This is a genomic window from Nocardioides sediminis (assembly GCF_003047295.1).
GTDB lineage: Bacteria > Actinomycetota > Actinomycetes > Propionibacteriales > Nocardioidaceae > Nocardioides > Nocardioides sediminis.
This window is the reverse complement of the sequence record NZ_PZYZ01000001.1, coordinates 56046-169645: the sequence shown is the minus strand read 5'-3', so window position 1 is coordinate 169645 and position 113600 is coordinate 56046. Positions and strand designations below refer to the sequence as shown.

102 protein-coding genes, 2 tRNA genes and 1 pseudogene (2 of these 105 cut by a window edge) are annotated in these 113600 nt (G+C 72.1%); 37 read left to right on the top strand and 68 right to left on the bottom strand.

Going from position 1 to position 113600, the window contains the following annotated elements:
- From secD to miaA, 9 genes are all read right to left on the bottom strand, one after another.
- Positions 1 to 1870, bottom strand: partial view of a protein translocase subunit SecD gene (gene secD, locus DAI17_RS00805; RefSeq protein ID WP_107771003.1) — the 5' portion only. Its footprint begins 404 nt before the window's first position; the window shows 1870 of its 2274 coding nt (coding positions 1-1870); the start codon lies at positions 1868 to 1870; the stop codon falls past the left edge of the window.
- Between the two features lie 66 nt (positions 1871 to 1936).
- Positions 1937 to 3466, bottom strand: a complete 1530-nt coding sequence (hflX, locus tag DAI17_RS00800) for a GTPase HflX (RefSeq protein ID WP_107771002.1) — start codon at positions 3464 to 3466, stop codon at positions 1937 to 1939.
- Between the two features lie 50 nt (positions 3467 to 3516).
- Positions 3517 to 4659 carry a thrombospondin type 3 repeat-containing protein gene (locus tag DAI17_RS21745; RefSeq protein ID WP_107771001.1) on the bottom strand — a complete coding sequence of 381 codons (1143 nt, stop codon included), beginning with the start codon at positions 4657 to 4659 and terminating at the stop codon, positions 3517 to 3519.
- Positions 4660 to 4992: 333 nt separating this feature from the next.
- Positions 4993 to 5769, bottom strand: a complete 777-nt coding sequence (locus DAI17_RS00790; RefSeq protein WP_107771698.1) for an SDR family NAD(P)-dependent oxidoreductase — start codon at positions 5767 to 5769, stop codon at positions 4993 to 4995.
- Positions 5770 to 5793: 24 nt separating this feature from the next.
- Positions 5794 to 6582: a diaminopimelate epimerase gene (gene dapF / locus DAI17_RS00785; protein ID WP_107771000.1), complete on the bottom strand. Its 789-nt coding sequence runs from the start codon at positions 6580 to 6582 to the stop codon at positions 5794 to 5796.
- 22 nt (positions 6583 to 6604) lie between these two features.
- The gene (locus tag DAI17_RS00780; protein WP_107770999.1) at positions 6605 to 7126 is read right to left on the bottom strand and encodes a dihydrofolate reductase family protein; all 522 of its coding nucleotides are present in this window, start codon (positions 7124 to 7126) and stop codon (positions 6605 to 6607) included.
- Positions 7123 to 8049, bottom strand: a complete 927-nt coding sequence (locus tag DAI17_RS00775; protein ID WP_234412061.1) for a helix-turn-helix domain-containing protein — start codon at positions 8047 to 8049, stop codon at positions 7123 to 7125. Before DAI17_RS00775 ends, DAI17_RS00780 begins: the two co-directional genes overlap by 4 nt.
- A gap of 61 nt (positions 8050 to 8110) precedes the next feature.
- Positions 8111 to 9955, bottom strand: a complete 1845-nt coding sequence (gene ggt / locus DAI17_RS00770; RefSeq protein WP_107771696.1) for a gamma-glutamyltransferase — start codon at positions 9953 to 9955, stop codon at positions 8111 to 8113.
- A gap of 47 nt (positions 9956 to 10002) precedes the next feature.
- On the bottom strand, positions 10003 to 10953 hold the full coding sequence (gene miaA, locus DAI17_RS00765) for a tRNA (adenosine(37)-N6)-dimethylallyltransferase MiaA (protein WP_107770998.1): 951 nt from the start codon (positions 10951 to 10953) through the stop codon (positions 10003 to 10005).
- A 74-nt stretch (positions 10954 to 11027) separates the two neighbouring features.
- Between miaA and DAI17_RS21645 the strand changes: the two genes are divergently transcribed.
- From DAI17_RS21645 to DAI17_RS00750, 3 genes are read left to right on the top strand one after another with little or no spacing between them, the layout of a single operon-like run.
- On the top strand, positions 11028 to 11363 hold the full coding sequence (locus tag DAI17_RS21645) for an antitoxin (RefSeq protein ID WP_107770997.1): 336 nt from the start codon (positions 11028 to 11030) through the stop codon (positions 11361 to 11363).
- A 42-nt stretch (positions 11364 to 11405) separates the two neighbouring features.
- Entirely contained in the window at positions 11406 to 11885 is a 480-nt protein-coding gene (locus tag DAI17_RS00755; RefSeq protein ID WP_107770996.1) for an NUDIX hydrolase, read from the top strand.
- Entirely contained in the window at positions 11882 to 12175 is a 294-nt protein-coding gene (locus DAI17_RS00750; RefSeq protein WP_107770995.1) for a hypothetical protein, read from the top strand. The genes DAI17_RS00755 and DAI17_RS00750 overlap by 4 nt, the downstream gene beginning before the upstream one ends.
- A 31-nt stretch (positions 12176 to 12206) precedes the next feature.
- On the opposite strand, the gene DAI17_RS00745 is transcribed toward DAI17_RS00750, so the two are convergent.
- Both DAI17_RS00745 and miaB read right to left on the bottom strand, forming a co-directional pair.
- Complete coding sequence (locus DAI17_RS00745) at positions 12207 to 13184, bottom strand: type IV toxin-antitoxin system AbiEi family antitoxin domain-containing protein (RefSeq protein WP_107770994.1); 978 nt, start codon at positions 13182 to 13184, stop codon at positions 12207 to 12209.
- 141 nt (positions 13185 to 13325) lie between these two features.
- On the bottom strand, positions 13326 to 14816 hold the full coding sequence (miaB, locus tag DAI17_RS00740) for a tRNA (N6-isopentenyl adenosine(37)-C2)-methylthiotransferase MiaB (RefSeq protein WP_107770993.1): 1491 nt from the start codon (positions 14814 to 14816) through the stop codon (positions 13326 to 13328).
- A gap of 80 nt (positions 14817 to 14896) precedes the next feature.
- Here miaB and DAI17_RS00735 point away from each other — a divergent pair, with 80 nt between their 5' ends.
- Positions 14897 to 15394, top strand: a complete 498-nt coding sequence (locus DAI17_RS00735; RefSeq protein WP_107770992.1) for a hypothetical protein — start codon at positions 14897 to 14899, stop codon at positions 15392 to 15394.
- Here DAI17_RS00735 and DAI17_RS00730 read toward each other — a convergent pair.
- Positions 15389 to 15838 carry a hypothetical protein gene (locus DAI17_RS00730; RefSeq protein ID WP_199904871.1) on the bottom strand — a complete coding sequence of 150 codons (450 nt, stop codon included), beginning with the start codon at positions 15836 to 15838 and terminating at the stop codon, positions 15389 to 15391. The two genes, DAI17_RS00735 and DAI17_RS00730, sit on opposite strands and share 6 nt — an antisense overlap.
- 118 nt (positions 15839 to 15956) lie before the next feature.
- Between DAI17_RS00730 and DAI17_RS00725 the strand changes: the two genes are divergently transcribed.
- Positions 15957 to 16598 (top strand): hypothetical protein, encoded by a 642-nt coding sequence (locus tag DAI17_RS00725; RefSeq protein WP_107770991.1) that lies wholly within the window; start codon positions 15957 to 15959, stop codon positions 16596 to 16598.
- On the opposite strand, the gene DAI17_RS00720 is transcribed toward DAI17_RS00725, so the two are convergent.
- Positions 16586 to 17695, bottom strand: coding sequence for a glycerate kinase (locus DAI17_RS00720; RefSeq protein ID WP_107770990.1), 1110 nt, complete (start codon positions 17693 to 17695; stop codon positions 16586 to 16588). The genes DAI17_RS00725 and DAI17_RS00720 overlap by 13 nt on opposite strands.
- A complete protein-coding gene (locus DAI17_RS00715) occupies positions 17692 to 18723 on the bottom strand; it encodes a LacI family DNA-binding transcriptional regulator (protein WP_107770989.1) in 1032 nt (343 codons plus the stop codon). The genes DAI17_RS00720 and DAI17_RS00715 overlap by 4 nt, the downstream gene beginning before the upstream one ends.
- A gap of 138 nt (positions 18724 to 18861) precedes the next feature.
- Here DAI17_RS00715 and DAI17_RS00710 point away from each other — a divergent pair, with 138 nt between their 5' ends.
- The 15 genes from DAI17_RS00710 (at position 18862) to DAI17_RS00640 (ending at position 34985) form a co-directional block, all read left to right on the top strand.
- Entirely contained in the window at positions 18862 to 20088 is a 1227-nt protein-coding gene (locus DAI17_RS00710) for an amino acid ABC transporter substrate-binding protein (RefSeq protein ID WP_107770988.1), read from the top strand.
- A 31-nt stretch (positions 20089 to 20119) separates the two neighbouring features.
- Entirely contained in the window at positions 20120 to 20998 is an 879-nt protein-coding gene (locus tag DAI17_RS00705) for a branched-chain amino acid ABC transporter permease (RefSeq protein ID WP_107770987.1), read from the top strand.
- On the top strand, positions 20982 to 22151 hold the full coding sequence (locus tag DAI17_RS00700; RefSeq protein WP_234412060.1) for a branched-chain amino acid ABC transporter permease: 1170 nt from the start codon (positions 20982 to 20984) through the stop codon (positions 22149 to 22151). The genes DAI17_RS00705 and DAI17_RS00700 overlap by 17 nt, the downstream gene beginning before the upstream one ends.
- Positions 22148 to 22915 carry an ABC transporter ATP-binding protein gene (locus tag DAI17_RS00695; protein WP_107770985.1) on the top strand — a complete coding sequence of 256 codons (768 nt, stop codon included), beginning with the start codon at positions 22148 to 22150 and terminating at the stop codon, positions 22913 to 22915. The genes DAI17_RS00700 and DAI17_RS00695 overlap by 4 nt, the downstream gene beginning before the upstream one ends.
- Positions 22905 to 23669, top strand: a complete 765-nt coding sequence (locus DAI17_RS00690; RefSeq protein WP_107770984.1) for an ABC transporter ATP-binding protein — start codon at positions 22905 to 22907, stop codon at positions 23667 to 23669. Before DAI17_RS00695 ends, DAI17_RS00690 begins: the two co-directional genes overlap by 11 nt.
- 14 nt (positions 23670 to 23683) lie before the next feature.
- Complete coding sequence (locus DAI17_RS00685) at positions 23684 to 24823, top strand: Gfo/Idh/MocA family protein (RefSeq protein WP_199904870.1); 1140 nt, start codon at positions 23684 to 23686, stop codon at positions 24821 to 24823.
- The gene (locus DAI17_RS00680; RefSeq protein WP_107770983.1) at positions 24820 to 26004 is read left to right on the top strand and encodes a dihydrodipicolinate synthase family protein; all 1185 of its coding nucleotides are present in this window, start codon (positions 24820 to 24822) and stop codon (positions 26002 to 26004) included. Before DAI17_RS00685 ends, DAI17_RS00680 begins: the two co-directional genes overlap by 4 nt.
- Positions 26001 to 26912, top strand: a complete 912-nt coding sequence (locus tag DAI17_RS00675) for a sugar phosphate isomerase/epimerase family protein (RefSeq protein ID WP_107770982.1) — start codon at positions 26001 to 26003, stop codon at positions 26910 to 26912. Before DAI17_RS00680 ends, DAI17_RS00675 begins: the two co-directional genes overlap by 4 nt.
- Positions 26913 to 26973: 61 nt before the next feature.
- Positions 26974 to 27684 carry a hypothetical protein gene (locus DAI17_RS00670; protein ID WP_107770981.1) on the top strand — a complete coding sequence of 237 codons (711 nt, stop codon included), beginning with the start codon at positions 26974 to 26976 and terminating at the stop codon, positions 27682 to 27684.
- 124 nt (positions 27685 to 27808) lie between these two features.
- On the top strand, positions 27809 to 30097 hold the full coding sequence (locus DAI17_RS00665; RefSeq protein WP_107770980.1) for a PQQ-dependent sugar dehydrogenase: 2289 nt from the start codon (positions 27809 to 27811) through the stop codon (positions 30095 to 30097).
- Between the two features lie 229 nt (positions 30098 to 30326).
- Positions 30327 to 31568 carry a glycoside hydrolase family 16 protein gene (locus DAI17_RS00660; protein WP_107770979.1) on the top strand — a complete coding sequence of 414 codons (1242 nt, stop codon included), beginning with the start codon at positions 30327 to 30329 and terminating at the stop codon, positions 31566 to 31568.
- 44 nt (positions 31569 to 31612) lie between these two features.
- On the top strand, positions 31613 to 32386 hold the full coding sequence (locus DAI17_RS00655) for an amino acid ABC transporter ATP-binding protein (RefSeq protein WP_107770978.1): 774 nt from the start codon (positions 31613 to 31615) through the stop codon (positions 32384 to 32386).
- Positions 32387 to 32417: 31 nt separating this feature from the next.
- Complete coding sequence (locus DAI17_RS00650; RefSeq protein ID WP_107770977.1) at positions 32418 to 33299, top strand: glutamate ABC transporter substrate-binding protein; 882 nt, start codon at positions 32418 to 32420, stop codon at positions 33297 to 33299.
- A gap of 128 nt (positions 33300 to 33427) precedes the next feature.
- The gene (locus DAI17_RS00645) at positions 33428 to 34117 is read left to right on the top strand and encodes an amino acid ABC transporter permease (RefSeq protein WP_107770976.1); all 690 of its coding nucleotides are present in this window, start codon (positions 33428 to 33430) and stop codon (positions 34115 to 34117) included.
- Position 34118: 1 nt separating this feature from the next.
- Complete coding sequence (locus tag DAI17_RS00640; RefSeq protein ID WP_107770975.1) at positions 34119 to 34985, top strand: amino acid ABC transporter permease; 867 nt, start codon at positions 34119 to 34121, stop codon at positions 34983 to 34985.
- A gap of 84 nt (positions 34986 to 35069) precedes the next feature.
- Here the strand turns inward: DAI17_RS00640 and DAI17_RS00635 are convergent, their stop codons facing one another.
- Positions 35070 to 35549: a hotdog fold domain-containing protein gene (locus tag DAI17_RS00635; RefSeq protein WP_107770974.1), complete on the bottom strand. Its 480-nt coding sequence runs from the start codon at positions 35547 to 35549 to the stop codon at positions 35070 to 35072.
- Positions 35550 to 35638: 89 nt separating this feature from the next.
- Here DAI17_RS00635 and DAI17_RS00630 point away from each other — a divergent pair, with 89 nt between their 5' ends.
- Positions 35639 to 36136 (top strand): MarR family winged helix-turn-helix transcriptional regulator, encoded by a 498-nt coding sequence (locus tag DAI17_RS00630; RefSeq protein ID WP_107770973.1) that lies wholly within the window; start codon positions 35639 to 35641, stop codon positions 36134 to 36136.
- 40 nt (positions 36137 to 36176) lie between these two features.
- Here the strand turns inward: DAI17_RS00630 and DAI17_RS00625 are convergent, their stop codons facing one another.
- The 6 genes from DAI17_RS00625 to rsmI form a co-directional block, all read right to left on the bottom strand.
- Positions 36177 to 38021: an ABC-F family ATP-binding cassette domain-containing protein gene (locus tag DAI17_RS00625; protein WP_107770972.1), complete on the bottom strand. Its 1845-nt coding sequence runs from the start codon at positions 38019 to 38021 to the stop codon at positions 36177 to 36179.
- Entirely contained in the window at positions 38018 to 38986 is a 969-nt protein-coding gene (locus DAI17_RS00620; protein ID WP_234412059.1) for a 4-(cytidine 5'-diphospho)-2-C-methyl-D-erythritol kinase, read from the bottom strand. Before DAI17_RS00620 ends, DAI17_RS00625 begins: the two co-directional genes overlap by 4 nt.
- Positions 38947 to 39843 (bottom strand): 16S rRNA (adenine(1518)-N(6)/adenine(1519)-N(6))-dimethyltransferase RsmA, encoded by an 897-nt coding sequence (gene rsmA, locus DAI17_RS00615; RefSeq protein ID WP_107770971.1) that lies wholly within the window; start codon positions 39841 to 39843, stop codon positions 38947 to 38949. Before rsmA ends, DAI17_RS00620 begins: the two co-directional genes overlap by 40 nt.
- Before the next feature lie 30 nt (positions 39844 to 39873).
- Positions 39874 to 41022: a ubiquitin-like domain-containing protein gene (locus DAI17_RS21700; RefSeq protein WP_325049839.1), complete on the bottom strand. Its 1149-nt coding sequence runs from the start codon at positions 41020 to 41022 to the stop codon at positions 39874 to 39876.
- 307 nt (positions 41023 to 41329) lie between these two features.
- Positions 41330 to 42244, bottom strand: coding sequence for a TatD family hydrolase (locus DAI17_RS00605; RefSeq protein WP_107770969.1), 915 nt, complete (start codon positions 42242 to 42244; stop codon positions 41330 to 41332).
- A gap of 22 nt (positions 42245 to 42266) precedes the next feature.
- Positions 42267 to 43106 (bottom strand): 16S rRNA (cytidine(1402)-2'-O)-methyltransferase, encoded by an 840-nt coding sequence (rsmI, locus tag DAI17_RS00600; RefSeq protein ID WP_107770968.1) that lies wholly within the window; start codon positions 43104 to 43106, stop codon positions 42267 to 42269.
- Positions 43107 to 43147: 41 nt separating this feature from the next.
- Between rsmI and DAI17_RS00595 the strand changes: the two genes are divergently transcribed.
- Positions 43148 to 44767: a dolichyl-phosphate-mannose--protein mannosyltransferase gene (locus tag DAI17_RS00595; protein WP_199904868.1), complete on the top strand. Its 1620-nt coding sequence runs from the start codon at positions 43148 to 43150 to the stop codon at positions 44765 to 44767.
- 115 nt (positions 44768 to 44882) lie between these two features.
- Complete coding sequence (locus DAI17_RS00590; RefSeq protein WP_107770967.1) at positions 44883 to 45179, top strand: DUF1540 domain-containing protein; 297 nt, start codon at positions 44883 to 44885, stop codon at positions 45177 to 45179.
- Between the two features lie 100 nt (positions 45180 to 45279).
- Here the strand turns inward: DAI17_RS00590 and DAI17_RS00585 are convergent.
- The 7 genes from DAI17_RS00585 to DAI17_RS00555 form a co-directional block, all read right to left on the bottom strand.
- Positions 45280 to 45352, bottom strand: a tRNA-Ala gene (locus DAI17_RS00585).
- A 60-nt stretch (positions 45353 to 45412) separates the two neighbouring features.
- Entirely contained in the window at positions 45413 to 46309 is an 897-nt protein-coding gene (gene sepX / locus DAI17_RS00580) for a divisome protein SepX/GlpR (RefSeq protein WP_107770966.1), read from the bottom strand.
- Between the two features lie 88 nt (positions 46310 to 46397).
- Positions 46398 to 46982, bottom strand: coding sequence for a GNAT family N-acetyltransferase (locus DAI17_RS00575; RefSeq protein WP_107770965.1), 585 nt, complete (start codon positions 46980 to 46982; stop codon positions 46398 to 46400).
- The gene (locus DAI17_RS00570; protein ID WP_234412058.1) at positions 46979 to 47464 is read right to left on the bottom strand and encodes a MogA/MoaB family molybdenum cofactor biosynthesis protein; all 486 of its coding nucleotides are present in this window, start codon (positions 47462 to 47464) and stop codon (positions 46979 to 46981) included. Before DAI17_RS00570 ends, DAI17_RS00575 begins: the two co-directional genes overlap by 4 nt.
- Complete coding sequence (gene moaC / locus DAI17_RS00565) at positions 47461 to 47937, bottom strand: cyclic pyranopterin monophosphate synthase MoaC (protein WP_107770964.1); 477 nt, start codon at positions 47935 to 47937, stop codon at positions 47461 to 47463. Before moaC ends, DAI17_RS00570 begins: the two co-directional genes overlap by 4 nt.
- Positions 47937 to 49166, bottom strand: a complete 1230-nt coding sequence (gene glp / locus DAI17_RS00560; RefSeq protein ID WP_107770963.1) for a molybdotransferase-like divisome protein Glp — start codon at positions 49164 to 49166, stop codon at positions 47937 to 47939. Before glp ends, moaC begins: the two co-directional genes overlap by 1 nt.
- Complete coding sequence (locus DAI17_RS00555; RefSeq protein WP_107770962.1) at positions 49159 to 50547, bottom strand: UTP--glucose-1-phosphate uridylyltransferase; 1389 nt, start codon at positions 50545 to 50547, stop codon at positions 49159 to 49161. The genes glp and DAI17_RS00555 overlap by 8 nt, the downstream gene beginning before the upstream one ends.
- Before the next feature lie 22 nt (positions 50548 to 50569).
- On the opposite strand from DAI17_RS00555, the gene DAI17_RS00550 reads away from it, so the two are divergent.
- Entirely contained in the window at positions 50570 to 51175 is a 606-nt protein-coding gene (locus DAI17_RS00550; protein WP_234412057.1) for a 5-formyltetrahydrofolate cyclo-ligase, read from the top strand.
- Here DAI17_RS00550 and DAI17_RS00545 read toward each other — a convergent pair.
- Entirely contained in the window at positions 51172 to 53793 is a 2622-nt protein-coding gene (locus tag DAI17_RS00545) for a penicillin acylase family protein (protein WP_234412056.1), read from the bottom strand. The two genes, DAI17_RS00550 and DAI17_RS00545, sit on opposite strands and share 4 nt — an antisense overlap.
- Positions 53794 to 53898: 105 nt before the next feature.
- Here DAI17_RS00545 and DAI17_RS21740 point away from each other — a divergent pair, with 105 nt between their 5' ends.
- The 3 genes from DAI17_RS21740 (at position 53899) to DAI17_RS00530 (ending at position 55374) form a co-directional block, all read left to right on the top strand.
- On the top strand, positions 53899 to 54252 hold the full coding sequence (locus DAI17_RS21740; RefSeq protein ID WP_107770961.1) for an FmdB family zinc ribbon protein: 354 nt from the start codon (positions 53899 to 53901) through the stop codon (positions 54250 to 54252).
- 61 nt (positions 54253 to 54313) lie between these two features.
- Positions 54314 to 54949, top strand: coding sequence for an SAF domain-containing protein (locus DAI17_RS00535; RefSeq protein WP_107770960.1), 636 nt, complete (start codon positions 54314 to 54316; stop codon positions 54947 to 54949).
- A 59-nt stretch (positions 54950 to 55008) separates the two neighbouring features.
- The gene (locus DAI17_RS00530) at positions 55009 to 55374 is read left to right on the top strand and encodes an MscL family protein (protein ID WP_107770959.1); all 366 of its coding nucleotides are present in this window, start codon (positions 55009 to 55011) and stop codon (positions 55372 to 55374) included.
- Positions 55375 to 55384: 10 nt separating this feature from the next.
- Here the strand turns inward: DAI17_RS00530 and DAI17_RS00525 are convergent, their stop codons facing one another.
- Both DAI17_RS00525 and DAI17_RS00520 read right to left on the bottom strand, forming a co-directional pair.
- On the bottom strand, positions 55385 to 55621 hold the full coding sequence (locus tag DAI17_RS00525; RefSeq protein WP_159081264.1) for a hypothetical protein: 237 nt from the start codon (positions 55619 to 55621) through the stop codon (positions 55385 to 55387).
- Positions 55618 to 56883 (bottom strand): LCP family protein, encoded by a 1266-nt coding sequence (locus DAI17_RS00520; protein WP_107770957.1) that lies wholly within the window; start codon positions 56881 to 56883, stop codon positions 55618 to 55620. The genes DAI17_RS00525 and DAI17_RS00520 overlap by 4 nt, the downstream gene beginning before the upstream one ends.
- A 176-nt stretch (positions 56884 to 57059) precedes the next feature.
- Between DAI17_RS00520 and DAI17_RS00510 the strand changes: the two genes are divergently transcribed.
- Entirely contained in the window at positions 57060 to 58637 is a 1578-nt protein-coding gene (locus DAI17_RS00510) for a sulfatase family protein (RefSeq protein ID WP_159081263.1), read from the top strand.
- Positions 58638 to 58707: 70 nt separating this feature from the next.
- Positions 58708 to 58783: transfer RNA gene (locus DAI17_RS00505), tRNA-Arg, on the top strand.
- Positions 58784 to 59233: 450 nt separating this feature from the next.
- Here DAI17_RS00505 and DAI17_RS20810 read toward each other — a convergent pair.
- The gene (locus DAI17_RS20810; RefSeq protein WP_159081262.1) at positions 59234 to 59995 is read right to left on the bottom strand and encodes a hypothetical protein; all 762 of its coding nucleotides are present in this window, start codon (positions 59993 to 59995) and stop codon (positions 59234 to 59236) included.
- A gap of 76 nt (positions 59996 to 60071) precedes the next feature.
- Positions 60072 to 61256, bottom strand: a complete 1185-nt coding sequence (locus DAI17_RS00495) for a saccharopine dehydrogenase family protein (protein ID WP_107770953.1) — start codon at positions 61254 to 61256, stop codon at positions 60072 to 60074.
- 56 nt (positions 61257 to 61312) lie between these two features.
- On the opposite strand from DAI17_RS00495, the gene DAI17_RS00490 reads away from it, so the two are divergent.
- From DAI17_RS00490 to DAI17_RS00480, 3 genes are read left to right on the top strand one after another with little or no spacing between them, the layout of a single operon-like run.
- A complete protein-coding gene (locus DAI17_RS00490; protein ID WP_107770952.1) occupies positions 61313 to 63253 on the top strand; it encodes a beta-propeller domain-containing protein in 1941 nt (646 codons plus the stop codon).
- Positions 63254 to 63312: 59 nt separating this feature from the next.
- Entirely contained in the window at positions 63313 to 63579 is a 267-nt protein-coding gene (locus DAI17_RS00485) for a DUF2277 domain-containing protein (protein ID WP_107770951.1), read from the top strand.
- Positions 63576 to 64430 (top strand): Sir2 family NAD-dependent protein deacetylase, encoded by an 855-nt coding sequence (locus tag DAI17_RS00480; RefSeq protein WP_234412055.1) that lies wholly within the window; start codon positions 63576 to 63578, stop codon positions 64428 to 64430. The genes DAI17_RS00485 and DAI17_RS00480 overlap by 4 nt, the downstream gene beginning before the upstream one ends.
- A gap of 7 nt (positions 64431 to 64437) precedes the next feature.
- Here DAI17_RS00480 and DAI17_RS00475 read toward each other — a convergent pair whose 3' ends face one another.
- Positions 64438 to 65124 carry a metal-dependent transcriptional regulator gene (locus DAI17_RS00475; protein ID WP_107770950.1) on the bottom strand — a complete coding sequence of 229 codons (687 nt, stop codon included), beginning with the start codon at positions 65122 to 65124 and terminating at the stop codon, positions 64438 to 64440.
- Between the two features lie 79 nt (positions 65125 to 65203).
- Here DAI17_RS00475 and DAI17_RS00470 point away from each other — a divergent pair, with 79 nt between their 5' ends.
- Entirely contained in the window at positions 65204 to 65995 is a 792-nt protein-coding gene (locus DAI17_RS00470) for a hotdog family protein (protein WP_107770949.1), read from the top strand.
- A 33-nt stretch (positions 65996 to 66028) separates the two neighbouring features.
- Positions 66029 to 67636: a glycoside hydrolase family 13 protein gene (locus tag DAI17_RS00465; RefSeq protein ID WP_107770948.1), complete on the top strand. Its 1608-nt coding sequence runs from the start codon at positions 66029 to 66031 to the stop codon at positions 67634 to 67636.
- A gap of 76 nt (positions 67637 to 67712) precedes the next feature.
- Here DAI17_RS00465 and DAI17_RS00460 read toward each other — a convergent pair whose 3' ends face one another.
- The 5 genes from DAI17_RS00460 to pdxH form a co-directional block, all read right to left on the bottom strand.
- Positions 67713 to 68156 (bottom strand): MarR family winged helix-turn-helix transcriptional regulator, encoded by a 444-nt coding sequence (locus tag DAI17_RS00460; protein ID WP_107770947.1) that lies wholly within the window; start codon positions 68154 to 68156, stop codon positions 67713 to 67715.
- The gene (locus tag DAI17_RS00455) at positions 68153 to 69748 is read right to left on the bottom strand and encodes an MDR family MFS transporter (protein ID WP_234412054.1); all 1596 of its coding nucleotides are present in this window, start codon (positions 69746 to 69748) and stop codon (positions 68153 to 68155) included. The genes DAI17_RS00460 and DAI17_RS00455 overlap by 4 nt, the downstream gene beginning before the upstream one ends.
- A 525-nt stretch (positions 69749 to 70273) precedes the next feature.
- Positions 70274 to 72253, bottom strand: coding sequence for an ABC transporter ATP-binding protein (locus DAI17_RS00450; RefSeq protein ID WP_407669650.1), 1980 nt, complete (start codon positions 72251 to 72253; stop codon positions 70274 to 70276).
- Positions 72250 to 73983, bottom strand: a complete 1734-nt coding sequence (locus tag DAI17_RS00445; protein ID WP_107770945.1) for an ABC transporter ATP-binding protein — start codon at positions 73981 to 73983, stop codon at positions 72250 to 72252. The genes DAI17_RS00450 and DAI17_RS00445 overlap by 4 nt, the downstream gene beginning before the upstream one ends.
- Before the next feature lie 22 nt (positions 73984 to 74005).
- Complete coding sequence (pdxH, locus tag DAI17_RS00440) at positions 74006 to 74683, bottom strand: pyridoxamine 5'-phosphate oxidase (protein WP_107770944.1); 678 nt, start codon at positions 74681 to 74683, stop codon at positions 74006 to 74008.
- A 139-nt stretch (positions 74684 to 74822) separates the two neighbouring features.
- On the opposite strand from pdxH, the gene DAI17_RS00435 reads away from it, so the two are divergent.
- A complete protein-coding gene (locus DAI17_RS00435) occupies positions 74823 to 75938 on the top strand; it encodes a citrate synthase 2 (protein ID WP_107770943.1) in 1116 nt (371 codons plus the stop codon).
- Between the two features lie 6 nt (positions 75939 to 75944).
- On the opposite strand, the gene DAI17_RS00430 is transcribed toward DAI17_RS00435, so the two are convergent.
- Positions 75945 to 76547: a hypothetical protein gene (locus DAI17_RS00430; protein ID WP_107770942.1), complete on the bottom strand. Its 603-nt coding sequence runs from the start codon at positions 76545 to 76547 to the stop codon at positions 75945 to 75947.
- A gap of 125 nt (positions 76548 to 76672) precedes the next feature.
- Complete coding sequence (locus DAI17_RS00425) at positions 76673 to 77254, bottom strand: GNAT family N-acetyltransferase (protein WP_234412053.1); 582 nt, start codon at positions 77252 to 77254, stop codon at positions 76673 to 76675.
- Between the two features lie 54 nt (positions 77255 to 77308).
- Between DAI17_RS00425 and serC the strand changes: the two genes are divergently transcribed.
- Complete coding sequence (gene serC, locus DAI17_RS00420; RefSeq protein WP_107770941.1) at positions 77309 to 78424, top strand: phosphoserine transaminase; 1116 nt, start codon at positions 77309 to 77311, stop codon at positions 78422 to 78424.
- A gap of 6 nt (positions 78425 to 78430) precedes the next feature.
- Here serC and DAI17_RS00415 read toward each other — a convergent pair whose 3' ends face one another.
- The 5 genes from DAI17_RS00415 to DAI17_RS00395 form a co-directional block, all read right to left on the bottom strand.
- A complete protein-coding gene (locus DAI17_RS00415) occupies positions 78431 to 78925 on the bottom strand; it encodes an O-acetyl-ADP-ribose deacetylase (RefSeq protein ID WP_107771686.1) in 495 nt (164 codons plus the stop codon).
- On the bottom strand, positions 78922 to 79920 hold the full coding sequence (locus DAI17_RS00410) for a DNA topoisomerase IB (RefSeq protein WP_107770940.1): 999 nt from the start codon (positions 79918 to 79920) through the stop codon (positions 78922 to 78924). Before DAI17_RS00410 ends, DAI17_RS00415 begins: the two co-directional genes overlap by 4 nt.
- Before the next feature lie 10 nt (positions 79921 to 79930).
- Positions 79931 to 80935 (bottom strand): hypothetical protein, encoded by a 1005-nt coding sequence (locus tag DAI17_RS00405; protein ID WP_107770939.1) that lies wholly within the window; start codon positions 80933 to 80935, stop codon positions 79931 to 79933.
- Complete coding sequence (locus tag DAI17_RS00400; RefSeq protein WP_107770938.1) at positions 80928 to 82163, bottom strand: class I SAM-dependent methyltransferase; 1236 nt, start codon at positions 82161 to 82163, stop codon at positions 80928 to 80930. The genes DAI17_RS00405 and DAI17_RS00400 overlap by 8 nt, the downstream gene beginning before the upstream one ends.
- A 111-nt stretch (positions 82164 to 82274) precedes the next feature.
- On the bottom strand, positions 82275 to 83234 hold the full coding sequence (locus DAI17_RS00395; RefSeq protein ID WP_107770937.1) for an NUDIX domain-containing protein: 960 nt from the start codon (positions 83232 to 83234) through the stop codon (positions 82275 to 82277).
- Positions 83235 to 83279: 45 nt separating this feature from the next.
- Here DAI17_RS00395 and DAI17_RS00390 point away from each other — a divergent pair.
- A pseudogene (locus DAI17_RS00390) lies at positions 83280 to 84182 on the top strand (acyltransferase family protein); the annotation flags it as partial.
- Between the two features lie 115 nt (positions 84183 to 84297).
- Here DAI17_RS00390 and DAI17_RS21400 read toward each other — a convergent pair.
- The 22 genes from DAI17_RS21400 to DAI17_RS00285 form a co-directional block, all read right to left on the bottom strand.
- The gene (locus tag DAI17_RS21400) at positions 84298 to 85122 is read right to left on the bottom strand and encodes a lysophospholipid acyltransferase family protein (protein WP_107770935.1); all 825 of its coding nucleotides are present in this window, start codon (positions 85120 to 85122) and stop codon (positions 84298 to 84300) included.
- A 72-nt stretch (positions 85123 to 85194) separates the two neighbouring features.
- A complete protein-coding gene (locus tag DAI17_RS00380; RefSeq protein ID WP_107770934.1) occupies positions 85195 to 86439 on the bottom strand; it encodes a geranylgeranyl reductase family protein in 1245 nt (414 codons plus the stop codon).
- Between the two features lie 47 nt (positions 86440 to 86486).
- Entirely contained in the window at positions 86487 to 87167 is a 681-nt protein-coding gene (locus DAI17_RS00375; RefSeq protein WP_107770933.1) for a DUF429 domain-containing protein, read from the bottom strand.
- Positions 87168 to 87182: 15 nt separating this feature from the next.
- Entirely contained in the window at positions 87183 to 87602 is a 420-nt protein-coding gene (locus DAI17_RS00370; RefSeq protein WP_159081260.1) for a hypothetical protein, read from the bottom strand.
- Positions 87603 to 87789: 187 nt separating this feature from the next.
- Positions 87790 to 91665 (bottom strand): DNA-directed RNA polymerase subunit beta', encoded by a 3876-nt coding sequence (locus DAI17_RS00365; RefSeq protein WP_107770931.1) that lies wholly within the window; start codon positions 91663 to 91665, stop codon positions 87790 to 87792.
- Between the two features lie 90 nt (positions 91666 to 91755).
- Positions 91756 to 95274, bottom strand: a complete 3519-nt coding sequence (gene rpoB / locus DAI17_RS00360; protein ID WP_107770930.1) for a DNA-directed RNA polymerase subunit beta — start codon at positions 95272 to 95274, stop codon at positions 91756 to 91758.
- A gap of 293 nt (positions 95275 to 95567) precedes the next feature.
- Entirely contained in the window at positions 95568 to 96398 is an 831-nt protein-coding gene (locus tag DAI17_RS20805; RefSeq protein ID WP_159081258.1) for a J domain-containing protein, read from the bottom strand.
- Positions 96395 to 97015 carry a hypothetical protein gene (locus tag DAI17_RS20800; protein WP_159081257.1) on the bottom strand — a complete coding sequence of 207 codons (621 nt, stop codon included), beginning with the start codon at positions 97013 to 97015 and terminating at the stop codon, positions 96395 to 96397. Before DAI17_RS20800 ends, DAI17_RS20805 begins: the two co-directional genes overlap by 4 nt.
- A 145-nt stretch (positions 97016 to 97160) precedes the next feature.
- The gene (locus DAI17_RS00350) at positions 97161 to 98468 is read right to left on the bottom strand and encodes an MCE family protein (protein WP_107770929.1); all 1308 of its coding nucleotides are present in this window, start codon (positions 98466 to 98468) and stop codon (positions 97161 to 97163) included.
- Positions 98465 to 99889, bottom strand: a complete 1425-nt coding sequence (locus tag DAI17_RS00345; protein WP_107770928.1) for an MCE family protein — start codon at positions 99887 to 99889, stop codon at positions 98465 to 98467. Before DAI17_RS00345 ends, DAI17_RS00350 begins: the two co-directional genes overlap by 4 nt.
- Positions 99886 to 101025 carry an MCE family protein gene (locus tag DAI17_RS00340; protein ID WP_107770927.1) on the bottom strand — a complete coding sequence of 380 codons (1140 nt, stop codon included), beginning with the start codon at positions 101023 to 101025 and terminating at the stop codon, positions 99886 to 99888. Before DAI17_RS00340 ends, DAI17_RS00345 begins: the two co-directional genes overlap by 4 nt.
- Positions 101026 to 101028: 3 nt before the next feature.
- Entirely contained in the window at positions 101029 to 102003 is a 975-nt protein-coding gene (locus tag DAI17_RS00335) for an MCE family protein (RefSeq protein WP_325049838.1), read from the bottom strand.
- 70 nt (positions 102004 to 102073) lie between these two features.
- Positions 102074 to 103108: an MCE family protein gene (locus DAI17_RS00330; protein ID WP_107770925.1), complete on the bottom strand. Its 1035-nt coding sequence runs from the start codon at positions 103106 to 103108 to the stop codon at positions 102074 to 102076.
- Positions 103108 to 104409, bottom strand: coding sequence for an MCE family protein (locus DAI17_RS00325; RefSeq protein ID WP_107770924.1), 1302 nt, complete (start codon positions 104407 to 104409; stop codon positions 103108 to 103110). Before DAI17_RS00325 ends, DAI17_RS00330 begins: the two co-directional genes overlap by 1 nt.
- Before the next feature lie 7 nt (positions 104410 to 104416).
- Entirely contained in the window at positions 104417 to 105244 is an 828-nt protein-coding gene (locus DAI17_RS00320) for an MlaE family ABC transporter permease (protein ID WP_107770923.1), read from the bottom strand.
- Positions 105245 to 105246: 2 nt separating this feature from the next.
- Entirely contained in the window at positions 105247 to 106032 is a 786-nt protein-coding gene (locus DAI17_RS00315; RefSeq protein WP_107770922.1) for an MlaE family ABC transporter permease, read from the bottom strand.
- A gap of 7 nt (positions 106033 to 106039) precedes the next feature.
- Positions 106040 to 106996 (bottom strand): ABC transporter ATP-binding protein, encoded by a 957-nt coding sequence (locus tag DAI17_RS00310; RefSeq protein WP_107770921.1) that lies wholly within the window; start codon positions 106994 to 106996, stop codon positions 106040 to 106042.
- A gap of 195 nt (positions 106997 to 107191) precedes the next feature.
- Positions 107192 to 108175 carry an electron transfer flavoprotein subunit alpha/FixB family protein gene (locus DAI17_RS00305; RefSeq protein ID WP_107770920.1) on the bottom strand — a complete coding sequence of 328 codons (984 nt, stop codon included), beginning with the start codon at positions 108173 to 108175 and terminating at the stop codon, positions 107192 to 107194.
- The gene (locus tag DAI17_RS00300; RefSeq protein ID WP_107770919.1) at positions 108172 to 108951 is read right to left on the bottom strand and encodes an electron transfer flavoprotein subunit beta/FixA family protein; all 780 of its coding nucleotides are present in this window, start codon (positions 108949 to 108951) and stop codon (positions 108172 to 108174) included. Before DAI17_RS00300 ends, DAI17_RS00305 begins: the two co-directional genes overlap by 4 nt.
- A gap of 70 nt (positions 108952 to 109021) precedes the next feature.
- On the bottom strand, positions 109022 to 111547 hold the full coding sequence (locus DAI17_RS00295) for a GcvT family protein (RefSeq protein WP_107770918.1): 2526 nt from the start codon (positions 111545 to 111547) through the stop codon (positions 109022 to 109024).
- A 126-nt stretch (positions 111548 to 111673) separates the two neighbouring features.
- Positions 111674 to 113392: a BCCT family transporter gene (locus DAI17_RS00290; protein WP_107770917.1), complete on the bottom strand. Its 1719-nt coding sequence runs from the start codon at positions 113390 to 113392 to the stop codon at positions 111674 to 111676.
- A gap of 135 nt (positions 113393 to 113527) precedes the next feature.
- A protein-coding gene (locus DAI17_RS00285) for an ABC transporter substrate-binding protein (RefSeq protein WP_107770916.1) crosses the window boundary here: on the bottom strand, positions 113528 to 113600 show its 3' portion. Its footprint extends 926 nt past the window's final position; only the last 73 of its 999 coding nucleotides appear in the window; its start codon lies beyond the right edge, outside the window; its stop codon occupies positions 113528 to 113530.

Genomic DNA, 113600 nt, shown 5'->3' with positions numbered 1-113600 from the left:
CCAGCCACGCGAAGAGGCCGACGACGATGAGCACGTCATGGGCCATCGCGACCACCGCCGCGACGCCGAAGGTCCACTTGAAGCGGATCGCGAGGTAGAGCAGCTGCACCGCCAGCGCGACCCCGAAGGCGATGAGCGCCTTGTCGCGCAGCTCGGTGCCGAGGGAGGCGCCGATGGTCTGGTCGTCCTCCTTGGTGACCTCGCCGCCGATCTCGACGAGCGCGTCCTCGATCCGCTGCTCGTCCTCGTTGCTGATCTCGCCGGTGCGCACCGTGAAGTCGGCGGTGTCGGCGCCCTGGACGACCGCCTGCGGGAAGCCCGCGTCCTCGATCGCCGCGCGCGCCTCGTCGACGGTGACGTCCTCGGTGACCGAGTAGTCGAGCTGGCGGCCGCCGCTGAACTCCACGCCGAGGTTGAGGCCCTGGACCACGATGCCGGACACGGCGAGGACGACCGCGGCGGCCGAGACGCCCAGCCACATCCCGCGCCGGCCCATGATGTCGGGGTTCTTGCGGTCCAGCCACTCGCGGACCTTGCCGACGTTGCTCAGGCCGCTGATGGCGGGACGGCGGGCGACGGCCTTGTTGGACACGGCCAGCTCGGAGAGCACGCGGGCGATGATCAGCGCGGAGATCATCGAGGCGATGACACCGATGGAGAGCGTGACGCCGAAGCCCTTGATCGGGCCGGAGCCGAGGATGAAGAGCAGGGCGGCGGCGAGCAGGGTGGTGACGTTGGAGTCGATGATCGCGCTCCACGCCTTGTTGAAGCCGACCGCGAGGGCGCGGCGCAGGCCGGCCGACGGGTACTCGGCGTACTCCTCGCGGGCGCGCTCGAAGACGAGCACGTTGGCGTCGATCGCCATGCCGATGGCGAGCACGAAGCCCGCGAGGCCGGGCAGCGTCAGCGTCGAGCCGAGCGCCAGCAGCATCGCGTAGGCGAGGAGGGCGTACGACGCGAGCGCGATGGTGGCCATCGCGCCGACGAGGCGGTAGACCACGATGATGAAGATGCCGGTCAGGATCAGTCCGATGATGCCGGCCTCGAGCGAGGCGTCGATCGCCTCGGCGCCCAGGGTCGGGCCCACGAGGCGGTCGGAGATCAGCTCGAGCTCGAGGGGCAGCGCGCCACCCTCGATGAGGGCCGAGAGGTCGCTGGCGGTGGCGAGGCTGAAGTCGCCGGTGATGTCGGTGCTGCCGGTGATGTTGCCGCCGCAGGGCACCTGCACCTCGGGACTGGAGATGACCTCGCCGTCGAGCACGATCGCGATCCGGCGCTGGTCGCCCTGCGCGCAGGCGGCCTCGCCGGAGAGCTTGCCGAAGGCGTCCGAGCCGCTGCCGCTGAAGTCGACGGCGACCGCGTAGCCGACGCTGTTCTCCCGCTGGACCGCCTCGGCGCCGGTGATCTCGTCGCCCTGCAGGGCCGTGGGACCGACCTCGAGGTACTGCCCGTCCTCGGCGGGGAGGATCTCGTTGCCCTTCTTGCTGGGCTCGGCGTCGGGGCCGTTGACCGCAGCCACGACGGGGTGGACGCTCAGCTGGGCGGTCTGGCCGATGCGCTCCTCGGCCTCCTGCGCCTCGTCGTCGTTGGTGACGCCGGGCAGCTCGACGAGGATCCGGTCGTCGCCCTGGCGCACCAGGGTCGACTCGGCGACACCGAGGGCATCCACGCGGCCGCGCAGCACCTCGACGGTCTTGTCGACGTTCTCCGCGGTGGCCTCGGTCGTCTCGGTGTCGTTGGCCTGGAAGACGAACTGCGCGCCGCCGCGCAGGTCCAGGCCCAGGTTGGGCTTGATGTTGAGCGCGATCGCGGCACAACCCGCCAGGAGCCCGAGGACGAGGAGGAAGCGAACGACGGCACCACGTGACATGCGCGACATCCTCTCCCACGACCGGTGAGCGCCGTGAATCGGCCTGCCCTCGGCCCGGCGCGCGCCTCAGACGGCGTAGTCCTCCAGCTCACCGGCGAGGTCGGCGTTGGCGCGACCGCTGACGAGCGACCCCTCGCCCGTGTGCTCCAGCGAGGCGATCTCGCCCTCCTGGTGCAGCCGGTTGATCAGGTCGCCGCGCTCGTAGGGCAGCAGCGCGGAGAACTCGACGGTGGGGCGCGGCAGGTCGGCCTCGACCGCGGCCAGCGCGGCCTCGATGCCCTCCCCCGTCCTGGCGGAGACGACGACGCTGTGCGGCTCGCGGGCGCGGAGCCGGGCCAGCACGAGCGGGTCGGCGGCGTCGGCCTTGTTGATGACGACCAGCTCGGGGACCTTGTCCGCGTGGATCTCGGCGAACACCTCGCGCACCGCGGCCAGCTGGCCCTCGGGGTCGGGGTGCGAGCCGTCGACCACGTGCAGGATGAGGTCGGAGTCGGCGACCTCCTCCAGCGTCGAGCGGAACGCCTCGACCAGCTGGTGGGGCAGGTGCCGGACGAAGCCGACGGTGTCGGACATCGTGTAGACGCGGCCGTCCTTGGTCGTCGTACGCCGGGTCGTCGGGTCGAGGGTCGCGAACAGCGAGTCCTCCACGAGCACCCCGGCGTCGGTGAGCCGGTTGAGCAGCGAGGACTTGCCGGCGTTGGTGTAGCCCGCGATCGACACGCTCGGCACGTGGTTGCGGCGGCGCTCCTGGCGCTTGGTGTCGCGGGTGCCCTCGAGCGCCTTGAGCTCGCGGCGCAGCTTGGCGATCTTGGTGTTGATGCGGCGACGGTCGGTCTCGATCTTGGTCTCACCGGGGCCACGGCCGCCGATGCCGCCGCCGTCGGCGCCGACGCGGCCACCGGCCTGGCGGGAGAGGTTGCCGCCCCAGCCGCGCAGGCGCTGCTTCATGTACTGCAGCTGCGCGAGCTCGACCTGGGCCTGGCCCTCCTTGGACTTCGCGTGCTGGGCGAAGATGTCGAGGATCAGCGCGGTGCGGTCGATGGCCTTGACCTTGAGCTTGTCCTCGAGGTTGCGCAGCTGGCTGGGCGCCAGGTCGCCGTCGAGGATCACCGTGTCGGCGCCGGTGGCCTGCACGATCTCGCGCAGCCCGTCGACCTTGCCGCGCCCGATGTACGTCGCGGGGTCGGGCTTGGTGCGGCGCTGGTAGATCGCGTCGAGGACCTCCGAGCCGGCGGTCTCCGCGAGCAGCGCGAGCTCGGCCATGGAGTTCTCCGCGTCGGTCACGGTGCCCTCGGTCCAGACGCCGACGAGCACGACGCGCTCGAGCCGGAGCTGGCGGTACTCGACCTCGGTGATGTCCTCGAGCTCGGTGCGCAGGCCGGCGACGCGCCGCAGCGCGTGCCGCTCGGCGAGGTCCTGCTCGCCGGTGGTGGGGGCGTCGACGTCGTCGTCGAGCTCCTCGGGGTCGGGACCGTCCGCCGAGACCAGCTCGTCGGCGTACCCGCTCTCCCAGTCGTCACGGTCGGCGTCGGCGTCGTCCCAGGTGCGGGTGGCGGCGAGCTCGGCGTCGAGGCTGAAGTCAGGTGCGTTCGTCATATGCCGTCAAGAGTAGGTCGGGACGCCACGGACCGCGAGGCGAATAACGCTCAGCGGCGGCGGACCCGCACGACCCGCGAGCGGTCCGCGCCACACTCGGCGACGCCGAGGACGTAGGTGCGCTGGACGCGGGTGTAGTACTTGCCTGCCTCGCGCGGCATCCGGACCTGGTAGCGGCCGGTGGAGGAGGAGCGCAGCACGGCCAGCCGGCGGTCCTTGCCGGAGCGCTTCTGCCAGAGCGAGACCGCCTGGTCCGTGCGACAGACGGCCAGGTCGGACTTGATCCTGCCCGCGAGCTTGCGGGCGGCCCTGCGGACGGTGAGGGTCGCGGAGCGCGAGGCGCTGGGGCAGCCGGTGGCGGTGCTGGCGGTGACCCCCGCGCACCCGTCGTCACGGTCGGGCACGCCGTCACCGTCGTCGTCGAGGTCGCAGTCGTTGCCGGTCCCGTCGCCGTCGGAGTCGACCTGGGCGGGGTTGGCCAGCGTCGGGCAGTTGTCGCCCGCGACGACACCGTCGCCGTCGCGGTCCCCGTCGCAGGCGTCGCCGCTGCCGTCGGCGTCCTGGTCGGCCTGGTCGGGGTTGGCGACGCCGCGGCAGTTGTCGCCGTGGTCCTCGACCCCGTCGGCGTCCTCGTCGCACGACGAGCGCGTGATGGTCACCGACCACGCCGTGAGCTGCCCAGCCACGTTGGTGGCGTGGTTGTCGATGAGCAGCCGCCACGTCCGGCCGACGGAGAGGCCGTCGTGCAGGTCGAGGCGCTGCGCCGGGACGTAGCGCCCCGGTCCCGAGCCGTCGCCGAACGCGGCGGTGGCCTCGTCGTCGAAGGTGAGCGGCGCCGGCTGCGCGCCCGCGCGGGCCGCCGCCACCTGCAGGTCGTTGTCCGCGCCCTCGCTGGCGCCGAGCGAGACGGCGACGTGCCGTCCGCGCGCGTGGCTGATCGAGTACGTCACGTCGACGTCCTCGACGAAGGACGAGGCGGGGACCTCCAGCGGCACCCGGGTACGCCGGAAGTCACCGGCCGCCGGGGACACCGGCAGGTCGACGGGCGGGCCGTCGTAGGAGTACGTCACCACGCACGGAATCGCCGGAGCAGCCGAAGCGCTGGGAACCGGCACGGCCGCAAGCCCCGCGAGCGGCACGGCGAGCAGACCGGTGAGCAGGGACAGCACGGCGGCGCGGGTTCCGAGAGTCATGGCCCGCACAGGGTAGGCAGGGAGGTCGGTCGGGTGCACCCGATCGCCGGATCAGGGACGACGCGGGCCGGGCGCCGCGCCCTCGTCGACATCCGAGTCGACGTCCGTGTCGACCTCGCCGAGCACCGGGTCCGGGTCCCCTCCCACGCGACAGGGTGCGGGGCGCCGATCTCGTGGGCTCGCGCCTTGCGGCAACCCGGCGACGTACGCCATGTGCTCACCATCCCCCCGGACGCAGACCGACGCAGGGAGCGTCCCTCCCGCGCGGGCGGGAGGGACGAGAACCCGAGAGTCTTTGCCGTTCTGCCTAGACCACCGGGACGGTCGGGTCCGTCACTTGGGAGGCATCCGGATGCCGCCGTCGACGCGGATCGTCTCGCCGTTCATGTAGGAGTTGGTGAGGCACTCGACGACCATGCTGGCCAGCTCCTCGGCGTGGCCGAGGCGCTTGGGGAACAGCACCGACTCGCCCAGCTTGGCCTTGAACGCCTCGGGCTCGGGGAACGCGTCGTAGATCGGGGTGTCGACCAGGCCGGGCGCCACGGTGTTGAGCCGGATGCCGGACGCCGCGAGGTCGCGAGCGACCGGCAGGGTCATGCCGACGACGCCGCCCTTGGACGCCGAGTAGGACGCCTGCCCGATCTGGCCGTCGAAGGCCGCCACGGAGGCGAGGTTGACGATCGCGCCGCGCTGGCCGTCGGCGTCGGGCTCGTTGCGCGACATCAGGGTCGCCGCCTGGCGGGTCATGTCGAAGGTGCCGATGAGGTTGATCTCCACGACCTTGCGGAAGGCGTCGAGGTCGTGCGCGGACTCGATCTCGCCGTCCCGGCCGATGGTGCGCTGGGCCCAGCCGATGCCGGCCGAGTTGACGCAGGCACGGAGCGGGGCGATCTCGGCGGCGGCGCGGACCGCGGCGGTGATCTGCTCGGAGTCGGTGACGTCGACGCGGGCGAAGACGCCCTTGATCTCCTCGGCGAGGGCCTCGCCCTTCTCGGCGTTGAGGTCCGCGACCACGACGATCGCGCCACGGGCGGCGAGGGCGCGGGCGACGGCGGCGCCGATGCCCGACGCGCCTCCGGTGACGATGGCGGAAGCTCCGGTGATGTCCATGCGCGCGAGCATAGGACGCCCGGCTCAGAGGTCGGTGACGCCCTCGGCGACCAGCACCGCCGGCCCGGTCATCAGCACCCGGTCGTCCTCGGTCCACACGATGTCGAGGCGGCCGCCGGGGACGTCGACGCGGTACGACGTGCCGCGCGGGGCGTCGTCGGCCAGGGCCGTCGCGACCATCACTGCGCAGGCGCCGGTGCCGCACGAACGGGTCTCGCCGGAGCCGCGTTCGTGCACGCGCATGGCCACGTGCCGGTCGCCGCGTCGTACGACGAACTCGACGTTGACGCCCTCGGGGTAGACCGCGCGGTCGTAGCCCGGCTCGGTCAGCAGCGTCCCCGCCTCCGCGAGGTCCTCGACGAGGGCGACGGCATGCGGGTTGCCCATCGAGACGTGCCGGGCCGCGTGGGCGGTGCCGTCGACGGTGACCGTCGTGGCGTCGTACACCGCGGGCTTGCCCATGTCGGCGGTGAGCAGCCCGTCGCCGGCGTCGCTGACGACCTTGACGCCGTCGCGCGTCGCGACGGCCACGGGGAGCGGCTCGCCCTCGTGGTCGTGGAGGTAGCGGGCGAAGACGCGGACCCCGTTGCCGCACATCTCGCTGGTCGAGCCGTCGGCGTTGCGGTAGTCCATGAACCAGCCGTCGCCGTCCCGTACGGCGCGCAGCACGCCGTCGGCGCCGATGCCGGCCCGGCGGTCGCACAGGGCCCTGACCCGGGCCGGGTCCAGGTCACCGTGCACGGTGCCGTCGGGGTCGGGCAGGACGACGAAGTCGTTCTCGGTGCCGTGGCCCTTGAGGAAGCGGTAGCTCACCGGCCCAGTGTCGCAGGGCGCCTCACGTCGCGCGGACCACGCTGTGCCGCAGGCAGGCGAAGTCCCGGTTGCGCTCGACCTCCTCGAGCCGCAGCTCGACGTGGCGCGGCAGCACGGGCGCGCCGGCGCCGAGGGTGACGGGGGCGTACTGGATCCAGACCTCGTCGAGCAGCCCGGCGTCGTGGAACTGCCCGACGAGGTCCCCGCCGCCGACCAGCCAGACGTCCTTGCCGGCGGCCGCGTCGAGCGCCGCCGCGTGCACCTCCCGGACCGGGTCGGCGGTGAAGGTCACCGCCTTGACCGGCTCGAACTCGCGGTGCGTCATCACCCACGTCGGCAGGTCGCCCCACGGGTCGTCGTCGTGGTCGAGGATCCACTGCCAGGTGGTGGCGCCCATGACGCAGGCGCCGATCCGCTCCCGGAACCCGGCGTAGTGCATCGGGCCGGCCTCGTCGATGTCGCGAGAGGTCAGCCAGTCCAGCGAGTGGTCGGTGGTGGCGATGAAGCCGTCGAGCGAGCAGCCCGTGTAGTAGATCGTGGTCACGCCTCGTACCTCTTCCTGCTCCAGGTGATGGGGTCCCCGTCGTCGACGTCGTGGCCGGCGGCGCGCAGCATGAGGCGCGCCAGCTGGCGGCGGTGGGCGCCGAAGGACAGCACGTGCGCGACCACGCTCCCGACCTGGAACGACTCGGGCGGGTCGCACAGCGCGTCGATGAGCCGGTCGTCCCACGCCTGCCGCTGCTCGATGTCGCGGCACACCGCCAGCCAGCGGGGCGCGATCGCCTCGTGGCGGGCGGCCAGGCTCGCCGGGTCGTCGCCACCACGCTCGGGGAAGTCGGTCCCCTCGAACGCGGCGACCCAGACCTCCTTGCTGAAGACGTGGTGCTCCAGCACGGCCGCGACCGACGGCTCCTCGCCGTCGAAGGAGAGCACCACCTGACCGGGCAGCACCGCGCGCCGGTAGTCCTCGTCGGGGATCGAGGCGACCCGGTCGACCAGGTGGCCGGTGTCGTCGACGTCGTGCTGCAGGAGCTGGGCCGAGACGTGCATGGGAGGAACCTCCTCGGAGTCGTGGACCCACAGGCTGAGCGGCGGGTGGAAGTGCACGCCGTTGGGTGCGGGCAGCCAGTGGGTGCGGGCCTGCCCGGGTCGCGAGCCGCGGGCCGACAGCGCGCTCGGCGGCACGCCGTACGCCCTCGCGAAGGCTCGGCTGAAGCCCTCCACGGACTCGTAGCCCGCCTCGAACGCCGCGTCGGTGACCGACAGCCCCCGCGAGACCCGCCAGGCACTGCGCTCGAGCATCACCCGTCGCCGCAGCGCCACCGGGGTCTCGCCGGTGCCCCGCGCGACCTCGCGGCTGAAGTGGAAGCGCGAGGAGTACGCCGTGCCGGCCATGTCGTCGAGCCGCTGGTTGTCCTCGTCGAGCACCGCGTCGAGCAGCTCGCGCAGGCGGTCACGTCCGGTCACGGACCCAGTGTGGACCGGCCGGGTGCCGGGGCACCCGACCGATCTTGCTCACGACTGGGTGTTACCGCGGGTCGACGACCTTGGCCGAGCCGCCACCCCGTCGCGTGGGCTCCGCGACCGCGATCATCAGGCCGCCGGGACCGAACTCGATGGCGGTCGCGGCTCCGATCTCCGCGGCGCTGGTGAACGCGTCACCCGAGGCCACGAGCTTGTGGCCCAGCGCCGTGAGGCCGGTGCCGTAGCGGGTGATGAAGTCGGGCTCGGCGGTCACGTTGGCGGTGTTGCGCTGCGTGGCCCGGGGGGCGGCGAGCGCGCCGGCGGCGTCCATCCCCAGGTCGATCCGGTTGACGAGCGTCTGCAGCACCGTGGTGATGATCGTCGAGCCGCCCGGCGAGCCCAGCGCCATGAACGGCCGGCCGTCCCGGAGCACGATCGTCGGGCTCATCGAGGAGCGCGGCCGCTTGCCGGGCTGGATGCGGTTGGGGTCGGCCGGGTCGTAGACGGTGGAGAAGTCGGTCAGCTCGTTGTTGAGCAGGAAGCCGTAGCGCGGCACCACCATCCCCGAGCCACCGGTCTGCTCGATGGTGAGGGTGTACTCCACGACGTCGCCCCACTTGTCGGCCACCGTCAGGTTGGTCGTCGAGATGTTCTCGGTGTCCGCGTCCACGGTGCCGCGCGCGGCCGGTGCGTTGCAGACCCCGTCGTACGACGTGACGTCGCCGGCGGCGGTCGGCTTGGTCAGCGCCTTGGTCGGGCTGATCGCGCAGGCGCGCTCGGCGGCGTACCGGTCGCTGAGCAGGTCCCCGATCGGCACGTCGACGAAGGCCGGGTCGCCGAGGTACTTGCCCCGGTCGGCGAAGGACAGCGCGCTGGCCTCGAGGTAGTGGTGCAGCGCCTGTGTCGGGGTCATGCCGGCGAGGTTGTAGCGCTCGAGGATGTTGAGCGCCTCGCCGACGGTGGTGCCGCCGGACGAGGACGGGTTCATGCCGTAGACGTCGTAGCCGCGGTAGCTGCTGCGGCTCGGCTTCTGGTTGAGCACCTTGTAGTTCTTCAGGTCCTTGCGGGACAGGTAGCCGCGCGGCACCGGCAGCTCGGTGCTCGGCGTGGTCCGCGGCTTGCGGACGATCTTGACCATCAGCCGCGCGAGCCGGCCCTCGTAGAACGACTTCATCCCCTCCTCGCCGAGCATCGTGTACGTCGTGGCGAGCTGCGGGTTCTTGAACACCGAGCCGACCTCGGGGGCGTCGCCGCCGGGGAGGAAGAGCTGCCGGCTGGCCCAGAACGCCTTGAACCGCTCCTCGTTGTCCAGCGTCTGCTGGCGGAACGTGTCGTCGACGACGAACCCGCGCTGCGCGACGCCGATGGCGGGCTTGAGCGCCTTGGCGAGCGACAGGGTTCCGAAGCGCTTGAGCGCCCGCGCCCAGGTGGCCGGGGTGCCGGGCACGCCGACGCTCACGCCGCTGGTCACCAGGTCCGGGGTGAAGGGGTAGGGCTTGCCCGTCTCGTCGTCGATGAAGGCGTCGGTGGGCATCTTGCGCGGCGCCGTCTCGCGGCCGTCGATGGTGCTGACCTTGCCGGTCTCGGCGTCGTAGTGCACGAAGTAGCCGCCGCCGCCGATGCCGGCGCTGTAGGGCTCGGTCACGCCCAGGGTCGCCGCCGCGGCGACGGCGGCGTCGGCGGCGTTGCCGCCCTTCTTGAGGATCCGCAGGGCCGCGGCGCTGGCCTCCGGGTCGACGGTCGAGACCGCTCCCCCGTAGCCGACGGCGGTCGGGTCCTTGACCGTCGGCCGGGCGGCCGACGCGGCGGATGCGGCTGCCCCCGGCTCCTCGGCGGCGCCCGGCGGTGCCGCGGCGAGCAGCCCGGCGACGAGCGCGGAGGTGGCGAGGGCGGGAAGGGCGATGCGCATGGTGGCCTCCGAGGGCTGGCACGAGGTGGTGCAGCCCACCTAACGCCTCAGCCGTCCGCTTGTCGATCCCCCTCAGGGGCGAGCGCCTCGACCGCCGCGACGGCACGCTCGAGCCGCGACGGGTCGTCGTACGCCACCCAGACGATGCGGGGGTCCTTGCGGAACCACGAGTCCTGGCGGCGCGCGAAGCGCCGCGTGGCGACCTGCGTGCGCGTGATCGCGTCCTCGCGGCCGAGCTCTCCGCGCAGGTACGCCGTGGCCTCGCGGTAGCCGATCGCCCGGCCCGCGGTGCGTCCCCGCTCGAGCCCGAGGTCGAGCAGCCGCTCCACCTCCTCGACCAGCCCGGAGTCCCACATCTCGCGCACCCGCCGGTCGATGCGGGCGTCGAGGGTGGGGCGGTCGACGTCGACGCCGACCTGGAGCGAGAGCGGGTCGGCGTACTCCAGCTGCGGCAGGGTGGCCGACCACGGGCGCCCGGTGAGCGCGATGACCTCCAGGGCGCGTACGACGCGGCGGCCGTTGTCGACGAGGATCCGGCGGGCCGCCTCGGGGTCGAGCCGGGCCAGCCGCTCGTGCAGGGCGGCGGGTCCGACGCGCTCGAGCTCGGCCTCGAGCTCGCGACGCAGCGAGTCGTCGGTGCCGGGGAACTCGAAGCGGTCGAGCACCGCGCGGGTGTAGAGCGCCGAGCCGCCGACGAGGACCGGGGTCCTCCCCCGCCCGCGGATCCTGGTGATCGCCTCTCGCGCCCAGCCCTGGAACTCCGCGACCGTCGCCGGCTCGGTGACGTCGAGGAGGTCGAGCAGGTGGTGCGGGATGCCGCGACGCTCGGCGGGCGGCAGCTTGGCGGTGCCGACGTCCATCCCCCGGTAGACCTGCATGGCGTCGGTGTTGACCACCTCGCCGTCCAGGGCCTCGGCCAGGTCGAGGCTGAGCCCGGTCTTGCCCGAGGCCGTCGCCCCCACGACGGCGACCGTCACGGGGTGGGGCGCGGCGGGCATGGTCAGTAGTGTTCCAAACGACCGGCGGCACCCTCGTGCCGCACCGATCCGCACCGACCGCATGGAGGACCAGAATGGGTTTCCTGGACGACGCCAAGGCCAAGCTCACCGACGCCGTGGACAAGCACGGCGACAAGATCGCGGACGGTCTCGACAAGGCCGGCGCCGCGATGGACAAGCAGACGGGCGGCAAGCACAGCGACAAGATCACGACCGGGGTGGCGAAGGCCAAGGAAGGGCTCGACCGGCTCGACGGACGCCGCGACGACTTCTCGGCCAGCACGACGGAGCCGGCGCCGGACCCGGACGTCGTGCCCTCGCCCGGTCCCGAGCCCACGCCGTCCCCCGACCAGCCGGGCCTGCCCACCGACCCGGCCAACCCCGCCACCGGCGCGGCCCCCCGCCCCTGAGGGGGTGAGCGCGGTCCGTCGCGCCCCGTTAGGTTGACCCGCGTGACGGATCGCTTCGTGGTCGTGCCCGCGTCGTACGTCTACCTCCTGCGCGAGGCGGACGACGGCGGCACCGAGGTGCTGCTGCAGCTGCGGCAGGGCACGCCCTACATGGACGGCCACTGGGCCGCCGCCGCGGCCGGCCACGTCGAGCGCGGCGAGACGGCGTACGACGCCGCCCGCCGCGAGGCCGCCGAGGAGCTCGGGCTCACCGCGGTCGACCTCGACTTCGAGCTCACCATGCACCGCACCCGGAGTGGTGAAGCCATCGACGAGCGCGTCGACTGGTTCTTCACCGCACGCTCCTGGGAGGGCGAGCCCCGGGTGATGGAGCCGGACAAGTGCGCCGAGCTGCGCTGGTGCCGCCTCGACGCGTTGCCGTCGCCGGTGGTGCCGCACGAGGCCTACGCGCTCAGCCGGCTCGGCAGCGGCGATCGCTACGTCACGCACGGTTTCGACAACACACAGGAGGGTCACGCATGAACAACGAGGACCTCGGTCCGCAGCCCGAGCCGGTCATCGAGGACGGGGAGCCCAACCCCGGCGGAGCCGACGCGGTCAGCGAGGACCCCGCCGACAACGGGCTCGGGCGCGACCTGCACCCGGAGGCCAACCCCGGCGTCGACGACGCGCTGCCCGACGAGATCGGCCAGCTCGACGAGGACAAGAAGCAGGCTCCCGAGGGCGAGGCCGACGACCAGGAGTCGGGCACCCAGGAGGACGTCGAGGCCGGCCAGGAGTCCGAGGACGGGTCGGTCGAGCCTCCCGCCTGACCGCTGCCGGCGATTGACTGTGGGATCGGTGTCACCTGGTGGCACCGATCCCACACTCATGTCCGCAGGGTTGCGGGGTCCCGGCCCAGCCACGGGAGCGGTGGAGTGCGGCGACCTTGACGGCCGTCACGCAGGACCGGTCGAACACCTGCCCCCACCCGATCCGCACCGTGTGCTTGCCAGCCAGCGCCGCGTCGAGGTCCCGCTCCATGTCCAGGTCCCGTCCCTGCGCGGAGTCGTGGAAGAGACGGCCGTCGAGCTCGACGACCAGCCCGTCCTCGTGCTCGCAGTCGCGGTAGACGATCCGGCTTCCGATCGCGTCCCGCACCTGCCGGTCACCCGGCGGCAGTCCGTGCGGACGGACGACCCGCGTGAGGTAGCCGTGCTCGAGGACCGAGCACGAGCCCTCGGCGATGTCCGTCAGCACGCCGGCCAGCCAGGCTTGGCGGGGCGCCCGTTCACGCGCGCCCAGCTCGGCGGCCAGCCGGCCGGCGGTGGAGCGCCGTCCCTGCACGACGCCGGCCAGCACCCCCAGGGCCTCGAGGTCCGACGCCGCCCGGCAGGCCACGTCGATGGCGGCGTCGTCGTACCGCACGCGCGGCGGCCCCACGCTCCACACCGTCCGCCGGGCGAGCCCGTCGACCCTCCGGATCCGTACGCCGGGTGGTGCGAGCACCGTCCGCGACCGGGCCACGAACACCTCGACCGTGACCGGGTCCGGGCGCTTGCCGGGACCCTCGTGGGCGCGCAGCGCCGCCTCCCCCGCCAGGGCGGCCGGCCAGGCGTGCAGCACCGCGGCCCAGGCCCGCTGGAGCCAGTGCGGCTCACCGGTGTGGTCGAGGTAGACGCCCGGGTGCACGACGGACAGCTCCCGGCGCCGGATGAGCCGGCGGATGCCGGCCGGCGTCTCGCCCGAGGCAAGGAGCTGGGTCCTGGACACGACGCCGTGCTGGTCGTCGAGGAAGTCGGCCACCGACCATCCGGGCGGCCACGCGTGCGGTGAGGTCATCTCGCACCCCTGCCCGTGGTCCGACGAGCTCAGACGTCGAGATCGGGGCCTGTGGACAACCGATGAGTGTGGCTTCGGTGCCACCAGGCGACACCGAAGCCACACCTAGCCACACGTGGGGCCGCGGTCGCGGCGGGGTGCTCAGCCGCAGGCGGGCGCCGGGGGAAGCGGGGCGGGCACGCCGACGGTCGGCATGCCGAGCCCGACGCCGGAGGGCGCGGGCGGGCCGGAGGTGCGCGCCTCCCAGGCGTCGCCGGCGCGCGTGCGGCGTACGGCCAGGACCGGACCGTCCGCGACGAGGTGGTGCGGGGCGGCGTAGGTGACCTCGACGGTCACCATGTCCCCGGGCCGCACACCCTCGGCGCCGTCGGGGGTGAAGTGCACGAGCCGGTTGTCGGGGCCGCGGCCGGAGAGCCGGTGGGTGGCGGCGTCCTTGCGCCCCTCCCCCTCGGCGACCATCAGCTCGATCCGGGTGCCGACGAGCGCCTTGTTCTCCTCCCAGGCGATCTCGGTGACCAGCGCGGACAGCCGCTGGTAGCGGTCGCGCACGACCTCCGGCGGCACCTGGTCCTCCATCGTGGCGGCGGGGGTGCCGGGACGCGGGGAGTACTGGAAGGTGAAGGCGCCCGAGAAGCGGGACTCGCGCACCACCCGCATCGTCTCGAGGAAGTCCTCCTCGGTCTCGCCGGGGAAGCCCACGATGATGTCGGTCGTGATCGCCGCGTCGGGCATGGCCGCGCGGACCCGCTCGATGATGCCCAGGAACTTCGAGGACCGGTAGGACCGGCGCATCGCACGCAGCACCCGGTCGGATCCCGACTGCAGCGGCATGTGCAGCTGGTGCATCACGTTGGGCGTCCCGGCCATCGCCTCGATGACGTCGTCGGTGAACTCGGCCGGGTGCGGCGAGGTGAAGCGCACCCGCTCCAGCCCCTCGATGTCGCCGCACGCGCGCAGCAGCTTGGAGAACGCCTGCCGGTCGCCGAACTCCACGCCGTAGGCGTTGACGTTCTGGCCCAGCAGGGTGATCTCGGTGACGCCCTCGGCGACGAGCGCCTCGACCTCGGCCAGGATCTCGCCCGGCCGGCGGTCCTTCTCCTTGCCGCGCAGCGACGGGACGATGCAGAAGGTGCACGTGTTGTTGCAGCCGACCGAGACCGACACCCAGGCGGCGTACGCCGACTCGCGACGGGTCGGCAGCGTCGAGGGGAAGACCTCGAGCGACTCGAGGATCTCGACCTGCGCCTCCTGCTGCACGCGCGCCCGCTCGAGCAGCGCGGGCAGCGAGCCGATGTTGTGGGTGCCGAAGACGACGTCGACGTACGGCGCCTTCTCGGTGATCGTGGACCGGTCCTTCTGGGCGAGGCACCCGCCCACGGCGATCTGCATGCCGGGGTTGGCGGCCTTGACCGGCGCGAGGTGGCCGAGGTTGCCGTAGAGCTTGTTGTCGGCGTTCTCCCGGACCGCGCAGGTGTTGAAGACGACGACGTCGGCCTGGGCGCCGGCGGGACTGGCGACGTACCCCGCGTCCTCCAGCAGCCCGGTCAGGCGCTCGGAGTCGTGGACGTTCATCTGGCACCCGTAGGTGCGGACCTCGTAGGTGCGCGGGAGCGTCTCAGGTGTGGCAGTCATGACCGGTCAAGGGTACGGCGGGCGCGCGGGGCCGCCCGAATCGCACGCTGCGCCGTGGTCCGCCGCCCTAGGCTCGGCCCATGCCGCGCCTGCACGCCTTCGAGCTGCTCCCGGACGACGAGGGACGCGAGGCCGTCCTGAGCGACTGGCAGGCGCTGCGCGACGCCGGCCTCCCCTCCCAGCTCGACCACAAGGGGATGACCAACACCCCGCACGTCACGATCCTGACCGCCGAGGCCCTCGGGCCGGAGCACGACGAGGTGGCCCTCGCGCGCGTCGGTCCGGCGCTGCCGGCCGAGACCCGGGCGTCCGGGATCGCGCTGCTCGGCGGCTCCCGGGTGTCCCTGGTCCGACTCCTCGACGTGCCCGACCCGCTCATCCGGGCCGTGATGGGGCTGCGCGACGACGTGCCCCACGCCAAGCACCCGGGCTGGCTGCCGCACGTGACGCTCGCGCGGCGACTCTCCCGCTCGGCCGTCCCCACCGCGCTCGGCGTGCTCCGCCACGACGACCTGCGGCTGCGGCTCGTCGAGCTGCGTCGCTGGGACCCCGACTCCGGGACCGTCCGGACGCTATGAGGCCACGGTCGGCGCGCCGCCCAGCGCCGGCCAGTCCCGCCGGGCACCCCAGGCGAGGAAGGCGATCGCCGGGATCGACCACGTCCAGATCCCGAAGCCGAACAGCATCAGCAGGACGTGGAAGACGATCGTGAGCACCCAGCCGACCCGGGCGGCACGCCCGCCGACGAGCAGCAGCACCCCGACCACGACCTCGGCGGCGGCCAGGAGCAGGCCCCACACCTCGGGGGCGGCCATGAACACCTCCGCCCAGCCGGTGCGCACGAAGCCGAAGAGCCCCGGCTCCCCGAACGGCTCGTAGAACTGCGTGTCCGCGGCGACGATCCCGACGTGGATGCCGCCGGTGAAGGTGAAGAAGCCGCCGACCCCGGTGGTGAGCGCCGGCGGCCGGTGCCGCAGGCCCGACCGTGCGGCGGCGGGCGTCGTCCGCGAGGTGGTGGTCATGAGGTCCTCCCTGTCCCCAGCCTGACCAGCCCGCCGCTCGGCGCACAGGGGCGCTCGCCGCGGACACGGGGGACCTTGGCCCCTGCCCCGCGCCGCCGGGACGGACGAGGATCGATGCATGGAGGGCACCACCGGCCGGGACACGTGGACCCGCTGGGTCCTGTGGACCACGACCGCCGAGGTCACGGGGTTCACCGCCCCGGCCGTGGTGGGCGTCGCGACGCGGGAGCGGGAGGGCCTGGCCCTGCTGCTCCCCCTCGTGGCCGCCGGGCTGGTCGAGGGATCCGTGCTCGGCGCCGGCCAGGGGCACGTGCTCCGCGACGTGCTCCCGGGCCTGCGGCTGCGCCGGTTCGTGGTCGCGACCGCGCTGGCCGCGGGAGCGGCGTACGCCGTGGCGATGCTGCCGGCCGCCTGGCCGGACACCGTGTCGAGCCTGCCCGCGCCCCTCCTCGTGCTCCTCGCCGCCGCCGGCGGCGTGGTCATGCTCGCCTCGATCGGCACCGGCCAGTGGCTGGTCCTGAGAGAGGTGCTGCCCCGATCGGCGAGCTGGGTGCTGACGACGGCCCTCGCCTGGCTCGCCGGTCTCGGGGTGTTCCTCGGCGTCGCGACGCCGTGGTGGCACGTGGGTCAGTCCGCCCTCGTCGCCGTGCTGATCGGGCTGGTCGCGGCCACCCTGATGGCGCTGACCGTGGCCGTCGTCACGGGCGCCGCACTCGTGCGGCTGCTGGCGCGGGACCGCGAGCCCGCTCAGGCGAGGTGACGCCGAGCGATCCGCTCGCCCAGGTCCGCCAGCAGCCGTGCCGGCTCGCTCATGCACGTGTCGACGTCGGGCTCGACGTCGACCAGGGCGTACGCCGCCGAGATGCCGCCGCCCGCCAGCTCCTCGTCGTCGAGCAGCCGCCGCCCGCAGACCGCGACGACGGGCACGCCGGCGGTCGCGGCCGCGCTCGCGACCCCGACCGGCGCCTTGCCGCGCAGGCTCTGGGCATCGAGCGACCCCTCGCCCGTCACCACGAGGTCGGCGCCGTGCACGCGCTCGGCGAAGCCGAGCAGGTCCAGCATCAGCGCGATCCCCGGGCGCAGCTCGGCGTCCAGGGCGGCCACCAGGGCGAAGCCGACGCCGCCCGCGGCGCCCGCGCCCGGCACGTCGCGGCGGTCCGCCCCGGTCGTCGCCGCGAGCACGCCGGCCCAGTGGCCGAGCGCGGCGTCGAGCGCCACCACGTCGTCGGGCGTCGCGCCCTTCTGCGGCCCGTAGACCGCCGCCGCGCCGTCCGGGCCGGTCAGCGGGTTGTCGACGTCGCAGGCCACGACGACCCGCGCGTCCGCGAGCCCGGGGTGAAGTCCGTCGAGCGACAGCGCCGAGACCTCCGGCAGCGCGGCCCCGCCGTCGGGGACAGCGGGATGGGCGACCGCGCCGAGGGCCGCCAGCAGCCCGGCGCCGCCGTCGGTGCTCGCGCTGCCGCCGATCCCGACGACGAGCTCGCGACACCCCGCGTCCAGGGCCGCAGCCATCACCTCGCCCAGCCCCCGGCTGGACGCCGTCAGAGGTTCGCGGACCCCACCGGGCAGCCGCTCGAGGCCGCACGCGTCGGCCATCTCCACCACGGCCGTGCTCCCGCGCCGGGCGTACGACGTCTCCACCGGCTCCCCGGTCGGGCCGGCCACGGTCACCGGGACCCGCTCGAAGCCGGCCGACACCGCGGCGTCCAGGGTGCCGTCACCGCCGTCGGCCACCGGCAGGCACTCCACGTCGAGGTCGTGGTGCACCCGCCGCAGCCCGTCGGCGACGGCGCGCGCGACGTCGTGGGCGGGGAGGGTGCCCTTGAACTTGTCGGGAGCGATCAGGACTCGGGTCATGCGGGAGCCTTTCCGGTGGAGTCGCGCACCACGAGGTCGCAGCCCGCCGTACGCCGGCGCGGCCGCGCCGAGGGTTCCTTGAGGGCCATCAGCAGTGCCTGCTCCCCCATCTCGACCATCGGCAGCCGGACGGTGGTGAGCGCGGGGGCCAGGTCGACCGCGACCGCCACGTCGTCGAAGCCGGTGACCGACACCTGGCCGGGCACCGAGATGCCGCGGTCGCGGAGCACCGAGAGGACGCCGATGGCCATGTCGTCGTTGAGGGCGAGCACAGCCGTCACGTCGGGGTGGGCGGCGAGGATCTCCTCGGCCGCCTGCTTGCCGCCCTGCCGGGTGAAGGGGGCCTCCACCACGGGGACGTCGGCAAAGCTCAGGCCGGCCGCCGCGAAGGCCTCCTCGACGCCGGCGAGCCGGTCGGCCACCGTGGTCAGCGAGCGCAGGCCGGTGGCGACGGCGATCCGGCGGTGGCCGAGGTCGAGCAGGTGCTGGGCCACCGCCCGCCCGCCGGCCTGGTTGTCCGGCAGCACGGCGTCGGCGCTGAGGTGGTGGCGCCCGATGACCGCGACCCGTCCCCCCGCGCGCCGGTAGCGGGCCAGGTCCTCCTTGGCCTGCGCCTGCTGCGACGGGTCGACGAAGCCCGAGCCGGCCACGATGATCGCGCCGACCCGGTTGGCGATCAGCGTGCGGATCTGCTCGAGCTCCTGGTCGGGGTCGCGGCCGGTGTGGCAGATCTGCACGGTCAGGCCCTCCCGGGCGCCGACCCGCAGGACGCCGCTGGCGATCTCGGTGAAGTAGGGGTCGCCGATCTCGTGCACGATCAGTCCGACCGACCGGGACGCGCCACCGGCGAGGCTGCGGGCGTGGACGTTGGCGACGTACCCCATCTCCCGGGCGACGCCCCGCACCCGCTCGGCGACCTCCTCGCTGACGCCGGACGTGCGGGACAGGCTGCGGGACGCGGTCGCGATGGAGACCCCGGCCGCCTCGGCGACGTCCTGCAGCCGCAGGGTGGTCCGGTCCTTCACCACCTGGGTCCCCCTGTCGTCCGGTGCGTCGACCCGACGTCGACACCAATTGTGCTGTGACCCTTGCCACAGCCGCCGCGCGCTGCCTACAGTAGCCGAAAGCGCTTACGAAAGCGCTTACGTTCATCGTAGAGGAGCGACATGAAGGTCACCACCACCCACCGCGTCGGCGCCCTGGCCCTGGCCTCGTGCCTCACCCTGAGTGCCTGCATGAGCTCCGGCTCGAGCAGCTCGGGCGAGGAGGGCGACGGCCCGATCAACATCGGCATCTCGCTCCCCCTCACCGGTGACTTCAGCGAGCCGGGCAAGGGCGTGCAGCGCGGCTACGAGGCCTGGGCCGACTACGTCAACGAGAACGGCGGGCTCCTGGGCCGCGACGTCGAGCTGACGATCCTCGACGACCAGTCCAACGCCGACCGGGTCGCCTCGGACTACGAGAAGCTGATCAACCAGGACGGCGTCGACCTCGTCTTCGGCCCCTTCTCCACCCGCCTCGTCGTGCCGGCCGCCCAGGTCGCGCAGGACTACGGCTTCCTCTTCGTGGAGCCGGCCGGCGCCGCCGAGGAGGTCTTCACCCAGGGCTTCGACAACCTCTTCTACGCCGCCCCGGCCGTCGCCGACGACCACTACGACTACCTCGCCGACGCGATCGAGGCGCTCCCCGAGGGCCAGCGCCCCAAGACCGCGGCGTACGCCGCCATGGACGACCCGTTCGCGATGGGCACGGCCTACGGCCTCAAGACCCGCCTCGAGGAGATGGGCGTCGAGACGGTCGTCGACGAGGTCTACCCGCCCAACACCACCGACTTCGGCTCCATCGCGGCCAAGATCGCCGACAGCAAGGCCGACATCGTCGTCGGCGGCACGCAGTACCAGGACGCCGTCAACATGATCGTGGCGCTGCGCCAGCTCGGCTACCAGCCCAAGATGGCCGCCTTCTCCACGGCGCCGACCAACCCCGAGTTCCCCGAGGCCATCGGCGAGCAGACCGAGGGCATCCTGTCCCCCACCGGCTACACCCCCGAGGCGGACTACCCCACCAACGCCGAGTTCGTGGAGTACTACACCGAGCGCGAGGGCAACCCGCCGGCCGAGGACGAGGCCAACGCCTGGACCACCGGCCAGGTCGTCGCCGCGGCCGTCGAGGCCGTCGGCTGCGCCGACCCCGACCCCGAGTGCCAGCAGCAGCTCATCGACTGGCTCCGCGAGAACGAGGTCGACACCGTCGTCGGCCCGCTCACCTGGGACTCCGAGGGACGTCCGGAGGGCGCCCACCTCATCCAGCAGTACGTCGACGGGGAGATCCGGATCGTGCTGCCCGAGGAGGCCGCCGAGGCCGACCTCATCCTCGAGAAGCCCGAGTGGTGACCGGTAGCCCGACCCCCCGAAAGGCGCCCTGATGTCCCTGTTCTTCCAGAGCCTGGTGCTCGGCGTGCTGCTGGGAGGGCTCTACGCCCTCCTGGCCGCAGGCCTCACCCTCTACTTCGGCGTGATGCGGGTGGTGATGATCGCCCACTCCGCCTTCCTCATCCTCGCCGCCTACCTCGCGTGGTTCTTCACCAGCGAGACCGGGCTGGACCCGCTGCTCTCGCTGGTCGTGACCGTGCCGCTCTTCTTCGTGACCGGCGTGGCGATGCAGCGGCTGCTCATCTCGCGGCTGCGGCCGGCCACCCTGACGATGATGTCGGTGCTGCTCACCTTCTCGGTGGCGCTGGTCATCGAGGGGATGCTCGGCTTCGTCTTCAGCGGCACCCAGCGCCGGATCCGGCTGCCCTACAGCGGTGACAGCATCGAGCTGTTCGGGGCCAACATCGCGGTGGTCAAGCTGATCGCCTTCGGGCTGGCGGCCGTCTCGCTCGGCGCACTCTTCCTGATCCTCAAGAAGACCCAGTTCGGCCAGGCGCTGCGGGCCACGATCCAGCACCCCGACGCGGCCCGGCTGGTCGGCATCAACACCGACCGGATCGCCGGCTACGGCTTCGGCCTCGGGCTCGCGACCGCCGCGATCGGCGGCACGGCGCTGGCCCTGGACTCCACGATCTACCCGTCGCTGCACTGGCACTGGATCGGGCCGCTGATGGCGATCATCGTGGTCGGCGGCCTGGGCAGCATCCCGGGCGCCGCGATCGCGGCCATGCTCCTCGGGCTGGGCCAGAGCCTGCTCCAGATCCCGCTCGGGACCACCTGGGCCCAGACCATCTTCTACGTCGCGCTGTTCGCCACCTTGATGGTGCGGCCGCAGGGATTCTTCGGAGGTCGTCTTGCGCAGCGCTTCTGACACCACCACCGCCACGTCCACCGGCCGCGGCGGGATGCTCCTCAAGGGCGCCGGCCTGCTGGTCCTCGCCGCCCTGGTGCTCGCCTTCCCGGCCATGGCCCCCGACCCGTTCATCCTCTCGGTGGGCGTCGTCATCATGAGCTACGCCGTGCTCGCCACGTCGTGGAACTTCGTCGGCGGCTTCACCGGCTACATCTCGCTGGGCCACGCGTCGTACTCCGGCCTCGGCGCCTACGCCACCGCCCTCCTCGTGATCCACACCGGCATCAACCCCTGGGTCGCGATGCTCCTCGGCGGCCTGGTCGTCGCGGCGCTGGCCGTGCCGATCGGCATCGCCAGCCTCCGCGTCCGCGGCGCCTCCTTCGTGATCGTCTCGATCGCGATGGTGCTCATCCTGCTGCTGGTCTTCCAGTCGTGGGGCGAGGTCACCGGCGGCTCCAACGGCCTCCGCGTGCCGCGGCCCTTCGGCCCCGACGTGCTGCGCCCCGAGCAGCACGAGCGCTTCTTCTACCTCCACGCGGCGCTGCTCGCGGTGGCGCTGCTCGCCTGGTGGGCGATCGACCGCTCGCGCTTCGGCACCGGCCTCAAGGCCATCCGCGAGGACGAGGACAAGGCGCAGTCGCTCGGCGTGCCGACGTTCAGCTACAAGCTGACCGCGTTCGTCGTCTCGGCGTTCTTCACCGCCCTCGGCGGCGGCCTCTACGCCCTGTGGTTCGGCTTCCTGGACCCGATCTTCCAGTTCTCGATCCTGGTCGGCTCCTACATGGTGCTGATGAGCCTGCTCGGCGGCATCCGCAGCCTCTTCGGGCCGTTCCTCGGCGCGGTGATCGTCGGCTACGCGGTGGAGTTCTTCAAGAACCAGTACGGCGACACCCAGTTCCACCTCGTCGCCATGGGCCTGCTGCTGGGCATCGTCGTGCTCTTCATGCCCGACGGGATCATCCCGGCGGTCTCGTCCCTCCTCCGTCGGTTCCGTCCGGAGGCCGCCTCCATCCGCGAGGTCAGCCAGGCCGACCTGGCCGAGCAGCGGCGTAGGACATCGTCCCCCTCCACGTCGGGCACGGCACGGGTCGCGAGCCCCGCCGACGGTGAGAGCACGGGCGACGCGGACGACGGCTCCCCCGACCGCCTCTCCGAAGGAGTCCAGCGATGACCGAGACAGCGACCGGGACAACGACCGCGACCCGCATCGGCCTCGCCACCGAGGGGCTGACCAAGTCCTTCGGCGGCGTGCGCGCCGTGGACGGCGCGTCCGTGCAGTTCCACCACGGCAAGGTCAACGCCCTCATCGGCCCCAACGGCTCGGGCAAGACAACGTTCTTCAACTGCGTGACCGGGATGATCAAGCCCGACTCCGGCACCGCGACCTACCTCGGCCAGGACATCACCGGCAAGGCGTCGCACAGGATCGCGCGGGCCGGGATCGGCCGCAGCTTCCAGCTGTGCCGGGTCTTCCCGCGGATGACCGTCATGGAGAACATGCTGGTCGCCGTCCGGTCCGCCAGCCTGCGCCACCTCGTCGCGCCGGCCCGCAGCAGTGCCGAGGTCGAGCGGGCCCGCGAGCTGCTCACCCGGGTCGGCATCGACCACCTCGAGAACAGCGAGGCCCGGGACATCTCCTACGGCCAGCAGAAGCTGCTCGAGCTGGCCGGCGTGCTGATGGCCGACCCCGAGACGATCATGCTCGACGAGCCGGCGGGCGGCGTGAACCCCGCCCTCATCGACCGGATCGCCAGCCTGGTGCGCGACCTCAACGCCGAGGGCAAGACGTTCATCGTCGTCGAGCACAACATGGACCTCGTCATGAGCCTGTCGGACCACGTGGTCGTCTTCGACCGCGGCCGGCAGATCTGCGAAGGCCCGCCGTCGGTCGTGCAGAACGACCCCCGAGTCCTGGAGGCCTACCTTGGCATCTGACACTGCTCCCACCGAGGACTACCTCCTGGAGCTGGACGACATCGAGGCGGGCTACGGCCGGGCGGCGCTCGTGCTGCGCGGCCTCACCGTCAAGGTCCCGCCCGCCACGGTCGTGTGCCTCGTCGGTCCCAACGGCGCCGGCAAGTCCACGGTCCTCAAGGTGGCCAGCGGGATGCTCACCCCCCGCTCGGGCACCATCAGGGTCGCCGGCCGGGACGTCACGAGGAACTCGCCCCAGCAGATGCTGACCGCCGGGCTCTCCCACGTCCTGCAGGGCCACAGCGTCTTCAAGGAGATGACCGTCGAGGAGAACGTCCGCCTCGGCGCCTACTCGCTCAAGGACAGGTCCGAGGTCGAGGACCGCATCGACTTCGTCAAGACGCTGTTCCCCGTCGTCGCCGACCGGTGGACCGCGCTCGCCGGTGCCCTGTCCGGCGGCCAGCAGAAGCAGGTGGAGTTCGCCCGCTCACTGATGGTCAGCCCCCAGGTCGTGCTCCTCGACGAGCCGTCCATGGGCCTGGACCCCAAGGCCACCGGCACCGTCTTCGAGCAGGTCGTGCGGATGCGCGACGCCGGCACCGCGGTGCTGCTCGTCGAGCAGAACGCCCGCCGTGCCCTCGAGACCGCAGATCTCGGCTGCGTCCTCGACCTCGGCCGGGTGCACATCTCCGGACCGGCCGACGAGCTGCTCCGCGACCCCCAGCTGGCCGAGCTCTACCTGGGCGGCCGTCCCTCGACAGCCCCCACGACCTGATCCAGGAGAACCCCGTGTCCGACACGACCTACCGCATCCTCATGAACGGCGTCACCGGCCGGATGGGCTACCGCCAGCACCTGCTGCGCTCGGTGCTCGCCCTCCGCGACGACGGCGGCATCCCCCTCCCCGACGGCACCCGCCTCCAGGTGGAGCCGGTGCTGCTGGGCCGCAACGCCGACAAGCTCGCCCGGATGGCCGACCAGCACGGCATCGCCGACTGGTCGACCGACCTCGACACCGCCCTCGCCGAGGACCCGGCGCCGATCTACTTCGACGCCCAGGTCACCAGCGAGCGCAAGAAGGCGATCCTCAAGGCCGCGGCCGCCGGCAAGCACGTCTACACCGAGAAGCCGATCGCCGAGACCGTCGCCGAGGGCCAGGAGCTCGTCGACGCCGCCGAGAGGACCGGCATCATCAACGGCGTCGTCCACGACAAGCTCTACCTGCCGGGGCTGATGAAGCTCAAGCGGCTCGTGGACTCCGGCTTCTTCGGCCGGATCCTCTCGGTGCGCGGCGAGTTCGGCTACTGGGTCTTCGAGGGCGACGTCCTGCCCGCCCAGCGCCCGAGCTGGAACTACCGCGCCGAGGACGGCGGCGGCATGGTCCTGGACATGTTCTGCCACTGGAACTACGTCCTGGAGAACCTCTTCGGCGCCGTCGAGTCGGTCACCGCCAGGGCGGTCACGCACATCCCCGAGCGGTGGGACGAGAACGGCGAGCGGTACGACGCGACGGCCGACGACGCGGCGTACGCCATCTTCGAGCTGGCCGGCGGGATCATCGCGCAGGTCAACTCCTCCTGGGCGGTGCGCGTGGAGCGCAAGGAGCTCGTGGAGTTCCAGGTCGACGGCACCCACGGGTCCGCGGTGGCCGGGCTCTTCAACTGCCGCATCCAGCCGCGCGAGTCCACGCCGATGCCGGTGTGGAACCCCGACCTGCCGACCACCGAGGACTTCCGCGGCCAGTGGCGCGAGATCCCCGACAACCAGGAGTTCGGCAACGGCTTCCGCGCGCAGTGGGAGCAGTTCCTCCTCGACGTGCACCACGGGCGCCAGCACCCCTACGACTTCGCCGCCGGGGTCCGCGGACTCCAGCTCGTCGACGCCGGCCTGCGCTCCTCCGCCGAGGGCCGCCGGGTCGAGATGCCATGACCGCGGCCTCCACCACCCTGCGCCGCTCCACCGTCGCGCTCCCGGGACCCGACGGCAGGTGGCGCGAGGTGGAGCTCCGTGAGCCCCGTGCGTGGCAGCAGCGACCCGGCGGCCCCACCAGCCGGGTGGTCTTCGCCGCCGCGCACGTCGTCGCCGACCCGCTCGGGGAGAACGTCCCGGGCGCCCCGGCCGTCGTCGACTGGGACGCGACCCTGGCCTTCCGGGCCCACCTGTTCTCCTACGGGTTCGGCGTCGCCGAGGCGATGGACACCGCCCAGCGCAACATGGGCCTCGACTGGCCGGCCGTGCAGGAGCTCGTCCGGCGCAGCGCCGAGCAGGCCCGCGAGCACGGCGCCCGGATCGCGTCCGGGGCCGGCACCGACCACGTCACCGACGTGCGCTCCCTCGCCGACGTGCGCGAGGCCTACCTCGAGCAGGTGGCGTACGTCGAGTCGTGCGGGTCGCAGGTCATCGTGATGGCCTCCCGCCACCTCGCCGCCCTGGCCAGGACCCCCGACGACTACCTCTCGGTCTACGACGCGGTGCTCCGCCAGGTGCGCGAGCCCGTCGTGCTGCACTGGCTCGGCGAGGCGTTCGACCCGCAGCTGCGCGGCTACTGGGGCAGCACCGACGTCGACGCCGCCACCGCGACCTTCCTCGACCTGGTCCGCGCCCACGCGGACAAGGTGGACGGGGTCAAGGTGTCGCTGCTGTCCGCCGAGCACGAGGTGGGCCTGCGCGCCGCCCTGCCGGCCGGGGTGCGCCTCTACACCGGCGACGACTTCAACTACCCCGAGCTGATCCGCGGCGACGGCACGCACCACTCCGACGCCCTGCTCGGTGCCTTCGCGGCGATCGCGCCCGCGGCCTCGGCGGCGCTGGCGGCGCTCGACGAGGGCGACCTCGCGACGTACGACGCGGAGATGGCGCCGACGCTCCCGCTCTCGCGCCACGTCTTCGAGGCGCCCACCTACCACTACAAGACCGGGATCGCGTTCGTGTCGTGGCTCAGCGGCCACCAGCCCGGCTTCACGATGGTCGGCGGCCTGCAGTCGGCGCGCAGCGCGGTGCACCTCGGCCGGCTCTTCGAGCTCGCCAACGAGGCCCGGCTGCTGCCCGACCCCGAGCTGGCCGCGCACCGCCTCGGCGTGTGGCTCGAGGGCGCCGGGGTCACGCGATGACCACGACGAAGACCCTGACCGAGGTCGACGTGCCCAGCGGCGCCCCCGCCCGCACGCCCACCCCCGCGCCCGGCGACCCGCGCCTCGCGCGGCTGTCCCTCAACCAGAAGACCGTGGACGGGTGGTCGCTGCGCGAGGCCATCGACGGCTGCGTCGCCGCGGGCCTGCCCGCGATCGGCGCGTGGCGCGAGCCGGTCCAGGAGGTCGGCGTCACCACGGCAGCCCGCTGGCTGCGCGACGCCGGCCTGCGGGTCTCGTCGGTCTGCCGCGGCGGGTTCTTCACGGGCGCAGGCGACCTCTCCCGCGCCGAGCGCCACGACGACAACCGGCGCGCCCTCGACGAGGCCGCGGAGCTCGGCGCCCCCTGCCTGGTGCTCGTCCCCGGCGGGCTGCCCGCCGGCGACCGCGACCTCGTCGGCGCGCGAGCCCGGGCCGCAGCCGCGGTCGAGGCGCTCGTGCCGCACGCCCTCGACGTCGGCGTCCGGCTGGCGATCGAGCCGATGCACCCGATCTTCGCCGCCGACCGCGGCGTGGTCTCCACGCTCGCGCAGGCGCTCGACATGGCCGAGCCGCTCCCGGTCGAGGCCGTCGGCGTCGTCGTCGACACGTTCCACGTGTGGTGGGAGCCCGGCGTCGAGGAGCAGGTCGCCCGCGCGGGAGCGCGCATCGCGTCGTACCAGGTCTGCGAGTGGATCACCCCGCTCCCGCCGGACGCCCTGCTCTCGCGCGGGATGATGGGCGACGGCCACATCGACTTCGGCCACCTCACCGCCTGCGTCGCCGCCGCCGGCTACCGCGGCGACGTCGAGGTCGAGATCTTCAACGCCGACGTCTGGGCCGCCGAGGGCAGCGCCGTGGTGGCCACCCTCGCCCGCCGCTACGTCGAGCTCGTGGAGCCGCACCTCTGACCCTCTGCTCGCCGAGCGCACCGTCGCAACCACTCACACCAACTCGGAAGGACGTGAGCACATGCAGCACACACGGAGGGCGACCGCGCTCGCCCTGAGCATCGTCACCGGGGCGCTGGCCCTGGGATCGGCCGTGCCGGCGGGGGCCTTCCCCCCGGGGACGGTGGACGCCGGACCCGAGCAGGTCCACGTCGTGGCACCGGCCACCCTGCAGCACTGGGACCCGGTGACCGACGAGCTGTGGGCCTACGAGGGCAACGAGCTCGTGCTGACCCGCGCGGGCACCAACCCCGACGACGGTGTCCGGCGTCCGTTCGAGTACGCCGTCGTCACGAAGGGTCCCGAGCTCGCCGACGTCGACGTCCGGGCCGAGGTCCGGCTCGACGAGCCGGTGAGCGTCAACAACCGCGACGTCATCATCGTGTGGAACTACCAGGGGCCGAAGCGCTTCTACTACGCGCACTTCTCGCAGGACAACACCATCTATCCCCACAACGGGATCTTCGTGGTCGACAACGCCGACCGGCGCCGCATCGACGACCAGTGGAACGGCTCGGTGGGCGCTCCCCCCGCGGTGACAGACGCCGAGTGGCACGACGTACGCGTGCGGTACGACGCCGACAGCGGCGAGATCGCGGCGTACGTCGACGGGGCGAGCGAGCCCCTGATGACCGCGACGGACACCACCTTCTCCGGCGGGCGGGTCGGTTTCGGCTCGTTCGACAACTACGGCCGCGCGCGGCACTTCCGCGCGGTCGGCACGGTCTCGTGACCGTCTCCTGATCCCCGTCGGTCCCCTGACCCACGGTCGGGGGACCGACGAGGGCTGCCACGGCCCCGGCCAAGGAAACCGCGGCAGCAGTTGTCTCCAACCACCACAACAGTAGGGACAGCCCATGCGAACGACACGCTGGTGGGTCGCTGCCGCCACCACTTCACTGATGGCAGCGGCTCTCTCCCCCCTGGCCACCCCGGCCACCGCGCAGGACCCCTCCGGGCCCGGCGCACCCCCGATCCCGCCCGACCCGCTCCCCTCCACCCTCGGGCTCGTGCTCGAGGAGTACGCCCAGCTGCCGGCGTCGACGCCCAACGGTCCCTGGACCGACGTCCGCATCGGCACGCGGCACAACCGCATCAACCACGTCGGCGAGCTGCCCGACGGCTCGGACCGGCTCTACGTCCCGGACCTCAACGGCCGGCTCTACTTCCTCGAGGACCGCCAACCGTCGGTCTACCTCGACGTCAAGGCCCAGTTCCCGGAGTTCCTGGCCTGGCGCGGCCTGGGCTCGGGCTTCGGCTTCGTGACCTTCCACCCCGAGTTCGAGGACAACGGGAAGTTCTACACGACGCACACCGAGAACCCGACGGCTCCCGGCGAGCAGACCTACCCCGGCCAGCCGCTCCGCTCCAGCGGCGTGCAGAGCGTCGTCACCGAGTGGACCGCCGACGACCCGGCCGCCGACAGCTTCGAGGGCACCCGTCGTGAGCTGTTCCGCTACCGGTTCGCCTCGCAGATCCACGCCATCCAGCAGATCGACTTCAACCCGACCGCCGAGCCGGGTGACGACGACTACGGCCTGCTCTACCTCGCGGTCGGCGACGGTGGGTACGGCGTCGAGAGCGACATCCCCCAGCGGCTGTCCGACCCGTCCGGCAAGATCCTGCGCATCGACCCGGCAGGCACCGACTCCGGCAACGGCCAGTACGGCGTGCCCGAGACCAACCCGTACGTCGACGAGCCCGGCGCGCTCGGTGAGATCTGGGCGATCGGCATGCGCGACCCGCACCGGTTCAGCTGGGACGCGGAGGGCAAGCACGAGATGTTCCTCGGCCACATCGGCCAGCGGGCCATCGAGGCCGTCTACGAGGTCGACCGCGGCGACGACTTCGGCTGGCCGGACGTCGAGTCGCGCCTGGACTACCAGAACGACACCCAGTGCCGCCTCGACCCGATGACCGAGGAGCAGGCCGCGAAGGGCTACGACTTCCCGGTCGCGTCCTACGCGCACGAGACGCCGGCCAACTGGGGCTGCAACTCCGACTCGGGCCACGCCATCTCCGGGGGCCACGTGCACCGGGGCGACCTGCCCGGCCTCAAGGGCAAGTACGTCTTCGGCGACCTCGTCAAGGGAGAGGTCTACTACTCGACCGCCGCCCACATGCGCGACGACTCCGAGCGCGAGGCGACCGTCCACGAGATGCAGCTCTTCGACACCTCCGGCACCCGGATGCGGATGTCGGACTTCGTCGGCGACGGCCGCGTCGACCTCCGCTTCGGCACCGACGACGACCGCAACCTCTACCTGCTGGCCAAGGCCAACGGGATGATCTGGAAGGTCGTCGACACCACGCGGGCCCCGTGGCCCCAGGACGTCGAGCCGGCGCTCGCGGACAACGTCGTGGCGGCGTACGACTTCGAGCACCCCTTCGCCGCCAACGACTCCTACGAGGTGGACCAGGGGCCGAGCCGGACGCTGATCCGGCTGGTCAACGGCGGCGAGCAGATGCGGGTGGACGACGGCGCCCACCCGGGCTCCAACAACGCCCTCCAGCTGCACAGCTCCGCGGAGTCGCCGACCGGCACGCCGTGGAAGGCCGGGGTCTACGAGAACGACGCCGACGGCGTGGCCTCCCTGTCGCGGTTCGCCGGCGCCGAGGGCATCACCGTGATGGGCTGGTTCAAGATGGACGGCACCAACCCGACGGCGGGCTTCAACGCGATCGGTCTCGCCGGCGTGCTGTCCGGCAACTCCGACGGGCACGGCGTCCGCGCCCTGCTCGAGCTGATCAACGTCAACGGCGAGCTCAAGCTCGTCGCGCTCGGCCGGCGTCTCGACACCGGCTCGTCGCAGACCTTCGCGGCCACCGCCCCCTGGCAGGAGCTGCTGCCGGCCGGGGAGTGGGTGCACCTGGCCGCGACGTTCGACTACACCGCCGGCACGATGGCGCTCTACCGCAACGGCGAGGCCGTCGACGGCTTCTACACCAACCCTGGCGACCCCTGGCAGGTCGACGGGACCGGGACGTCGCCGACCAACCCGCGCGGCATCAAGATCGGCGGCTCCTTTCCGCAGGACGGGTCGCAGCGCAACCCGTGCAACTGCCGCATGGACGGGCTGATGTTCCTCGACGACGTGGCCTCCGCGTCCGAGGTCGCCCGGCAGTACCGCCGCCTGCTGCGGTGACCACCGTCCGCGCGTAGGGACGCGGACACCACCCGCTCCGGGGTGCAGGCACCACGCCTGCACCCCGGAGTGCCGTCCGGACGGCGTCGTCGGGAGGCGCAGGTCGCGACGGGGTCACCGAATTTGGTCATCCCGCTCCGCCGACCGAGGGGCCCGGTCCGCGGACGGATCATGCTGGGCGGACGTGGGCGGGAGACCGGTCCCGCACGCATCCCCCGCTGGAGGCTCGATGCCTTCGTCCGCGCACCACGCCCGACACGCGGTGGTCATCTGCTCGGTCCTGTGCGGGCTCTCGGCGGCGGCACCTGCGGGTGGGCAGCACCCGGAGCGCCGAGCGGCCGTGGCCGCGAAGTCCACCACGGGCACGCTCGTCGCCCTCCCGCCGATCGTCCAGCCCGGCCGCTCGACGGCCGCACCCCCGGGGACCAGCCAGTTGGTCGCGACCTTCCGGCCGGCCCGTGCCGGGAACCTCGTGGCCCTGCAGCGCGACACCCGGCGCGGGTGGCGCACGGTGGCGACCGGGGTCCAGGACCGGTCGGGCTCCGCCGCGTTCGACGTGCGCCCCGGGGTCTACCGGGCCCGCGTCGCCGCGACCCGGCGTACGACGTCCGCAAGGACCGGGCGGGTCAGCACACAGCCGTGGAGCACGACCTTCGAGGACACGTTCTCCGGCAGCACCCTCGACGGATCGGTCTGGAACGACCAGGTCCGCATGCACGAGAGCGTCTGGGCGCCCCGCACCTGCGGGCGGTCCGACGCGACCGCCCGCCGCGTGGCCGGCGGCGTGCTCCACCTCGGCATCGCGCCCGACCCGGCCCTCGCCGGAACGACCTGCTCCTACACCCACCCGACCGGCTCGGGCACGCACGACTACTTCCTCTACTCCCAGGTCGCCACCGAGCACACCCGCTTCTTCCGCCACGGGATCATCGCCGCCCGCATCAAGGTCCAGCGCGCCCGCGGGATGCACTCCGCCTTCTGGATGCTGCCCCGGGACCGGGAGTTCGTGCGGGGCGACCCCGCCGGCGGCACCGAGATCGACATCATGGAGTACTTCGGGGAGCGCCCCTCGGGACGCGACACCATCGGCACGTTCATCCACTGGTACGACCCGGAGTGGGAGCTGGCCCGGCTCGGTGCCGTGTTCCCGCGGGCGCGCCGGGTGCTCGACCGGGACGAGGAGTGGTGGGACGGGTTCCACGTCTTCTCCGTGGAGTGGACGCCCGAGGAGTACGTCTTCCGCGTCGACGGACGCGAGTACTACCGAGAGCGGGGCGCGGTCTCGCACGCCGACAGCTACCTCGTCCTCTCGATGCAGGCGGTCGACTACGAGCTGCGGCACCTGACCCGCGACGAGTACGACGACTCCGCCCAGGTCGACTGGGTCCGGGTGTACGACGCCACGTCGGCGGCCTCCCGTGACCGCTCGGCCTCGAACCGGTCACGATTGGGTGCGTCGGCGCGACGCTGATGGCACCGAGGGCGGGTGACCTATAGGTTGCGCTCATGACGACGATGGAGCAGGGGTCGGGTTCCGTCAGCGCCGGCCGGGGTGAGCCCTTGGTCGTGCTCGACGGCGTTCAGAAGTTCTTCGGCCAGATGCAGGCCCTCAAGGACATCGACCTCACGGTCACCCGCGGCGAGGTCGTCGTGGTGATCGGACCCTCGGGCTCCGGCAAGTCGACCCTGTGCCGCACCATCAACCGCCTCGAGACGATCGACAACGGCAGCATCACCCTCGACGGCCAGCCGCTCCCCCAGGAGGGCAAGGCCCTCGCGGCGCTGCGCGCCGAGGTCGGGATGGTCTTCCAGAGCTTCAACCTCTTCGCGCACAAGACGATCCTCCAGAACGTCACGCTCGGCCCGATCAAGGTCCGCGGCATGAAGAAGGACGAGGCGGAGAAGAAGGCCCGCGAGCTCCTCGACCGGGTCGGCGTCAGCCTCCAGGCCGACAAGTACCCCGCGCAGCTCTCCGGCGGCCAGCAGCAGCGCGTGGCGATCGCCCGCGCCCTGGCCATGCAGCCCAAGGTGATGCTCTTCGACGAGCCCACCTCGGCGCTGGACCCCGAGATGATCAAGGAGGTCCTCGACGTCATGGTCGACCTCGCCCGGGGCGGCATGACGATGGTCGTGGTCACCCACGAGATGGGCTTCGCCCGCACGGCGGCCGACCGGGTGGTCTTCATGGCCGACGGCGCGATCGTCGAGGAGAACACCCCCGAGGAGTTCTTCACCAACCCCCAGTCGGATCGCGCCAAGGACTTCCTCGGCAAGATCCTCAAGCACTGAGAAGTCCCACAACACACACGAGGGAGATGCAATGCGATTCATCCGTACCAAGGCAGTGGTGGCGGGCCTCGGCCTGGCGCTCAGCCTGGCCGCCTGCGGCGACGCCGGCGACGACACCGAGGGTGCCGAGGTCGAGGTCCAGGAGGACGCCGCCTCGGAGTTCGAGGACGGCACCCGCATGAAGGAGCTGGCGGACTCCGGCACCGTCAAGATCGGCGTCAAGTACGACCAGCCCGGCCTCGGCTTCAAGGACGCGGCCTCCGACATCCCCTCGGGCTTCGACGTCGAGATGGCCAAGGTGCTCGCCGCCGACCTCGGCATCGCCGAGGACGAGGTCGAGTGGATCGAGACCATCTCCGACAACCGCGAGCCCTTCCTCGAGGACGGCACCGTCGACCTCGTGCTGGCGTCGTACTCCATCACCGACGAGCGTCGCCAGGTCGTCGGCCAGGCCGGCCCCTACCTCGTCACCGGCCAGCAGCTGCTGGTCAAGGAGGACAGCGACGTCGAGTCCACCGACGACCTCAGCGGCCAGGAGGTCTGCTCGGTGACCGGCTCCACCTCGCTGGAGAACGTCAAGGCCGAGGGCATGAAGCCGGTCGGCTTCGACACCTACTCCGAGTGCGTGGAGAAGGTCCTCGACGGCACCGTCCAGGCCATGTCGACCGACGGCACCATCCTCGCCGGCTACGCCGCGCAGAACGAGGGCGAGCTCAAGGTCGTCGGCGAGGAGTTCTCCGAGGAGAACATCGGCGTCGGCTACTCCCAGGACTACCCCGAGATGTGCCAGTGGATCGTCGACACGATCACCGAGGCGTACGACGACGGCACCTACGAGGAGGCCTTCAACGCCACGCTCGGCCCCTCGGGCGTCGAGGTGCCCGAGCTCCCCGAGATGGACGCCTGCGAGTGACCTCGCCGGTCACCCGGCCCGCCGGGTGACCACAGGCTGACAAGCCCCGAGCCGGGGTCCGGGCCCACCCGGGCCCCGGCTCGATCCCCGCACCACCCCGACCAGCACCCCGACGTGGGAGGAGCCTCGTGAACGTCGTACTCGACAACTTCGACCTCGTGGCGAAGGCGTTCGGCTACACCATCGCCCTGTTCCTCGTCTCGGCGGTGCTCTCGCTCGTCCTCGGCACGATCCTCGTGGCGTTCCGGGTCGGGCCGATCAGCGTGCTCAGCAAGGCCGCCGCGGTCTACGTCACCGTCGTGCGCAACACGCCGCTGGTCATCATCTTCCTGTTCTTCCAGCTCGGCGCCGGCAAGGTCTTCGACGCGCTGCGCTTCAGCTGGGTCGACATCCACATCGGCCAGTTCGACTTCACCTCCTTCTTCACCGCCGGCGTCGTCTCGCTCACGCTCTACACCTCGTGCTTCGTCTGCGAGGCGCTGCGCTCGGGCGTCAACGCGGTGCCGCTCGGCCAGGCCGAGGCGGCCCGCGCGATCGGGCTGCCCTTCGCCGGGGTGATGCGCCAGGTGGTGCTCCCCCAGGCCGTCCGGGCCTCCGTGCCGCCGCTGGCCAGCACGTTCATCGCGCTGCTCAAGAACACGTCGGTGGCCGGCGTCTTCGGCGTCATCGAGGCGGCCGCCCAGATGAAGTCCTTCACCAACGACTACGCGTCGGAGCGCTGGGGGATCTTCCTGGCCTTCGCGATCGGCTACATCATCCTCGTGGAGATCGTCTCGCTGGTCGCCACCGTGCTCGAGCGACGCTGGAGGATTGCCTGACATGTCCACCGGAGTCCTCTTCGACGCACCCGGTCCGGCGACGATCGCCCGGCACCGGATCTACACGATCGTCTCCCTCGTCGCGGTCGTCGCGGCGATCGCCTTCGTCGTCTGGAAGCTCTACGACGCCGGCCAGTTCGAGTACGACAAGTGGGAGCCGTTCTTCACCCCGCGCTACATCGAGGCGATCCTCGTCGACGGCCTGCTCATCACGCTCCAGATGGCGTTCGTCGCCATCATCGGCGCCGTCGTCTTCGGGCTGGTCTTCGGTATCGGCAAGCTCTCGGACCACGCCGTGGTCCGATGGCCCTGCTGGCTGGTCGTGGAGTTCTTCCGCGCCGTGCCGGTCATCCTGCTGATCATCTTCTGCTTCTACGCCGTCTTCGCCGGCATGGAACCCCTGTCGCGCCGCACCTACTGGGCCGTCGTCATGGCGCTGACGCTCTACAACGGCGCGGTCCTCGCCGAGGTCTTCCGGGCCGGCATCAACGCCGTTCCCAAGGGCCAGTCCGAGGCGGCGTACGCCATCGGCATGCGCAAGACGCAGGTCATGACGCTGGTGCTGCTGCCCCAGGCCGTCAAGATCATGATCCCCGCGATCATCAGCCAGATGGTGGTGGCCCTCAAGGACACCGCGCTCGGCTACGTCGTCGCCGGCCTGGGCCTGACGCGGGTCGCGAAGTCGATCTACCCGCAGTTCCAGAACCACGTCCCGACGATCATCGTCATCGGCGCCATGTACGTCGTCGTCAACCTGCTGCTCACCTGGCTGGCCATGTGGGTGCAGCGCAAGTTCGTCGGCGAGAAGAAGGTGCTCGAGGTCGGGGCGGTCGGCGAGGGGACGGGCGGGGCACCGACCGCTCCCTGACCCGCCCGCACCTCATCCCCATCCGGATAGTTTGGGACGAAATCGGCGGCGGGACGGCCGGATCTCCTACGAGATCGTCCCCAACTACCCGGGGGTGGGGGCAGTGGGCTTGTCGGACAACCACAGCCGGATGGTGCCCTCGATGACGACCGTGCCGTCGCGTCGTACGCCGCGCACCCGCACCGGCAGGTCCGGGTCTCCGGAGGTCCACTGCGCGGGGTCCGTCTCGGCGATACAGGTGACGTCCGAGTCGGCCTTGGCGGTGTAGGCGACCTCCATCCCCTTCGGGATCCAGCGCTTGCCGGGCGGGATGGTCGCCTCCGCCAGCGCGCCCATCGCGGCCTCGAGGCCGTTGCACAGCGCGATCGCGTGCACCGTCCCGATGTGGTTGTGCACCCGGCGCCGCTTGCGGATCACGAGCTCGGCACGGTTGGGACCGACCTCGGTGAAGCGGGGGCGGATGGTGGCGAAGTACGGCGCCTTCTGCGCGAAGAGCACGGAGAACAGGCGCTGGCCCTGGGGCAGCTTGGTGGTGGTGTTCCACAGGTCGAGGACGCGAGTCATGCGCCTACCTTACCGATGGGTAACTTGAGTGGGTCGTCCGGCGACTGTCTTCACGTCAAGATTCTCGACGGATCTGGCAGGATGTGCCCATGCGCGACGAGGTGGACGAGCTGGTCGAGGCGTGGGCGCGCGAGCGCAGCGACCTCGACCTCGGCCCGGTCGAGGTGTTCAGCCGCATCAGCCGACTGGCGCGGCACCTCGACCTCGCCCGCCGCGACGCCTTCACCGCGCACGGCATCGAGTCGTGGGAGTTCGACGTCCTCGCCGCGCTGCGACGGGCCGGGGCGCCGTACGAGCTCTCCCCCGGACGCCTGCTGCGGGAGACCCTGGTGACCAGCGGCACGATGACCAACCGCGTGGACCGGCTCACCTCCCGGGGCCTCGTCGAGCGGCTGCCCGACCCGCGCGACCGGCGCGGCGTCCTGGTCCGCCTGACCGCCGAGGGCAAGGCGACCGTGGACGGCGCCTTCGGCGCCCTGCTCGAGGCCGAGGCGGTGCTGCTCGAGGGGCTGCCCACCGACGACCGGGCCACCCTGGCCACGCTGCTCCGCACGCTGCTGGCACCCTTCGGCCCCGGCGACGCGTAGACCCGCCGACCCACCCCGGCGCCCGGGGTAGTCCGTCTGCCTACTCGACGTGCTCGGAGGCCTCGAGCCACTCCAGCTCGAGCCCGTCCTTCTCCGCCTGCAGCTCGCCGAGCTGCTTCCCGACCCGGGCGAGCACCTCGTGGTCGGTGACGTGGGCGGCCATCTCGTCGTGGAGGGCGGCCTCCTGCTCGGCGATCCGCTCGAGCCGCTTGTCGATCCGGGCGAGGGTCTTGCGAGCCGCCCGCTCCTCCGCGCTGCCGGCGCGCGCCTTGGGGGGTACGCCGGGCGCCCCGGCCGCGGGGACGTCCGACGCCCCGGTGGTCCGGGCCGCCGCGGCGTCGGACGTCCGGGCGGCGGACGCGGTGGCCGCCTCGGCCGTACGCCGCGCGGCACGGCGCTCGAGGTACTCGTCGACGCCGCGGGGCAGCATCGAGATCTTGCCGTCGCCCAGCAGCGCCCACACCGAGTCGGTGACCCGCTCGAGGAAGTAGCGGTCGTGGGAGACGACCACCAGCGTGCCGGGCCAGCCGTCGAGGAAGTCCTCGAGGACGTTGAGGGTCTCGATGTCGAGGTCGTTGGTCGGCTCGTCGAGCAGCAGGACGTTGGGCTCGGTCAGCAGCAGCCGCAGCAGCTGGAAGCGGCGGCGCTCGCCGCCGGACAGGTCCCCCAGCCGGGCCGTGAGCCGGTCGCCGGTGAAGCCGAAGCGCTCGAGCAGCGAGGTGGCGGTGAGCTCCTGGCCGTCGGCGGTCCGGGTCACCCGGCGGATCGACTCGACGGTCGGCAGCACCCGCGCCGCGGGGTCGATCTCGTCGAGCGCCTGGGTGAGGTGCTGCATCGCCACCGTGCGGCCGTGCTTGACCTTGCCGACGCGCGGCGCCAGGTCGCCGGAGAGCAGGGAGAGCACCGAGGTCTTGCCGGCGCCGTTGACCCCGACGATGCCGACCCGGTCCCCCGGCCCGAGCCGCCACGTGGCGTGGTCGAGCAGCTGGCGGTCCCCGCGGAACAGGTCGACGTCCTCGACGTCGATGACGTCCTTGCCGAGGCGCTGGGCGGCGAAGCGCTGCAGCTCCATCCGGTCCCGCGGCGGCGGCACGTCCTCGATGAGCTGGTTGGCGGCGTCGATGCGGAACTTGGGCTTGGAGGTGCGAGCGGGCGCGCCGCGGCGCAGCCAGGCGAGCTCCTTGCGGACCAGGTTCTGCCGGCGGACCTCCGAGGCGGCGGCCTGCCGCTGCCGCTCGGCCTTGGCGAGCACGAAGGCGGCGTACCCGCCCTCGTAGCTGTCCACCACCCCGTCGTGGACCTCCCACGTCGTCTGGCACACCTCGTCGAGGAACCACCGGTCGTGGGTCACGACCACCAGCGCGCTCGACCGCCCGACGAGGTGCTCGGCGAGCCACGCCACCGCCTCGACGTCGAGGTGGTTGGTGGGCTCGTCGAGCACGATCAGGTCGTGCCTGCCCAGCAGCAGCGCGGCCAGGGCGCAGCGGCGGCGCTCGCCGCCGGAGAGCCCCAGGACCGCGCGGTCCAGGGAGATGCCGGCCAGGAGCTCCTCGACGATGCCGCGCATCGTGGCGTCGGCCGCCCACTCGTGGTCGGAGCGGCCGCCCAGCACCGCCTCGCGGACCGAGTGGGTGTCGACGAGCTCGTCGCCCTGGTGGAGGTAGCCGATCTCGGTGCCGCGGGTCATCGACACCCGGCCCGAGTCGGGCTGCTCCAGACCGGTCATCACCTCGAGCAGCGTGGTCTTGCCGTCGCCGTTGCGGCCGACGATGCCGATGCGCTCCCCCGCGGCGACACCGAGCGAGACGTCCGCGAGCAGCGGGCGGACGCCGTACGACTTGGAGACGCGCTCCAGGTTGACCAGGTTGGCCGGCGCTGTGGTCATCCGACCTCCACCACCTGGGCGCCGGGGACCGGACCGGCCGCCACCAGCACGACCTCCTGGCCGCCGCCGCGCAGCCCGGCCGCCACGGCGTGCGCGGCGGTCGGCGACTCGGCCAGGAAGACGCAGGTGGGGCCGGACCCGGAGACCAGGCCCCGGACGGCACCCTCGGTCTCGCCGCGGTCGAGCAGGTCGGCGAGGTCGGGGCGCAGGTCGAGGGCCGGCTCCTGGAGGTCGTTGTGCAGCACGGCGCCGAGGCGCTGCGGGTCGCCGGTCGCCAGCGCTTCCACCAGACGGTCGGCCGGAGCGGGCTGGGCGTCCGCGCCGGGGAACATCTCGTCGAAGCGCCGGTAGACGGCCGGCGTGGACAGTCCGCCCGCGGCGGACGGCACGACGACCCACCACCAGGGGCCGCTGTCGGCGACGGGCGTCACCACCTCGCCACGGCCGGTGCCGAGCGCCGTGCCACCGATCAGGGCGAACGGCACGTCGCTGCCGAGCTCGGCCGCCATGGCGAGCAGCTCGTCGTCGGGAGTCTGGGCGTCCCACAGCCGGTCGAGGGCGAGGAGGGCCGCGGCCGCGTCGGCCGAGCCGCCGGCCATGCCACCGGCGACCGGGATCTCCTTGTGCACCAGGAAGTCGGCGACCGCCGCCCGGTCCAGCCGGGTCGCCAGCAACGCCGTCGCCCGGGCGACGATGTTGTCCGCGCCGGCGGGGACGGCGTCGACGTCGACGTACGCCGCCCCGTGGGTGACCACGCGCAGCGCGTCGGCCTCGGTGGCGACGAGCTCGTCGTGCAGGCCGATCGCCTGGTAGACGGTCTCGAGCGGGTGGAACCCGTCGTCGCGCGCGGCACCGACACCCAGGTGGAGGTTGATCTTGGCGGAGGCGCGGACGTCGACGCTGGGCGGGCGCCGGTCCTTGGGCGTCACCATCCCCGGCCGTCCGCGCGCCGGCTCTCGTCCCACGGCATCCCCTCGGCGATCCGGGCGAAGTCCTCCACCCCGATCACCTCGCCGCGCGTGGTCGGGTCGATCCCCGCCCGCACGAGGGCTGCCTCCGCCGCCTCACCCGAGCCGGCCAGGGGACGCAGCGCGGCCCGCAGCTGCTTGCGGCGCTGGGCGAAGGCCGCGTCGACGACGGCGAAGACCTGCTCGCGGGAGGCCGTGGTCGCCGGCGGCTCGCGCCGCGTCCAGGCCACCAGGCCCGAGTCGACGTTGGGGGCCGGCCAGAAGACGTTGCGCCCGATGGAGCCGACCCGGCGTACGTCGGCGAACCAGGCCGCCTTGACGCTCGGCACGCCGTAGGTCTTGGACCCGGGCGGTGCGGCCAGGCGGTCGGCGACCTCGGCCTGCACCATCACCAGTCCCCGCTCGAGCGAGGGCAGCAGCGTCAGCATGTGGATCAGGACGGGCACCGAGACGTTGTAGGGCAGGTTGGCCACCAGGGCGGTGGGCGGGGGGCCCGGGACGGACTCGACCCGCATCGCGTCGGCGAGCACGACCTCGAACCGGTCGGCCTGCGCCGGGGCGTGGGCGGCGACCGTCTCCGGGAGCAGGCCCGCCAGCGCCTCGTCGACCTCGATCGCCACGACCCGGCCCGCGACCTCGAGGAGGGCGAGCGTCAGGGACCCCAGTCCGGGACCGATCTCGACCACCACGTCGTCCGGCCCCACGTGCGCCTCGCGGACGATCCGGCGCACGGTGTTGGGGTCGATGACGAAGTTCTGGCCGCGCTGCTTGGTGGGTCGCAGGTCGAGGCGCGCGGCCAGCTGACGCACCTCCGCCGGCCCGAGCAGGCTCGGACCGGCGGAGGGTGTCGTCATGCGTCTCAGGCTAGTGCCCGAGGAGCGGCGTCACTGGGGCAGGCCCAGCTTGGCCGAGCACGCCGGCCACGAGCCGTAGCCGCCGGTCGCGTCGCGGAGCCTGGTCGCCACGGCGATCTGCGTCTCGCGCGAGGCGTCGCTCGGCAGGCCCGTGCCGCCGTACGCCTGCCAGGTGCCCAGGTTGAACTGCAGGCCGCCGTAGTAGCCGTTGCCGGTGTTGATGGCCCAGTTGCCGCCGGACTCGCACTGCGCGAGGGAGTCCCACACGGTCCCGCCGGAGGCGAAGTTGGGCTCGGCGGGGGCCTCCTTGGTGCCGACCTTGACGATCGCGTCCACGGGGGCGCGGCGCACGTCGGCCGAGACGACCTTGCGGGCCACGAGCTCACCGTTGCGGAAGCGGAGCTCGTAGGTCACGTCGCGCAGGCCGGCGCGGCCGGAGCGGACGGTCTCCTCCTCGCCCTCGAGCATCGAGCCGTCCTCGCGGGTGACGGTGTCGAAGCGAATCGACTCGCCCTTGACCTTGCGGGTCACGACGCGGATGTCGGTCACCACGACCTTGTCCCCGTCGGAGATCTCCTTGTCGACGGCGGGCGTCACCTGGTCGCGCTTGCCGAGCTTCACGCCCATCTCGTCGAGGACGTCCTCGACGGTGAGCGCGGTCAGCTGCTTGCGCTTGAGCTTGCCGTCGCCGACCTTGACCTGGACCTTCTTGGGCGTCACGACCTCGAGGGTCATGCCGCTGCGGCCGAGCGGCGTGCTGCGGCTGGTCGACAGGTCGGCGCCCTCGAAGCGCCGGCCGATCTCGCCGAGCGCGGAGGCGACGGTGGTGGAGTTGACCCAGTAGGTCTTCTCCTCGCCGTCCACCTCGAGCGACAGGGTGCGGCCGAACTGTACCGAGATGCGGGAGCCGTCCTCGATCGGCTCGTCGAGCGCCGGGGCCACGAGGTCCTTGTCGGTCACCTCGATGCCCTGGGCGGAGAGGACGTCGCCGACGGTGCCGCCCATCGCGCTGACGGTCTGGGACTGTCCGTCGAGGGACAGGGTCACCGACTTGTTGAGGGCGGCATAGCCGACGGTGGTGCCACCGACGGCGGCGACGATGACGGCCACGAGGGACACGAAGAGGGTCTTGCTGTGCAGGAGGGGGGACTTGCCGAGCTGGGCGATGCGTGAACGCACGATGCTCCGAACGTCGTACTTCCCGGGCCTCGGGCGACAGCGCGACCCCGTGCGCAGCCGTGGTCATCTCGGGAACGATCACGAGTGCGAGGTGGGGGGACTCGCGGAGGGCGGGGGACCCTCCGGGCGCTGGCGGAACATCCCGATCCCGGCCAACAGTCACAGGACGATAACGGTGTCGGGACCCCTGTCAAACTCTTCGGGAGCCTTTTTACCCGCGACGTGACGGGCATCTCGGAGGCATCCCGGGGCCTCCGAGAGGGCTCCTGAGCGTGGAAATCGCCTCATCCGTCACACGCGTCACGGATCACCACGGTCCGCCGAAAGCCCGCTCGGTGTTGGTGTCGATGGCGTGGCAGAGACCCTCGAGGTCGTCGCCGCGGACCTCCGCCATCGCCCGGACCGTGAGCGGCACGAGGTACGACGCGTTGGGGCGGCCGCGGTACGGCGAGGGGGTCAGGTAGGGCGCGTCCGTCTCGACGAGCACCCGGTCCAGCGGGGTCACGGCCAGGGCGTCGCGCAGCGGCCCGGCGTTCTTGAAGGTGACGGTCCCGGCGAAGCTCAGGTGGGCGCCGCGGTCGAGGCAGCGCCGGGCGAAGGCCTCGTCCCCGGAGAAGCAGTGCATCACCCAGCGCTCCGGGGCGCCCTCCTCGTCGATCACCCGCAGCACGTCGTCGTGGGCGTCGCGGTCGTGGATGACCAGGGTCTTGTCCAGCCGCTTGGCCAGGTCGATGTGCCGCCGGAAGCTCTCCTCCTGGGCCGCGCGGCCCTCCTCCCCGGTGCGGAAGTGGTCGAGCCCGGTCTCCCCCACGGCACGGACCCCCGCGTGGGCGGAGGCCAGGCCCTCGATCGCCAGCATCGCCGCCTCGAGGTCGTCGACGCGGGGCGCCTCGTTGGGGTGCAGCGCGACCCCCGCGACCAGCTCGTCGTACCGCGCGGCCGCCTCGACGGCCCAGCGGGCGCCCGGCAGGTCGCACCCGATCTGCACGATCCGGGTGACGTTGACGTCCCGGGCCCGGGCGATCGCCTCGGACGTGCCGACCCACTCGCCGTCGGCGATGTCGAGGTGGCAGTGGTTGTCCACCACGGGAAGCGGCAGCGGCTCGGGAGCGGGCGGGCGTTCCCGGTCGCGGCGCGCCCCCGAGCGCTCCTCCGTCGCGGCCCGGCTGCGGGTGGGCCGGTCGGTCGGCTGCTGGGACGGGTCGGACGACTGGTCGGGCATGGTCCCCGAGGCTAGCGAGCCCTCAGGACAGGTGGACCGCCGCGTAGACCTCGCGCTTGGGGAGGCCGGCGCGTCGGGCGACATCGGCGATCGCCTCCTTGCGGGTCGCGCCCGCGGCCTCCTCGTCGGCCACGGCGGCGCGCAGCGCGTCAGGGTCGCTGCCGACCTCGGCGGCCGGCGCCGCCCCCTGGACCACGATGGTGACCTCACCGCGCACGCCGTCGCCGGCCCACCCGACCAGCTCCGCCAGCGGACCCCGGCGGACCTCCTCGTGGGTCTTGGTCAGCTCGCGGCACACGGCCGCGGGACGGTCGCCACCCAGGGCCTCGGCCATCGCGACCAGCGCGGCCTCGGTGCGGTGCGGTGCCTCGAAGAAGACCATGGTGCGCTCCTCGCGGGCCAGGGCGGCGAGCCGGCGCGACCGCTCCCCGGCCTTGCGCGGCAGGAAGCCCTCGAAGCAGAACCGGTCGACCGGCAGCCCGCTGACGGCCAGCGCGGTGAGCACGGCGCTGGGACCGGGGACGGCGGTGACCCGGACGTCGTGCTCGACCGCGGCGGCGACGAGGCGGTAGCCGGGGTCGCTCACGCTCGGCATGCCGGCGTCGGTGACGAGCACGACCCGCTCCCCCGCGAGCAGGGCCTCGAGCAGCAACGGCGTCCGTGCTGACTCGTTGCCCTCGAAGTAGGACACGACCCGGCCGCCGAGGGTGATGCCGAGGTCGCTGGTCAGCCGCTTGAGCCGGCGGGTGTCCTCCGCGGCCACGACGTCGGCGCCGGTGAGCTCCTCGGCGAGCCGTGGCGGCGCGTCGCCGTACTGCCCGATCGGGGTCGCCGCCAGCACGAGAACCCCGGTAGCCGTCATGGCTGGAGGGTATCGCCGGGCGTGCGAACTAGAGTGCCCGCGTGACCGCGCCGCCCACCGTCAGCCTGTCGCGGACGGCCGCGGGCAGCGAGGTGCCTCCCGCAACGGAGCGCGCCCGGCCGCGCTGGCGCGGCGACGACCCGGTCATCGGCTGGACCGGCGCGGTGCTGGTCGCCGGCCTGGCGTTCTTCCTGCGCTGGTGGCGCCTGGGCACGCCGCACCAGTTCTCCTTCGACGAGACCTACTACGCCAAGGACGCCTGGTCGATGCTGGGCAACGGCTACGTCCGCGAGTACGTCGAGGACGCCGACACGTCGATCCTCGACGGACAGCTCGGCGGGCTGTGGGAGCAGGGGCCGTCGATGGTCGTGCACCCCGAGGTCGGCAAGTGGCTGATCGCGCTCGGCGAGAAGGCCTTCGGGATGGACCCGTTCGGCTGGCGGATCGCGGCCGCGGTCGTGGGCGCCCTGATGGTCCTGGTGATGTGCCGCTTCGCGCGACGCGTCACCGGCTCGACGGCCCTCGGCCTGGCGGGCGGGCTCCTGCTCTCGCTGGACGGGCTGCACCTCGTGCTGTCCCGGCTGGCGCTGCTCGACATCTTCCTCGCCTTCTTCATCCTCTGCGGCGCCCACTGTGTCGTGGCGGACCGACAGTGGTTCCGGGAGCGGCTGGCCCGGGGCGACACGCGTCGGCTGTTCCGGCCGTGGCTGCTGCTGGGCGGCGTCGCCTTCGGCCTGGCGGTGGGCACGAAGTGGACCGCGCTCTTCCCCCTCGCCGCCTTCGGCCTGCTCGCCTTCGCCTGGAGCTGGGGCGCCCGGCGGTCCTTCGGCCAGCGCCGGGCGCTGGTGCGCGCGGTGCTGCTGGACGGGGTGCCGGCCTTCGCCCACCTGGTGCTCGTCGCCCTCGTGGTCTACGTCGCGACCTGGACCGGCTGGCTGGTGCACGCGGCGGAGTACGAGGAGGCGCTCAGCAACACCCAGTACACGACGTACGACGGGGGGACCCAGTGGCCCACCGCCACGGAGCGGGACGCGGAGGGCCTGGGCGAGGTCGTCCAGTCGGTGCGCTCGCTCTGGTACTACCACCAGGACGTCTACACCTTCCACGCCCACTTCCTCAACGACAGCGAGCACGTCTACGCCTCCAAGCCGGCCGGCTGGCTGCTCATGAGCCGCCCCGTGGGCGTGGACGCCCAGCTCGACATCCAGCCGGGGTCGCAGGGTTGCGACGCCCCGGAGGGGTCCACGTGCCTGCGCCAGGTGCTGCTCCTCGGCAACCCCCTGGTCTGGTGGGGCGGTGCCCTCGCCCTCGTGCTCGCCGTGGTGCGGTGGGTGGGCGCCCGCGACTGGCGCTTCGGCGTCGCCGTGGTGGGGACCGGCTCGACCTGGCTGCCGTGGCTGCTCTACGACGACCGGCCGATCTTCATCTTCTACGCGATCGCCTGCCTGCCGTTCGTGGTGCTGGCGCTGACGCTGGCGCTGGGCGCGATCGTCGGTCCCTCCGACGAGCCGAGCCCGCGACGGACGACCGGGGTGGTGGTCGCCGGGTCGTACGTCGTGCTGGTGCTGCTCGCCTTCGCGTGGTTCTGGCCGATCTGGACCGACCAGCTCATCACGCACTCGGAGTGGCTGGACCGGGTCTGGTTCACCCGCTGGATCTGAGGTCGCAGCGGGCTCTGGACGGCCCACCGCGCCAGGCGTAGCGTCCGGAGCAGCCCCGGGCGCGCGTCCCAGGCCGCTCGCGGGAGTCGACGACCACCCGAGGGGAGCGTGCGCCATGACCAGCATGATGGAGATGCCTCGCGTGAGCGAGTGCACGATCGAGGGCTGTTCCTACAACCACGACGGCTGCCACGCCGGGGCCATCACGATCGCGGGCGAGGTCGGCGACGCGTCGTGCGCCACCTTCATCCCGCTGGACACCAAGGGCGGCCTCGACGTGATGGCGTCGGTGGGCGCCTGCCAGCGCGCCGAGTGCAGGCACAACAGCGCCCTGGAGTGCACGGCGACGGCGGTGAAGGTGGGGTTCCACGGCACCGACCACGCCGACTGCCTGACCTACGAGCCGGCCTGAGCGACCGGCCTGCACGCCGCGTCTGCCGCGAGCGCCGTACGGGTCAGGGACGAGGCGAAATCACGAACGGCCCGCCGGTCGGCGGGCCGTTGGTGCTGGGTGGAGGTGAGGGGACTCGAACCCCTGGCCTTCTCGATGCGAACGAGACGCGCTACCAGCTGCGCCACACCCCCAGAACGGGAGAAAAGATAGCACCGGCGACGGAGGCGGACCCAATCAGGCCCGGCGCCTCCTCACGAACCGGTCGCGCGCCGCTCCTCGGCCTCGCGGTCGGCACGGTCGGAGGCCTGCCGCTCCTCGGCCTCGCGCGCCAGCGCGGAGTCGCTCTCGCTGCGACCCGAGGACCAGACGCCCGTGGACTCCAGGTCGATCGTCTGGACCGTACGACGCGTGGCGGCGGGCTTGGAGACGTAGGTCGGCAACGTCGTGGGCACCATGTCCCACGAGCCGGGCTCCCGGATGACGGCGGCGGGGACCACCTCCGCCGGGACCACCTCCGGCGCGCGCTGCGCGACGAGGCCGTCCACGAGCTCCGCGACCAGCGGCGGCACCTCCGCGTGGCCGACCTCCGGGGAAGGGGGCTCGGACACGTCCGCGGCGGGCGCGGCCGGGCTGGCGGGGAGAGTGGTCGGCAGGGGGGTCCGCCGGGCGGCGGCCCGCTCCCCCTTGACCATCAGGCGGCAGGCGACCAGCCAGGCGACCAGCAGGGTGGCGGGGACCGCGACCCACGGCCAGGCGAGCACGTGGGCGACGGCCAGGCCGGCGACGACGGCGTTGGCGAGCAGCACCAGGCCGAGCACCCGACGGCGGCGACGGGCGGCCTTCTGCGCGGCAGCGCGTCGTACGGAGAGCGGGGTCTCGGGCAGCGGCGCGGACGCCGGCTGGTGTGCGGCGCGGGTCGAGGCCTTGGTCGAGACGGTCGGCACCGACGCGGTGCGGCCCGGGGTGACGACGAGGCGGGCCTCCCGGCGACCGACGGGCTCGCGGCGCGCCAGCACGCGCATCGTGTGGGAGAAGCGCTCGACGGAGCGGCTGCGGACCGCCTCGTCGTGGTGCTGGAGCGCCTTGGGGACGAGGTAGACGGCCCAGGCCACCGCCAGGGCGACGAAGATCAGTGCGCTCGGGTCCACACGCTGAGGTTAGGTTCGCCAGCACACTCTGGGGCGCATGTCTACAGGTGTGTCGTGGAACAACTGGTGTGACTCGTGGGAAAGAGGCTCATCCCAGCCGCGACAGCAGCGGTCGCGGGCACTCCTCGACGGTCACCGCGAAGATGCGGTGGTCGCGCCAGGCGCCGTCGATGTGCAGGAAGAGCGGGGCATAGCCGATCTCGCGGATGCCGAGCTTCTCCACCACGCGCAGCGAGTTGGTGTTCTCCGGCCGGATGCAGATCTCGACGCGGTGCAGGCCGGCCTCGGCGAAGCAGTGGTCGATGACCAGCGCCACCGCGGTCGGCATGACGCCCCGGCCCGCGAACTCCTGCCCCAACCAGTAGCCGATGGAGGCGAACTGGGCCGACCCGCGCACGATGTTGTTGACGGTGACCTGACCGGCGAAGCGTCCGTCCACCTCGATGGCGAAGGGCATGGCCTGCCCCTTCCTGGCCAGGCGCTGCAGCCGGCGCGCGACCTGCCGGTAGCTGCCCGCCCGGGTGCCCGCCCCGGGCGGCATGGTGGCGTCCCACGGCCGCAGCCAGTCGGCGTTGCGGCTGCGCACCTCGCGCCAGGCCGCGCTGTCGGCGGACTCGAGCGGCCGGAGCACCACGTCACCGTGGGCGAGCCGGGCCGGCCAGCCCCGGGTCACGGGTGGTCGCTCCCGACGACCTGCTCCACCGCGTGCCGCAGCACGGGCTCGAGCACGGCGAGGGCGTCGCGCACCCCGCCGCGCGAACCGGGCAGGGTCACGACCAGGCACTGGCCGACGACGCCCGCGAGGCCGCGCGAGAGCATCGCCGTCGGCACGCCGGCCGCCACGCCCCGCGCGCGGATGGCCTCGGCGATGCCCGGGACCTCGCGGTCGAGCAGCGGCCGGACGGCCTCGGGGGTGCGGTCGGTCGGGGTGAGGCCCGTGCCGCCGGTGGTGAGGACCACCCGGGCCCCGGCCTCGACCGCGGACCGGACCGCCTCGCCGACGGGGTCGCCGTCGCGCACCACCGCGGGCGCCCCGCAGGTGAAGCCCTGGCCGACGAGCCAGTCCACCATCACGGGCCCGGTGGCGTCCTCGTAGACGCCGGCCGCAGCGCGGTTGGACGCGACCACGACGGCCGCGGGGAGCAGGTCGGTCACCGGGACCAGTCCCCGGACCGGCCGCCGGACTTGGACTCCACGCGCACGTCGGTGATGACGGCGCCCTTGTCGACCGCCTTGACCATGTCGACGACGGTCAGGGCAGCGACCGAGACGGCAGTGAGCGCCTCCATCTCCACGCCCGTGCGGTCGGTGGTCGACACCGTGGCCACCACCTCCACCGCGTCGTCGGCCACGACGAGGTCGACACTCACCGACGACAGCGCCAGCGGGTGGCACAGCGGGATGAGCGACGGGGTCTGCTTGGCGCCCATGATCCCGGCGAGGCGGGCCACAGCGAGCGTGTCCCCCTTGGGCATCCCGGCGCCGCGGAGCAGGTCGACCACGGCGGGCGAGACGAGCACCCGGCCGGACGCGGACGCCGTACGCGCCGTGACCTCCTTGGCCGAGACGTCGACCATGCGTGCCGCCCCGTGCTCGTCGACGTGGGTGAGCCGGTCACCGGTGGCCATCAGAACTCCTCGTCCAGCCGCAGCACCTGCACCATGTCGCCGGCGCTCAGCGCGGTCACCTCGGGGGGTACGACGACCAGGGCGTTGGAGGTGGCCAGGTCGCCGATGAGGTGGGAGCCGTGACCCCCGACCGGGGACACGAACGCGCCGCCGCGGTCCACCTCGTAGACGCCGCGCACCATCTGCTGCTTGCCCTCCGGCGAGCTGAGGCCGTGGGTCAGCCGGGCCCGGCCGAGCGGGCGCGAGTAGGGCAGCTTGCCCATCATGCGGCGGATCGCGGGCAGCACGAACGTCTCGAACGAGACGTAGGCCGACACGGGGTTGCCGGGCAGGGTGAAGATCGGGGTGTCGTCGTCGCCGACGGTGCCGAAGCCCTGGGGCTTGCCGGGCTGCATGGCCACGCCGCCGAACCACACCGTGCCGAGGCGGCCGAGCGCCTCCTTGACGACGTCGAAGTCGCCCTGGCTCACTCCCCCGCTGGTGACCACGAGGTCGGCACGGACCAGCTGGTCGCTCAGCGCGTCGGTGAAGGTGCGCGGGTCGTCGGGGACGATCCCCACGCGGTAGGCGATCGCCCCGGCGGAGCGGGCGGCGGCCGCGAGCAGGTAGGAGTTGCCGTCGTAGATCGAGTCGTGCCCCAGCGGGGAGCCGGGCTCGCGCAGCTCCGAACCGGTCGAGATGACCACCACGCGCGGCCGGGGGCGGCACCGGACGGTGGCGCGACCCACCGAGGCCAGCAGCCCGAGGTGCCGCGGGCCCAGGACGGTCCCGTGCTCGATGAGGAGGTCGCCCTCCTCGACGTCGTCGCCCCGGGGACGGATGTGCTGACCCGGGGACGGGGCCTGGGTGATCCGCACCTGGGCGACGCCGCGGTCGGTCCACTCGTAGGGCACGACGGCGTCGCTCCCGCGGGGCACCGGGGCGCCGGTCATGATCTTGACCGCGGTTCCCGGCGAGAGGGCCACCAGGTCGGCCCGGCCGGCGCCGATCTCGCCGACGACCGGCAGGTGCACCGGCTGCTCGGGGGACGCGGTGAGCACGTCGTCGCGGACCACGGCGTAGCCGTCCATCGAGGAGTTGTCGAAGCTCGGCAGCGCGATCGGGGCGTGCACGTCCTCGGCGACCGCCAGCCCGAGGGCGTCCATCAGCGGCTGGGGGAAGTCGGGAAGCGGCGAGACCGACGCCAGGATCCGCTCGACGAGGTCGGGGACCGGCAGGAGGTCAGCCATCGGCGTCCCCGGACAGCACGGTCCCGGCCTCCACGCGCTGCGCGGCGGACGACTCCAGCTCGACGTCGCCGACCACGCGGACGCCGTGGCCGAAGGTGAAGTCGCCGTCGACCTTGAACGACCCGGCCTCGCGGAGCGAGGGCGCGCCCTCGGGGAACCGCTTGTCGAAGTCGCCGACGAGCTTGTAGAACTCGCCGTCGAGCTCGATGTAGGGGACCTCGTCCGAGGCCTGGTCGAGCACGAAGTCACGACCGAGGTCGTAGATGTCCGAGCGCAGCACCAGCAGGTCGTTGGTCGTCTTGACCGGCACGAACCGGTCGCGGCCGACCTCGATGGTGCGGGCGCCCTCGAAGACCTCGATCGCGGCGCCCATCGCGGTCTCGATCTGGATCACCTCGGGCGTGGACGGGTCGCCCGGGTCGAGGTGCTTGACGTTGCGGATCAGCGGCAGCCCGAGCACGCCCTGCCGGGCGTCGAGCGCGTCGCTCATCGCCTGCAGGTCGAACCACAGGTTGTTGGTCGAGCAGTAGCGGTGCCGGCTGAGGTCGGCGAGCGCCTCGCGGTCCTCCGGGAGGGTCTGCGCCGTCTCGCGCAGCACGATGCGGCCGTCCTCCTTGCGGCGGGCGAAGTGGCCGCCCTTGCGGTCCGAGGCGGTGCGCTTCACGGCCTCGATCGCGAACGGCGCGCCCGTCGAGGCGAACCACCCCGCGACCCGGGGGTCGGGCACCGCCCCGAGGTTGTCGGAGTTGGAGACGAAGGCGTAGCGGTAGCCCTGCTCGATGAGCCGGCCGAGCAGCCCGGAGCCGCGCAGCGCGGTGTAGATGTCGCCGTGGCCGGGCGGGCACCACTCGAGGTCCGGGTCCTTGGGGTAGGAGGCCGGCAGCAGGTCGCTGGCGAGCAGCTTGGGCTCCTTGTTCTGCAGGAACTCCAGGGGCAGGCCCTCGACGGGAAGGTCCTCGTAGCGGGCCAGCGCGGCCATCGTGTCCGAGGAGGTGCGGAACGAGTCCATGAAGAGCAGCGGCAGCGTGGCGTCGTGCTTGGTGCGCAGGTGCAGCACCTGGCGCGCGATGATGTCGAGGAAGCTCAGGCCCCGGCGCACGCACAGCAGCGACTTGGCGCGGTCCATGCCCATGGAGGTGCCGAGCCCGCCGTTGAGCTTGATGACGACCGTCGTGCGGATCGCCTCGGCGGCGACGTCGTCGTCGACCTCGACGTCGGCCAGCGACTCCATGTCGAGCGGCTCGATCGACGACTCGGGGATCATCCCGGTCTCACCGTGCTCGAGGAGCCGGTAGTAGTGCGCGAACGTGTCGATCGCGACCGGGTCGACGCCCGCGTCCTGCATCTTGAGCCGCGCGATCTCGAGGCCTTTGCTACCCATGCTCCGATCGTAGGCTCATCCCGTGCCGATACCACGCGAGACCCCGTCCACGGACCCGGGCGAGCGCAAGCGGGCGCTGCGCCGGCGGCTGCTGGAGGGTCGCCGCACCCGTCCCGCGGCCGAGCTCGAGGCGGCCGCCGCGGCCATCGCGGGGCACGCCCTCGCCTGGGATCCCGTACGCCGCGCGCGCACCGTCGCGGCGTACGTCTCGGTGGGTCCGGAGCCGGGCACCGGGCCGCTCGTCGACGGCCTGCGCGCGGCGGGGATCCGGGTGCTGGTCCCCGTGGTGCTGCCGGACCTCGACCTGGACTGGGCCGTGCACGACGGGCCGGGGTCGCTGGCCACCGCCCGCCTCGGCCTGCAGGAGCCCGTCGGGGAGCGCCTGGGCCGTGAGGCGGTGCTGGAGGCCGACGTCCTGCTGGTGCCGGGGCTCGCGGTCTCGCCCGTCGGCGACCGTCTCGGTCGCGGCGGCGGGTGCTACGACCGGGCACTGGCCCGCGCGGCAGGACGACCGACGGCGGTGCTGCTGCACGACGCCGAGGTCGGGATCGACGTGCCCACCGAGCCCCACGACCGGCCGGTGACGCACGCGATCACGCCCGCCGGCGTGCACGCGCTCGGCTCCTAGTCGTCGGCGGCCGCCGGGAGGAGGGTCAGGGTGTCCTCGGCCGCGGCCTCGACGGCGTCCCTGGAGAAGACCCACGGGAGGTAGCGACCGGTGGCCCACAGCTCGGTCTGGTCGGCGTAGTGCGGCGAGCCCGGGTGCCCGGACACGCCGGTGAGGTTGATCCAGCGCGACCGGTCGAGGTCGGCCAGCGAGACGACCATCCGCATGGACGGCGCGGAGGTGACCTCGTAGCCCTCGGTGGCGTCCCACGCCGTGGCGTCGACGATGCTGGACCCGCCGCCGACCTCGTAGCCGTCACGGTTGAGGAGACGCTCCACCGGGGCGATGCCGGACTCCCCAAGCGTCGAGCTGTGCAGGTCGAGGCGGTGCAGGTGGCCCCAGGTCCACTGGTCGGGGTCGAGGGCCTGCCGGCGCGTCATCTCGTCCCGGGCGTCCATCATCGCCTGGCGGAGGATGTCGTCGCGCGACTCCGGCTGCTCGGTGTCCACGTCGTCCCACCACGGGCCGGCGGGGTCGGCCAGCAGCGGCTCCACGACGCCGAACCACCGGTCGCCGCCCTCGGGCCGGACGTCCTCGTGGAGCTCGTCGTGGAAGGTCAGCCGCAGCAGGTTGCTCCACACGGCGTTGTAGTAGGCCGCGGCCGCGCTGTCGGCGGGCTGGGAGAAGTCCCAGTCGGCGAGCAGCTCCTGGCCGTCGCGGTAGTAGGCGCTCGGCAGGTCCGGCACGTCGAGCAGGTAGGGCACGAGGGTGGGTGCCATCGGGTTGGCCGAGTCGAGCTGGAGGCGCGTCATCTCCTCCACCGACAGCTCGCCCTCCTCCTCGAGCACCTGCCGGATGCGGGTCGAGCGGTAGCCGCGGTCCCAGTCGCTGGTGAGGAAGTAGGGGTAGTCGGGACCGACGACGGCCTGGTTGGCCGTCACGACGAACCCCTCCTCGGGGTCGAGCACGCTCGGCAGGCCGTCGAAGGGGACGTGGTCGCCGGTCCAGTCGTTGGCCGACACCCAGCCCTCTGCCGGCATCCGCCCGTCGTTGCCGGACTTGCGGATCGGGATCCGGCCGGGCGCCTGGTAGCCGATGTGCCCCTCGCGGTCGGCGTACACGAGGTTCTGGGCCGGCACGGCGAAGTCGGCGGCGGCGGCGCGGAACTCGTCCCAGCTGCTCGCCCGGTTGAGGGCCAGGACGGCGTCGGCGGTCGTGCCGGGCTCCAGGGCGGTCCACTGCAGGGCCACGGCGTACCCGTTGCCACGGCCGGTGAGGTCGACCTCGTCGACGTGCGCGTTGGCGCCGACCGAGCTGAGCTCCTGCGACACGTCGCTGACCAGCGGGCCGTGCGCGGTCTCCCGGATCCGGAGCTCGACGTCGTCCTCGCCGCGGACCTCGATGGTCTCGGTGCGGATCTCCAGCGGCCGCGGCTCGTCGTCCTGGATCCAGGTGTCGCCCTCGATCTTCTCGAGGTAGAGGTCGGTGACGTCGGGGCCCAGGTTGGTGAACCCCCAGGCGATGTCGGCGTTGTGCCCGATGATCACGCCCGGGACGCCGGAGAAGGTGAAGCCGGAGGTGTCCAGGGTGCAGTCGGGCGTGGCCTCGCGGCAGTGCAGGCCCATCTGGACCCAGGTGCCGGGCATGCCGACGGCCAGGTGCGGGTCGTTGGCCAGCAGCGGCGCGCCGGTCGCGCTGTGCTCGCCGTCGACGACCCACGAGTTGGAGCCGATCCCGTCGCCCCGACCCATCAGGTCGGGCATCGCGGCCACGGTGTCGCGGACCCCCTCGAGGGCGTCGACCATCTCACGGGAGTACGCCGGGCGCCGGGGGATGCGGGTCGCGTTGCCGGAGGCGTTCTGCTCGAAGACGCCGTCGACGACACCGCCGCTGCCGACGATCGGCGGGTGCCGGTCGAAGGGGTAGTCGGGGTAGAGCTGCGCCACCTCCTCGGCGGTGTGGTCGAGGCTGGCCGTCACCCGGTCGATCTCGTCGGTCATGTTGCCCCGCAGGTCCCACGCCATCGCCTTCAGCCAGGCCAGCGAGTCGACCGGCGTCCAGGGCTCGGGCTCGTAGGCCAGGCCGGTCGCGGCGAGGAGGGTGTACTCCACCGCGATCCCGGTGCTGCCGTGGGCCTCGAGGTAGGCGTTGACACCCTCGGCGTACGACGCGAGCGCCTCGCGCGTCCCGGTGTCGACGAGCGCGAGCTCCTGCTCGGCGACCCGGCGCCAGCCCATGGTGCGGATCATCTTGTCGGTCTCGAGGCTGTCCTCCCCGAAGAGCTCGGACAGCCGGCCGCTGGTGACGTGGCGGCGCACGTCCATCTCGAAGAAGCGCTCCTGGGCGTGCACGTAGCCCTGCGCACGCAGCAGGTCGTCGTCGGTGTCGGCGTAGACCTGCGGGATGCCGTGGGCGTCGCGCAGCACCTCGACCTCGCCGGTCAGGCCCGGGACCTCGACCTCGCCGTCGGTCTGCGCGACCGGCCGCAGCACGAAGGCGCCGGTGACCGCGAGGAGCAGCGCGAGGAGCGCCGCGAGCGCGGCCGCGCCGTACGCCGTCCAGCGGACGCCGCGGGGGGCGGCCCGGAACATCTGCCACCACGACGGGTCGGCGGGGGTGGTCGGAGGCTGCTCGCTCATCGTGTGGGCATTGTGCCGTACGATTGGCAGTCGACCGTGGCGAGTGCCAGCGTGTCCCGCGATCCACCCCCCGTGAGCCACCACCGTCATCCCCGAAGGTCCCCGATGCCCACCTACCAGTACCTCTGCACCGAGTGCGGCCACGCGTTCGAGCAGTTCCAGAGCTTCAACGACGACGCCCTGACGCACTGCCCCGAGTGCGACGGCCGGCTGCGCAAGGTCTTCAACGCCGTGGGCGTGGTCTTCAAGGGGTCGGGCTTCTACCGCACCGACAGCCGCTCCGGCTCGTCCTCGTCGTCCTCCTCCGGGTCGGGCAGCTCGTCCTCGGACTCCTCCGGCTCGTCCTCGCCGTCGTCCGGCACCTCGTCGTCCGGCTCGGGCTCGAGCACGTCCTCGGGATCCTCCTCGTCCGGCTCGTCGTCGGGCCAGCCGTCGTCCACAGGCTCCTCCTCCAGCTGACCCTCCCCAGGTCGCCCCGCGCTCGGGGCAGGGGGTCCGCGCGGCGCCCTAGCGTCGCGGCATGGCCTCCCTCGACGACGTGCGCCGCCGCTGGCGCACCCTGCGCCGCCGCGTGCTGTCCCGCCGTCGTCCCCTCGCCGCGCTCTGCGCCGCCGTGGCGGTGCTGGTGGGCCTCCGCCTGGGGGTCGCTCCTCCCCCACCGAGCGTGCCGGTCCCGGTGGCGGTGCGCGACCTGCCCGCGGGGTCGGTCGTCGCTCGCGACGACGTCACCACCGCCGCCTTCGCCCCCGGCACCGCCCCCGCGGCCGTGGCCGAGGACCCGGTCGGACGGGTGCTGGCCGCTCCCGTCGGCGCGGGGGAGCCGGTCACCGACGTACGGCTGGTCGGGGCGCGCCTCGCCGCCGCGCATCCCGACCTCACGGTGATGCCGGTGCGGCTGCCGGACGCCGGCGTGGTCGACCTGCTGCGTCCCGGTGACCGCATCGACCTGCTGGCGGCCGACCCGGGGTCGGGCGGCGCCACGCCGCTGGCCCAGGACGTGCTGGTCCTCGCGGTGCCCCCGGTCGGGTCGTCCTCGGTCGAGGACCCCGCCGCGCCGCCGGGGCGGCTGGTCGTGCTCGGCCTCGGTCCGACGGCGGCCCCGGACGTCGGCGCGGCCGCAGTGACGCAGTTCCTCGTGGTGGCGTTCGCGCGCTAGCGTGCGAGCCGACCCACACATCACTGACTCCGACCTCGGGGTCGAGCTAGGAGCACGTCATGAGCGGATTCAAGAACTTCCTGCTGCGCGGCAACCTCATCGAGCTGGCGGTCGCCTTCATCATGGCGACGGCCTTCGCCGCGGTCGTGACCGCGACGGTGGCCCTCATCATGGATCTGATCGGCAAGGCCGGCGGCACGCCCGACTTCTCCACCTACGCACCCGGCGGCGTCTCCGTCGGCGCCTGGCTGACCGCCCTGATCTCGTTCGTGATCATGGCGGCGATCGTCTACTTCTTCATCGTCATGCCCTACACCAAGGCCAAGGAGCGCTACTTCCCCACCGAGGAGGAGGGCACCCCGGCCGACGTGGCGGTGCTGGAGGAGATCCGGGACCTGCTGCGCGCCCGCAACGGCCAGGTCTGACCCGCTCGCTTCAGCCGTGGTGCGGTGGCACCTGGTCGCGGTACCACCGGTCGCCGAGGGACTGGCTGTGCGCGCCGTCCCCGAAGGCGGCGTCGAGCCGGCGACGTCGTACCCAGTCGGGCTCCTGCTCGGTCGGCGAGACGGTCTCGACTGTCTCGTCGGCCTCGCCGGCCTCTCCGCCCTCGGCGACCGACGCGGGGTCCTCGTCGTCGGGTCGTCCGGCGTCCGGCCGCTCGGCGTGGGTCACGCGCACACGCCCGGGACCGTCTCGGTGGGCGTGGCCTCCTCGGTCGGCGTGGCCGTCTCGTCGGGGGTGGCCGTCTCGGTCGGCGTCGCCGTCTCGGACGGGGTCTCCGGCTGGTCGGTGGCGGACGGGGACTCCGAGGGCGACTCCGTCTCCTGGGCCGCGGCCTCGCTGGACGTCGACGGGGCCTCGGCGGTGACGGCGTCGTCGAGGAGTCGCTTGGGCAGCGGCTTGTCCTCGTTGATGAACTGCCACAGCTCGGTCGCCTCGTCGGTCCAGTAGACCCGGCCCCAGTGCTCGGAGTCGCGCGGGTAGTAGGCGTTGGGCACGGTCACGAACTGGATCTCGTCCAGGCCGATGTTCTGCAGCTGCATGGCGATCTTGCCGAGCCGCGTCACCGACCCGAGGTCCTCGTCGGTGGTGAGCGACTTCGTCGCCGCGTCGAGGAAGTTGACCACCTTGTCGAGGCGGGTCAGCGTGCCGGCGGACTTGACCTCGCGGACCAGGGCGGCGATGAAGGTCTGCTGGCGGCGGATGCGGCTGATGTCGTTCTGCTGGGACAGCTCACCGACGTAGCGCGCGCGCACGTAGTCGAGCGCCTCGTCGCCCGTCAGCAGGGAGGGGTCGCCGGCCGGGACGAAGATCTCGTGCTTCGGGTCCTCGATGTCCTCGGGCACGCAGACCGGCACGCCCCCGACCGCGTCGACCATCTCGCCGAACCCGTTGAAGTCGACGGTGACGAAGTGGTCGACGAAGACGTCGGTGTTCTCCTCGACCTGGGCGACCGTGCACAGCGGGCCGCCGACCGAGAACGCCTGGTTCCAGATGATGTCGCTCACCGGGTCGCTGCCGTCGCACTCCGGCCGGTCCACGATCGAGTCGCGCGGGATGGAGATGGCGTACGCCCGGCTGCGGTCGGCGGACAGGTGCACCAGGATCGTGGTGTCGGACCCGCCGCCACCGGCCTCGCTGTCGATGTCGTTGCCCTCGCCCGACCGGGTGTCGTCGCCCATCACCAGGATGTTGAGCGGCTCGCCGTTGCCCCGGTAGACCTTCTCCGGCCGGTCGTCCCCGAGCGCCGCGAAGGACTCGGTGTCGATGTTGCCGTTGAGGTGGCGGTAGAGGAAGACGACGCTGAGCGCGGTCACCAGGGCCAGCACCAGGGTGCTGACGAGGACGACGCGCCCCACGGTGTGCTTGCGCTTGACCTCGCCCTTGCGCTTGGGCGCAGGGGGCTCGGTCTGGGCGCTGTGGGCTCCTGACACCTGGTCTCACACCTTCGTCGGTGGGGCGCTCGGCGGACACCCCGGGTCAACGTCGCAACCTACGCGACACCAGCAAATTGTCACCGTAGTGCTCGGCAGGACAAATTCTTCGGCGCCGACTCGCGTGAAAGGATGATGTCGTCCATCCCGTCCTCGGCCCCAGGGACTGTCTCGTCGTGCCCCACCAGCCCCACTCCCGCCTCCGCCGCGGCCTCCGCGTGCCGTTGGCCGCTCTCGTCGCTGTCGTCGGGCTGGCCCTCGTCGCCCCCGTCGCGAGCCCCGGCACCAGCCCCGTGGCCAGCTCGGCGACCTCCGGCGCCGGCACTCCCCTCCCAGGGACCAGGACCGCCGCGGGGCGCGGCACCGCGGTGACCGAGGAGCCGCGCAACGTCGTGCTGGTGCTGACCGACGACATGCGCGCCGACGACATGCGCCACATGCCCCACGTGCGCAAGCTCCTCGTCGACCGCGGGATGACCTTCCGCCAGGCGCAGTCCCCGCACCCGCTGTGCTGCCCGGCCCGCGCCGAGATCCTGTCGGGCCAGTACGCCCAGAACAACGGTGTGCACCACAACTCCGGCCCGTACGGCGGCTGGCAGTCGTTCGACCCGAGCTCGACGATCGCGACGTGGGCCCAGGACGCGGGCTACCGGACCGCCCTGCACGGCAAGCACCTCAACCACTTCGAGCGCGGCGAGCCCGCCGACCCGGGCTGGGACAACTTCGACATCCTGCTCGAGCCGGCCACCGACTACGCCAACTTCGACTTCTTCAACGGCACCTCCTACCGCCGTGACTACGTCACCACGCGGCTGGACCAGCGCACGGTCTCCGACCTCGAGCGCTGGGCCGGCCCCACGCCGTACATGGTCATGGCCAACCACGTGGCACCGCACATCTGGATGCCCCGCTCGGCCCGGGGCGACGGCGACGGCGACCGCGGTGGCCGGCCGCCCATGGTGGCGCCCGAGCACCGGCGGGCACTGGCCGGGCTGAAGCCGCGGTCCTTCCGGGTGCCGAGCTTCAACGAGGCCGACCTGCGCGACAAGGAGCGGGTCGTGCGCAAGCGCGGCACCATCTCGCGCAAGGAGATGCGGACCCTCAACCTCGCCCGCATCCGGTCGTTGCTGTCGGTCGACGACGCCGTGAAGAACCTGGTCGACACGCTGCGGGAGACCGGCGAGCTCGACAGCACCTACATCGTCTTCACCAGCGACAACGGCTACGCCCTCGGCGAGCACCGCTTCACCGGCAAGGACCGGCTCACCGACGAGATCATGGACGTGCCGCTCGTCGTGCGGGGTCCGGGCGTCCCGGCCGGCAGGACGTCGAACCGCATGGTGTCGCTCGTCGACCTGACCGCCACCCTGAGCTCGCTGATGGACCTCTCCCCCGACCTCACGCTGGACGGCGAGGACTTCTCCGACACGCTCCTCGGCCGCAGGGCGACCGCCCGGCGCGACACCATGCTGACCCAGACGGGCGGCAAGGCGACCGGCGTGCGCGACCCGGGCTGGACCTACCGCGGCGTGCTGACGAAGCGCTGGTCCTACGGTCGGCGGGTCAACGACGGGATGCGCGACGGGTTCCTCTACGACCGGGACCGCGACCCCTACGAGCTGCGCAACCTTATCCTGTCCAAGCGGCACGCCCCCGTACGCCGCGAGCTCGAGCGCCGCCTGCGGGCGCTCGGCGACTGCGCGGGCGCCGAGTGCAACCGGCGGTTCGGCAAGGTCCGCGCGCCGCGCCGCTGAGCAGCGGCTCCGGGAGCCGGGGGCTGCTTGGCGCGGGGGGGCGCCGTCCTGCGAGGATGGACCCGCACTCGCCCCAGTAGCTCAGTGGATAGAGCAGCCGCCTCCTAAGCGAAAGGTCGTAGGTTCGACTCCTACCTGGGGCACCACACCACCGACCGGCGACCGGGCGCTTCCGTGCCGCTGGAGCGTGCCGACCGGGCGCTTTCGTCGCGCTGGGACGTGCCGACCGGGCGCTTCCGTCCCGCTGACGGCGTCAACCCAGCAGGGGATGCCTCACGACACGGTCGGACGGGCCTCGCTGCGTCGCGGCGAACGGTTCTCGGGTGACTGCCTCTGGCTGGGGACGGTGTCGGTCCGACCGATCGAGTTGAGCACGCGGGCGGCGTGCACGGCGGACCTGTAGCGCCAGCGGGCGGGGCGGGTGACGGGCGGGAGGGTGCGGCTCTGTTCCAACGTCGGCTCCTCGGGCTGCGTGCGGTGTCGCCTCGGGGGAGGTGGCGACGTGCCCCATCGAGGCTAGGTACGACCGAGTCGGCACAGCAGGGTCGAAGGTCCCTTCGTCGCTCGGTCAGCCGGGCGTGGCTCGCCGGCCCGCCTCAGAAGCTGCCCCCGTCGCCCCCGCCACCGTCGAACCCGCCACCGTCGAAGCCGCCGCCGTCGAAGCCGCCGCCGTGGCCGTCGAACCCGCCGCCGTACGAGTCGGGTTCTGGAGCCATGTGGATCCAGGCCGCCGCGGCGCCGGCAGCGGTGGCGTCCGCCGGGAAGTAGCCCCGGCTGTAGGGGTCGAAGGTGGCGCCGGCCTCCCAGTAGGGCACGCGGCGCGAGCCGATCTCCACGGTCAGGACCTCCGGCTTCTCCCGCGCCGCGAGCTGGGCGGCGCAACGGCTGCAGGCGGGGACGATGCGGGTGCCACGCCGGACGCTCGTCCACATCACGTCGCGTGCCGACGGTCCGTGCTGGGGGTTGAAGAAGCACGGGACCCGGAGCTCCGGACGCGGCCTGTCCTCGATCCACGCGTGGACGCACGCCAGCGCGAAGCGGCCGGTGGCCAGGGTGTCGACCAGCCGGCTGATCTCGTCGGGGTGCTCCATGTGCGGGGCGTCCCACTTCCCGCGCTCGTAGGCGTCGAGTGCGGTCTGGTAGTCGTGCTGCGCACTCGGGTCGAGGGGTCGCCCGGCAAGGGTGCGGTCGAGACGCTGGAGCTGCTCGCCGAAGACGGTGACGTCCTCGTCCGCCAGTCGGCGCATCTGGTCGAGCACGACGGCCTGCTCCCTGCGATCGGCCCGAAGGGAGCTGAACCGGCGGGCGGTCAACGTCGCCGCGCCGCCTGCCGCCAAGGCGAGCAGGAGCCACTCCATACCCGGCGTTCTACCAAGAGGGACGGGGTGCGCGTCAGAGGCGAAAGCCTCTCGACGGCCGAGGAGCCGGCCCCGGTCAGAGCGTCTCGAACCTCATGCCCGCCGCCTGCACGCGCTCCAGCAGGTTGTCCCCCATCGCCTGCGCGGTGGTGACCTGCCCGGCCGTCGGCGGGTTGTCGTCCAGCGCCAGGCACAGGGCCGACTCGGCCAGCATCATCGCAGTCTCGGTGTAGCCCGGGTCACCGCCGGAGACGCGGGTGCGCACGGTGCGCCCACCACCCTCCCCGACGAGGTCGACGGTGAACCACGCCCTGTCCCGACGTGCCTGGTCGGGACCCTCGCCCTGCGCGACCCGGCCGAGGAGGAAGTCGCGGACCGGCCCGACCTGGGCGGCCGCGACGAGCGCCCCGGCGCCCAGCGCGCCGCCGGCGGCGTACCGCAGCGTCTTGGTGCCCGCATAGTGCGAGTAGCGGAAGTCGGGACCGTACGCCGGCAGGGCGGCGCCGCTGCGGGCGACCACGACCGGGTCGATCGTCGGCAGCGGGAGCAGCCAGTAGCCCAGGGTCGAGTCCCGGTGCGGCCTTCCGGCCACCGCACGCGACCGGCGTCCGTCGGCCGGCCGGCCCTCGGCGCGGCGGCGGGCGGAGTGCGCCTCCTTCATCCGGCGGGCGCGGCCGAACTGCTCGAGCGCGGAGTGGATGGTGCCGCCCGACGGGGTCCCCCCGGTGCGTACGACGCCCCGCAGCGTGATCGGGACGTCGGCGGGCAGCTGGCGCACGGTGTAGAGGGCGCCGAGGTCGTGCGGCACCGAGTCGAAGCCGCAGGCGTGCACCAGGCGCGCGCCCGTGCGGACGGCCGCCTGGTGGTGCCGGAGGTACATCCGGTCCACGAACTCCGGCTCCCCGGTGATGTCGACGTAGTCGGTGCCGGCGTCGGCGCACGCGGCGACCAGCGGCTCGCCGTAGGAGAGGAACGGTCCCACCGTGGTGGCGACGACCCGGGCGCGACCGGCGACCTCGGCCAGGCCCACCGGGTCGGTCGCGTCCACCTGAAGGAGCTCGAGACCGGCGGCGGCCGGGTCGATCGTGGCGAGGCGGGCCCGCACCTGCTCGAGCTTGTCGAGGTTGCGTCCGGCGAGCGCCCAGCGCAACCCCGCGGGCGCGTGCCGCACGAGGTACTCGGCGGTCAGGCCACCGGTGAAGCCGGTCGCCCCGAGGAGCACGATGTCGAGGTCGCGGTCGAGGGCGCGTGGGTCGGTCATGCCGCCATCCAAACAGGTCCGCGGAACCCGCTCCCCGCCGCGGGCGTCTGACGGGAATGGGACGGACCTCCAGGTGGCTCCTCGCGGCACTGGGCCTGCTGGGCCTGGTCGCCGGCAGCGTCCTCACCACCCTCGCCGTGACGGGCGGGACCGGGTCACGGTCGGTACCGGGGACGGACGGTGCGGGCGGCGATCTCCGGCTGGCGTCGGCCGGGATGCGTCCGGCCACCTCGTGCGACGACCTGCTCGCGCAGTACGTCGAGCGGGCGCTCGAGGAGGTCGGACCCTACGGCTGGGAGACCGGCCCGGTCATCATGTTCGACGCGTCCGGCGCCGCCCGCTCGGAGACGGCGGCAGGCGCCCCGCTCCCGACCACGACGAGGTCCACGAGCAGCGGCACCGGCACCAACGTGCAGGAGGCCGGCGTCGACGAGCCCGACGCGGTCAAGGTCCTCGACGACCGGCTCGTGCGCGTGCAGGACGACGTCCTGACCGTGCACGACCTCGGCGCCGACGAGCCGCGGCTGCTCTCGACCCTGACCCTCGAGGGGATGGCCGACGGCGAGCTCCTGGTGTCCGGCGACCGGGTCGTCGTCCTGGGCGCCGTCGAGCGCGGCACCCCCGGCGCGTACGACGGGAGCGCGGGCACCCGGGTCGTCGTCCTGGACGTGGCCGACCCCGGCGCCCCGCGGGTCGTGAGCACCGCCGACCTCGACGCCGAGCTGGTCGCCGCGCGGCTGCACGGCGACCTGGGCGAAGCATCGGGCGACCCCTCCGAGGACGTCGTGCGCCTCGTCCTGCGCACCGGGCTGCCGGCCCTCGACTTCGTGCAGCCCGGCCCGCGCCAGGATCAGGGGGCGGCGCTGGAGCACAACCGGCAGGTGGTGCGCGACTCCACGCTGGCCGACTGGCTGCCCACGGTCGGCGGCGCGCCCGTGGTGGCCTGTGGGGACGTCGCCGTGCCGACCGACCGGGATGCGGCGCTGGCCACCACCACCGTCCTGGGGTTCCGGGCCGCCGACACGGACCCGCTGGCCGCAGCGTCGGCGACCGGCCTGGCCGCCGACGCCACGACGTCGTACTTCTCCACCGACCGCCTCTACCTCGCGACCGGTCCGGCGTCCGGGTGGTGGGAGCGCCGGCCGACGATCGAGTGCATCGACTGCCTGCCGCCGACGCCCGGCGACGGCACCACCGACCTGCACGCCTTCGCGCTCGATGACCTCGACACCACCTACGTCGCCGGCGGGGAGGTGGAGGGGTCGGTCCGCGACCGGTGGGCGATGGACGTCGCCGACGGGACCCTGCGCCTCACGGTGACGGGCACGGGGATCGCGGGCCCTGCCGCCCGCGCCGCCCCGGCCAGCTCGGTGGTGACCCTGCGCGAGGACGGCACGCGGCTGGTCGAGGTCGGCCGCGTGGACGGACTCGGCGTCGGCGAGCAGGTCACGGCGGTGCGCTGGTTCGACGACCTCGCCCTCGTGGTCACCTTCCGCCGGGTCGACCCGTTGTACGCCGTCGACCTCACCGACCCGACCGCCCCACGCCTGGTGGGCGAGCTGAAGATCCCGGGCTACAGCGAGTACCTCCACCCCCTCGGCGGCCGGCGTCTCCTCGGGGTCGGCCAGGACGCCGGACCGGACGGCACCCTGCGCGGCGCCCAGGCCGCGCTCTTCGACGTGACCGACCTGACCGCCCCGGACCGGCTCGACACCGTCGCCTACCCGCCCCGTTCCTCCGCCGCGGCGGGGACCGACCCGCGACAGTTCACCTGGCTGCCCGACCGACGCATCGCGCTGACCGTCGTCGCCGACGGGTGGGACGGGCGGACCGGCTGGGTCTCGGTGATGCGGCTGGGTGGCGACCGGATCCGCAACGACCTCGTCGAGGTCGCGGTGGGCATGGGCGGGGAGCTCGCCGACGTGCGCACGGTCCCGACGCCCGACGGCCGGGTGGTGCTGGTCGCCGGCGACAGCGTGTCGTTCATGCCGCTCTGACCCGGACCTTCGCCCTTCCGACGCTGACGCACCCGGCGGGCCCGACCTACTCTGGTGGCATGTGCCGCAACATCCGCCCGCTCAACAACTTCGAGCCGCCCGCCTCCCGCGACGAGGTGACGGCCGCCGCCCTGCAGTACGTCCGCAAGGTCGCGGGCACCACGAAGCCGTCCCAGGCCAACGAGGCGGCCTTCCACGAGGCGGTGCGCGAGATCGCGCACATCACCCAGCACCTGCTCGACGAGCTGGTGACCACCGCTCCGCCCAAGAACCGCGAGGTCGAGGCGGCCAAGGCCCGCGCGCGGGCGCAGGCGCGGTACGCGTGACCCTGCACCCCGGGCGGGTCGACGCGGTGCTCGACGCCAGGCTGGAGGAGGCGCTCGACCTCCTGACGACCCGGCCCCTCGTCGTGCTCACCGGCGCCGGGCTCTCGACCGACTCCGGGATCCCGGACTACCGCGGACCGGGGTCACCCGTCCGGACGCCGATGACCTTCCAGGAGTTCGTCTCCGGACCCGACTCCCAGCAGCGGTACTGGGCGCGGAGCCACCTCGGCTGGGCGCGCATGGGGCACGCGCGGCCCAACGACGGGCACCGGGCGCTGGCCCGGATCGACCCCGAGCTGCTGATCACCCAGAACGTCGACGGGCTCCACGAGGCAGCCGGCTCGCGCCGGGTGGTGGCCTTGCACGGCCGGGTCGCCGACGTGGTGTGCCTCGAGTGCCGCGACGTCTCGGCGCGGACCGCCCTCCAGCAGCGGCTGGCCGACCTCAACGCCGGCTGGCTGGTCCGGCACGGCGCGGCGGCGACGCGGCCGGACGGGGACGTCGAGCTCGAGGAGACCGACGGCTTCGTGGTCCCCGGCTGCGACGGCTGCGGGGGGCCCCTCAAGCCGCACGTGGTGTTCTTCGGGGAGAACGTGCCCGCCGACCGGGTGGCGCTCTGCTACGAGGCGGTCGACGCCCTCGGCGAGGACGGTGCGCTGCTCGTCGCCGGGTCCTCGCTGGCCGTGATGAGCGGGCTGCGGTTCGTCAAGCGCGCAGCCCGGGCCGGCACGCCGGTGGTGATCGTCAACCGCGGCGCCACCCGGGGCGACGAGCTGGCGACGTACACCCTCCACGTCGGGTGCAGCGAGTTCCTGACCGCCCTCGCCGACCGCCGCGACGGCCGGGGCTGAGGAGCCCTCAGAGGCGGCGCACGAAGATGTGCTCGGCCGCCTCGAGCACGACCTCGGCGGTCTCGCCGCCGGAGCCGACGAGGATGCCCTCGCCCGTGGCGGCGACGGTGACCGTCTTGTCCGGCACCGCGCCGACGCGCCGCAGCGTGCTCATCAGGTCCTCGTCCTTCTGCATCTCCTCGGAGATGCGTCGGACCAGGACCCGGGAGTCGTCGGGGCCCGCGACCACGGAGAGCGGCTCGACGCCGTCCATGAAGTCCTCCCCCAGCGCGCTCTCGCCGAGCTCGTCGAGGCCGGGGATGGGGTTGCCGTAGGGCGACTCCGTGGGGTGGCCGAGCAGCTCCACGAGCCGCCGCTCGACGGTCTCGGACATCACGTGCTCCCAGCGGCACGCCTCGGCGTGCACGAGCTCCCAGTCGAGGCCGATCACGTCGGTCAGCAGGCGCTCGGCGAGGCGGTGCTTGCGCATCACCCGCGTCGCGAGGCGGCGGCCCTCCTCGGTCAGCTCGAGGTGCCGGTCGCCCTCCACCGTCAGCAGGCCGTCACGCTCCATCCGGGCCACGGTCTGGGAGACCGTGGGGCCGCTCTGGTGCAGGCGCTCGGCGATGCGGGCACGCAGCGGCACGATCCCCTCCTCCACGAGCTCGTAGATCGTGCGGAGGTACATCTCGGTGGTGTCGATCAGGTCGCTCACGGCGTCATTGTGTCCCATCGCGCCGACACCCGGACGAGGTGGCACGACCGCGCCGCGCCGCGGGTGGCACAGTGGACGGGTGACCGAGCTGATCGTCCCGCGCCGCTTCTGCGGACCACCCGACTCGGGCAACGGCGGCTGGACCGCCGGCGCCCTCGCCAGCACCCTCTCCTGCGAGCCCGCCGACCACGCGGGACACTGGCCGACCGTGGAGGTGTCGCTGCGCCAGCCCCCGCCCCTCGACGCCCCGATGGACGTGGTGGCCGGGGACGACGGCAGCAGCACCGCGACCTTCGGCGGCGCCGTGATCGCGACCGCCGCGCGGGTGGCCGACGGGACGCTGTCCGAGGTCGACGCCGTCGCGCCCGAGGTCGCGCTCGCTGCCGAGGCGACGTACGCCGGGCACACGTTCCACCCCTTCCCCACGTGCTTCGCCTGCGGCACCGGCCGCGAGGAGGGCGACGGCCTGCGGATCTTCCCCGGGGTCGTCGAGGGCGACCGGGTGGCGGCCACCTGGACGCCGCACCGCAGCGTGGCCGAGGACTGGCACACCTACGTCGACGACGACCCGCGCGCCTCGGTCGCCGCCACCTGGGCGTCGCTGGACTGCGTGGGGGGCTGGGCCGGCGACCTGACCGAGCGGCTGATGGTGCTGGGCCGGATGACCGCCCGGATCGACACCCTCCCCGTCGTCGGCGAGCGGCACGTCGTGGTCGGCGCCGCACGCGGACGCGAGGGCCGCAAGACCTTCACCGCAGCCACACTGTACGACGCCGACGGTCGGGTGGTGGCCACGGCCGAGCACGTGTGGGTCGCCGTGGACCCGGCGCTGTTCGGCGGGCTGCGCCCGGCGGAGCGCCCCCAGGATTGACCCGGCACGCGGAGTCGGGTCAGACTGGTCCGCATGGCTGATTTTAACGATCCAATCGGCGCCGACGCCGCGTGGTGGCGCAACGCCGTCGTCTACCAGGTCTACGTCCGCAGCTTCGCCGACAGCGACGGCGACGGCATCGGCGACCTGCCGGGCATCACCTCGCGCCTGCCCTACCTGCGCGACCTCGGGGTGGACGCCCTCTGGATCACGCCGTTCTACACCTCGCCGCAGCGCGACCACGGGTACGACGTCGCCGACTACACCGACGTCGACCCGCTGTTCGGCACGCTGAAGGACGCCGACACCCTCATCGAGACGGCGCACGAGCTCGACCTGCGCGTCATCGTCGACCTGGTGCCCAACCACACCTCCGACGACCACGAGTGGTTCAAGGCCGCCCTCGCCGCCGCCCCGGGCAGCCCCGAGCGCGCCCGCTACATGTTCCGCGAGGGATCGGGCCCCGACGGCTCGCTGCCCCCCAACAACTGGGAGTCCGTCTTCGGCGGCCCCGCCTGGACCCGAGTCCCCGACGGCCAGTGGTACCTCCACCTCTTCGACTCCACCCAGCCCGACCTCGACTGGCGCAACCCCGAGGTCGGCGACATGTTCGAGGACGTCCTGCGCTTCTGGCTGGACAAGGGCGTCGACGGGTTCCGCGTCGACGTCGCGCACGGCCTCTACAAGGAGGAGTCGCTGCGCGACCAGGTGGTCGCCGAGGGCGGGCGGGCCAGCTCCGGCCAGGTCAACTCCGACTCCTCGATGGTCTCCCGCGAGCTCAAGGACGAGCCCATGTGGGACCAGCCCGAGGTGCACGACGTCTACCGCCGGTGGAACGCCGTCCTCGACAGCGTCGGTCCCGACCGGATGGCCGTCGCCGAGGCGTGGACCCAGACGCCCGAGTCCATGGCGGCCTTCGTGCGGCCCGACGAGCTCGACCAGGCCTTCAACTTCGCCTGGCTGCTGGCCGACTGGTCCGCCGACTCCTTCCGCAAGGTCGTGGTCGACACGCTCGCCGCGGTGGCCCCGGTCGGCGCCTCGCCGACCTGGGTGCTGAGCAACCACGACGTGGTGCGCCACCCCACCCGCTACGGCGGCGGCGAGCAGGGCCTGGCCCGCGCCCGTGCCGCCACCCTGGCCATGCTCGCCCTGCCCGGCTCCTCCTACCTCTACCAGGGCGAGGAGCTCGGCCTCGAGCAGGTCGACGTCCACCCCGAGCACCGGGAGGACCCCTCGTGGTTCCGCACCGGCGAGGTCGGCCGCGACGGCTGCCGGGTGCCGATCCCGTGGGGCGGCGACTCCGCGCCGTACGGCTTCGGTCCCGGCGACGCGCAGCCCTGGATTCCGCAGCCCGACGAGTTCAAGGGCCTCTCGGTCGAGGCCCAGGCCGGGGTGGAGGGCTCGACGCTGGAGTTCTACCGCGCGGCCCTCGCGGCCCGGCGTGCGCACGCGCTGCCGCAGGGCGACGAGGTGACGGTCCTCACCGGGACCGACGACGTGCTGGAGCTGCACCGCGGCGGCCTGCGGGTGCTGCTCAACTGTGGCACCACCGACCTCCCGCTCCCCGCGGGCACCGTCGTGGCGAGCAGCGCGCCGGTGGCCGACGTGCTGCCGCCCGACACCTGCGTCTGGCTCGGCTGACACGCCCGCACCGACGATCGACGGCCCGCCACCGAGGTGACTCGGTGGCGGGCCGTCGGCGTCCGGGCGGGAGCCCTCAGGGCTGGCCGAGCGTCCGGTTGTAACGCGCGAACCGGGTGACCAGCTCGTCGAGGTCCTCCGGCGACCACTCGGCGAGGCGCTCGTCGAGCTGCTCGATGCGCAGCCGGCTGACCGCGTCGACCTTCTCCTTGGCCTCCGTCGTCGCCGTCAGGATCGTGGCGCGACCGTCGGCCGGGTCCGGGGTGCGCTCCACCAGGCCGAGGTCGACCAGGTGCTGCACCTGGCGCGACACCGCGCCCTTGTCGAGGTCGAAGGTGTCGGCGATCTCGGAGGAGCGCCGCGGACCGGCCTCGATGAGGTGGGCGAGCATGACGTACGACGAGGGCTGCAGCGAGGGGTGCACGAGGGCGGCCCGTTCGCTGAGCGCGCGCCGTACGCGACGCATCAGGATCCCGACCTCCTGCTCGAGGGCGTGCAGCGTGCGGATGCGGTCGTTCACCGTTCCAGCACCACCGTGGCCTCGGGCGCCCGGCGGGCACCGAGGTCGTCGTCGTCCAGCGTCTCGCGCATCGGCACCTCCTCGATGAAGAGTACGGCGACCAGTGCGGCGACCGCGAAGGGTGCCGCCACCAGGAACAGGTGACCGGTCGCGACGCCGAAGGCGTGCTCGACCACGGCGCGGACCGGCTCGGGCAGCGTGGCCAGGTCGGGGATGTGACCGCTGCCGCCGGCGCCGCCCTCGATGCCGAGTCGGGCCAGGCCCCGGGCGGTCTCGTCGGCGACCTGGTGGCTGAGCACGGCGCCGAGGGCCGAGACGCCGATCGAGCCCCCCATCGAGCGGAAGAACGCGACGACCGCGCTGGCCGCGCCCATGTCGGACTGCGCGGTGTTGTTCTGCACGGCGAGGACGAGGTTCTGCATGGTCGCGCCGAGTCCGAGGCCCAGCACCGCCATGAAGCCACCGACCACCCACAGGCGGGTGGTCTCGTCGATGGTGGAGAGCAGGAGCAGTCCGACGATCACCAGGACCATGCCGCCGACGAGGAAGTTCTTCCACCGGCCGGTCCGGGTGATGAGCCGGCCGCTGATGATGCTGGAGACCAGCAGGCCGCCGACCATCGCGACCGACATCAGCCCGGCCCTGGTCGGCGACATGCCGCGGGCCAGCTGGAAGTACTGCGAGAGGTAGACCGTGGCGCCGAACATCGCCAGGCCGATGAGCACGGAGGCGACCGTGGCCAGCGAGGTGGTGCGGTCGCGGAAGAGCCGCAGCGGGATGACCGGGTCGCGGGCGACCCTCATCTCGACGTACACGGCGCAAGCCACCACCACGAGACCTCCGACCACCAGGGCGATGCTCGTGACCGACGTCCACGCGAACTGGCTGCCGGCCAGCGATACCCAGACCAGTAGCAGCGAGACGCCGCCGACCAGCAGCGTCGCGCCGAGGTAGTCGATGTGCACCTCGCGCCGGACGACCGGGATGTGCAGCGTCTTCTGCAGCACCACGAAGGCGACGAGCGCGACCGGGATGCCGAAGAAGAAGCACCATCGCCAGCCGACCGTGTCCACGAGCAGGCCGCCCACCAGCGGCCCCGAGATCGTGGCCATGGCGAACACGGCGCCGATGTAGCCGGAGTAACGGCCCCGTTCGCGGGGGGTCACCATCGTGGCGATCACGACCTGCACGAGCGCGGTCAGCCCGCCCACGCCGAGGCCCTGGACCGCCCGGGCGCCGATCAGCACCTCCATCGTCGGCGCGAAGCCGGCGATGACCGAGCCGAGCGAGAAGATCACCAGGGCGCTCTGCACCAGGACCTTCTTGTCGAACTGGTCGGCGAGCTTGCCCCAGATCGGGGTGGTCGCCGTCATGGTCAGCAGGGTGGCGACGACGACCCACGTGTAGCCGGTCTGGCTGCCGTCGAGGTCGGTCACGATCCGCGGCAGCGCGTTGGACACGATGGTGCTCGACAGCATGGCGACGAACATCGCGAGCAGGAGGCCGCTGAGCGCCTCCATCACCTCGCGGTGGCTCATCTGGCCGGACTGCTCCGCCGTCGGGGGTGCGCTGGCGGGCTGGGGGTGGGACACGGACGCTCGATTCATGAGGACTAGAAGGTTGCCAGCGGCAACCATATTCCCTGTCCCCTGCTCCTGTCCCGTCCGGTACGACGTGAGGTGGCGCACGTCGGCCGGGCTCAGGTCCCCGCGGCGCGGCCGGCGGATGCTCGGACGCGGCGGTGAGCCTGCGGAGGCGTACGCCGGCGCGGACGCCCGTGGCGGCGGGCGTGGCGGCGGGCGTGGCGGCGGGCGTCGTACGAGCGTCCCCGTGGACCGCCCCGCTGGTGCCCGAGCACCCGGAAATGCAGCGACCCGCAGGCCTGCTGCCCCTCACGGTCTTCACCGGGAGAGGCCCCGGGGGATGACGTCCGGGGGCCTGCGGGTCGGGTGGCTGCGGTGGATTCGCCGGCAGCTCGACGGCGATTGGCCGGTGCTGCCTAGCGGGCAGCCACCTCACTCATCCAAGAAGACTTCATTTCTCGGACCACCTCCTTCCTGTGTGCCTACACCGTAGGTCGGGACGCGGGACGGGCCAAGGGGTTTTCCGCAGTCGTCTCACGCGGTCTCGAACTGCGAGCGGTAGAGCGCGGCGTACTCGCCGTCGCGGGCCAGCAGCCCCTCGTGGTCTCCCTGCTCGACGATGCCGCCGTCGCGCATCACCAAGATGAGGTCGGCGTCGCGGATGGTGGAGAGCCGGTGGGCGATGACGAAGGACGTGCGGTCGGTCCGCAGGGCCGCCATGGCCTGCTGCAGGAGCACCTCGGTCCGGGTGTCGACCGCGGAGGTGGCCTCGTCGAGGATCAGCAGCGCCGGGTCGGAGAGGAAGGCCCGGGCGATGGTGACCAGCTGCCGCTCCCCCGCCGACAGGCTGCCGCCCTCCTCGTCCACCACGGTGTCGTAGCCGTCGGGCAGGGAGTGCACGAACCGGTCGACGAAGGTGGCCCGGGCGGCCCGGAGGACCTCCTCCTCTCCTGCGTCGGGGCGGCCGTAGGCGATGTTGTCGCGGATGGTCCCCTCGAAGAGCCACGTGTCCTGCAGCACCATGCCGATCCGCGAGCGGAGCACCGACCGCGGGAGCGTGGCCACGTCGACGCCGTCGAGGGTGATCCGGCCGCCGTCGAGCTCGTAGAAGCGCATCACGAGGTTGACCAGCGTCGTCTTGCCGGCGCCCGTGGGGCCGACGATCGCGACGGTGTGACCGGGGTCGGCGACCAGCGAGAGGTCCTCGATGAGGGGGCGGTCCGGGTCGTAGGCGAAGGAGACGTGCTCGAACCGCACCTCGCCGGGCCCGTCGCCGGCCCCCGCGTCGTACGGCGGCTCCGGCGACTCCTCCTCGGCGTCGAGCAGCTCGAAGACGCGCTCGGCGGACGCGACGCCGGACTGCATCAGGTTGAGCATCGAGGCGATCTGCGACAGCGGCTGGGTGAACTGGCGGGTGTACTGCACGAACGCCTGCACCTCGCCGAGGGAGAGCTGGCCGCTCGCGACCCGGATCCCGCCGACCACCGCCACGACGACGTAGTTGAGGTTGCCGACGAACATCATGATCGGCATCACCAGCCCGCTCACGAACTGCGCCTTGAACGCCGCGTCGTGGAGGTCGGCGTTCTGCTCGTCGAAGACCCGCTGGGCCTCGCGCTGCCGGCCGAACACCTTGACCAGGGCGTGGCCGGAGAACGTCTCCTCGATGTGCGCGTTGAGCCGCCCGGTGACGCGCCACTGCTGGATGAACATGCCCTGCGACCGCTTCATGACCCGGCTGGTGAGCAGGATCGAGACCGGCACCGAGACCAGGGCGATGAGCGCCAGCAGGGGCGAGATCCACACCATCATGCTCAGCACCGCCACCACGGTCAGCACCGAGGTCAGCAGCTGGCCCATGGTCTGCTGGAGGCTCTGGGAGACGTTGTCGATGTCGTTGGTGGCGCGACTGAGGAGCTCGCCGCGCGGCTGGCGGTCGACGTAGGACAGCGGCAGCCGGTGGACCTTGTCCTCCACGTCCGAGCGCATCCGGCGCACGGTCGCCTGCACGACGTCGTTGAGCAGGAAGCCCGCCAGCCAGGAGAGCAGCGACGCCAGGACGTAGACGGCGAGGACGCCGAGCAGCACCCGGGCGACGGCGTCGAAGTCGACGCCCTGCCCGGGCACGACGTCCATCGAGGCCAGCATGTCGGCCACCGTGTCGTCCCCGCCGGCCCGCGTGGCGGCCACCGCGTCGTCCTTGGACATGCCCTCCGGGAAGCGGCTGCCGACCAGGCCGGCGAAGACGAGGTCGGTGGCGTGGCCGAGGATCCGCGGGGCGAGCGACATCAGGACCACGCTCGCCAGGGTCAGGACACCGACGCCCCAGACCTTGGCCCGGTGCGGCGCCAGCATGCCGGCGAGGCGGCGGGCGGAGGCGCGGAAGTCCGAGGGCTTGCCCCCCACCATGCCGCCGCCGAAGGGACCACGACCCGGGCCGGGCCCGGCCTGCACGCGCTCGGTCTCCTCGAGACGACCGTCCTTCCCGTCCTCGCGCTCCGTCGCGGCCGTCACGACGCCTCCTGGGCGCTGAACTGGGAGGCGACGATCTCCTGGTAGGTCCCGCACCCGGCGAGCAGCTCGTCGTGGGTGCCCCGTCCCACGACCCGCCCGTCCTCCAGGACGAGGATCTCGTCGGCGTCCCTGATGGTCGACACGCGCTGGGCCACCACGACGACGGTGGCGTCGCGGGTGATCGGCGCCAGCGCGGCTCGCAGCCGGGCGTCGGTGGTGAGGTCGAGGGCGGAGAAGGAGTCGTCGAAGAGGTAGATCTCGGGCCGGCGGACGACCGCCCGGGCGATGGCGAGGCGCTGCTTCTGGCCGCCGGAGAAGTTGGTGCCCGCCTGCGCGACCGGCGCCTCGAGGCCCTCCGGGAGCGCCTCCACGAAGTCCCGGGCCTGGGCCACCTCGAGCGCCTCCCACATCTCCTGCTCCGTCGCGTCGGCCTTGCCGTGCCGCAGGTTGGAGGCGACGGTGCCGGAGAAGAGGAACGCCTTCTGCGGCACCAGCCCGATGCGCGACCAGAGCACCTCCGGGTCGAGGCGGCGTACGTCGACGCCCCCGACCAGCACGCGGCCCGACGTGGCGTCGAAGAGCCGCGGGACGAGGTTGACCAGCGTCGACTTGCCCGCGCCGGTGGACCCGACGATCGCCAGGGTGCGACCCGGGCCGGCCTCGAGGCTCACGTCGTGGAGGACGGCGACGTCGGCGCCGGGATAGGCGAAGTCGACGGACTCCAGCCGCAGGGTCCCGCGCTCGACCGTCTCCCGCACCGGCTCGGCGGGCGGGACGACCGAGGTGTCGGTCGCCAGGACCTCGGTGATCCGCTCGGCGCACACGGCCGCCCGCGGGACCATCATCAGCATGAAGGTCGCCATCATCACCGACATCACGACCTGCATCAGGTAGGCGATGTAGGCCGTGATGGCCCCGATCTCCATGGCACCGCTCTCGACCCGGTGGCCGCCGAACCACACGACCGCCACCGTCGAGACGTTGGCGACCAGCATGACCACCGGGAACATCCCTGCCATCCAGCGCCCGGCGGTCACCGCGACGCCGGTGAGCTCGTCGTTGGCCTGCGCGAACCGCTCGGTCTCGTGCTGCTCACGCACGAAGGCGCGGACGACCCGGACGCCGGTGATCTGCTCGCGCAGCAGCCGGTTGACCTCGTCGATGCGCACCTGCATCAGCCGGAAGCTCGGGACCATCCGGCTGACGATGAAGCCGATCGACACGCCGAGGGCCGGCACCACGGCGACGAGGAGCCAGGACAGGCCGACGTCCTCGCGCAGCGCCATCAGCACCGAGCCCACCATCATGATCGGGGCGGCCACGGCCAGCGTCCCGGCCATCACGACGAGCATCTGCACCTGCTGCACGTCGTTGGTCTCGCGGGTGATCAACGAGGGCGCGCCGAAGTGCTGGACCTCGCGGGCCGAGAACGTGCCGACCCGCTCGAAGATCCGGCTCCGGGTGTCGCGACCGAAGGCCATCGCGGTCCGCGCCGCGAACCAGACCGCCGTGATCGTGCACGCGACCTGCGCCAGCGAGACGAGGAGCATCAGGGCGCCGTGGCGCCAGATGTAGCCGATGTCCCCGGTCACGATCCCCCGGTCGATGATGTCGGCGTTGAGGCTGGGCAGGGTCAGGGCGGCGACGGTGCCGAGGAACTGCATCAGCACCACGACGGCGACGTGCCGCCGGTAGGGCGCCACGCCCCGGCGCACCAGGCTCAGGAGCATCGGCGCACCCGCCCCCGGAGCGTCACGGCGCGAGCCGCTCGACGTGCCACCCGGTGTCCTGTCCGCCGTCCGGCCCGGCCTCCTGCCCGCGCCGGTAGACGAGCCGGTCGTGCATCCGGCTGGGCCGGCCCTGCCAGAACTCGACGCTCTCGTGCCGCACCCGGTATCCACCCCAGTCCTCGGGCAGGTCGACCTCGCCCGGGAAGCGCTCCTGCACACGGGCGTACGCCGCGGCGAGCGCGGCCCGGCTCCCGACGACCGCGGACTGGCGCGAGGCCCAGGCCCCGAGCTGGGCGTCGCGGGGGCGGGAGTGGAAGTAGGCGCGCACCTCCTCGCGCGGCAGCGGCGTCGCCGTGCCCTCCACCCGCACCTGCCGCTCGAGGGGGTGCCAGGGGAAGAGCAGGGCGCAGCGCGGGTTGGCCGCGAGCTCGTCGCCCTTGCGGGAGAGCTGGTTGGTGAAGAACACGAACCCCTCGGCGTCGACCCCCTTGAGCAGCACCATCCGCGAGGACGGGGCCCCGTCGGGCGTGGCGGTCGAGAGCACCATCGCGTTGGGCTCATGCATCCCCGACTCGACCGCGTCGTGCAGCCAGCGGGTGAACATCGCGACCGGGTCCGGCTCGAGGTCGGGCAGGTCGAGCCCACCGCGCGAGTAGTCCGCGCGCAGGGCCGCCAGGTCGGGTGCGGGCCGGTCGGTCATCAGCGGGCGCTCGATCCGTGGTCCATGACCTCCGACCCTAGCCCGCCGCCGCACGTGCCAAACCTCGACGACGTCGCGGGTGCACAATGGCCGCGCCCGCCGTCGCGGGCCTCGCCGCACGCACAAGGAGCGTCCGCACATGACCGAGGTGCACCACGGACTCGAGGGAGTCGTCGCATTCGAGACCGAGATCGCCGAGCCCGACAAGGAGGGCTCCGCGCTCCGCTACCGCGGCGTCGACATCGAGGAGATCGTCGGACGCGTGCCGTTCGAGAACATCTGGGGCCTGCTGATCGACGGCACCTACTCCCCCGGCCTCCCGCCCGCCGAGGCCTACAACCTGCCCGTCCACACCGGTGACGTCCGGGTCGACGTGCAGGCGGCCATCGCGATGCTGGCCCCGGCCTTCGGCTTCGGCCAGACCTACGACATCAGCGACGCGCAGGCCCGCGAGGACCTCGCCCGGGTCGCGGTCATGGTGCTGTCGTACGCCGCCCAGTCCGCCCGGGGCCTGCACCTCCCGGTGGTCTCCCAGAAGGAGGTCGACCAGGGCCGGACGCTCGCGGAGCGGTTCCTCATCCGCTGGAAGGGCGAGGCCGACCCCAAGCACGTCAGGGCCATCGACGCCTACTGGTCCAGCGCCGCCGAGCACGGCATGAACGCCTCGACCTTCACCGCTCGCGTCATCACCTCCACCGGCGCCGACGTGGCGGCCGCGTTCTCCGGCGCGATCGGGGCCATGAGCGGACCGCTCCACGGAGGCGCTCCCTCCCGGGTGCTCGGGATGATCGAGGAGGTCGAGAGGCGTGACGGCGACGCCGCGTCGTACGTCAAGGAGCTGCTCGACAACGGCGAGCGGCTGATGGGCTTCGGCCACCGCGTCTACCGCGCCGAGGACCCGCGGGCGCGGGTGCTGCGCCGGACCGCCAAGGAGCTGGGCGCCCCGCGCTACGCCGTGGCGGAGGCGCTCGAGCAGGCCGCCCTCGCCGAGCTGCGCGAGCGCCGTCCCGACCGGGTGCTGGAGACCAACGTGGAGTTCTGGGCGGCGATCGTCCTGGACTTCGCGGAGGTGCCGGCCAGCATGTTCACCTCGATGTTCACCTGCGCCCGGACCGGTGGCTGGTCGGCGCACATCCTGGAGCAGAAGCGCACCGGGCGGCTGATCCGGCCCTCGGCGATCTACACCGGCCCGGCCTCGCGGCCGGCGTCGGAGGTCGAGGGCTGGGACGCCGCCTGGAACGGCGGGGGCGCCTGACCGGCGTCAGCCGACCGGCTGGGCGGCCTGCTCGACGTACCAGCTGGTGAGGCCGCGGGCACCGCGCTTGCTCAGCGAGATGTGCACGTGGTCGCGGTGCCGCAGGGTCGCCGAGCAGGTGCGCCGGTTGCGGCACCCGGAGCTGAGGTACCTCTTCGGCTCGAACCCATCCCAGGCCGCGTACATCCGGTCGTCCCAGATGAAGTACATGATGCCCATCCGCCGGGCGAGCGCGTCGGTGTCGCCCAGTTCGTCGTCCGCGAAGGCCTCGACGAGGAACGCGTCGGCGATCGCCCGGTCGTCCTCGTCGCGGGCGTCGAGCATCCAGTCGAACGCGCGGCCGTCCTTGTGCTCGGAGGTCCCGCCGCTGGAGCACGAGCGCAGCGTCCCGCCGAAGGCGCCGCCGCGGGCGACGAGCCAGGTCCCGAGCGCCACCGTGCCCGGCTTGGCCTTGCGCGCGCACTTCTTCTGAGGCTGGTACGTCGGGTAGGACTCGACCGGCATGACGTACTGCGCGTGGGCCGGGACCACGAGGAGGCTGGTCGAGGCGCCCACGCTGAGCACCAGGCCGAGCACCAGCCCCCACACGGTGGTTCCCACCCTGCGCATGTCCGCCCCTCGTCGCCCGTCCGACACGGGGCGAGGCTAGGTGCGCGACGAGGGACGCGTGGGGCGAATGGGAAAATCGGCGCTTCGCGTGCGGCGTGTCGGCTGGACACGCCGGCGGCTCTCGCTCAGAGCGCTTTGCCGAAGCACCGGCTCAGCGGCGAGTCCCGGTAGTAGCCGAAGCCCGGGATCCGCGCGTAGCCCGACGACGCGTAGAGCGCGATCGCCTCGGGCTGCCTCATCCCCGTCTCCAGCACGAACGCCTCGATCCCTGCCGCCCGCGCGCTGTCCTCGAGGTGGGCGAGCATCCGGCGGGCCAGCCCCAGGCCGCGCGCCGACGGGGCGACGTACATCCGCTTGACCTCGGCGGTGCGGGTGGTGCCGGCGAGCGACACGTCGCCACGACGCCGCCAGGCACCGGTGACGACGGGGGCGCCGTCGAGGCGGCCCAGGAAGAACATGCCGGTGGGGTCCTCGAACTCGGTCGCGTCGATGGGGGAATCGTCACGGCCGCCGTAGCGGACGACGTACTCCTCCTGCACCTGCTCGACCAGCAGCACCGCGTCCGGATCGGTGATCGGGACGCGCTCGACGACCCACCGGCGCGCCGACAGGTCCGCTGGTGCGGGCTCCCCCGATGCCCGGTCACCCGGGACGACGACAGGTGGACCCGCTGCCACGTCCGGGCCCTCGGATGAGAGGCTGTGCACGCTGACAGCGTAGTCAGGGACCTCTCACCGCTGACTCCCCGGAAGGCCTCTCTCGTGTCCGACGCGATCCAGATCCCCGCCGACCTCCTGCCCGCCGACGGCCGCTTCGGTGCCGGCCCGTCGAAGATCCAGACCAGCCACCTCGACGCGCTCGCCGCGACCGGCAGCTCGCTGATGGGCACCTCCCACCGCCAGGCCCCGGTGAAGAACACCGTCGGCCGGGTGCGCGAGGGGCTCGCCGCCCTGTTCGACCTGCCCGAGGGCTACGAGGTCGTGCTCGGCAACGGCGGCGCGACGGCGTTCTGGGACATCGCGACCTACGGGCTGATCCGGCGCAAGAGCCAGCACTTGAGCTTCGGGGAGTTCTCCTCCAAGTTCGCCAAGGCCGCCCAGCAGGCGCCCTGGCTCGACGACCCGAGCGTCATCACCAGCGAGCCGGGCTCGCGTCCCGAGGCCGTCGCCGAGGAGGGCGTGGACGCCTACGCGTGGGCGCACAACGAGACCTCGACCGCGGTGATGGCCCCCGTCGTCCGCCCGGTCGACGACGACTCGCTCGTGCTCGTGGACGCCACCTCGGGCGCCGGCGGCCTGCCCGTCGACCTCACCCAGGTCGACGCCTACTACTTCGCCCCGCAGAAGTGCTTCGCCTCCGACGGCGGGCTGTGGATCTCGCTGATGTCGCCCAAGGCGCTGGCCCGCGTCGAGGAGATCGCGGCCACCGACCGGCACGTGCCCGCGTTCTTCGACCTGCCGACGGCCATCGACAACTCGGCCAAGAACCAGACCTACAACACCCCCTCGGTCGCCACGCTCTTCCTGATGGCCGAGCAGCTGGACTGGATGAACTCCCAGGGCGGGCTGGCCGGCATGGTCGAGCGCACCACCCGCTCGTCCGACGCGCTCTACGGCTGGGCCGAGAAGACGTCGTACACCACGCCGTACGTCGCCGACCCGAGCCACCGCTCGCTGGTGATCGGCACCGTCGACTTCGACGACTCGATCGACGCAGCGGCCATCGCCAAGGTGCTGCGCGCCAACGGCATCGTCGACACCGAGCCCTACCGCAAGCTCGGCCGCAACCAGCTGCGGATCGCGATGTACCCCGCCATCGACCCGACCGACGTGGAGAAGCTCACCGCGTGCATCGACCACGTGGTCGAGCGCCTCTGACGTCCTTCAGAGCGCGGCGGCGATCCGGTCGTACGCCGCGTCGCTGAACGCCACCATGCGAGCCTCCTCGACCTCGGTCGGGGAGGCTCGCAGCGTCTCCACCGCCGCGAGGACCGCGTCGTCCACCGGCCAGCCGTAGATCCCGGCGCTGACCAGGGGGAAGGCCAGCGTCGCGGCGCCCAGCTCGTCGGCCACCTCGAGGGCCCGCCGGTAGCACGAGGTCAGCAACGACCGGTCGGTCTCGCCCGCGGCGTGGTTGGGACCGACCACGTGGATGACCCAGCGCGCCGGCATCCGGCCCGCCGTCGTCCAGCCCGCCTCGCCGGTCGCGAGACCGTGCGGGAAGCGCCGGACGCAGTCGTCGTAGACCTCCCGACCACCCGCGCGGTGGATCGCCCCGTCGACCCCGCCGCCCCCGCGCATCGACCGGTTGGCCGCGTTGACGACGGCGTCGACCTCCTGCCGGGTGATGTCACCGCGGACGACGGTGAGCCTCATCAGGAGTCCTTGAGGAGCCGCAGCACGGCGCGCTCGAGCGCTGCCTGCCGCGCGTCGTCGGTCTCGTAGGAGGTGCGCACCGTGATCGTCCTGCCCTTCTCGTAGGCGTCGACGACGCGCGGGTCGACGTACGCCGTCCGCGCGAGCGTGGGGGTGTTGCCGAGGAACTCGGCCACCTCCTTCATGGTCGCCGAGACCGCCCGCTTGCGCGACGCCTTGGTCTGACCCGGCTCGTCGGTGCTCGCCAGGGCGGCGGCCGCGATGACGGTCGCGTGCCAGGTGCGGAAGTCCTTGGCCGTCGCCTCGATGCCGGTGGCCTCGCGGACGTAGTCGTTGACCAGGCTCGCGTCGAGGGTCCGCCAGCGCCGGCCGTCCTTCCACGCCAGCAGCCGGTCGCCCCCGCCACGTCGGGCCCGCATGACGTCCAGCGCCTCGATGGTCGGCTCGTCGTCGATCTCGATGGTGTGCTCGACCCCCGACTTGCCGACGAAGCAGAACCGCAGCCGCCCCTTGCGCTTGGTCACGTGCTCGCGCAGCAGCGTGGTCAGGCCGAAGGAGCCGTTGGTGTCGGTGTAGACGTCGTTGCCGATGCGGAAGTAGCCGAGGTCCAGCAGGCGCACGGCGACCGCGCAGGCCCGCTCCTGGGCCATGCCCTCGGTGCCGAGGTCGGTGAGGACGCGCTCGCGGGCGGTCGACATCGCCTTGCCGAAGTCGATGATCCGTTCGAACTTGGCCGCGTCCCGGCTGGTGCGCCACTGCGGGTGGTAGAGGTACTGCCGCCGTCCCGCGTCGTCGGTGCCCACGGCCTGCAGGTGGCCGTTGGGGTGGGGGGTGATCCACACGTCCCGCCACGCCGGGGGGATGACCAGGTCCTTGCAGCGCTGCACCTCCTCCGGTCCGAGGCGGGCGCCGTCCTGGTCGAGGTAGGTGAACCCCTTCCCGGCTCGGCGACGGGTCCAGCCCGGTTGGTCGGGCGAGGTGCGGCGCAGGCGTGGCATGGCGGTGAGGCTAATGGGGGCGCAGGCTGCGCCACAGCACCCCAAGGGCGAGGAGCCCGACGACTCCTCCGACGACCCAGTTCCACGCGTGGCGCGCCGGGGGGTCGGCCGCGTCCTGGACGGTGCCGTCGGCGGGGGCGTCAGCGGTCGTCGGGACGGGAGCGGCCGACGGCGTCGGCGTGGGTGCGGCCATCGCCCGCTCGATGCGCGGCGGCACCGCGACCGACAGCACCGGGGCGTCGGTGCCCTCGCTGCTGACCAGCACCTCCCCGTCCGGGGTGACGGCGATCCCCTCGCCCTGCTGCTGTGCGGGCAGGTCCCAGGAGCCCACGACCTCGAGCTCGGGGAACGTGTAGACCACCGCCCGCGCATAGGTGCGCAGCACGACGTGGCGACCGTCGGGGAAGAAGGCGCCGTCGGTGACCAGGCCCACGACCTGCCCGACCAGGCCGAGCCGGTTGGGTGCGTCGTCGGCCGTCTCGGGCGGGGCGGCCCAGACCTCGCCGGCGAGGACGCGCTTGGTGACCACGTGGACGCGGCCGGTCCGCGGGTGCACGAGCAGGGCCTCGGCGTCGCGCGGGCCGTCGGGGTAGACGAGGTCGATCGTCTCCTCGTCGACCGTGCGGTCCCCGTCGCCGACCGGCACCCGGGTGACCTGGACGGAGTCGCGGGACGCGGTGTTGTCCCCGATGTCGGCCACCCAGACGTGTCCCGGACCATCGGGCGCGAGCGCCTCGACGTCCTCGGGGCCGTCGGCCCAGTAGGTCACCCCGACCGTCTCGCCGGTGGCGGCGTCCACGGAGAAGACCCGGCCGATGTCGCCGGAGTCGTTGACGGTCCAGACCCGGTCCCCGGCGGCCACCAGCCCGCTGGACTCGACGATCTCGGGGTCGGCGAAGGAGAACAGGACCTCGCCCTCGTCCGGCTCCGCCCCGGACGCCAGCCCGATCGCGAAGGGCGCGACCACCGCCGCTCCGGCGGCGACCGTCAGCAGCCGGCGCCGGACGTCAGCCACGGGCCGGGTCCAGCAGCTCGGCCAGGTGGGGCCGCACCCCCCACGTCGCCACCAGGTCGTCGTACTCGCGTCGCACGGCGCCGCCGGACACGGGGGTGCCGGTGCGGATCGCGCGAAGGAGGGTGTTGCGGGGGGTGTGCTCGCTCTCGACGAACTCGACCACGTCGACGCGGTAGCCCTGCTGGCGCAGGATCGCCGCGCGCAGGGCGTCGGTGAGGGTGTCGGCGAAGCGCTCGCGCAGGATGCCGTGCCGGGTGAGCATGGCGTACGGCGCGGGCGTGGGCGCCCGGCGCAGCTGCGCTGCCACGTCGTGGTGGCAGCACGGGGCGGCCAGCACCAGCGACGCCCCCCACGAGATCGCCCGGGCCAGCGCGTCGTCGGTGGCGGTGTCGCAGGCGTGCAGGGCGAGCACGACGTCCGGCGCCTCGGGGAGCACCGCGTCGCCGATGGTGCCGACCACGAAGTCGGCGTCGATGCCGAGCTCGGCCGCCACCGCGGCGTTGTGGTCGGCCGACTGCTGCTTGACGTCGACGCCGGTCACCCGGACGGGCAGTCCCCGCACGGAGCCGAGGTAGCGGTGGGCGGCGAAGGTCAGGTAGGCGTTGCCGCACCCGAGGTCCACGACCCGCAGCGGGTCGTCCTCGGTCGGCGTGCGCAGCTGGCCCTTGGCCAGCGCGTCACCGATCGAGGCGTCGAGGAGCCGCAGGAACTCCTCCACCTGGCGGTACTTGGCCTGGCGGGTCGGCTTGATCCGCCCGTGGGTGTCGGAGATGCCCAGCGCCCGCAGCACCGGGTCGTCCTCGGGGAGCAGCCGCTGCTTGGCCTTGTCGTGCCCGCGCTCCACCTCGACGGGCGCGGCGCGGTCCTTGGTGTGGGTCACGGCCTCGAGCTTCTTGGTGGCCCGCACCTGATGCGTCTGGGTGGTGGTCTCGACGTGCCAGCTGCCGAAGGGCTGGTCGAGCAGGTCGTCGACGAGGACCTTGGCCTCCTCGCCCGCGGCGACGTTGGTCGTGTGCGCCTGCGTCTCGTCGTACGACGTGAGCTGGAGGTGGCGCCCGGCCTTGAGGTCGACGTAGCGCAGCTCCACGCGACGCACGGGCCGTCCGGAGACCGAGGGGACACGGCCGCCGCGCTGGGCGCCCGAGGCGACCGCCCGGACGAGGGTCTCGGGGTCGAGGAGATGGCCGCGCATCCGCGCCAGGGCCCGCACCAGGGGCTCGGTGGGCATCGTCAGTCCCCTCCCTTCACGAACCGGAGGCTCACAGGACGGCGGCGACCAGGACGACCAGGAGCAGGGCCCCGAGCGCGACCGGGATGACGAGTCGGCGCTGGCGGGGGTTCATGCCTTCATCGTAGGGCCGCCCCCGTGGGCCGACCCACTCCGCGCGGGCGGCAGGGCCAGGGCGTGCGTCACCACGTCGAGGACCGGCACGGCACCCGTCGCGATGTCGGCCTCGTCGACCCAGGCGACCGCGTCGGTGGTGCCGTCGACCTCGGCCACCCGCGGCTCGGCGTCCTCGGCGACGGTGCCCTCGAAGACGAGGTGCACCCCGTGGTAGTCCTCCCACCGCCCGCTGGGCGCGGTGCCGGAGAAGTGGGTGTCGTGCACCCCGAGCAGGTCGCCGACCCGGCACGCGACCCCGCACTCCTCGGCCACCTCGCGGGCCAGGGCCACGACCGGCGGCTCGCCGTGGTCGATGCCCCCGCCGGGGAGCGTCCAGGAGCCGGGGTGGGCGGCCCGCGCCGAGAGCCGGGTGAGCAGCACCCGCCGGTCGCGCCGCACCAGGGCGTAGGCGGCCACCCGCTGCATGCGCAGCGGCCGGTGGTCCGCCAGCGCCTCGGTGACGGTGGCCACGACGGGCACCTCGCCGGACTCGACGGCCGCCACCGGGTGCCAGGCCGCCTCGATGGTCGACCCGCCCACCTCGACGACCCGCGGCTCGGGCGCGTCGGCGGGCACCCACGCGTCGTACACGATGCGGAGGGCGTGGAAGTCGGTGAGCACGCCGTCGCGCGAGGCCCGCGGCAGGTGGGCGCTGTAGACACGGGCCGTCTCCCCCACCGTCGCCGCGAGCCCGGTCTCCTCCACGATCTCGCGCAGCAGCGCGTCCCGCGGGTCCTCGCCGTGGTCGAGGCCGCCGCCGGGCAGGGTCCACAGCTCCTGGCGGGTGATGCGCGGCGCGAGACGGCACAGCAGGATCTCCGCGCCACCCTCCGGAGCCGCGGGGTCGGGGGTGGCCGGGGTCCGCAGGATGACGGCGTACGCCGCCACGCGCTGTCGTCTGGGGAGAGAGGCCATGGCACCAACCTGCCATGAGCAGGGTGACTGCCGTAGCCTCGTCGCGTGGCTGGCGCGCAACGAGACCCCTGGCTCGACAACACCAAGATGGTGCTCGTCACCCTCGTCGTGGTCGGTCACGCGATCGGGCTCGTCGAGGCGACGGCGGGCAGCCACTGGGTCTACGACTTCATCTACATGTGGCACATCCCCGCGTTCGTCTTCATCAGCGGCTACCTCTCCAAGTCCTTCGAGTGGGACCGGCGCCGGATGAAGAACCTGGTCTACACGCTGCTGGTGCCCTACCTGATCTTCGAGCCGGCGCTCTTCTACTACCGCCGGACCGTCGTCGGCGAGGACGTGACCGGACCGCTGTGGATCGAGCCGCACTGGACCATGTGGTACCTCATCGTGCTGCTGATGTGGCGCCTGATCACCCCGATCCTCAAGCTGCACTGGCTGTTCCTGCCGCTGTCGGTGGTCGTCAGCCTGATCGGCGGCCTCTGGGACACCGAAGCGCTGATGTTCCCGCGCTTCCTGGGGCTGCTGCCGTTCTTCGTGCTCGGCCTGCACCTGAAGCCGCGGCACCTGGCCCACCTCGACGACGTCTGGGTGCGGGTCGCGGCCATCCCGACGCTCGTCGGGATCGGCATCATGGCGCTCTGGACCGACACGTGGGCCGAGACCGCGCTGCTCTGGTACGACACGGGCTACAACGAGCTCCCGATCGACAACGAGATCGCCTTCCAGACCCGCCTGACGGTGATGATGGTCGGCCTGCTCGGCGCCTTCGCGGCCATGTCCCTGGTGCCGCGCCGCTCGCTCGGCTGGTTCACCGTGATGGGTGGCGCGACCATGGTCATCTACCTGTTCCACGGCTTCGTCATCAAGACCGTCAAGGCGCTCGGCTGGCCCGACTTCACCGCCGCCTACCCGACGCTCGGCCTGGTGCTGACGGTGCTCGGGGCCGTGGGGCTGGCCCTGCTGCTCGCCTCCCCGCCCGTACGACGCGTGCTCGAGCCCTTCACCAACCCGCTCGGCTGGCTGGAGGCCCGCCGCGCGTCCCACACCACGCCACAGGCCGCTACGCCGTCTCCCGCGGCCGGTCCCACGGCTGGTCCCACGACGGCGGCCCCCACGTCGGACGCACCGCCGAGCGCGGCACCGAGTCCAGCTCGTGCGCCTCGAGACGCGTCGGCGCCGTCCCACCCAGGTGCGCCGGGTGCCACGGGGCCGGAACCCCTGGAGACGGCTGGTGGTGGGGCAGGCCCTGCAACCCCTCCAGCAACGACGTCATCCGACGACCGAGGTCCCGCGTCCACTCCGTGAGGTCGTCGCCGGGCGCGGCCGTGACCGGCTCGCCCAGCACCACGTCGACCCGCCGGCCCCTCGTGAGGTCCGGCCGCGGACCTCGCCCACGCTCGTCGGGCCACCCGACGCTCCAGATCCGCTGGCTGCCCCACAGCGCCACCGGGACGACCGGCGCCCCGGTCTCCCGCGCCAGGCTGGCGACACCGCGCATCAGCGACCGGACGGTGTAGGAGTAGGAGATCCCCGCCTCGGGGAAGGCGCAGACGGCCTCGCCGTCGCACAGCAGGCTCCGGGCCCGCAGGTAGGCCGCCGCGGGCGCGTCCCGGTCCACCGGGACGTGCCGCATGCGGTCCATCGCCGTCCGGACGACCGGGACGTGCCACACGTCGTGACGGCACATGAAGCGGACGTGGCGCCTCCGGGCGAGCGCCGCCTTCCCCAGGAACAGGAAGTCGGGATAGCTGACGTGGGTGGCGGCCATCAGCACCGGCCCGGTCGTGGGCAGGTGCTCCTCGCCGGTCCATCGCGTGTCGATGCCCAGCACCCTCATCGCCGTCCGGCCCAGGACGTCGGCCGTGCGGTACCAGCGGTCGCTCATGCGCTCTCTTCGTGCTCGGCCCCCACCGCGGATCGGTGTCGGCGGGACCCTACCGGTCCGGGGCGGGCACCCTCAGGAGAACGGCGGCCGCGCGTCGCGCGCGATCGAGCGCCGGCCGGCCCAGCGCCACACCCGGGCGGCGCGGTCGCGGTCGGCGTCGTCGACCAGGTTGCCCATCCAGCGCAGCGCGAGCGTCATCAGCCAGTCCGAGCGCATGCCCGCCGGGCCGAGCGTGGCCACCACCCTGGGCTGGGTCGCGATGCCGGCCAGCCGCCGGGCGATGGAGAAGGCCTCGCCGTAGTGCTCGCGGAGGACCGCCGGCCACGCCGTGCCGAGGTGCTCGCCCGCGGCCATCGCCTCCGCCACGAAGCGGCCGGTCTCGAGCCCGTAGTCGATGCCCTCACCGTTGAGGGGGTTGACGCAGCCGGCCGCGTCCCCGATCAGCGCCCAGTTGTCGCCGGCGACGTGGGAGACGGCGCCGCCCATCGGCAGCAGGGCCGAGGTCGGCATCCGCAGCTCGCCGGAGAGCCGGAACTCCTCACGGCGCTGGTCGGCGTAGTGGGACATGAGCGGCCTGACGGCGATGTCGGCGGGCCGCTTCACGGTCGCGAGGGTGCCCACGCCGAGGTTCACCTCGCCGGTGCCCAGCGGGAAGATCCAGCCGTAGCCGCTCAGGATCTCGCCGTCCTCGCCGCGCAGCTCGAGGTGCGAGCTGATCCACGGGTCGTCGGACATCTCCGAGGCGACGTAGGAGCGCCCCGCGACGCCGTAGACCGTGTCGCGGTGCCACTCGCGGCCCAGCAGCTTGCCCAGCGGGGAGCGCACCCCGTCGGCGACGACGAGCCGGTTGCAGGCGATCTCGAAGACCTCGTCCCCGCGGCGGAACACGACCGCGGCGACCCGGGTCCCCTCGGTGCGCACGTCGACCGCGCGAGCGCCGTCGAGGGCGAGCGCGCCGCTCTTGATCGCGACCGTGCGCAGGTGGTCGTCGAGCTCGGTGCGCGCGACCGCGGACCCCCACGACGGGAGGCTGCTGCCCGGCAGCGAGGGCCACGGCAGCAGCAGCGTCTGGCCGAACCCGTGCGCTCGCAGGCCCTCGTTGACCGTGTGGGCGCGCAGCCAGTCCTCGAGGCCGAGACGTTGCATCTCACCGATGGCGCGCGGGGTGAGCCCGTCGCCGCACGTCTTGTCGCGCGGGAAGACCTGCGCGTCCACCAGCACCGTGTCGAGCCCGGCCCGGGCGCTCCAGGCGGCGGCCGCGGAGCCGGCGGGACCGGCGCCGACCACGAGGACGTCGGTGGTGGTGGGGGTGGTCACGCCGCGATTCTCCCCTGTCCTGCCAACCGGGGCGAAAACGGGGCGACTCACGCCCAGATGGCGGCCGGCCACCCGTCGGAGAACGTCTCGGGCACCTCGGGGTGCGACCTCGCCTCGCCGCGGGCGACCCGGGCAGCGGTCCAGGCGACGACGCACGCGTCGAGGAGGTCGTCCTCGGCGACGCCCCCGCGTGGACGGTCCGGCGGCTCGATGCCGGCCGTCCGCAGCGCCGCACGCCGCGCCTGCCGGCCCTCGGGGGTCTTCTTGCCCGCCGCGACCGGCTCTCCGCGCAGCACCGCGAACGACGTCTCGGGGTGCACCTCCACCACCCGCACCGACGGGCCGGTGCGCAGCCAGGTGTCGACCTCGAGGATCTTGTGGCGCAGCCCCCAGGACTGCTGGCTGAAGCCGGTGCCGGTGGCCCGGCGCTGCACGACCTGCCCCTCGGCGTACGACGGCGCGGTGTACGCCGCACGCACCAGCGTGCTGAAAACCGTCGCGCGTCGGGCGCCCAGCAGTGCCCGCACGAGCCCCTCCGCCGCCCGCGGCCCGTCGTCGGGCAGGCCGATCGGCATGTCGATGCCGACGCACGACAGGTCGGGTCCGGCCGCCGCGACGAGCTCGGCGATGGTCGGCGCGGCCAGGGCTGCCGGAGCACACCCGCCCAGGCGCACGCCGACCCAGCCGCCGCGGCAGCCGTCGACCCCGAGGACGGTGGGCCACGTCATGGGCCCGACCCTAGGTCAGCACTCGTGGGCGGTGGCCCCCGCGATCCAGGTGCCGACCATCTCGTCGGGCAGCGTGGACCCCGCCATGAAGTACTCCAGGCCCTTGCCGTCGGCCCCGTGGGGGCTCGGCATCCGCTCGGTGCCCTTTGGGTCGCCGATCGTCATCTTCTCGAAGATCTTGATGCCGACGGGCAGCCTCGCGGCCTCCAGGGCGGCGTACCCGGCGTCGGCCGCCTCGTCGCACTCGGCCGTGTAGCCCTCGATGAGCGCGGCCCCGTCCTCGGCCGACACGACGAACCAGTTGGCCGACGTGGGCCCGTTGAGCGAGTACATCGGCACGAAGCAGTGGTGCGCGCTGGCGCTGGTGGCCGTGACCGCGACGGCGGCGGCAGCAGCGGCGGTGACGACGCCGAGGCGGCGCATGGTGGCACTCATGTGGTGGATCCCTCCGTTGGGAGACCCCCTCCGGGTCTCGTCGGGCCAGTCCACCGGCCCCGGACCCTCGGGCGCCTCCGCCAGCGTCCGGACACTCCCCGCACAGTCGGCGTACGCACCCCAGGACGCCACCGGGCCCCGGCCTCCCGCGAGGGAGACCGGGGCCCGGTCGTGACTACTGCTGACGTCAGTTCTGGTAGGAACCGAAGTCGAAGTCGTCCAGCGCGACGGCCTGGCCGCCGTTGCCGAAGTCGTAGTCGTAGCTGTCGTAGCCGGTCACGGAGTACGCCGCGGCGCGGGCCTCCTCGGTCGGCTCGACCCGGATGTTGCGGTAGCGCTCCAGGCCGGTGCCGGCCGGGATCAGCTTGCCGATGATCACGTTCTCCTTCAGGCCACGGAGGCTGTCGGAGCGGCCGTTGATCGCGGCGTCGGTGAGCACCCGGGTGGTCTCCTGGAAGGAGGCCGCCGAGAGCCACGACTCGGTCGCGAGCGAGGCCTTGGTGATGCCCATCAGCACCGGGCGACCCGAGGCGGGCTTGGTGCCCTCGGAGACCGCGCGGCGGTTCTCCTCCTCGAAGCGCACGCGGTCCACCAGGTCGGACGGCAGCAGGTTGGTGTCGCCCGACTCGATGACCGTGATCCTGCGCAGCATCTGCCGCACGATGATCTCGATGTGCTTGTCGTGGATCGACACGCCCTGCGAGCGGTAGACGTTCTGCACCTCGTCCACCAGGTGCTCCTGCGCCTTGCGAACACCCAGGATGCGCAGGACGTCCTGCGGGTCCTCGGTGCCGACGGTGAGCTTCTGGCCGACCTCGATGTGGTCGCCGTCGGCCACCAGCAGGCGCGAGCGCTTGCTGACCGGGTACTCCTGGACCTCCGAGCCGTCGTCCGGGGTGACCAGGACCTTGCGGGCCTTGTCGGTCTCCTCGATCTCGATGCGACCGGCGGCCTCGGAGATCGGCGAGCGACCCTTGGGCGAGCGGGCCTCGAAGAGCTCGACCACGCGGGGCAGACCCTGCGTGATGTCGTCCGCGGAGGCCACACCACCGGTGTGGAAGGTACGCATCGTCAGCTGCGTGCCGGGCTCACCGATCGACTGAGCGGCGATGATGCCGACCGCCTCGCCGATGTCGACGAGCTTGCCGGTGGCCAGCGAGCGGCCGTAGCACTTCGCGCAGGTTCCGGTGCGGGCGTCGCAGGTCAGCACGGAGCGGACCTTGACCTCCTCGATGCCGGCCGCGATGAGCTCGCCGATCTTGACGTCACCGAGGTCCTCACCGGCACCGGCGAGCACCTCGCCCGTCTCCGGGTGGGTGATCTCGACGGCCGAGGAGCGGGCGTACGCCGCGGTCTCGGCGTTCTCGTGCTTGCGCACGACGCCGTCCTCGCCACGCTCGCCGATCCGCTTGGGCAGGCCACGCTCGGTACCGCAGTCGTCCTCGCGGATGATGACGTCCTGCGAGACGTCCACGAGACGACGGGTGAGGTAGCCCGAGTCGGCGGTGCGGAGCGCGGTGTCGGCCAGGCCCTTGCGGGCACCGTGGGTGGAGATGAAGTACTCCAGGACCGAGAGGCCCTCACGGAAGTTGGCCTTGATGGGCCGCGGGATGATGTCGCCCTTCGGGTTGGCCACCAGACCACGCATGGCCGCCACCTGACGGATCTGCATCATGTTTCCGGAGGCACCCGAGTCGACCATCATGTAGATCGGGTTGGACCGGTCGAAGTTGCCCTCCATCGCCTTGGCGACGTCGTTGGAGGCCTGGGTCCAGATCTCGATGAGCTCCTGGCGGCGCTCGTCGTCGGTCACGAGACCGCGCTCGAACTGCTTCTGGACCTTCTCCGCCTGCGCCTCGTAGTCGGCGAGGATCTCGGCCTTGTTGCCCGGGGTGGTGACGTCGTCGATCGAGACGGTCACACCGGAGCGGGTGGCCCAGTGGAAGCCGGCGTCCTTGAGGGCGTCGAGCGAGGCCGCGACCTCGACCTTGGTGTAGCGCTCGGCGAGGTCGTTGACGATCGCGCCGAGGGCCTTCTTGCCCACCTCGTAGTTCACGAAGGGGTAGTCGGCCGGCAGGGTGTCGTTGAAGAGCACCCGGCCCAGCGTGGTCTCGAGCAGGACCGAGCGGCCCTCCTCCCAGTCCGCGCCGGTCTCGTCCTCGAGCGGCGGGACGATGTCGTCGAGGCGGATCTTGACCCGGCTCTGCAGGGTGATCTCGCTGTGGTCGAAGGCCATGATGGCCTCGGACGGCGACGAGAAGACCCGGCCCTCGCCCGGCTGGTCCTCGCGGTCGGTGGTCAGCCAGAAGAGGCCGATGATCATGTCCTGCGAGGGCATGGTCACCGGACGGCCGTCCGACGGCTTGAGGATGTTGTTGGTCGAGAGCATCAGGATCCGGGCCTCGGCCTGGGCCTCGGCCGACAGCGGCAGGTGCACCGCCATCTGGTCACCGTCGAAGTCGGCGTTGAACGCGCCGCAGACGAGCGGGTGGATCTGGATGGCCTTGCCCTCGATCAGCTGGGGCTCGAAGGCCTGGATGCCGAGTCGGTGCAGCGTGGGCGCACGGTTGAGCAGCACGGGGTGCTCGGTGATGACCTCTTCGAGGACGTCCCACACGACCGGACGGGCGCGCTCGACCATCCGCTTGGCGGACTTGATGTTCTGCGCGTGCGACAGGTCGACGAGGCGCTTCATCACGAACGGCTTGAAGAGCTCGAGCGCCATCTGCTTGGGCAGGCCGCACTGGTGGAGCTTGAGCTGCGGGCCGGACACGATGACCGAACGGCCCGAGTAGTCCACGCGCTTGCCGAGGAGGTTCTGGCGGAAGCGACCCTGCTTGCCCTTGAGCATGTCGGACAGCGACTTGAGCGGGCGGTTGCCCGGACCGGTCACCGGCCGGCCACGACGACCGTTGTCGAAGAGGCTGTCGACGGCCTCCTGCAGCATCCGCTTCTCGTTGTTGACGATGATCTCGGGGGCACCGAGGTCGAGCAGTCGCTTGAGGCGGTTGTTGCGGTTGATGACGCGGCGGTACAGGTCGTTGAGGTCGGAGGTCGCGAAGCGGCCACCGTCGAGCTGCACCATCGGACGCAGGTCCGGCGGGATCACCGGGACGGCGTCGAGCACCATGCCGATGGGCTGGTTGCCGGTCTTGCGGAAGGCGTCGACGACCTTGAGGCGCTTGAGGGCGCGGACCTTCTTCTGGCCCTTGCCGTTGGCGATGGTGTCGCGCAGCGACTCCACCTCGGCCTCGATGTCGAAGTCCTGCAGGCGCTTCTGGATCGCCGTGGCGCCCATGTGGCCCTCGAAGTACTTGCCGAACCACGTCTTCATCTCGCGGTAGAGGAGCTCGTCGCCGAGCAGGTCCTGCACCTTGAGGGACTTGAACGTGTTCCAGACCTCGTCGAGGCGGTCGATCTCGCGCTGGGCGCGGTCGCGCAGCTGCTTCATCTCCCGCTCGGCGCCGTCCTTGACCTTGCGGCGCTGGTCGGCCTTGGCACCCTCGGCCTCGAGGGCCGCGAGGTCCTCCTCGAGCTTCTTGGTGCGGTCGTCGATGGAGGTGTCGCGACGCTTCTCGAGGCGCTCGCGCTCCAGGCCGACCTTGCCCTCGAGCGAGGACAGGTCGCGGTGGCGCGCCTCCTCGTCGACCGAGGTGATCATGTACGCCGCGAAGTAGATGACCTTCTCGAGGTCCTTCGGGGCGAGGTCGAGCAGGTAGCCCAGGCGCGAGGGGACGCCCTTGAAGTACCAGATGTGGGTCACGGGAGCGGCGAGCTCGATGTGACCCATGCGCTCGCGGCGGACCTTGGAGCGGGTGACCTCGACGCCACAGCGCTCGCAGATGATGCCCTTGAAGCGCACGCGCTTGTACTTGCCGCAGTAGCACTCCCAGTCCCGGGTGGGACCGAAGATCTTCTCGCAGAAGAGGCCGTCACGCTCGGGCTTGAGCGTGCGGTAGTTGATGGTCTCCGGCTTCTTGACCTCGCCGTGGCTCCACGTGCGGATGTCGTCCGCCGTGGCCAGGCCGATCTGAAGCTGGTCGAAGAAGTTCACGTCGAGCACGATGGCTGCAACCCTTCAGTTGGTACGAAATTCAGTGGGTGAGGGACCGAGGAGGGGCGGTGCGCCGGTTCGGGCGCACCGCCTCGTCACTCAGACTTCTTCGACCGAGCTCGGCTCGCGACGCGACAGGTCGATGCCCAGCTCCTCGGCCGCCCGGAAGACGTCTTCCTCGGCGTCCTTCATCTCGATGGCGGTGCCGTCCTGGGACAGGACCTCCACGTTGAGGCAGAGCGACTGCATCTCCTTGACGAGCACCTTGAACGACTCCGGGATGCCCGAGTCGGGGATGTTCTCGCCCTTGACGATCGCCTCGTAGACCTTGACGCGACCCGGCACGTCGTCGGACTTGATCGTGAGCAGCTCCTGGAGGGCGTAGGCGGCGCCGTACGCCTCCATCGCCCAGACCTCCATCTCGCCGAACCGCTGGCCACCGAACTGGGCCTTACCGCCCAGCGGCTGCTGCGTGATCATCGAGTAGGGGCCGGTGCTGCGCGCGTGGATCTTGTCGTCCACGAGGTGGTGCAGCTTGAGGATGTACATGTAGCCGACCGAGACGGGCTCGGGGAACGGCTCGCCCGAGCGGCCGTCGAACAGCGACGCCTTGCCGGTCTCGTCGATCATCCGCACGCCGTCGCGGGTCGGGTACGTCGCACCGAGCAGGCCGGTGATCTCGTCCTCGCGGGCACCGTCGAACACCGGGGTGGCGACCTTCTTGCCCGGCTCCGCCTTGTCGGCGTGGATCGCCATCAGGCGGTCCTTCCACTCGGCCGAGCCCTGGTCGTCGTGCAGGTTGAGGTCCCAGCCCTGCTTGGCCAGCCAGCCGAGGTGGAGCTCGAGGATCTGGCCGATGTTCATACGACGCGGCACACCCAGCGGGTTGAGCACGACGTCGACCGGGGTGCCGTCCTCCATGAACGGCATGTCCTCGATCGGCAGGATCTTGGCGATGACGCCCTTGTTGCCGTGACGGCCGGCGAGCTTGTCACCCACCGAGATCTTGCGCTTCTGGGCGACGTAGACGCGGACGAGCTCGTTGACGCCCGGGGGCAGCTCGTCGCCGTCCTCGCGGTTGAAGACGCGGACGCCGATGACCGTGCCGGACTCACCGTGGGGCACCTTCATCGAGGTGTCGCGCACCTCGCGCGCCTTCTCACCGAAGATCGCGCGAAGCAGGCGCTCCTCGGGGGTCAGCTCGGTCTCGCCCTTGGGCGTGACCTTGCCGACCAGGATGTCACCGGTGGTGACCTCGGCGCCGATGCGGATGATGCCGCGGTCGTCGAGGTCGGCGAGGCCCTCCTCGGAGACGTTCGGGATGTCCCGGGTGATCTCCTCGGGGCCGAGCTTGGTGTCGCGGGCGTCGACCTCGTGCTCCTCGATGTGGATCGAGGTGAGGACGTCCTCCTGCACCAGGCGCTGGCTGAGGATGATCGCGTCCTCGTAGTTGTGGCCCTGCCACGGCATGAAGGCCACGAGCAGGTTGGTGCCGAGCGCCATCTCCGCCTGGTCGGTGCACGGACCGTCGGCGATCGGCGAGCCGACCTCGAGGCGGTCGCCCTCCACCACCAGCGGGCGCTGGTTGATGCAGGTGCCCTGGTTGGAGCGCTTGAACTTGGCCAGCTTGTAGGTCTGGTAGGAGCCGTCGTCGTTCATCGTCTCGATGAAGTCGGCGGACACCTCCTTGACGACACCGGCCTTCTCGGCGACGACCACGTCGCCGGCGTCGACGGCGGCGCGGTACTCCATGCCGGTGCCGACCAGCGGCGAGTCGCTCGTGATGAGCGGCACGGCCTGGCGCTGCATGTTGGCGCCCATGAGCGCGCGGTTGGCGTCGTCGTGCTCGAGGAACGGGATCAGGGCCGTCGCGACCGACACCATCTGGCGCGGCGAGACGTCCATGTAGTCGACCTCTTCGGCGAGGATCGCGTCGACCTCGCCGTGCTTCTGACGGACCAGCACGCGCTCCTCGGCGAACTTGTTGTTCGCGTCGAGGGGGGCGTTGGCCTGCGCGATGACGTAGCGGTCCTCGTCGTCGGCGGTGAGGTAGTCGACCTTGTCGGTGACGACACCCTTCTCGACCCGGCGGTAGGGCGTCTCGACGAAGCCGAACGGGTTGATCCGTCCGTACGACGCGAGCGAGCCGATCAGGCCGATGTTGGGGCCTTCAGGCGTCTCGATCGGGCACATGCGGCCGTAGTGCGACGGGTGGACGTCACGGACCTCCATGCCGGCACGGTCACGGGACAGACCGCCCGGGCCGAGCGCGGAGAGGCGACGCTTGTGCGTCAGGCCCGCGATCGGGTTGGTCTGGTCCATGAACTGCGAGAGCTGCGAGGTGCCGAAGAACTCCTTCAGCGCCGCGACCACGGGGCGGATGTTGATCAGGGACTGCGGCGTGATGGCCTCGACGTCCTGGGTCGTCATCCGCTCGCGGACCACGCGCTCCATGCGGGCCAGGCCGGTGCGGAGCTGGTTCTGGATCAGCTCGCCGACAGTGCGCATGCGGCGGTTGCCGAAGTGGTCGATGTCGTCGGCCTGGACCTTGATCGGCTTGTCGTCGGGACCGTGCACGACGTTGCCCGCGGCGTCGACCAGGTCGGGCGCCTCGCCCGGCGCGCCGGCCGCGTGCAGCTGCACGATGTAGCGGATCGCGGCGACGATGTCGTCGACGGTCAGCGTCTGCTGGTCGAAGGCCTCGGTCAGGCCGAGCTTCTTGTTGATCTTGTACCGGCCGACCTTGGCCAGGTCGTAGCGCTTGTTGTTGAAGTAGTAGTTGTTCAACAGCGTCTGCGCGGCCTCACGCGTGGGCGGCTCGCCCGGGCGCAGCTTGCGGTAGATGTCGAGCAGCGCCTCGTCCTGGGTCTGGGGGGTGTCCTTCTCCAGGGTGAGCATCATCGACTCGTACTGGCCGAACTCCTCGCGGATCTGCTCGGTGGTCCAGCCGAGGGCCTTGAGCAGCACGGTGACGTTCTGCTTGCGCTTGCGGTCGAGGCGGACGCCGACCAGGTCGCGCTTGTCGATCTCGAACTCGAGCCAGGCGCCACGGCTCGGGATCAGCTTGGCGGTGTAGATGTCCTTGTCGGACGTCTTGTCCGCGGCACGCTCGAAGTAGACGCCGGGCGAGCGCACGAGCTGGGAGACCACGACACGCTCGGTGCCGTTGATGATGAAGGTGCCCTTGCGGGTCATCATGGGGAAGTCGCCCATGAAGACCGTCTGGCCCTTGATCTCACCGGTCTCGTGGTTCATGAACTCGGCGGAGACGTAGAGGGGGCGGGAGTAGGTGAAGTCCTTCTCCTTGCACTCCTCCTCGGTGTACTTCGGGTCGACGAACACGGGGTTGTCGAACGAGAGCATCATCGTCTCGGAGAAGTCCTCGATGGGGGAGATCTCCTCGAAGATCTCCTGGAGGCCAGACTTCTCCGACACGTCTTCACCCGCGGCCCGACGGGCAGCGACCATCTCTTCCCACTTCTCGCCGCCGACGAGCCACTCGAAGCTGTCGGTCTGGAGGGAGAGGAGAGAGGGAACCTCGAGAGGTTCGGTGATCTTCGCGAAAGAGGTGCGGTTGGACTTGAGCAGGGAGTTACCAGCGGAGCTGCGCGCGGCCAAGAGGGTGTCCTTCGAAGGATCGTGATCCAAGAGATCGCCGGCCGACCACCACGACACCCGTCCGGGCAGGGTGAAGGGCATATGAGGGCAGGCGCAAAGTCACAGGCTACCGCACCACAGGGCTCGCTTCAAAGGCGGGGTCGATGGCGAAAAATCGATGATCGTCTCGCCGTTCGCTCTCGCGTTGCCGAAGATCATGTCCGCCGACCGGGGACAGGTCAAGCACCGACCCCGGCGCGGACCGGACCGCGTCGCCACGCCGGCGTGTCCGACGTGCAGGAGTGCCCCGGTGGTCAGCGCCGGGCGGGCGAGGTGACCAGGTTGTCGACGAGCCACTCGTCGCCGACCCGCTGCATGGTCACGGTGACCTGGTCCTTGTAGGTCTCCGGCTCCGGGGTGAGCTTGTTGGTGGTGGGACGGTCGACGAAGACCAGCACGTCGACCCGGTCCCGGCCCGAGCGCACGATCCCGGACGCGACCACCTCCGCCTGGACGGTCGTCTCGGTCTGCGGGGCGTTGTCGGAGATGACCGCGAAGAGCTGGTCGTAGTCCTCGCGGTAGTCGGAGGTGAGGTAGCCCTGCGCCCGCGCCTGGTCCTCCTCGAGGGTCTCGAAGCCGTAGGAGAGGACCGGCACGATGGCGCGCTCCGCGGCCGCCTGCGCGGCCCGGGTCGCCTCCTCCTCGGTCTCCCCCGAGGTCGCCTGCCACGCCCAGGCGCACCCCGCGACCAGCGCGGCGACCACGAGCCCGAGCACGGCCAGCAGCCACGTCGGCACGTCGCGGCCCGTACGGGCGCTGTCGGTCACCGACTCCCGGTCATCGGGCGCACCGTCCGCGTCCGGGACGAGGTCGGGCTGGGTGTCCCGCACGGTGCCGGACGTGGGGTCCGGCGCGGTGCCCGGGGCCGCGACGGGCGCGCCCTCGCCGAGCGAGGCGTCGTACGCCGCCCGGCGGTGCGGGTCCAGGAGCACCTCGGCGGCGGCGTTGAGCGAGGCGAAGCGGCGCGAGCCGGGCTCGAGGTCGGCGATGCCGGCGCGCCAGGCCGCGCGCACCTCGTCGGTCGAGGCGCCGGGGTCGACGTCGAGGACGTCGTACCAGCTCGGGCTCGTGGTCTGGCTGCTCACTGCCGGCCTCCCGCGTCCGTGGGGGCGGCCTCGTCGGACGAGACCGGGTCGAAGTCGTCGACGAGCCACTCCCCCTCGACCTTGACCAGGCTCACCTCGATCCGGAACGGGATCGGCTCCTGGTCGACCGTCTCGCCCTTGACCTCGTAGGAGTCGCTGAAGGTGCCGGCGACCAGGGCGCGGGCCGAGTCCTGGTCGATGCTGGAGACGCCGGTGGCGAAGACGTCGGCGGCCCGGGTGACCCCCGCCTGCGCGACGAGCTGCTCGGCGGTGCCGGCCTCCTTCTCGAAGGACGCGGCGAACTTGTCGGTGATCACGCCGGTGACACGCTCGCGGTACTCCGGCATGCCGCCCTTCTCGTCGAGGAGGTCGGGACCGTAGGTGCCCATGCGCAGCATGAACTGCTCGGTCTGCGCCATCACCTCCTCGCGGGAGGACTGCACGTCGTCGCCGTCGCCGCCGCGCGCGAGGAGCAACCACGCGAGGACGCCGGCCGCGACGAGCAGCGCCAGCACGAGCACACCGGCCAGGGCGGTGCGAAAGGTCGACGCCGGCTCGCGGCCGGGCGCCGTGGCGCTCGACCCGCTGTCGTCGACCGGGGGTGGGGCAGTCAGCACGTCCACGGATCCTTCCCTCCAAGCTGATCAGGGAGTCGGCCTCCCGCCGCTCCTGCGACCGCGCAGCGGCCGAGACCCTGCGTGGTGTCGGTCCCTCCCCGACTCCGCACAGGACAACGAGTCCGGAAGGACCGGGTTACGCGGGTCACCTGCCCGTGAGGAGCGGCTGGAGGTACAGCCACTTCCACGACTCCTCTCCCAAGGTGCGGGGTGCGACGCTACCGCGCGACTGCAGCCGCGCGGCCTCGGCCTCGCCCCAGACCAGCTCGCCGGTCCGAGGATCGTAGGCCGCCACGGGCGGCGCCGACGGACCGGCCGCCGGCGGCGCGTACGACGCTCCCGCGCGGGGGGCGTGCTGGCCGCCCCGTGCGTTGGACTTCGACGCCGGCTCGGTGCACCGGGCCGCCACGTTCATCGGCAGGTTGCCGCCGTCCTGTGGGGGCCGGGTGTCGGTCCCCTCGTAGCCACCGGTGCACACGTGCGGCTCGGAGGTGAGCACCATGCCGAAGTGGGCGTCGTAGTTGCCGGTCGCCGGGGTCCTGGACACGACGGTGAAGCCGCCCTCGACGACGTAGGGGTAGATGACCAGCAGCTGCTCGACGCCCTCGATGTTCTCGACCACGACCTCACCGGTGGTGACCAGGTTGTTGAGCAGCTCGCCGAGCTCGACCTCGTTGTCCTCGATGAAGGTCCGCAGCTGGGTGGCGGTCGCACTGCCGTTGTCGATCACCGAGCGCAGGTCCTCGTCCGACCCGACCAGCGAGGTGGAGAAGCTGCTCAGGTCGCGAGCGAAGGAGCGCAGCGCGCTCTCGGAGGCGACCTGGCCCTCGAGCACGGTGTTGCCGTCGCGGATCAGCTTGGTGGTGATCTCGAAGTTGGCGTCGGCGGCGTCGATGAACGCAGTTCCCGAGTCGATGATCGTCTGGAGGTCGTCCCCCGCGCCGCCGAAGGCCGCACCGAACTCGGTGGTGACCGTCTGGAGGTCCTCCTCGTCGACGCTGCGGACGGTGTCGGACAGGTTGGTGAGCAGGGTGTCGGTCTGGATCGGGGTCCGGGTGCGGTCCACGTCGATCTCGGAGCCGTCCTTCAGGAACGGACCGCCGTCGACCTGCGGCTGCAGCTCGACGTACTGCTCGCCGACCGCCGAGCGGTTGCCCACCAGCGCCAGGCTGTCGGCCGGGATGCGGCCCTGCTCGTCGTCGATGTCGAGGTGGATGTCGACGCCCTCGTCGGTCAGCACCATCTCCGAGACCTCGCCCACGCGGACGCCCCGGTAGGACACCTCGGCCCCGGCGAAGGCGCCACCGGAGTCGGCGAAGTGCGCGACCACCGTGTAGGTGTCGTCGATGAACACCCGGTCGAGGCGGGCGTAGCGGGCGCCGACGTAGCTGACGCCCAGCAGCGTGATGACGGCGAAGACCAGCAGCTGCATGCGGGTGCGGCGGGTGATCATCGCAGCACCATCCCGGGGACGAGGAGGCTCACCAGGGCGGGGTCGAAGGAGTCCATCAGCTCTCCGTACGTCGGGCCCTGCGGCGTGCGCTGCTGGGTGCCGGCCCGCCCGGCGCCGGGCAGCGTCGGCACCCCGGGCAGGCTCGGCACCGGCACCGGGACGCCGGGGACCGTGGTCGTCTCGGTCGGCAGCGGCACGGGCAGGTTGGGCACCTGGTCGAGCTCGCGGCACACGTCCTTGTCCTTGTTGCGCTCCTTGCGGCACTCCTCCTGCAGCTTGAGCAGCTCGGTGGGGGTGGCGAGCACCTCCTGGCAGGCGGGGCTGGCGATGTCCCCGCTGGCCAGGCACTCGAGCACGTTGTCGAGGACCTGGGTGGGGTCGACCTGCGAGGGCAGGTTGGTGGGCAGCGTCGGCAGGCCCGTGGCGCCCTGGGAGAGGTCGATCTCCAGCGTCACCGACAGGTTGGTGTAGTCACCCATGTGCAGGTTGCGGGCGACCTGCGGGTCCCGGCCCACGACCTCGTCGACGAACGGGTAGGTCAGGAACACGTGGAAGGCCTTGGTGAAGTCGTCGCCCGACGCGGCCAGCTGGCTCAGCACCGGGTTGAGCGCCTCGAGCGAGTCGATGGTCGCCGTCTTGGACGCCCGGATCACCTTCACGCCGACCGCGCTCAGGTCCTCCAGCGACCGCAGCATCGTGACCAGGTCCTCACGCTGCCGGTCGATCGAGTCCAGCGCGCTGGGCAGCTCCTCGAGCGCCGCGTCGATCGTGGGCTGCTCCTCGCGGATGCTCAGGGCGAGGCGGTTGAGCTTCTCGATGGCGTCGACGATGTCGCCCTTGTTGGCGTCGAGCTGGCCCATGAAGTCGCGCACCTGCCGCAGCACCGACCTCGCGGTGCCCTCGCGTCCCTCGAGGGCGTTGTTGAGCTCCCGGGTGATGGTCTGGAGCTGGCCCACGCCGCCACCGTTGAGGAGCAGGCTCAGCGCGCCGAGCACCTCCTCGACCTCGGGGTTGCGGCCGGTGCGCTCGAGCGGGATCTCGTCGCCGCTCTCGAGCCGGTTGCTGCTCGCGCCCTCCTGGGGCGCCTCCAGCGAGACGAACTTCTCGCCGAGCAGGCTGGTCTGCCGGATCTCGGCGACCGCGTTGTCGGGCAGCTCGACGTCGCGGCGCATCTCCAGCTCGACCACCGCGGCGTACCCGTCCAGGGACACCTCGGTGACCTGGCCGACCGACACGTCGTTGACCTTGACCGTGGACCGTGGCACCAGGTCGAGCACGTCGGCGAAGTGGACGGTCACCGTCATCGGGTCGGAGCCGGCGTCCGGCCCGCCGGGCAGGGGCAGCTCGTAGACGTCGAAGTCGCACGCGGAGAGCGACAGCGTGGTCACCACGAGCAGCGCGAGCGAGCGGAGCCGGTTCATCGCGACACCTCCACGAGACCGCCGAGCGTCGGGTCGAAGCGCTGGCCGGGACGGGCCGGGACCGGGCCCTTGGGCAGCTTCCCGGCGCGCGGCAGGACCTGCTGGATGGTGTCGCAGACGTCCTCGGCACCCTTGACCTGGCTGGTGAGCCCGCACAGGTACGTCGCGGGGTCGGCCTCGAGCTGGCCGACGAGCTCCCCGAGGTTGGCGCGGGTGTCGAGCGTGCCGGCCTGCGGGTTGTAGGTCAGCGCCAGGTTGTTGAGCGCCAGCGGCCCGACCCGGAGGATCTCGTCGAGAGCGTCGCGTTGCTTGACCAGCACCTTGGACACCCGGTTGAGCCCGGAGATGTTGCGCCCGAGGACCTCGCGGTTGTCCTTGACGAAGGACGAGACCTCGGTGAGCGCCACCGACAGGTTGCGCAGCGAGGCCGAGAGCTCCTCCTTCTCCTCCTCCAGCAGGTCCGAGACGTCGGCCAGCGACTGGTTGAAGCTGCGCACGGTCTGGTCGTTCTCGGCCAGGGTCTCGATGAACTTGCCGAGCTGCTCGGCGCTGCCGAACAGCTCCTCCTTGTTGTTGTCCAGCGTGGAGGTGAGCCGCGCGAAGTTGCCCAGGGTCGAGCGCAGGTCGTCGCCCTGGCCGTCGAAGTTGTCGGCCGTCACCGCGAGCAGGTCGGAGAGGGCCCCGTTGCGGTTGGCCCCGTTGGGACCCAGCGCGACGTTGAGGGTGTCGAGGCTCTCGTAGATCTGGTCGAGCTCGATCGGCACGGCGGTCTGCTCCACGGGCAGCTCGACGTTGTCGGCCATCACCTCGCCGCCGGTGTAGGCCGGGGTGACCTGGACGAAGCGGTCACCGACGATCGACGGCGCCACGATGGCCGCCTTGGCGTCCGCCGGCAGCTCGACCTCGCTGTCGTAGGTCATCGTGACCACGACGTCGGTCCCGGAGGGCTCCACGGTCTCCACCTGGCCGATCGGCACGCCCAGGACCCGCACCTCGCTGCCCTCGTAGATCGAGATCGTGCGCGGGAAGTGGGCGACGAGGCGCTTGGAGTCGCCGCCGGCGAACATGGTGACCGCCGCGGCCGTCACCAGGGCGATGACGACCAGCGGGACGGCGACCTTCCTCAGTGTGTCCATCGGTCAGCCCACCTGCGGTGCCGGGGGCAGGTTCTGGATGTAGGTGTCGAACCACGGGCCGGTGCCGAGCGTGCTGGCGAACACGCGGTAGAAGGGCGCCATCAGCCGCAGGCTGTTGTCCAGGTTGTCCTCGTTCTTGTTGAGCACGGCGACGACGTTCTCCAGGTGCGTCAGGGCGGGCTTGAGGTCGGCGCGGCTCTGCTCCACCAGCAGCGTCAGCTCGCGCGAGAGCGTCGAGGTGGACTCCAGCAGGTCGTGGATCGCCTCGCGGCGGCCCACCAGCGCGCGGAACAGGACGTCGGCGTCGCGCATCAGAGCGACGATGTCCTCGTCGCGCTCGTCCAGCACCCCGGCCACCTTGTCGAGGTTGACCAGGAGCTCGTTGATCTGCTGGTCCTTGGCCGCGACGTTGGCCGAGAGCCGGGTGACGCCGTCCAGCGCCGAGCGGAACTCCTCGGGGGTGTTGCGGGTCAGGTCGGCCAGGGTGGTCAGGGCGCCGGCGAGCTGGTCGGTGTCGATCTTGTCGGTGGTGCCGGCCAGGCCCTCGAAGGCGTCCACGACGTCGTACGGCGAGGAGGTGCGCTCGAGGGGGATCGTCGAGCCCTCCTCGAGCTGGCCGGTGCCGGCGGGCTCGAGGGAGAGGTACATCGCGCCCAGCAGCGTCTTGACCTTGATGTCTGCCCGGGTGTCGGGCCCGAAGGACTCGCCGCGGTCGACCTTGAAGGTCGCCACGACCTTGCCGTCCTCGAGGGCCACCTCGTCGACCTTGCCGACGCGGACGCCGGCGATGCGGACCTCGTCGCCCTTCTTGAGCCCTCCGGACTCGCTGAAGGCGGCCCGGTAGGTGTCGCCGCCGCCGATGAGCGGGAGGTCGTCGGCGCGCATCGCGGCGGTGAGCAGCAGCGCCAGCACGACGAGGCTGATGAACCCGATCACCACGGGGTTGCGCTCGCGGAAGGGCTTCATGGGAGAGCTCATGTCGGGGGCCCCTCGGCGTTGTGCGCGGAGGGAACGCAGCGGAAGGAGCGCAGGACGTCGTGGGGTGTGTTCATCCGAGATCACACCGATCGGAGCCCGGCTGGTAGGAGACCGGGACGTCGAGGTTGCCGGGCAGCTTGACGCGGCCCTGGAACTCGCAGAGGTAGAAGTTGAACCACGAGCCGTAGATCGCCGTGCGGCCGATCTTCTCCAGCTTGATCGGGAGCACCTGCATGGCGCGGTCCAGCTCGGCCTTGTTCTTGTCGATGTTGCCCGCGACCTCGCGCAGCTCCTCGATGTCCTTGACGAAGGGCTTGCGGATGCCGGACAGCAGGCTCGAGGTCTCCACGGAGAGGTCCGAGATCTCGTCGAGGGAGCCCAGGATCGCCTGCCGGTCGTCCTTGAGCCCGCCGATGAGGGTGCGGAAGGAGCCGATGAGCCGGGACAGCTGCTCGTCGCGGTCGCCGATGTGGACCAGCACCTGGTTGAGGTTGTCGATGAGGTCGCTGATGACCTCGTCGCGGTCGGCGAGGGTCGAGGTCACCGAGGCGGTGTGCTCGAGCAGCCCCTCGAGGGTGCCGCTCTCGCCCTGGAAGACCTGGACGATCTCGTAGGAGAGCTTGTTGATGTCGGTGGGCGACAGCGCCTGGAAGAGCGGCTTGAAGCCGTTGAACAGCACGGTCAGGTCCAGCGCCGGCTTGGTGCGGTCGACCGGGATGGTCGCACCGTCGGGCAGGCGTGCGGTGTCGCCGATCTCCTGCGTCAGCGCGACGTAGCGCTGCCCCACGAGGTTGCGGTAGCGGATGGTCGCGAACGTGCCGCCGGTGACGGCGGTGTCCTCGTCGACGGTGAAGCTGAGCAGGGCGCGGGTGCGGTCGACGATCTCGATGTCCTCGACGACGCCGACCTTGACGCCGGCCACCCGGATGTCGTCCCCCTCGACCACCCCGGTGGCGTTGACGAACTCCGCCTTGTAGCTGCGGGTCTCCCCGAAGGTGAGGTTGCCGATGGTGACCACGAGGACTCCCGTGGCCAGCGTCGTGACCAGGATGAAGACCATCAGCTTGGCGAGGTCGACCGAGGTCTTGGCGTCGAGCCGGGGCATCAGCGGGCCTCCCCCAGCGTCACCGTGGCGCCCCGCGCCATCGGGCCGACGAGGAGCACGCCGAGGTCGGGCACGTCCTGCGCGCCGGTGCCGATGGCGGTGCCGAGCAGGCCCTTGAGCAGGGCCGCCTCGTCGCGTCCGCCGGTGTAGCCGTCGCCCCCTGCCCAGCCGGCGGGGGCACGAGACGTGCCCTTGCCGGTCGGCTCGTCGATGCCGTCCACGAAGTCGGGCTGGTGGGTCACGGGGTTGTCCTGGTTCCAGGGCGGGTTGGGGAGCCGGCCGCAGTAGGGGCCGCGGTTGTCGCCGTACGTCGGGGCGTCCTGCGGGCCGTAGGCGCGCGGCTGGTTGGGCAGGGTCTCCAGCACGATGTGCAGGGTGAACCCGCGGAAGGCCTCGGCCTGGAGCTCGCCGGCGTTGACGATGCCCTCGAGCAGGCAGGGGTACTGCGGGGCGTAGCGCGCGAGCAGGCGCAGCTGGGTGCGCCCCAGGTCACCGAGACGGATCAGGTTGTCGCCATTGGCGTCCAGGAAGCGCTCGGTCGTCGCGGAGAAGCGGCCGATGTCCTTGAACAGGGCGTTGAGCTTGTCCTCGCGGCCCTCCAGCGTCTGGGTGGTGGTGATGGTGTTGCGCAGGATGGTGGCGACCTCGGGCAGCACGTCGGCGTAGATGTCGGACACCTGGGCGGTCAGCCGCAGGTCCTCCACCAGCGCCGGGATCTCGGGGTTGAAGCGCTTGAGGTAGCCGTCGACCGTCTCGAGGTTCTCGCCGAGCTGGTCGCCGCGGCCCTCGAGCGCGGTGGCGATCGCGTTGAGCGTCATGTTGATCTCGGCCGGCTGCACGGCACGCAGCAGCGGGTAGAGGTCGGAGAGCACCTGCTCCACCTCGGTCGAGACCTCGGTGCGCTCGATGGTCGCGTCGACGGCGATGCTCTCGCCGGACGGCTGCGCGGGCACCACCAGGGAGACGTACTTCTCGCCGAACAGCGTCTTGGGCACGATCGAGCCCGTCACGTTGGCCGGGATCTGCCCGCGCTCGTCGGGGTAGAGGCCCAGCGTCAGCCGGGCGCCCTCGGAGTCGGCGTCGATGTCGATGACCTCGCCGACCTGGACGCCGCGGATCTTGACGTCGGCCCGCATCGGGAGCTGCAGCCCGATCTTGGAGGTCTGGAGGGTGACCTCGTCGTAGTCGGTGAACTTCTTGGTGAAGACGCCGTAGGCCGCCCAGACCCCGGTGAGGATCAGGCACAGGAAGACGACGCCGAGCACCTTGTGGTTGCCCGTGATCGCGCGGAGGGGGTTCACGGCCGCCTCACCCCGCCAGTCTCACGGTCGTGGTGGTGCCCCAGATCGCCATCGACAGGAACAGGTCGATCACGTTGACCGCCACGATGCTGGTGCGCACCGCGCGGCCGACGGCCACGCCCACCCCGGCCGGGCCGCCGGAGGCGGTGTAGCCGTGGTAGCAGTGGATGAGGATGACGGTCACGGCGAAGACGAGCACCTTGCCGAAGGACCAGAGCACGTCGCCCGGTGGCAGGAACGCGTTGAAGTAGTGGTCGTAGGTGCCGGTGGACTGGCCGTAGAAGGTGGTCACGACCAGGCGGCTGGCGAAGTACGACGACAGCAGCCCCACGACGTACAACGGGATGATGGCGATGAGGCCGCCGACGACCCGGGTGGCGACCAGGAACGGCATCGACGGGATGGCCATCACCTCGAGCGCGTCGACCTCCTCGGAGATCCGCATGGCGCCGAGCTGCGCGGTGAAGCCGCAGCCCACGGTCGCCGCCAGCGCGATGCCGGCCACCAGGGGGGCGATCTCGCGGGTGTTGAAGTAGGCCGAGACGAACCCGGAGAACGCGGCGGTGCCGAGCTGGTTGAGCGCGGCGTAGCCGGACAGGCCGACCTGCGCACCGGTGAAGAAGGTCATGCCGAGGATCACCCCGACGGTGCCGCCGATGACGGCGAGGGCGCCCGAGCCCAGGGTGACCTCCGCCAGGATCCGGAGGATCTCCCGGGGGTAGCGCGTGACCGAGCGCGGCACGGCCTTGAGCACGCCGATGTGGAAGGCGAGCTGCCCGCCGAGGTCGTCGAGCGACCCGAGCGGCTTGCGGTAGACGTTCCTGAGGTCGGCCATGGTCATCCCGTCTTCGGGGGCACGACCTGGAGGTAGATCATGCTGAGGACGAAGTTGGCCACGAACAGGAGCAGGAAGGTGATGACGACGGACTCGTTGACCGCGTCGCCCACGCCCTTGGGACCGCCGCCGGCGTTCATGCCCTTGTAGGACGCCACGATCGCGGCGATCAGGCCGAAGACCAGGGCCTTGAGCAGGCCGATCCACAGGTCGGGGAGCTGGGCCAGGGCGGTGAAGCTGGCGACGTACGCCCCCGGCGTGCCGTCCTGGAGCACCACGTTGAAGACGTAGCCGCCGGCGACGCCGACCACGCTGACCATCCCGTTGAGGAAGAACGCGACGAGCATGCAGGCCAGCACGCGAGGCACGACGAGCCGGTGGATGGGGTCGATGCCCAGCACCATCATCGCGTCGAGCTCCTCGCGGATCTTGCGGGCGCCGAGGTCGGCGGCGATGGCGGACCCGCCCGCACCGGCGATCAGCAGCGCGGTGCCGATCGGCGCGGCCTGCTGGATGACCGCGAGGACCGAGGCCGACCCGGTGAACGACTGGGCGCCGAACTGCTTGATGAGCCCGCCGACCTGGAGCGCGATGACGGCACCGAACGGGATGGCGACGAGGGCGGTCGGGACGATGGTGACCGAGGCGATGAACCACGCCTGCTGCAGGAACTCGCGCAGCTGGAAGGGGCGCCGGAAGACGGCTCGGCCCACGTCGAGGGCGAAGGCGAAGAGCTTGCCTGCGGTCCCGATCGGGGCGAGCGCCCGGGATGCGGTGAGGGACGACACGGTGCGGTCAGACCCCCGGAGCCAGGCCGGCGTTGGCGCTCTCGAAGGACCCGGGCGGCGGGGTCACCCCGTTCTCGCGGCACCACTCCCCCGGCGGGCGCTGGCTGCGCCGCGGGATGCCGTTGGACGGGTCGAGCTGCATCGGGATGGGCGGCAGCGGCGGCAGCTCCTGGTCCTTCTCGGCGGCGAGCTCGTCGGCGTCCTTCTCCTCCGACATGCCGATGGGGCCGACCTTCTGGGCGTTGAGGAACTGGCGCACGACCGGTTCCTCGGAGCTGAGCAGCATCTCGCGCGGGCCGAACATCGCCAGGTGCCGGTGGTAGAGCAGGCCGATGTTGTCGGGGACCGTGCGCGCGGTGTTGATGTCGTGGGTGACGATGAGGAACGTCGCGTCGATCTGGGCGTTGAGGTCGACGATGAGCTGGTTGAGGAACGCTGTCCGCACCGGGTCGAGGCCGGAGTCGGGCTCGTCGAAGAGCACGATCTCGGGGTCGAGCACCAGCGCCCGGGCCAGGCCGGCGCGCTTGCGCATGCCGCCGGAGATCTCGCCGGGGAGCTTGTCCTCCGACCCGACGAGGCCCACCAGGTCCATCTTCTCCATGACCACGTCGCGGATCTCCGACTCCGTCTTCTTCGTGTGCTCGCGCAGCGGGAAGGCGACGTTGTCGTAGAGGTTCATCGAGCCGAACATCGCGCCGTCCTGGAACAGGACGCCGAAGAGCTTGCGGATCTCGTAGAGGTCCCGCTCCGAGCAGCTCGCGATGTCGGTGCCCTCGATGATGATCGAACCCCTGTCGGGCTTGATGAGGCCGATGAGGGTCTTGAGGAAGACCGACTTGCCGGTGCCGGACGGGCCGAGCATCACGCAGATCTCGCCCGCGGGGATCGTCAGGGTGACGTCGCCCCAGATCAGCTGCTTGCCGAACGACTTGGTGAGGTCGTCGACCCTGATCTCCACACCCATGGCGCAGCCTCCCTCTGGTCGGCGTCGTCGTACGACGGCTCTCCCGGCAACAGCAGTCCGCGCCGTTCCTTCGAGGGACCAACGCGGACGTGGCCGCGAGGTTACGCACGAAATGCCGCCGCGTCACGGGATGTACGCGGAGTGTCACTCTGCGTGACGCGTGAATCCTCTACGGGGAGGTGACCGGCCGGGGGCTCAACCCGTACGGCGCCGCCGGATCTCCGCGTTGATGGCGGGCACGACCTCGTGGAGGTCGCCGATGACGGCGTGGGTGGCCCGGGTGACCATGGGCGCGTCGGCGTCGGTGTTGATGGCCAGGATCGCCTTGGCGCTGCTGCACCCCGCCCAGTGCTGGATGGCGCCGCTGATGCCGCAGGGGATGTAGAGGTCCGGGGAGATCCGGCTGCCCGTCTGCCCCACCTGCTCGTGGTGCGGGCGCCAGCCGAGCGACGTGACCACGCGGGAGACCCCGAGGGGCGCGTCGAGCAGGTCGGCGAGCTCGAGCAGGTCGGCGAAGCCGTCGGCGCTGCCGGCGCCCCGCCCGGCGCCGACGACCACGCGGGCCGAGGTGAGGCCCCCGGACAGGTCGGGCTCGGGCTCGTCGGTGGACACCACCCGCGCCACGAGGTCGGCCTCGGCCACCTCGGGCGAGTGCTCGTGGACCTCCGCCGGCCCAGCAGCGGCGGCCGGGGCGGCCTCGACGGCGTGGCCGGCGACGGTGAACACGGCGGGGCGGCCGGCGAGCTGCATCTCCTCCAGCGCCTGGCCGCCGACCACCTGCCGCGTGACGACGAAGGGCGAGAGGCCGCCGAAGGACAGCACGTTGGCCGCCATCGGCACGCCGGCCCGGGCCGCGACGTGCGCGAGCACCTCACCGCCGCGCGGGGTGCCGGCGGCGGTCACGACGACCGAGCGGGTGGTGGCCAGCACGGTCTCGATGCCGGACGCCCACGCCGCCCCGGCGAAGGCGTCGAAGGCGGGGCCGGTGAGCGCGTGCACGCCGCGGACGCCGTACGACGCCAGCTCCGACCGGAGCGCCGGTGGGACGTCACCGACGACCACCGCGTCGATCGGCACCCCGCCGCCCGCCTCGGAGAGGGAGCGCGCGAAGGTCAGGGTCTCCAGGGACACCTCGACGGCGTCGCCGGCGAGGTCCTTCTCGACGAGGACGAGGATCATCGCGCCAGCACCCCCAGCTGCTCGAGCAGGTCGACGACGGCCGGGGCGGCCTCCGGACCCTTCCCGAGGACCTGGACGTCGCTCGGCGCCGCCGGCGGCAGCGACCAGCGCACCCGGGCCGCACCGGCCGGGGTTCCCGCCAGGCCGCGCTCCTCGACCGGGACCTTCTTGGCCTTCATGCGTCCGGGGACCGTGGGGTAGCGCGGCTCGACCCCGCCCTCCAGCACGGTGACCACCGCCGGCAGCGGGACCCGGTAGGTCTCGTGGCCGTCCGGGCCGTCCCCGCTCGCGGTCAGCACCCCGTCCTCCACGGACACCACGGTGACGCCGTTGACCACGGGCCGTCCCAGCTCGTAGGCGAGCCGGATGCCGACCTGGAAGTCGCCGGTGTCGGCCGCGTCGTGGCCCAGGAGCACCAGGTCGTGCGGCCGGCCGTCGGCCTCGTGGGCGCGGACGACGGCGGCGATCTCCCGGGCCACGTCGGCCGGGCCGAGCTGCTGGCTGTCGGCCACCACGTGGGTCGCGGCGGTGCACCCGACCGCGAGCGCCGCCCGGAGCTGCTCCACGGCGTCGCCGTCGCCGAGGGTGAGGACGCTGGCCGCTCCGCCCGTGGCCGCGGCCACCTGCACGGCGATCTCGACGGCGCACTGCTCGTGCTGACTCATCGTGAACCCGGCGAACCGGCCGTCGACACCCTGGCCGTCCTCGGTCAGCACGAGCTCGCTGGTGGAGTCCGGGACCCGCTTGACGCAGACGAGGACGTCGAGTGCGTTCATCGGGGTCCCCGCGGCGTTGTCGGGCGGAGGAGCGAAGCGGGGGAGGCCGGGAACGGCGTGGGGTGATTCATCAGCGGATCCGCTCGTTGTCGGGGTCGAGGAGCGGGGTCGCGTCGACGGAGCCGACCGTCACCGGGTAGAGCTCCTCCATGTAGGAGACCGCGAGCTGGTTGCCCAGGACGGCCTCCTCGGGCGGCAGGTAGGCCAGCAGCACGTGCTTGCCCAGCGAGGGCGCCGACCCGGCCGAGGTGACGTAGGGGTGGTGGCCGTGGCCGTCGGTGAGCGTGCGCCCGTCGGCGGTCAGGATCGGCTCCCCGCCGAGCATGTAGCGCTTCATCCCACTGGCCGAGGTGTGGTCGTCGACGGTCAGCGTGCACAGCACCGCGGCGGGGGCCGCCTCGCGCTGGGCGAGGTAGGCCTCCTTGCCGACGAAGTCCGCCACCTTGACCTTGGGGCGCTGCATGCCCGCCTCGACGATGGTGCGCTCGCTGTCGAGCTCGGCGCCGTACGCCCGGTAGCCCTTCTCGATCCGCCCGGTCGTGCCGTAGACGCCGATGCCGGCCGGCACGGCGCCGTGCGGGGCGCCCGCCTCGAGCAGCGCCTCCCAGAGGTCGGCCGCGGACTCCATCGGCACGTAGAGCTCCCAGCCGAGCTCGCCGACGTAGGAGATGCGGGAGGCCAGCACCGTCGTCCCCCGGACGTCCACCTCCCGGCAGGTCAGGAACCCGAACCCGGCGTCGGAGACGTCGTCGGACGTCAGCGAGGCGAGGATGTCCCGGGCGCGGGGGCCCCAGATGCCGATGGTGGACACGTCGTCGGTGAGGTCGGTGAGCGTCGTGGCCTCGTCGTCCGGCAGGTGCCCCGCGAACCAGGCGCGGTCGGCCATCCCGTGCGCGCCGCCGGTCACGACGCGGAAGTGGTCCTCGCCCAGCCGCATCACGGTGAGGTCGGAGCGGAAGCCGCCCTTGGCGTCGAGCACCGGCGTGTAGACCACCTTGCCGACCGCCACGTCGCACTGGGCGACGCAGGTGCGCTGGACGGTGTCGAGCGCACCCGGTCCGGTGATGTCGAAGATGCAGAACGCCGACAGGTCGATCACCGCGGCCGCCTCGCGCATGCGCAGGTGCTCCGCGTTGATGATGGGGCTCCACCACCGGGAGTCCCACTCGTGCTCACGCGGCATCACCGCGTCGCCGTACTGCTCGAGCAGACCGGCGTTGGACTCGTACCAGAACGGACGCTCCCAGCCGGCGGTCTCGAAGAAGACCGCGCCGAGCTTCTGCTGGGAGGCGTGCATGGGCGAGAGGCGCTGGTCGCGGTCGGACTCGTACTGCTCGCCGGGGTGGATGATGCCGTAGGTCTTGATGAACGACTCGGTGGTCCGCAGCCGGGTGTGCTCGCGGCGCTTCTGGTGCTGGTGGAAGCGGGCGATGTCGCTGTGGTGGAGGTCGATCTCGGAGTGGCCCTCGGTCATCCACTCCGCAACGGCGCGACCGACGCCGGGCCCCTCCTTGATCCACACCGCCGCCGCGGTCCACAGCCCGGCGACCTCGCTCTCCCCCAGGATCGGGTTGCCGTCGCACGTCAGGGACAGCAGGCCGTTGATGGCGTAGCGCATCTCGGCGCCCTCGGCCCCGAGCAGCTCGGGCATCAGCTCGTAGGCCTGCTCGAGCTGGGGGTCGAAGTCGTCGGAGGTGAACGGCAGCTCGGTCGGCGACAGCTTGGCCTGGTCGATCGAGGGGATGTCCTCGGGCTCGTGCAGGATCGCACGGTGGGCGTAGGAGCCGACCTCCATGTCGGCACCGTGCTGGCGCTCGTAGCAGAAGGTGTCCATGTCCCGGACGATCGGGAAGGAGATCTCGCCCTCCTTCTCGGCCAGCTGCGGGCAGGGACCGACGCTGATCATCTGGTGCACGGCCGGGGTGAGCGGGATGCTGATGCCGGCCATGTCGCCGAGCTTGGGGCTCCACACGCCGGCCGCGATGACGACGGTCCCGGTCTCGATGTCGCCACCGGTGGTCCGGACCCGGGTGATCCGGCGGCGCCCGTGGGGGCCTTCCTCGGTGTCGAGCCCGACGACCTCCACGGTCGGGACGACGGTGAGCTCACCGGTCGCCAGCGCACGCTCGCGCATGATCGTGCCGGCGCGCAGCGAGTCGACGACCCCGACGCCGGGGGTCCAGAAGGCGCCGATGAACTGGTCGGTCTCGATGAAGGGGACCTTGTCCTTGACGAACTCCGGGCTGACCAGCTCGGCCTCGATCCCCCATGCACGGGCGCTCGACATGCGCCGGCGCAGCTCCTCCATCCGCTCCGGCGTCCGAGCGATCTCGAAGCCGCCCGACTGCGTGAACACGCCCATCTCCTGGTACTGCCGCACCGAGTCGAGCGTCAGGTCGGTGATCTCTCGGGAGTGGTCCACGGTGAAGATGAAGTTGGACGCGTGGCCGGTCGAGCCGCCGGGGTTGGGCAGCGGGCCCTTGTCGATCTGCACGACGTTGCGCCACCCCAGCCGGGTCAGGTGGTGGACGAGGCTGTTGCCCACGATCCCCGCGCCGATGACGACGACGTCTGCGGTTGCTGGAACCTCTGCCATGGCGGTTCTCCTGTTGCTTAATGCGCAACGTGTTGCGCTATGTGCGTCGAGAAAAATGTACGCCGCCGCCCCCGGCGAGTGTCAAGGGACTCGGGCCGGGGACGACGGCGTCACGGGCGTACGACGTCAGGTGCGGGCGTCGGGCGGGACCTCCTCGCCCTCCTCCGCCGGGACCGGGTCGGCACCGAGGGTGGCCAGGGCGACCGAGTGCTGGTGCTCGAGGTCGTACTTCTGCGCGTGCAGCACGGCCCGGCGGACCCGCGAGGGCAGCGTCGACTCGTAGGGCTCCTCGCGCAGGGACTTCATCAACGAGACGCACATCGCCACGATGACCAGCATGAACGGTCCGGCCACGATGATCACCAGGGTCTGGAGCGCCCCGAGGCCGCCGGAGAAGAGCAGGACCGCGGCCACCGCCCCCTGGGCGACGCCCCAGAAGATGATCAGCCAGCGCATCGGCTCCTCCTTGCCGTGCTGGCTGAGCATCCCCATCACGATCGAGGCCGAGTCGGCACCGGTGATGAAGAAGATCGCCACCAGGAACACCGCCAGGACCACCGTGATGCTGGCGAGCGGGTACTCGCGCAGCGTGCTGAACAGGGCGCTCTCGGTGCCCTGCTCGGCCAGCACGGCGCCGAGGTCCTTGGCTCCGGAGAGCTGCAGGTCGAAGGCCGAGCCCGCCAGGATCGAGAACCACACGAACGACACGACGCTCGGCACCAGGATCACGTAGATGACGAACTGGCGGATCGTGCGGCCCTTGGAGATGCGGGCGATGAACATGCCGACGAAGGGCGTCCAGGAGATCCACCAGGCCCAGTAGAAGATCGTCCAGGCGCTCAGGAACTCGTCGCCGCCGAAGGCCCCGGTGCGGAAGGCCATGGTCGGGAGGTGGGTGAGGTAGCCGCCGATCGACTCGGTGAAGGTGCTCAGGATGAACACCGTCGGCCCGACCACGAAGAGGAAGAAGACCAGCAGCAGCGCCGCGACGGCGTTGGCGTTGGAGAGGTACTGGATCCCGCGCTCGACGCCGGTCACCGCGGAGAGCACGAAGCAGACGGTCAGCACCCCGATGACCGCCACGGTCACCCACCTCGACGAGCCGGTGCCGAAGACGTCGTCGAGCCCTCCGGTGATCTGCAGCGCCCCGAGGCCCAGCGAGGTGGCGGAGCCGAAGAGGGTCGCGAAGATGGCGATGATGTCGATGGCCTTGCCCGGCCCCTGGGTGGCGCGCTCGCCGAGCAGGGGGCCGAAGGCGGCCGAGACCAGGTTGCCGGCGCCCTTGCGGTAGGCGAAGTAGCCGATGGCGAGACCGATCACGGCGTACATCGCCCACGGGTGGAATCCCCAGTGGAAGAACGCGTACTCCATGGCGACCCGGGCGCTGTCGGGGGTGGACGGGTCGCCGCGTCCCGGCGGGATGCTGGCCGGGTCGGTGGCGGTGAGGTAGGTCAGCGGCTCGGCGACGCCCCAGAACATCAGGCCGATGCCCATGCCGGTCGCGAACATCATCGAGACCCAGGAGAAGGTCCGGAACTCCGGTTCGGAGTCGTCGGGCCCGAGCCGGATGTTGCCGTAGCGGGAGACGGCGAGGAAGGCCGAGAAGAGCAGGAAGCCCGCACTCACCAGGATGAACAACCACCCGAAGGTGCTGGTCAGCCAGCCGAGCACCTCCCCGGTGCCGGTGCCCATCCCCTCGGAGTCCAGGGTCCCCCACAACAGGAAAGCCACGACCAGGGCGGCGGCGACCCCGAAGGTCACCTTGTCCAGGGGGACGTGCCCCCGGCGTGGCACGTGCTCCTCGCCGCCGTGACCCGGCGGTGCCTCACGGGTGACCTGCGCCATGTCCTACTCCTTCGCGGGGGGGAGCGGTTGCGCCCTCCGCAACGAAGAGCGAAGGGCGCAACCACTGTGCTCTGTGGCGCAGGTCACGTCAAGCACCCGGCGGCTCCGCCGGGAGCGGACGACGAGTCCTGGCAGCTACTGCAGCCAGCCGTCGACCACGTCCTGGTTGTCCGAGATCCACTTGGCCGCGGCGTCCTCGGGCGACATC

Excerpts from the sequence above, each read along its gene's own strand:
- DAI17_RS00605 (WP_107770969.1), bottom strand. The coding sequence starts at position 42,244 with ATGCCCGACCAGTCGTCCGACCCGTCCCAGCAGCCGACCGACCGGCCC.
- DAI17_RS00545 (WP_234412056.1), bottom strand. The coding sequence starts at position 53,793 with ATGAGCGAGCAGCCTCCGACCACCCCCGCCGACCCGTCGTGGTGGCAG.
- DAI17_RS00485 (WP_107770951.1), top strand. The coding sequence starts at position 63,313 with ATGTGCCGCAACATCCGCCCGCTCAACAACTTCGAGCCGCCCGCCTCC.
- DAI17_RS20810 (WP_159081262.1), bottom strand. The coding sequence starts at position 59,995 with ATGGAGTGGCTCCTGCTCGCCTTGGCGGCAGGCGGCGCGGCGACGTTG.
- DAI17_RS00660 (WP_107770979.1), top strand. The coding sequence starts at position 30,327 with ATGCCTTCGTCCGCGCACCACGCCCGACACGCGGTGGTCATCTGCTCG.
- glp (WP_107770963.1), bottom strand. The coding sequence starts at position 49,166 with ATGGCTGACCTCCTGCCGGTCCCCGACCTCGTCGAGCGGATCCTGGCG.
- DAI17_RS00695 (WP_107770985.1), top strand. The coding sequence starts at position 22,148 with ATGACCGAGACAGCGACCGGGACAACGACCGCGACCCGCATCGGCCTC.
- DAI17_RS00395 (WP_107770937.1), bottom strand. The coding sequence starts at position 83,234 with ATGGCCTCTCTCCCCAGACGACAGCGCGTGGCGGCGTACGCCGTCATC.
- DAI17_RS00735 (WP_107770992.1), top strand. The coding sequence starts at position 14,897 with ATGCCGCGCCTGCACGCCTTCGAGCTGCTCCCGGACGACGAGGGACGC.
- DAI17_RS00650 (WP_107770977.1), top strand. The coding sequence starts at position 32,418 with ATGCGATTCATCCGTACCAAGGCAGTGGTGGCGGGCCTCGGCCTGGCG.
- DAI17_RS00655 (WP_107770978.1), top strand. The coding sequence starts at position 31,613 with ATGGAGCAGGGGTCGGGTTCCGTCAGCGCCGGCCGGGGTGAGCCCTTG.
- DAI17_RS00640 (WP_107770975.1), top strand. The coding sequence starts at position 34,119 with ATGTCCACCGGAGTCCTCTTCGACGCACCCGGTCCGGCGACGATCGCC.
- DAI17_RS00675 (WP_107770982.1), top strand. The coding sequence starts at position 26,001 with ATGACCACGACGAAGACCCTGACCGAGGTCGACGTGCCCAGCGGCGCC.
- DAI17_RS00295 (WP_107770918.1), bottom strand. The coding sequence starts at position 111,547 with ATGGCAGAGGTTCCAGCAACCGCAGACGTCGTCGTCATCGGCGCGGGG.
- DAI17_RS00490 (WP_107770952.1), top strand. The coding sequence starts at position 61,313 with ATGGGACGGACCTCCAGGTGGCTCCTCGCGGCACTGGGCCTGCTGGGC.
- DAI17_RS00720 (WP_107770990.1), bottom strand. The coding sequence starts at position 17,695 with ATGACCCGAGTCCTGATCGCTCCCGACAAGTTCAAGGGCACCCTCCCC.
- DAI17_RS00745 (WP_107770994.1), bottom strand. The coding sequence starts at position 13,184 with ATGACCTCACCGCACGCGTGGCCGCCCGGATGGTCGGTGGCCGACTTC.
- moaC (WP_107770964.1), bottom strand. The coding sequence starts at position 47,937 with ATGGCCACCGGTGACCGGCTCACCCACGTCGACGAGCACGGGGCGGCA.
- DAI17_RS00290 (WP_107770917.1), bottom strand. The coding sequence starts at position 113,392 with ATGGCGCAGGTCACCCGTGAGGCACCGCCGGGTCACGGCGGCGAGGAG.
- DAI17_RS00345 (WP_107770928.1), bottom strand. The coding sequence starts at position 99,889 with ATGAACCGGCTCCGCTCGCTCGCGCTGCTCGTGGTGACCACGCTGTCG.
- DAI17_RS00630 (WP_107770973.1), top strand. The coding sequence starts at position 35,639 with ATGCGCGACGAGGTGGACGAGCTGGTCGAGGCGTGGGCGCGCGAGCGC.
- DAI17_RS21745 (WP_107771001.1), bottom strand. The coding sequence starts at position 4,659 with ATGACTCTCGGAACCCGCGCCGCCGTGCTGTCCCTGCTCACCGGTCTG.
- DAI17_RS00590 (WP_107770967.1), top strand. The coding sequence starts at position 44,883 with ATGACCAGCATGATGGAGATGCCTCGCGTGAGCGAGTGCACGATCGAG.
- DAI17_RS00530 (WP_107770959.1), top strand. The coding sequence starts at position 55,009 with ATGAGCGGATTCAAGAACTTCCTGCTGCGCGGCAACCTCATCGAGCTG.
- DAI17_RS00670 (WP_107770981.1), top strand. The coding sequence starts at position 26,974 with ATGCAGCACACACGGAGGGCGACCGCGCTCGCCCTGAGCATCGTCACC.
- DAI17_RS00705 (WP_107770987.1), top strand. The coding sequence starts at position 20,120 with ATGTCCCTGTTCTTCCAGAGCCTGGTGCTCGGCGTGCTGCTGGGAGGG.
- DAI17_RS00400 (WP_107770938.1), bottom strand. The coding sequence starts at position 82,163 with ATGCCCACCGAGCCCCTGGTGCGGGCCCTGGCGCGGATGCGCGGCCAT.
- DAI17_RS21740 (WP_107770961.1), top strand. The coding sequence starts at position 53,899 with ATGCCCACCTACCAGTACCTCTGCACCGAGTGCGGCCACGCGTTCGAG.
- ggt (WP_107771696.1), bottom strand. The coding sequence starts at position 9,955 with ATGCGCATCGCCCTTCCCGCCCTCGCCACCTCCGCGCTCGTCGCCGGG.
- DAI17_RS00625 (WP_107770972.1), bottom strand. The coding sequence starts at position 38,021 with ATGACCACAGCGCCGGCCAACCTGGTCAACCTGGAGCGCGTCTCCAAG.
- DAI17_RS21645 (WP_107770997.1), top strand. The coding sequence starts at position 11,028 with ATGGGTTTCCTGGACGACGCCAAGGCCAAGCTCACCGACGCCGTGGAC.
- DAI17_RS00350 (WP_107770929.1), bottom strand. The coding sequence starts at position 98,468 with ATGATCACCCGCCGCACCCGCATGCAGCTGCTGGTCTTCGCCGTCATC.
- DAI17_RS00680 (WP_107770983.1), top strand. The coding sequence starts at position 24,820 with ATGACCGCGGCCTCCACCACCCTGCGCCGCTCCACCGTCGCGCTCCCG.
- rsmI (WP_107770968.1), bottom strand. The coding sequence starts at position 43,106 with ATGACGGCTACCGGGGTTCTCGTGCTGGCGGCGACCCCGATCGGGCAG.
- DAI17_RS00430 (WP_107770942.1), bottom strand. The coding sequence starts at position 76,547 with ATGCGCAGGGTGGGAACCACCGTGTGGGGGCTGGTGCTCGGCCTGGTG.
- rsmA (WP_107770971.1), bottom strand. The coding sequence starts at position 39,843 with ATGACGACACCCTCCGCCGGTCCGAGCCTGCTCGGGCCGGCGGAGGTG.
- DAI17_RS00310 (WP_107770921.1), bottom strand. The coding sequence starts at position 106,996 with ATGGGTGTGGAGATCAGGGTCGACGACCTCACCAAGTCGTTCGGCAAG.
- DAI17_RS00305 (WP_107770920.1), bottom strand. The coding sequence starts at position 108,175 with ATGATCCTCGTCCTCGTCGAGAAGGACCTCGCCGGCGACGCCGTCGAG.
- DAI17_RS21400 (WP_107770935.1), bottom strand. The coding sequence starts at position 85,122 with ATGAGCGACCGCTGGTACCGCACGGCCGACGTCCTGGGCCGGACGGCG.
- DAI17_RS00635 (WP_107770974.1), bottom strand. The coding sequence starts at position 35,549 with ATGACTCGCGTCCTCGACCTGTGGAACACCACCACCAAGCTGCCCCAG.
- DAI17_RS00375 (WP_107770933.1), bottom strand. The coding sequence starts at position 87,167 with ATGACGTGGCCCACCGTCCTCGGGGTCGACGGCTGCCGCGGCGGCTGG.
- DAI17_RS00370 (WP_159081260.1), bottom strand. The coding sequence starts at position 87,602 with ATGAGTGCCACCATGCGCCGCCTCGGCGTCGTCACCGCCGCTGCTGCC.
- DAI17_RS00410 (WP_107770940.1), bottom strand. The coding sequence starts at position 79,920 with ATGCCACGCCTGCGCCGCACCTCGCCCGACCAACCGGGCTGGACCCGT.
- DAI17_RS00750 (WP_107770995.1), top strand. The coding sequence starts at position 11,882 with ATGAACAACGAGGACCTCGGTCCGCAGCCCGAGCCGGTCATCGAGGAC.
- hflX (WP_107771002.1), bottom strand. The coding sequence starts at position 3,466 with ATGACGAACGCACCTGACTTCAGCCTCGACGCCGAGCTCGCCGCCACC.
- miaA (WP_107770998.1), bottom strand. The coding sequence starts at position 10,953 with ATGCCCGCCGCGCCCCACCCCGTGACGGTCGCCGTCGTGGGGGCGACG.
- DAI17_RS00335 (WP_325049838.1), bottom strand. The coding sequence starts at position 102,003 with ATGAGCTCTCCCATGAAGCCCTTCCGCGAGCGCAACCCCGTGGTGATC.
- DAI17_RS00665 (WP_107770980.1), top strand. The coding sequence starts at position 27,809 with ATGCGAACGACACGCTGGTGGGTCGCTGCCGCCACCACTTCACTGATG.
- DAI17_RS00465 (WP_107770948.1), top strand. The coding sequence starts at position 66,029 with ATGGCTGATTTTAACGATCCAATCGGCGCCGACGCCGCGTGGTGGCGC.
- DAI17_RS00730 (WP_199904871.1), bottom strand. The coding sequence starts at position 15,838 with ATGACCACCACCTCGCGGACGACGCCCGCCGCCGCACGGTCGGGCCTG.
- DAI17_RS00300 (WP_107770919.1), bottom strand. The coding sequence starts at position 108,951 with ATGAACGCACTCGACGTCCTCGTCTGCGTCAAGCGGGTCCCGGACTCC.
- DAI17_RS00495 (WP_107770953.1), bottom strand. The coding sequence starts at position 61,256 with ATGACCGACCCACGCGCCCTCGACCGCGACCTCGACATCGTGCTCCTC.
- DAI17_RS00330 (WP_107770925.1), bottom strand. The coding sequence starts at position 103,108 with ATGCCCCGGCTCGACGCCAAGACCTCGGTCGACCTCGCCAAGCTGATG.
- DAI17_RS00790 (WP_107771698.1), bottom strand. The coding sequence starts at position 5,769 with ATGGACATCACCGGAGCTTCCGCCATCGTCACCGGAGGCGCGTCGGGC.
- DAI17_RS00710 (WP_107770988.1), top strand. The coding sequence starts at position 18,862 with ATGAAGGTCACCACCACCCACCGCGTCGGCGCCCTGGCCCTGGCCTCG.
- DAI17_RS00535 (WP_107770960.1), top strand. The coding sequence starts at position 54,314 with ATGGCCTCCCTCGACGACGTGCGCCGCCGCTGGCGCACCCTGCGCCGC.
- DAI17_RS00725 (WP_107770991.1), top strand. The coding sequence starts at position 15,957 with ATGGAGGGCACCACCGGCCGGGACACGTGGACCCGCTGGGTCCTGTGG.
- DAI17_RS00445 (WP_107770945.1), bottom strand. The coding sequence starts at position 73,983 with ATGCTCCTGAGCCTGGTGCGCCGGGGCGTGGCGCCCTACCGGCGGCAC.
- DAI17_RS00320 (WP_107770923.1), bottom strand. The coding sequence starts at position 105,244 with ATGGCCGACCTCAGGAACGTCTACCGCAAGCCGCTCGGGTCGCTCGAC.
- DAI17_RS00435 (WP_107770943.1), top strand. The coding sequence starts at position 74,823 with ATGACCGAGGTGCACCACGGACTCGAGGGAGTCGTCGCATTCGAGACC.
- DAI17_RS00340 (WP_107770927.1), bottom strand. The coding sequence starts at position 101,025 with ATGGACACACTGAGGAAGGTCGCCGTCCCGCTGGTCGTCATCGCCCTG.
- DAI17_RS00555 (WP_107770962.1), bottom strand. The coding sequence starts at position 50,547 with ATGGGTAGCAAAGGCCTCGAGATCGCGCGGCTCAAGATGCAGGACGCG.
- miaB (WP_107770993.1), bottom strand. The coding sequence starts at position 14,816 with ATGACTGCCACACCTGAGACGCTCCCGCGCACCTACGAGGTCCGCACC.
- pdxH (WP_107770944.1), bottom strand. The coding sequence starts at position 74,683 with ATGACCGACCGGCCCGCACCCGACCTGGCGGCCCTGCGCGCGGACTAC.